This is a genomic window from Arenibacter antarcticus, assembly GCF_041320605.1.
GTDB classification, from domain to species: domain Bacteria; phylum Bacteroidota; class Bacteroidia; order Flavobacteriales; family Flavobacteriaceae; genus Arenibacter; species Arenibacter antarcticus.
Genome location: NZ_CP166679.1, coordinates 980,415 through 1,095,757, shown reverse-complemented (window position 1 = coordinate 1,095,757; position 115,343 = coordinate 980,415). Strand labels below are relative to the sequence as shown.

Here is a 115,343-nt window from a genome sequence, read left to right as displayed (position 1 = left end):
TCTTCCGATAGGGCAAGGTTTTTGTTTTCTGTTAAATAGCTCTCTCCAAACGCCTTTAGGGTCATGGCCTTGCCATAGGTGTCATTTAACTCTTGATTGAGTTTTAAGAGCTTATTTAGATAGGAGCGCGCCTTTTCATGCTGATGTAGATTGTCGTGATAACCGCTTATGGTTAGGTAGTTCATGGCCAGTCCCAAGCGATTGTCTGCTTGTTTAGCAACCTCTAGGGCACGTTGTAAATAGTTGAAGCCTTCTTCCGTCCTGTGGGGGATAGCCATAAAAGTATTTCCAAGACCATTACTAGCAATCTCTATATTTAATAGGCTATTTTCTGCTTCTGCAATTCGTAAGGCTTTCATATAATAGCTTACTGCCAATTCGTAGTCTGCATTATATCTGCCAGCCACTCCGGCATTGTTGGCAAATATCATCTTGTCCAAGGTGAATCCATTCTGGTCCTTTATAATTTCAAAAGCTTTTACATGGAGCGGTATGGATAGCGGGTATTGTTGATGATATCGATATAGCAAGCCTAAGTTATTAAGTGCCCTTGCATATAATATGGAATTTGGGGTATTTATAGCTTGATCAACGGCCTCTTTTGCAATTTCAATATCCTCTTCTGCATGCTCAGCTTGCCTATGCAATTCTCTGGAAATTTTCATTTTTAAGCTGATCTGTAAGGAATCATTGGTAGCCAATGAGAGGTTTTGTCTTAGGTCTTCCAGTTTGTTTTGGGCCATACACCCCGTCCAAACTAAAAATAGGAAGTAGGATAAATATAGGGCGCGTTGTGATGTAGCCTGGGGAATACAAAATAAAATGCATTTTTTATTACCCATAGTGTGTCTTTGGTTCAGATTCATTTATTGGATGCTGAATATTATTTGGTTAGAATTTTTTATCACAATTGTCCCAATAAGTTGCTAACATAGCAAATGGAGATGAATTACTAGGTCTAGGGTATTACAGGAATATGGGTTATATAGGTATTTATGTGTCTTGAGTATATAAAACCTGCCAATTTTCTCCGTATAAAAGGTAATAGCTCCGCCTACTTTTGGAATTTATTAGTGCTTTAAACACCATAGCAACGATTGCTTAATCAGAATCATACAAGTGTTATATATCAGTAATAATAGACCAAATAACGATGCTTTGTTAGGCCGACTTATTAAACAGCTGTTTTGGGTGAGAATTTCACAGGTTTCATTGAGAATTCCACTAAAATCCGATTTCTAATTAAAGTGGTGGGTTTACTAGCTGAACTGCTGCAAATTCTAATTCACTCTTGTGGATAGCATTTAATTACGCTTGATTTGACAGGAATAAATAATCCAATTTTAAAAATAATAACAATTAATCAAATCATTAGAATTATGAAAAAACAAATTTTATTTACCACCTTTTCTCTCTTTTTTGCCTTTGTGGCGTTTGCACAGGACGGCTTTCATAAAATAGGAGTAGGAGCAGAAGTTGGACTCCCTATGGGAGACTTTGGCGACGCCTACAATATGGGATTTGGAGCTACAGGTAAAATTTATTATGGGCTTAATGAGAATGCTAATATCACGGGTACTCTAGGATATCTCCGATTTGGAATTGATGGAGACTCAAATATAAGTGGACATATGGGGATGATTCCTATTATGTTTGGATACCATCATGATTTTGATGGTTTTTACGTTGAACCTCAAGTAGGGGTAGTTGCTTTAAATTCCAAAGTAGATATGTCCAATACGGGGTTTGGCAGTTTTGGAGGGAGTTATTCGTCTACGGAAGTGAGCTTGTCTTTAGGAGGTGGCTATACTATGGGAGATTGGGATTTTGGATTGAGATATCAGATTGTGAATAATGCCAATTTCTTAGGCGTACGAGTAGCTTATAATTTTTCAATTTAATTCCTAATTTCAATACTATGAGAAATTTAAATAAGCTTACTGGTGTTTTTCTTCTTGGAATCTTTTTGACCTTAAATGTTGCTTGTTCTAAAGACAATGACGGCCCCGCAGATCAGTTGGGAGGTGAAAGTACGATGACCATGAAGATCAACGGGAAGTTGTGGAAGGCACATGTTGCTACCGTAATGACCGTAGGGGATACCGAAGATGGCGAAGATGAGAAGACCTATTGGGTAAATATGACCGGAGTAAAAATTATTGATGACAGCGGTTCGGAGGAATTATCGGAATCCATAAGTCTTAGTTTATTGTTATCGGGAGCTGAATTCAATAGACCCAAAAAATCCTATCCCGTAGGAAGTATATCGAATAACCAATTTGGTTATGGTATAATTATATACAATGAAGTTGGGAGCGAATCAGAAGGTAAGGGAGTGTATGTTTCCATGCATCCAGAGGATTCAGAGCAACAAATAGGAAATTTTACGGTAAAAGATTTTGAAATTGGAGATCAGAATTTTTTAGGACAACAATTGGGTAAGGGTTACACCAGATTATCAGGAACTTTTGAGGCTGAACTCTATTCTTACGATGGAACCGATACCCCTCCTAAGAAGCTTACAATAACCGAAGGGAAATTTAATCTTAGGCCATTACTTGGCTTTGGAGTATGATTATCATAATTAATTTGAATTGAGTTGTTAAGAACGGCAAGGTGCTTTTAAGTGCCTTGCTGTTTTAGCTTGTAATCAAACAAAAAATTTCTAATAAAGTTCTGTGGAAACCTGTTGATTTTATTGCATAAATAGCCTGCATAATAACAGATGTGAGATATCCTGATAGGGTTTTGATGGCTCCCTTTAATCATAAGAAACTCATTCATTAAACAATAAAATACCCTAAAAATAAAGTATCATGAGAAAACACTTAAAAGTAACAAGCATGTTAGCCAGCGTATTGCTGTTGGGTTTTACGATTTTACTATCCTGTTCCAAAGATGATGGCTCGGTGTCAGTTATTGAACAAGAGGCTTTGGTGGTGACCCTTTCCAGTACGGAAATTAAAGAAGGGGAAACAGTGCAGTTTTCCGCCACTGCTAACGGGAAAGCCATTTCAGGTGCCACCTACTATGTTAACGGGATTTCCATTGACCATAGCGAACACACCTTTGCCGAGCCTGGCAACTATAAAGTGGTGGCTAAAAAAGAAGGCTATCAGGACAGCGACCAACATGGTATCCTTGTATTGAAGCGTAAAATGGCAATCGTGGTACATATAGTTGGAGAAGAAATTAATAGCAATGGTACATACGTAGCCAAGTATTGGAAAAACGGTACACCTACAATTCTTGGTAACAATGCAATAGGCACTTCTTTAGTGCTTGCCAATAACGATGTACATATATCTGGGGTTAATGGATCTTTTTCCCAGTTGATCTATTGGAAAAATGGATTGGAGATCAAACGCATCACTAATGCGGGCATATCTTTAGGGAAGTCTATCGCTGTTTCTGATGATAATGTTTATCTATCTGGATTTCAATTAGATAGTAAAGGTAGGCGATTGGCTACCTATTGGAAAAATGGACAGGCTATTGCACTTACCGACGCCAACAGCCCATTGTCTAGTCAGGCAAGTTCCATATTCGTTTCTGGGGAGGATGTGCACATAGCCGGAGTTGAACAAGGTAACCAGGGTCTTCAAAGGGCCATGTATTGGAAAAATGGGAATGCCATCCTATTGAATCCTGGAGGAGGAATGTCTAGTGTACTTAATATGTTTGTTTCTGGCGAGGATGTCTATATAGCAGGATCTGAAATCAATGCACAAGACGACCAAGTAGGTACTTATTGGAAAAAAAATCAACATACAATTTCTTCCAAAAGCTTGGGGGCTACCGAATTAACATCTGTCTTCATTTCCGGAACGGATATATATGTAGGTGGATATGAAATAGTTAATGGAAAAGCTGCAGCTAAATATTGGAAGAATGGACAAGCGGTTACCCTTACCGATGGTAGTACAAATGCAGTTGTTATGGCGCTCTTTGTTTTGGGGGCGGATGTGTATGTTGCTGGTTATGAGGCGAATGCAAATGATGTGCCTGTGGCTAAATATTGGAAAAACGGTGTGGCCGTGGATTTGACCGATGGCAATCATGAAGGCGCAGCCTATGACATAGTCGTACAAGAAGTTGAGATTGAGTAGATCAATTTTTTTATTAGTGGCTATGCCCTGCTTCTTTATAAACTAGTTTCTACTTCAATTCCCCAAGTTGATCCTCACAAAAATAAAGTATCATGAAAAAACATTTAAAACTATCAAGCAAGTTGGCCGGTGCATTTATGTTAGGCCTTACATTTTTAATGTCCTGTTCCAAAAGTGAACCAAGTGAGGAACTAGATGTGCCCATTGTAGAAAAAACACAGTTGGTACTTACCGCCTCATCCACGGAAGTGGAAAAGGATGATGAAGTGGCCTTTACTGCCACTGCTAAAGGCAAAGCGATAGAAGCCAGTATTTATATTAATGGCGTTAAAATCGAAAATAGTAAACACACTTTTAAAGAGGCTGGCGAATACCAAGCTGTAGCTAAAAAGGAGGGATATGTAGATAGTGAAAAAACTACTATAAAAGCATTTAAAACAGTTGTATATATCGCTGGATATGAACAAGAAAGCTCGATATCTACAGCTAAATACTGGGAAAATGATGAGGTTATATCCCTCAGCAATGGGAGTGTGAATGCAAGAGCAAATTCAATATTCGTTGCGGATGGTGATGTGTATGTGGCTGGACATGTTGGAGGTAAAGTTCAGTATTGGAAAAACGGCACTGCAAAAAACACAATTGATTTTAATATTGTAAGAGGAGAGGCATATTCCATATTCGTGAATAACGGGGATGTTTATGTAGCTGGATGGGAATACAATGACCAAATGAAACGTACAGCTCAATATTGGAAGAATGGTACATCGTTCCCTCTGACTAGAGAGGGTGATTTTGATACAGGGGCACTTTCCGTATTCGTGGATAATGGAGGAGATGTCTATGTGGCTGGATATGAAGATAACGGCTCTAGGAATGTAGCTAAATATTGGAAAAACGGTCTGCCGGTTACCTTGACAGATGGCATTAATGATGCATTTGCAACTTCTATATTCGTTGATAATGGTACTATTTATGTAGCTGGATATGAGTATAATGGGACGATGATAGCTGGTATAAGTGTAGCTAAATACTGGAAAAATGGCACTGCTGTATCCCTTACCGATGGAAGTAGTTCAGTTATCGCAAACTCTATATTCGTAGATGACGGGAGTGTTTATGTAGCTGCAAGAGGCTATAGCGGCTACTGGAAAAATAATGTTCCTGTGCCTTTTGCCGATAATGTAAAAGGAATACCATATTCCATATTCGTGGATAATAATGATGTGTATGTGTCTGGGGTTAATAATAGTGGCAGCCAAGATAAAGTGGCATACTGGAAGAATGGAGATCTTGTATCGGTGAGTCCAGGTACTAAATATGCAGTCGGTACTTCCATATTTGTTGCTCGTTCATTAGGGAAGTAAGTAAATTTCTGTTTGTTCGCTTAACTGTATCATAAGCTAAGTGGAATAATTATTATTTGTAAACAAAAGCAAAGTGATTCATTGGTCATGATCTGAAAAAGGGCAAATGGTTGGCGTTATAGGGAAGGGAAAACTGCAACACTTTAGTAATATGGTTGTTGCGGTTTTTTAAGTGTTGAAATTCCCAGAAATTGTACCTGATCCAGTTTTTTGCTATCCACAAAAAAAACGCCTATTAGGATGAAAAATACCATCACTGAAGCGCGGTATGTATCTGAGCTTTTTGGTAAACAAATAAGATAGAAATAAAGCAGAAAATCCTTCATGGAAATCCCGCTTTATAATTATGTTTATAGGGCACTAATAATTTTTAATCTAGTCCTTCAGGTCAAAATAATTATGGACTTCTTGGTAGCTATCAATATTTAATTCCTATACCTTTTCAATAGCAATAATTTTCCCATCAACAATTTTAAATTCCATTTCTTGTCCTTCTAAGAGTTTTTCCCATTTTTCCAGCATGGGTTGTTCGCGTTCAAAATTCCTGTATTCATCTGGGCTCATTATAGGGATTCCGGTGACTATTGGATAAACACGATTACAATCCGCACAAGAAAGAATGCCCTCTAAAATATTATCCTGTTCGTCTTTGGTAATAATTCGCAACGTTAAATCTGCCTTATCAAAAGGGCAACACAATTTTTCTATCGTTTCTATTCTCATTTTATTTATTTAATATGTTACGGTATTCATTTATGGCCTCATCGGGATGCGCTGCATTCATAATTCCAGATATAACGGCAACCCCATGATAGTTTAGTTCATCAAATTGGTTCATATTTGCTGGAACAATTCCCCCTGCTAAAAAGATGGGTTTATTAAAAATTAACGCTGCATTTTTTATGGTTTTCTGGGTAACTATTTCACAATCACTCACACTAGAAGATGAGAACATGGAACAAAAGGAGATATAATCTATAGGGTTATCAGCCGCCCATTTAACATGATCTAAATTATTCCCACAGGTAAGACCAATTATTATCTCTTTATCGATCTCCCTTTTAATCTCCTCTAAATTATTCGGAACTTCATCAAAATGAACGCCGTCTAAATCCATTGTTTTTAGATGTTCCCATCGGTTGTTGATTAAAACCGGGGTCTGATGATTTGAGCATAGAGCGCAAATTTTCTGAACAACTCCTTCTATGTTTGATATGTTATTAAAGTTGTCCCAAATCTGAACGGCAACAATTCCCAATGCCAAACTTATTTGTAGTTTTTCTAATAAAATAAACTCTTCCATGGATGGATCAACCACTAGATAAATACCCGCCTTAATAGATTTTTTATTCATATGTAGATATTTATTGTTTTTTAACGGTCATATGTAATTCACATATCTTCATTCGTGTTTGCGACCAGTTTTCGGTCATGCTCATTTCATATGTAGATATTTATTGTTTTTTAACGGTCATACTTCGGCTGCGCTCAGCACGGGTATGTGAACTTGCCTGACGGCAGTCAGGTTCGCATATCTTCATACGTATTTGCGACCAGATTTCGGTCATGCTCATTTCATATTTATTTCCAGTTTTGATGCAATGCATTGAAAAAAGCACCCCAATAAGGGTCCTTTTCATTGTAGATTAGATCGGATAGCGTTTCTTTTTCCATTAGTGTTACACCCTTAAGCTTTTCTGTAATTTCTCCAACTTCAGTGCAAGGGATAGCATTGGCTTCAAATTGTGCTATGATTTTAGCTTTAGCTTCTTTTTTACAAGTGATGACCATGGCACCAGCACCTATACAATAACGGGGGTCAATGGAGAACACCTCACAAATTCTAGATTGTGTCTCCCTTATAGGTAGTTGGTCATTATAGATTATAGCCCCGTTGCCAGAGGCTACGGCCATCTCATAAATAGCACCTAGCACCCCACCTTCCGTAACATCGTGCATGGCGGTAATCCCATTGTTCGCCCTATCTCCTACGGCGGTAAGCGCATCTTTCATTACAGAGATATCATAAAAGGACTCACACGCAATATTATAATGCTCAGCGCCAGCTTTGTTCTTTGCCGTTTCAGGAAAGCTCATAGCCAAAATAGCGGCAGAAGAAATAGCGCAGCCTTTACTTACTAAGATAACATCGCCAACAGTTGCTGATTTTGTGGTGAGTAGTAGATCTTGTTTTGCGATAGTTGTAAAAGTAACTCCACCAGCAATGGTAGAGTTGTTCCCTTCCACAAATCCAGTATGTCCGCCTGTGATAGCTATTCCTAGATCTGAACAAAATAGATGGATATAATCCCAATACGCCTCAAAATCTTTTTGGGAAAATGTAGCGGGGAGGTTCAAAACAAATTGACCGTACATAGGCGGAAAACCTGTTGTAGCAATGTCATTGGCTGCCAGTTGTACAGATAACCATGCAGATTCTTTTAATCCAAGGGAAGGGATAAGGGATAGAGGATCACTGGCCATTGCCATGGCCATCCCATTGGGTAATCCTACTATAGATACATCTACCCCAAATTGAGGTCCAGCGATCACCTCCTGTCTATGCTTCCCACACCTGTGCTCAATAAACTGCTTGAAATCAGTAGGCGAAATTTTTCCTGTTTGCACTTCCATAACTAGTCATTAAATTTTACGTACAGCGCAAAAAAGTCCCCAATGGGTAAATTCCATTTTTGTACGGGAAACCATTTAGGAAGTCCTGTTGTGGTCCACTCAATAGAATAATCTCTACCCTCTAAAGCGTTGTCTATGGTTTTTATTAAGGATTGGGGAGTATAAAAGGTAGCAGTCACATAAAATTCGTTCTTCCCAAAAAGTTGTTGTGTTCTACGCCTGATCAGTTTAGGGGTGTTCCGGTTCATCATCCCCATTATAATTCCATGTCTCCCCACGCGGGCAGCTTCACGGATGACTTTTACAGGGTCTTTATAATATTCAAATGTGGTAATAAAGGCCAGGGCATCAAAGGTACTATCTTTAAATGGCAGGTGGTGGGAGTCTGCCATCACCAAATCCCCTTCAAAGCGGTGCAAGGCCTGGGAGAGCATAAAGGGTGAAATATCGCCGCCGATGGCTTCAATCCCTATATCCTTCCACCAACGTGTAAACCGGGTAGTGCCGCAGCCAAATTCTAGTAACGTCTTTACACGGGTATCTTTGGAGATAAGTTGCTCCAAAATATGCTTCTGCCAAACTTCGGCACGCTTGTAGGGCCCCTCATAATACTCTTCGTAGGTATCCGTATATTTCCTATTGAAGAACCACTCTGACCTTCCTTGCCAGGACTGTGTTTTTTCGGGAACAAGTTGTTGATTGATTTTTTCTATTTCCATTGTTATAATTTTTTTAAAAAATTAAAACCATCCTTTTGGAGCCAACTAGATGGTACAATGGAAACATATGTATCCTAAGTATGCATCCCTACGTTGGCATTATCCAAATCAGGTTCTTGGGTATATTCTCAGTCCTGATTTTTTTCAGAACACCCCACGCATTTAAAGGCACAAGTTACCGAATATTTTGAACTATAACTTTTATTTTCTATCAAGACTTTTTTATAGAAATGGGTTTTCAATGTAACTCTAAGGCAAAATAAGAATATCTTAGATGTGATTATAATTTGGAACAAACACAAAAAAAGCACTCAAAATTAGGTGCTTTAATGATCAATGAATGAACCGATTGGCGATTTGTTGGAATTCTAATTAAACCTGGGTGGCTGTTGCAGAACTTGAATATACATCAATTTTTAGCCCGTGTTACCATACGAACCGAAGTACTCGGATTATGTACGAGCGGAGTAGATCTATTGGCGAAGCCGATAGATTCAATTGATTTGTAGAGATTAATCCGCATTTTGAAGTAGGTAAGGTACCAGCGGGTCCTTAACACTTACCGTAAACCAGAACATTATTGTAAAAAAAGTATATATTTTTTCATTGTCTAATGGTTTAAAGGGCCTCGATACTTTTAATATTGATCCCATTAAAGCAATCATCCATACATCCATCTTCTACATAACCGCAACTTGATATCAATCCATTGTTTTCAGCTTCAAAGTAAATTTTTACATTTTTCCGGTTAACCAACCACTCTTGTTGAGCTTTATCATATATTTCATCCAATGTCCAAGCATATGCCGCACTGGTATGCTCATGACTATTTATTTCATTCTCATTTTCGACCCATTCCAATTCTTCCTGAGGAACATTATCCGATAATCCCTCGGTTGATGTATATCTGAAGTGTCTTTGTGTTACTTTCCCATGGGTTACCGTTATGGTCGATTCCCAGCCGAAACTGACCAGAACAGAACCGCCAGGAACAACATACTTGTAAGAATTATTGGATGATTCCTTAAAATCCAACATAGCCTTGCGACTATTTTCGAATTCATTTTGGTATTCAAGATCATCCTTTTCACAAGAGGATAATACGCTCCCAAAGACCAATAATGCAATAAAATGGAATTTAATTTTCATAATTATTTTTTAGTGGGATATCTCTTTTAAAGAATAAGATGTGATCGGCTTGAAAAGGTTGCTTTGGAACTACTGATGAATATATGCTTTGAGCTGGATCTTGCAATCACCTATTTTGGTTTAACAGTGCCACTTTCAAATCAAAATATTATTTGAGTGCATTATTTTAAAGCGAAAATGAAAGCAATTTGGACGAGGCTGGCCCTGGAAATTGAAGATGAGATAATCGAGTATTTAAAAGTGAAGTGGACATACGAAGTATTGGCCAACTTCCTTGATACCGTGGAGAAAACAATAATATCATTAGAAGGAAACCCTTACATGGGTCATATATATGAGATTAATCCGAAGTATAGAAAAATACTGATTACCGAGCATACTTACTTTATCTGTCTTGTTGACAAAGAACTTGTGCTAATTTTATTTTGGCCAACGAGCCAGGATCCAGAAGAATTAAAGATGCTTTTCACGTAAGTATTTCATTGCCTCTTTATGTGTATGGGTTCTACCCTCGCTATAGTCTTTTTCAGATTTATTTATAAGTCCAATCATAGCTACATCTTGATATAATGCCATGGTAATCAATTCGACTTCTTCGGAAGTGAATGCGTTTTTACGAAGTTTACGGTAATACATAATAATACAAATAGTGAGGAAGAAAGAGCTGAATTAATCAAAAGTTTTGAAACCGTAAAAGACTCTGAATCTGACTTACAACAAAAGAAAAAATCAGGTTCTTTTTTAAAGAGATTTTTAAATACTTAGAAATAAAAAGTATCGCTGGAAAATTTCACCCTGTTTTTTTTGGAATTTAAAAGCGATTACAAAAGGTTTAAATAGACGATATGTTAGAAGATGGTTTCAGGTTGGGTAAACTTAGTGCAAAACTTGGTAAGTTACTAGGTAATGGATTTCTGACTAAAAAGGATGTAGAAAATCTACTAAAAGAACTTAATACGGTGCACAAAGTTAGTTTTGATTGTATTATCGCCGAAAAGCCAAAATGGTTAGGGAAGCATTGATAGATCCCTATATGGTCAATCTCAAAAGGTGTGTGTGAATCAAAATAGAATTGTGGATTTTTAATTGGCTAAGAGGAATATATTTAATTTTAAATTGTTGTACCTATGTTGTGCCTGGGAATAAAAAAAGGCTTTAACATTGCTGTTAAAGCCTTTCGTACTCGAGGTGGGAATCGAACCCACACGTCAAAGACACTGGATTTTGAATTCAGAGTATTTTGATGTTATATGTAGTTAAATAGCTCATATTAAGCTATTTACATTTTTACAAAAAACAATAAAGACCATATAAAACCATAAAAAACCACCATTTGTTGTACCTATGTTGTACCTAGAATTCGTATCTTTAGTATAAATAGTAAAGTATGGGGTCAAGTATAAAGGTAACTCTTCGCAAGAAAGCGAACAAACAAGGTCTTTTTCCTTTAGCGGTTCGCATAACTAAAAACAGAAAAACGACCTATCTTTATATAGGGCATTACATTGCTATTAAATATTGGGATGAAGGCAATCGCGAGGTGCGAAAATCGCATCCCAATTCCATACGCTTAAACAATCTTCTTATCAAGAAGTTGGCTGAAGCGAATCAAACCTTAATTGATTTACAGACTCATCAAAATGATATCTCGTCAAAACAGATAAAAGAGGAAATTGCAACTCCGCTTACCAAAACTAGCTTTAAAGAAATTGCCGATAATTATTTAGATAATTTAGAAAAAACAAATAAATTACAGCGTTTATCATCCGATAAAGCGCGAGTCGGTCATTTTATAAGATTTGTCGATAATGATGATTTAAGTTTTCGAGAAATTGACGAGGCTTTATTGCGTCGTTTTTCACTCTATTTGAAAACTACACGAAAAGTATCTCAACGCTCGGTCATTAACAACTTAATTGTAATTAGAACCCTGTACAATAAAGCTATACGATTAGGAATTGTTGACAGAAAATTGTATCCATTTGGAGCGGATAAAATACGCATCAAATTCCCCGAATCCGAAAAAGTTGGGCTTACCATAGAAGAAATTCAATCAATCGAGGCTTTGGAGGACTTAACGGAACAGCAATCTCATGCGCGAAATGTTTGGTTGTTTAGTTTTTATCTTGCAGGGATGCGTGTTGGTGATGTTCTTATGATTAAGTGGAGCGATATTTACGATGGCCGGTTACACTATCGTATGGGGAAGAACGAAAAATTGTTATCCTTTAAATTACCAGAGAAAATTACATCACTTTTAAGACGATATTATGAGGACAGGAGATCCAGTGAGGATTTTGTTTTTCCTGAAATGAACAATGCTGACCTCAAAAATCCGAAAGATGTTTTTAACAAAGTAAAATCCGCCAACAAAAAATTTAATAAATATCTCGTGCATATCGCAGATAAAGCGAAAATAAACAAAAAGCTCACCATGCACATTGCCCGTCACAGTTTTGGCAATATTTCAGGCGACAGAATTCCTATTCAGATGCTGCAAAAGCTATATCGTCATTCCACCGTTACAACTACAATAAATTATCAAGCCAATTTTATGCATAAAGAGACTGATGATGCTTTAGAAAAGGTTATTAATTTCTAAATTTTCAAAGTTTCAAAAAGTTAAGCAAAAAAGGAAAGTTAATACTTTGCGTATTTTTATTTTTTCTCCCTATCCACGAAAAAAAGCACTTTTTGCGGTGTCAATTTCTATAACTCAATCACTTCTTTAAAAGCTACATTGAAATCCCCTTACCCTTGTACTTCGACCAATCGGTGAGTTCATCCTTGAAGCCATTGTAAATCTCCTCTTGCCCTTTTTTGCCCCTATTGCCCAATAACGAACTTATGGCATAAACGCCTTTTCGCAACAAACGGTTTTGTTCGATGGAAGATTTCCTTTCCAGTGCCTTATTTATACTTTTCCGAAGTCCGTTGTCCATATGGTGCTGTGCTTGCCAGCTATGCAGGTTCGGGTAGACCTTTTCCGCTGTCAGCATAAAGGCGGCCCTATCGTACATCCCCCTTTCTATTAGATGGCCCGCCCAAAGGTTCTTGAGATCGTTCCTGCCATCTTTGATCAGGGCCTTGATAACGGTCTGCTGTTCCAATATTGTTGCGGTGACATCGGGAATGGAATTCAAATAGAGGCTCGTTCTTTTGGGCAAGGTACAACTTGTTCTATGGTCAGTATAAATGGATCTGACCTCGAATCCGTCCTTCCCTTTTACAAAATAGAATCCCTTGGCGTTGAAAAGGGCCATATAGTCCTTCGGGGATTTTTCATAAGGCGCGTGCATCCGTTCGGCATGTTTTACATAACGGCCCAATGCGGCCTTCTCGAATTCTTGCCTATAACCTATTTCCATGGTCCCGTAAAGTTTTGGAAAGACCATTGGCAGAAAAAAGGAGGATGCCGTAAGTTCAGGGCCAATATCGGAATTCCGTGCCGTCAACATTTCCAATACCATATGGTTTTGACGGACAAAACCGGTGGATACATACGTGTCCATGGCCTTGGGGAAGGGCAGGTCGCCCAAAAGAACAGGGACCGTATGTTTGTTGGAACCGGAAAAGGACAATCGGTTATCGTTGTACTTTACTCCAAGGGACCGGAACAGGCGATGGACACTCCCCTTTTCCTTCCCTACATCGAAAATGCAGTTTTCCAATATCCTGCCGATAAGCCGGAACTTGCTTTCCAAGGTTTCTTTTTCCTTTTTTTCCTCCAATTGGAATAGCCTGTCCCTCACTATGGGGAACTCTTTTTTAAGTGCTTCCATCAACAAAATTTTTTGATTTCTTGGAAGGTAGCGTTCAAGAAAAATGTAATCTTTGGATGTTGTTATATGCGGAAGGATATCCATTGGGTTCTTGGCCACCATGTTCTCCGAGAACAGTCCGTTGCGGTCCGGGGACTTCAGATAGGATGTCATGAATGCTTCTTTTATCAGTTTTCGGATTTCAAGTTTGAACTGTTTGCTGTCGGTATCGATATCCGTGGGTCCGTCGCTATTCCCGAAAATATTGGGACGTTTCTCCATCCTTATTTTTGGGCTCAGCTCGCTTTCCTTGAACGCATATCCCGATTTGTCATGGATGGTATATCCTTTGATGGCATCCCCTTTTATGTCCAGTTTTATATCGATGCCCTGATATTCCTTAAGTACTTCTGGGAGGTCGTGCGGCCTTATGGCCTTAAAAAGTCCATAGGTGGTCCCTATCTGTTTCAGCAGGCGTTTGCGGTGCATCGGCAAGAGCTTGGATTTTGAATTCGTACCAAATACCTTTTGCAGTTTCGGACCGCTTAAGCTTGGGTGTACAATGGAGCCGTTGATGAACCTTGTCCGGTATCCTTTTTGATTGTCTAGGCCAAAGGCGACCCCTATCCTTCCCGATTGGTTTTTAGTTTGCTTTATTTCGATGTGATAGGGCCTGACCAGTTTTGCCAGTTCTTGAAAGCTCCGCACCTTATGTTTTTGCAGGATGCTGTTCAGTACGTCCTGCAAATAGAACTTCGTCCCTTGTGCAGGGTCCATCCCGAACTGTTGCCCGGGCAATCTGTACAGCGGGAGTTCCCTTTGCTGTTTTGTCAGCGGTGATGGCGATAGGCCGAACTTTTTTTCAAGGTATTGCTGGGTGGCCATGTTCCGTCGGAAACTATTGAAGATTCCGAGCACTTTTCCCGAACCGGTTACATTGGTCGTTATGATGTGGACATGCTCGTGCTCGGTGTCGTTGTGCCTTACCACAACATAGGGCTGTTCCCCGTAGCCCATTTGCTCCATGTATTCCTTGGAGACTTCATGGAAGGTCCTATTATCAAGGTGTTCCCCGTGGGGAAGGTTCATGGTAATATGGGCATAGCGGTTCTTGGTTGCGTTGCGCTGTCCTTGGAAATGGAGTACGTTCCCGAAGAATTTCTGTGATATGTCCTGGGAGTACATGTTCCCGTACCCGAGTATGAGCATACCCTCTTTCCCGAACACATAGTTCAACATTCCCTGACAGCTTTCCCTATATAATATCCTTCCTATCATCCCGTTCGTTCCTCTATTGTAATTTCTATAAGTGCGTTAAGTAGTCCGTTAGCCTTTTGTATCTCGTTCTCCAAACTACTGTTCGGACTTCTCAGGTTCTTGTAGTGTGCCAGTTTGACCAATTGGTTGATGTTGTTGCCCAACCTGTTGATATGGTAGGCAAGGTCCGAGGTGCACGGAAGACTATCTTTTTCCTCCGACCCTACGTGCAGGACCAATCTTCTCAGAAGCGGACTTATTGTCCCACGCTCCGAAATGTCCAGGTCGTAGGACCCGGCAATCGCCTTCAGTCTCCCATATTCCACATCGTTGAACCGCAGCATTACATTGTGATGGCGCTTCTTGTTTCCCAATCTTTTCCGGCCTCTTTTATTTTGTTCCATTTTCGTTGCTTTTTAAAGCAAAACCTTCGTCAGAAGTAGACAATTCTAAGTTACTTAGAATACAACTTGCTATCCGTTTCACGGATAAATATAGGCAATCAAAATGGATTATAACAACCTAATAATCAATTATTTAACGTTCAAAATCATATAGAACCAAACCAGACCATATGGATACAGTAAAGCGATTTATCTGGTCATATTTGGTGGTCGATAAATTAAAGAAAAATAGAAATAACCAATTTTTTTGTGGGTAGGGGGAAGAAAGGGCAAGTGGTTTTTCACCGCTTGTGCTTTTCAGCGGTACCGAGGGGGTTGAAAAACCGTACTTGGAAAGATGACCGAAAGTGGACGGAGGATAGTCGTCCGCTTGGGAGGAATGGAGGCGGAGGTTTTTCAACTTCCGCAGGGGCTGGGAATAATCTATGAGAATAGCTTCCAAAAAAAAGTCTAAATAAACATGGGTTTAAATGCACCTATTGACGTTTATACTTGATCGTATTTAGTTGGATAATTGGTCGATTAAAAGTTTCGTTTAATGGAGTTATTTGTTTTACCAATACCATCAATTATATAAATACCTCCTAGAAGTTGTAATGGAGCATGAGACGCATCTTGGTAAAAGTTATCCTTAACACCTAATGTCGGTTGAAAATGGAGTGATTTTCGTTATTATCACCTAATTCTTTTAAAAATACGCTGATAATATGCTATATTGCGTATAATATATGTTTAAAAGAATAAAATTATGGCTACAGTCCGAAAATCATTGACCATTACCGAAGCCCAAGAGCAATGGATCAAACTGCAAATTGAAATTGGAGGTTTCGCCAACGATAGCGAATATATGCGGCATCTAATACGTTTGGACGAGGAACGCAATAGGGAATTTTTAATTACAAAAGCAGCTATACAGGCGGGCTATGATAGCGGTGTAAGCCCCAAGGTCAGAACCGTTGACGAGATTATGAAAGCCGCAATTAATCGTCGAACGGACAAAACGCAAGGAAAACAGAATGCATAGATATGCGCTATCCTATAGGGCTGACAATGACCTTGATGATATAACGGATTATACTTTGGAGATTTGGGGGGAAAACCAGACTCGGGATTATCTTGCCGGGTTCTTACAATGCTTTCAATCTTTAGCGGATAAACCAGATCTTGGCAGAAGTGCCGCCGAATATGCACCGCTCCTAAAAAGATACAATTACAAAGCCCATACAATTTTTTACGAACCAACGGAAAAGGGCATTTTTGTAGTCCGCATATTGGGTCAGAGACAGGATGGATCAATCCCAAAAGTTGGGTCTAAAGAGAAAAATAATTTTCTTTGTGCTTTAAATTACATTGATGAATAAAGGCACTGAGTTATCCTTGTTAAGTTTAATATTACCAGAAGGAATATTAGAGTATTTTGATATTGTTGGATTCGATAAGAAGCCTATAAAGCATGTTTTATATGAGAACCGTCTAACGATATATTTGGAGGAGAAAAAACAAATACCATCCAAGTACAAGGATTGCAAGTATAAAGCCAGTGGCTTCATGGAGCCTCGAATAATCGAGGATTATCCCGTTCGGGACAATCTACTGTCATTAAATCTTAAACGAAGGCGTTGGGACGTTCTACTTGATAAAAAGTGGATTAAAGTAAGTCGTGAATGGGATGAATTTATTGCACAGGGAACTCGAATATCAAAAGAGTTTGCTGCTTTTTTAAAAGAAATCGACTGATAATACTGCACTGAGCAGCCAACAACTTGGGCACCAGTATGGTATGTCCGGAAAAAGGCTTCAAAGACATTATAAGGATCACTTAAGTGATTTTAAGCAATGGGAGCATAAGGGTCATGCCAAACAGTGGCTTGTTTTTCCTGAAAACTTAGGTTCTTATTTATCCATTGATGAGACAGCGCTGTCCAAGGGAGAGCTCTATACCATCATTACCAATAAGAAGGCCAAAGGAAAGAAAGGGGCTTTAGTTGGGATATTCCACGGAACTAAAGTGGAGCCTATTATCGAACAACTCTTGAAGATCCCAGCAAAGAAGCGTGCCAAAGTGAAAGAGATCACCTTGGACATGGCAAACTCTATGAAAACGATCTCCACTAAATGTTTCCCGAAAGCCATCCAAGTAACAGACAGGTTCCATGTACAGAAGCTGGCAATAGAGGCGCTCCAAGATCTTCGTATCAAATACCGATGGGAAGCTTTGGATCAAGAAAATGAACAGATAAAGCTATCTAGAGTAGCCGACAAAGAATTTAAACCTGTAATTTTTTCTAATGGTGATAGCTCAAAACAACTCCTAGCTAGGAGTAGATATCTACTGTATAAATCCCCAGATAAATGGACTCCAAATCAGAAAGAGAGGGGACAGATATTGTTTAATGAATACCCAGAATTAAAGAAAGCTTATGGGCTTGTTCAAGGCTTGAGGAATATTTTTAACCAAGCCATAGATATTAAAGTAGCCTACACCAAACTAGCCCACTGGTACAAAGATGTAGAGGAGTCAGGATTTAAGAGCTTCCAAACGGTAGCCAATAGTATTACTTTAAATTACCGCTCTGTACTCAACTATTTTTTAAACAGAAGTACAAATGCCTCAGCAGAATCCTTTAATGCCAAAGTAAAGGCTTTTAGATCACAATTTAGGGGAGTCAGGAATACGGAATACTTCTTATATCGCTTGATTAAATTATATTCTTAAAATGGTAAAAACCCAGATTTTGGACTTGATCCGACAGGATTTTGAACGCCATCTATAAGCACTGGTTAAAAATCAAATATGTTCGAAATTAAAACTTGGCTCTTCGATTGTGGAACGGGTAATTACTTTTTAGTTCAACAAGCTTCTAAAATTATATTATGATCCCAAAAATTGTTCTTTTTACAGAACCAGGAAAAGGAATTAAGAACTACCCTAACTATTAAGCTATTAAAAATCATGACACTAGTGTCTTAACTTTAACCGGGGTTATCTATCGGCCTTCTCTTTCCTATTATCCTTCATAGCTACAACCGTCACTTTGTCTTTGTTGAAAATGTAATAAACAGTTGTGTTTTTGTGAATGACCGCTCGCCTTAAAAGTTTTTGACTTTTTGATTCAGGATATAATGTAGGGAAATTAGATACCGTTAATTCAAATTGCCGAAGCAATCTTTCAAATTTAACGACCTCCTTGACAGTGAACTTTTGAATCAGGTAATTTTTAATGGCAATGGCGTTTATCAGAGACCTTTTTGTCCATTCTACCCTGTAAGGTCTATCCATTGGTCAAACCGTTCCAGAATTCATTGGATTTCATAGTTTCACCTTGTTGATAATCTCTGATACCACTTAGAATATTAACCCTATCACTTTCTGTAAGTTCTTCCCACCAGTCGATGGATTTACCCTCACTGGATAATTTAACGGAACTAAGCAGACTTAAAATAGAATCATCGGTTAAAGATTGGATCCATCCAACAAGCTCCTTTTTAGTATTGTTCAATTCTGCTGTGCCCATATTATCATTTTAAAGTAAAGTTACAAAAACCGTACAATTATGAATTAATTCAAAGACGAACTTTTTTTTTCGCCGGGTATGTGTCCTTGCCTATCCTTGTATTTGAACTTTCAAATTTGCTTTATGAAGAGAGAGATAAAATTTTTGTGCTATAAATCGTTGGTTTTATGGCACTTTCAAAAACCATTGATTATAACGAAAATAGCACGGCCTTATGGTTTGAGTATTATGGAAGTTTCCTCAATTTCCGCTGTTTCATAATTATTGATTAATATATGCTCATCGGTCAACCTCCCTAATTCTTTCAACTTAAAAAATTGATTCCTTCATTGAAAGATTCAAGATTACCAATACTTTTTTTCCAGATGAACCGAGAAAACTCTGCGACGAATCCCTAAGCTTGATTTATTGTTTCGATACGCTGGTTATGTCCAGTTTTTCCAACCAGGACCTGACCTCTTCTTGAGCTTCATCGTGGCGCTTCCCCTTTATCGCTAAATAAATCCCATCTCTTTCACTACCGCCTTTAATGGAAAATCCGTCGAGAACATCACTTTCAGGACAATGTTCTTTGACCGTTATGAAACTGCTGCCAATACCATATCCCCCATTCGTATTAAAAGGAATGACAGTTTTGCCGTTCAGATCATGAGCTGACAAGAAGCTTTTCATTGGTGGGGGCAGTTGCATACCCCAAGTCGGGAAGCCCAGAAAAATGGTATCGTATTTATCAATGTCCACTTCGGTTTTCAAAGGTGGTAAAAATCCACTTTCGTTTTCCTGGGCAACTTGCTTTACGATGGCATCGTAATCTTCGGGATAGGGGGTTTTCAATTCAAGGGTTACCACATCTCCGCCTACTTCGTCATGAATAATTTCGGCGATAGCCTTGGTGTTGTTGGTACGGGAGAGATACACGATTAAGATTTTATCAGCATTCTGTTCAATAGGGTAATCGCCTGTTGCGAGAAACGAACAAGTTGAAAGGAAAAATAATGCTACTGCGACTTTTATCATAACCGTTAAAAGTTTTATTCTTCCCTAGTGAGTAGTTTGCTAAAGGTCAGATCAGCCAATTTCCGAATATCATCTCCTTGACATAAACTTCCGTGACCATGAACGGGTTGGGAACTTCATGAGGGCCCATAAGCTGAAATTTTCAGTTCCAAACATAAACTTAAGACAAATTCACTCCTTGAGTTTTTCCGCTACGCTATCATAATATTCCTGGGAAACCACCTCGGTCCAAGTCGTCGGCTGTTCTCCGCCATATATAGCCAAATAGGTTACATCGCTTTCCTTGGTGGATGAGTGCCAATGCTCTGTGTCCTTTTCACATTTCAGGATATCGCCTGCTTTCAGGATGATCGGGTCTTTCCCTTTTTCTTGGTAGTAGCCTTCCCCGTCTACATAGACCAATACTTGGGTCGATGCATGCTTATGCCAGTCCAGCGTGGAGTTTGCTTTAAAGGTCGCTTTGGTCATATGAAAGTTCAGGTCTCCCTCGACCTCCAAAACCCCGTTCAACCAGGCCTCGCCAATATAATGTGTGTTCGGTGCCTTCATACCCTCGTCTAAATAAGACGAGATGGCATACACATCTTGTTGGGCAAAAACACATACGGGTACAATCAAAAGTAATGTTACAATTAAATTTTTCATTTTTTATAGTTTTTAGTTTAATCCTTTTTCCTTGAGCCAGTTATACATTAAATCAGCTATTTCATTGTTGTTCAAATCCGACATCGGGAAATGCGTGTTGCCCTTTATGCCTTTTTCTGGAAGTACCACGAGGCTTACGTCACCACCGGCATCGTTAACGGCCTTTGTCCACTTGAGCGCCATAGAAAGGGCTGCGCGCCATTGCTCTTGGCCGGGATTTTCCACCTCGGTTTCCGGGATGTAATCGCCATAATATATTACGATGGGGATTTGGGTAAGCTTCTTAAACTCTTCCATCGCCACACCACGCGCCCGTAAGGTACCCCCTGCATAGGATATAGGCTCTGGCACACTACCTTCGGGAAAAACAAAATTACTGCCGGGCTCATAGGATACAATAGCTTTGATATTATCATTTTCCATGGCCGTAAGCCACCCTTGACCTCCGCTATGGGAGTGGGTAACCAAAATGCCATCGCCAATTCTATCAAAGAGGGCCGAAACCGCATCGATGTTAAGATCGATATCCAAAGGTCCTGTATCAGGTGTACTCCGGCGAAAGAACTGATCGAGGGCTTCGGGATTTTTAGAAAATTGTATGTCCGGATAGAATTCGGTTCCTTCGCCCATCCTGAAAATACCGAACCAAAGCTGGTCCTCCGTTCTGGCCTGCAATGTTCCAGGTTCCAAACTCTGACCTGCCAGGCCCCGTCTGGGTTGGTCCAACAGATAGACCGGAAACCGTTTTCTCAAGAAAATGCTCTGAAACCCTTCCCGACCGTCAGGGGTACTTTGCCAGGTACGCATCGACTGGCCATAGCCGTGCCAAAACACAAGAGGTAGGTCTCTGGCATTAACCGGAATTTGATAGAATACCGATGCGTGGTCACCGTGCAGGGTCTGTCCTTCCGTGCTTTGATCTGTAGGATTGAATGCCCCGTGGGCAATGGGGTCGAAAGTTCCGGGACTCTCCTTTACGGTTCCCCCGACGGCAAACGCACCCTGTTGTTCAATTGCAATGATATTGCTATCGGAAGTACTATCGATAATCTTGGTCTGCTCGGTATTTTTTTCCTTGCATCCAAGTACGTGTAACGACAGCGCTAGAACGAATATAATTTTTTTCATAAATTTTAGGTGTATTTGATTACGAGGTTATAAGGTAAGAATTCTGATAGTATTCATATACAGGAGTTTGAATTAGCGGATAGTTTATGGGTGCATTGTTTTCCGCCACTATTTTGCATACTCCTCTTCGGTAACGGCTTCCAGCCATTGCGTAGGGCCGTCTATCCTACTTGTTATGGCAACTTGGATAAACTCCTTATCGGCACTTGCCCCGTGCCAATGCGGAGTATTTGCAGGGCATTTGACCACATCACCTTTATAAAGGATTTTTTTCGCACTTCCCTTTTCCTGATAGTAGCCTTCGCCATCCAAAGCCATTATAATCTGTCCGTTGGGATGCGAATGCCAATTAGACCTTGCCGCGGGATCAAACGTTACCGTTCCCACGGAATTTTGGTTCACACTATCGGCCCTCACTTGCATATGCACCCAAACATCGCCAATGAAATTGTTGTTCGTGACTTTTTCCCCTTTCGGGAAAATCAATTCTTGCCGTATAGTTGAATCTACTTGTTCAGTTGAATCGGTGGCCTTATTTTTTTCTTCTATTTGTTTACAGGAAAAAATAAGCGTTCCGATCAATATAATCGCTAAAAGATTTTTGCCGTTCATAGGTTCGTAGTTATAAGATTGTTTTGGTAAAAGTCCACTAATTTGTTTACTGCTTGATTGACGTATTCCGGTTTCCAATAAGTTTCGATATGCGCGGCACCTTCAATGAGGAACAATTCCTTGTTTTTCGCATTGGTCGCCTTTGGAAAAGCATCCAAGGTCAAATATAATGTTTGGGCATTGCTACCGGCGATCATTAATAAAGGTTGGTCTATGAGGTCGATATCGTCGGTAGCATCCCAAGCCATTAAATCCATTAAACTGCTTGTGGAGTAAAGAAAAGTCGAATTGGGGTGGGCGTGGGTCCTAAAATAATATTCATAGCCTTGCCGATAAAAAAGCGTTGAAACTTTTGCTAATTCTTCATCGGTAATACCGTCAACACCGGAATACACGATCTCGCCGCCCGAAGCTTCCTGTGCTCTTGCATCGGAGGCTTGCTTTAGCCTTTCTTGAATGGTTGAAACCTGCGAATTCAAAAAGCCGTTTTTTCGTACGATTCCCGTATTGAACATACTCAAGGTTGCTACCGCTTTAAACCGCTTATCCGATTGGACCGCTTTCAGCGTATAGCCACCGCCGCCACAAATGCCCAAAGCACCTAAGTGTTCTGTGTCAACACCTGGATATTGTGAGATAAAATCGGCCATACCGTGAATGTCTTCCGTTCGATATTGAGGTTTGTCCGTATGGCGCGGCTCGCCCCCACTTGCTCCCTGATAGGCAGCATCTGCCGTGATGGTAATATAACCGGCCTCTGCCAAACGTTGTGCGTATAGACCGGCTGTCTGCTCTTTGATACCCCCATTGGGGTGTGCAATCGTTATGGCCGGATATTTCTTTGTTGGATCATAATCGGCAGGTGTGTAAACATTGGCGGCAATATCGATTCCGTTCAGTTTGTACGTAACGGGATGTATGTTGACTTTTCCATCCACATTTTCAGTAATTGCTCCCTTGTATACCAATTCAAAAGGGTTTTTCTCGCTTTGTGCCATGATTGTCTAATTTAATGATAGCATACTCATTAAAATAAATAATCCTATATATTTCATTTCCTTGTTATTTTTTAGATTCCAATAATTCGTTCAAAACTTCCTTGGCCGATTCGATTTTCGCTTGATCTACATTTTTTCCGACCACATCGACCAATTCCTCTAATTGTGCTGGCGTGATGCCCTGTATCAAACAGATGTTCATGTGCGAACGCAGCATGGGTTCCACATCGCCGATCGTTGCCAGAACGGAAACCGTGACCAGTTCCCGCTGTTGGTAGTCCAAAATGTCCCGATCGAAAATATCGGCAAACAGATGTTCTTTCAAAAAGACTTCAATAATGGGGACGAACTGGGCATAGTCGGCTGGAGGCCCATCCAACTCCGTTTTTACCAATGCTTCCAGATTCGCTTTGCCCCGATTGTATTTGGATTGCGAATCCTCAATAGGGGAAGCTTCTGCTCCCATATTATCTTCAATTCCTTTTGCCTTGCGCTCGTCCAATACTTTGATAAAAGTCCGTAAACCACGCAGGCTACGCGGAAATCCGCAGTAGGCATACAAGTGTACCATGACCTCCTTGATTTCGTTTATAGTCAAGCCTGCTTCCAGACCATCCACCAAAGCCGTTTCCAGTTTCTCCAAATCGCCATTGGCGGTCAGCGAAGCAATTGAAACTATGGCACTTTGTTTTGTATCCAAATTCATAGCCGTACCAGTATCGGATTGTGCCATCATGTTGTTGGTAACTCCAAGAAACACGGTAGTCATTATCGTAAGAACAATTGTTTTCAGCTGTTTCATCTTTTTAACTATTGATTTCTATTTTAAGCTATTTTTATTGTCCGTTTAAGTTCTACACAAAAGTAGTAGGTCAAAAACCAAAATGGCTTACCCAAATTACGGATATACCTACCACTATTGCGGTTTTTATAATAACCGTTTGAATTACTGGTAATCAATGGCTTATCTTTAACAAAAATTAGAGGTCAATGAAAAATGTACTGCAAATCGATACAGTAGGGGATTACCTCAATTTGAGAAAACAAGAGGTGTTGCACCCTTTGGTGGGTATTGTTGATTTTGAGGACGTAAATAAGGAAGGCTATGAGAACAAAGATTATGATGCTTTTCATTATAATTGTTATGCTGTTTTCTTGAAGGATGCTAAGGGATGCAAAATGCATTACGGAGGGAAGCCATACGATTATGATGAGGGAACCCTTGTCTTTATGGCTCCCGGCCAAACCATCGAATTGAGCGGTTTTGACCCTGATTACGTGCCCAAGGGATATGCGATGCTCTTTCATCCCGATTTGTTGTTGGGCACCGAACTGGGGAAGAAAATACATAGCTACAGTTTTTTCTCCTATTCAAGTAATGAAGCGCTACACCTTTCGGCCAAAGAACGGAAGGTAATTCTAAGTCTACTTGAAAAAATACAGTTCGAGTTGGAACAAAACTTGGACAAGCATAGTAAAAAGTTGATCGTAGCCAACATTGAACTCTTTTTGGATTATTGCACCCGTTTTTACGACCGCCAATTCTTGACACGAGAAAATGAAAATATAGGTTCCTTGGAGAAATTCAAGGATTTGCTGACCCAATACTTCGCATCCGACAAACCGCAAAAACATGGTACACCCTCGGTAAGTTATTTTGCGGATCACTTGCACCTTTCTCCTAATTATTTTGGGGATCTAGTGAAAAAGGAAACCGGAAAATCGGCTCAGGAGTATATTCAGAACAAATTGATCGAAGTTGCCAAGGAAAGGGTATTCGACCCCAACAAATCGGTCAGTGAGATAGCGTATGAACTGGGCTTTAAATATCCACAACATTTTACCAGGCTTTTTAAACAAAGGGTAGGGCATTCGCCGAGTGAGTTTCGGAATTTGAATTGATTTTTGGAATGTTACGATAGAATTTTTATTGAGTTAAAGGGCTTTATAAAATGTTGTGGCTATTAAAAAAAATCAGTGCCAAGAAACGGCCGTTTTAACGGAACAATTTAAACTCGTATTTCCAGTTATACGTTTTTTACAACTCTTTCCATACTAAAAAACCAGTATAAAGTAAATAAAAACTAAGTAATATTAACGCTTCCCATCGATCGATCTTTCTTTTTCTTCCAGTAAGCATTGCGATTATTAGAAATACTGTACCACTAATTAATATGAAAATGTCGGTATTAAAGTTGATATTGAATTGAATAGGATTAATAAATACACTGATGGGTAGAATGAAAAGGATATTGAAAATATTGGAACCAATTACGTTTCCAATTGCTATATCGCTTTTCCTTTTAATAGCTGCTATTACAGATGTTACCAACTCTGGCAATGAAGTTCCTGTAGCAATTATTGTTAAGCCTATAATCTTTTGGCCCACTCCTAACTCTGTCGCTATGACTACTCCATTATCCACAACAAGTTTTCCTCCTATTAAAAGGCATGTAAGCCCTAAAATTATCAACCCCCAGATCTTATAATTCGTTTTTTTTTGATAAGATCTATCCTCACTTTCTTCTAATTTCATTTTTCTTGATACATAATATAAAAAAGAGAGAAAACAGGTAAATAGAATAATGCCATCTAGTCTAGATATTATTGAAGTCGCGGTAGAAAAGAAATCGTTTGCCAATACTAGAAACAAAAGCGTTATTAATAATGAAATAGGAATTTCCCTCCAAGCGGTTGAGGATTGTATTGTAATTGGGTAGACCAATCCCGCTATTCCTAAAATAATAAACAGGTTAAAGTTGTTGCTCCCAATAATATTCCCTAAAACAATATCAGAATGCCCATTATATGAGGCTACAGAATTCACGATTAATTCCGGCGCGGATGTTCCGAAGGCTACAATTGTCAAGCCTATTGCCAAATCTGAAATTTTGTTTTGTCTCGCGAGGGAGGAAGCTCCGTCGACCAGCCAATTTGCTCCGAAAATCAAGGCAGAAAAGCCAATTAAAAGCAATAAGGAAGAAATTATTATCATAAATAATCTTTATCAGTTTCTTATAATTCGATAAACCAATTCAAATTCACCCAAAAACTTTGACGTGTATTATTTTTCAAAAAAGAGTTTACCCTATAGTCCAATCCCAACTCAATTTTGTTATTATTTTTAAGGTTATAACCCAATAGAGGAACAAAGCGTATTTCAAGGTCATAGTCCGAATCTTGCCAGCTATTGAGGTATTCATTATTGAACTTAAAATAAAATTCCTTTGGATCAATAGATTCACCATTTAGAGGTACTTCTGAAGCTATTCGGTATCTTAATCTAAATTCGGGCTTTTCATCCAGTGAAAACGTTTGGTCGCTTGCGAAACGATGTGCCAACCTATAGACAGCAAGTCTCTGCACCACGGTATATTGCTGAATGAATCTATGAAATAACTTTTCTTCTCGAACCCTGATAAGATAACCGCTAGCTACACGGGAATTCAGACCAACCTTTATGGCGGTAATCATTGAAAGGTCAGTTAGGACATATGTATAATCGCTTTCAGCAAGGCCACTGAACTCTCCTGTCCGCATTAGTTGGCGAGACTCTATCTTTGAATTGAGCGACCAATCATTTTCTAATTTATAATTTAGATTTATTGATGGCAACAATCCGATCTGATACGTACTTTGGGCCGATGCACTATTTATAAATAGCATGAACAAAATAAATAAGGCAAGATGGGAATCTTTAATATTCAAGATGATAGCTGGGTTTAAACACTATTTGGGATGCCAAAATGAATTGTCCTTTATTGGTAAAGAGGTATTCAAATAAATCTGTACTTTTTTCAGAACGGCACTTTGCAATTATTTCATATTTAACTGTCAAGTCTTCTGTAGGTTCTCTAGATAATAATTTTATAAACAGCGGCAGTTGATTTCCGGTATATTGTATTTGGGTTTTGACAATTTTATGTTTTTTGCAGTCTTTTTGAAGATGGTTAATTATAGAGTCTTTAATTGGTTTTTGCAAAACATCCCATTTCATTTCAATTTCAACATCTTCAATATTTCCGAGTGTATCAAATTCAACGCTGTGTTTTTTTCCACTTCTTTTAAATTTAGCTTCGATACTTTTTCTTTCTATCCCTTCTTCCAAATACCATTTTACTTTATTCTTCAAACTTAAAGAATCGATAAAATTTAAAGCATGGGATGGAACCTCATTTTGTTTTAAACGACTTTCCATTTCAAACTTTTCCTGGGCGAATAAATTATTGGAATTACTTTCAAAAATCAAAATAATGAGAGTGGCTATAAAATATTTAGTCATCTACTTTCTTTTTTATCATTTTTTGAATAAAGATATTGCTAGGTATGGTGATCTGTTCTCCTTCCTTTGTTTTAAGAATAACGAAAAAAACTCCAATATCGCTCACCCTTCCTTCGGTTTCGTAGTCCTTATCTAATATGGTGATCGTATCATCCAATTTAACAGGGTGATTGAAGAAGATAATGATACTGGAAGTAATATTGGACAATATTGACCATTGGGCGAACATTGCTATCCCCAGGACAGTAACAACAGATCCCACAAAAACAGCTAATTCTGACTGGTCAACTCCCCAAATTATTAAGATAATTATAAAGCAAACTGAGAGGTTGATCAAATTAATCGCTTTTTTGATTATTTTGCCTCTTGCCTTTTTCACCAAACTGTTATTAACCGTCTTATCTACTAATTTGGCCGTCACTATTAGCAATAAAACAAATCCAATAATCACTGCTGCCGTTTCAATTATTTTTAACTGCGTACTATCCATAATTTTGGTTTATTATACTTGCTGTAAGCGTTTTATCCTTACGAGCGGCGCTAAAGAAAATAGGCCGGTTTCTTCTAACGAACCATATGCACCTATGTGTTTTGTGGTCAATATTAAAAAACAAAAGTTTAAAAGTTGGATGAAATACCTAAACATATTTGAGAAACAAACCCGTAATTTGTTATCAATTTAGCACATTCCATATGGAATCAAACTTTGATGAAGTTTCATTTACAAGTGAGTCTAGTTTTTTAATTTTCAGATCTTCCAGATTTATTACTGAATCCAGCTTCATAACCTTATCCATTTCAGTATTTATCACCGAATCCAATTGATTGGCCTTGTTGTTAAGCCGATTGAGCTGGGTTTCTACTTTGCTTGTGACATTTTCACATGATGTGAAAATTGCCAAGCAAACCAAGCTTAACGATATATTCAATCTAATGTTCATTGTCTTTAAATTGTTTGTGTTAATAGTTACTTTCTTATATAATTATACATCAAATATAGTAATACTTTTTAATATGATAGTAATACTATTCTATTTAAAATATTCATACTCTTGAATTGAGCTTTGCTTTTATATTAAATTGTTTAGCTTTGTTTTTTATAACATTCCATAATGTCGGTAGAAATTAAAATTTCTTTAAATGAAGGCATCTATCTAAAAGATCCCCAAGACTCTCCATTAGGTCGAAATATTATTAAACACAGTATTTTGCTAATAGAGGACGTGGGCTTTGAGGGTTTTAATTTTAAAAAATTGGCCCAAGAAATTGGTTCCACTGAAGCTTCAATCTATCGTTACTTTGAAAACAAGCACTCGCTTCTCATCTATTTAGTTTCCTGGTACTGGGAGTGGGTAGCCTATCTTATTAAGATAAACACAATAAATATTGATAACCCGAAAAAGAAACTAGAAATAATCATCCATACCTTTGTTTCTGCGTCTGTAGACGACCCGAGCACCGAATATGTGGACGAAAATAAACTTCATAGTGTGATCATTGCAGAGGGAACTAAAGCCTATAGAACAAAAGAAGTGGACGAGGAAAACGGCAAGGGCATTTTCAAACATTACAAACAGCTCATAACAATGGTTGCCGCGGTGATTTTAGAAATCAAACCTACATTTGAGTATCCGTATGCCTTGGCCAGTAATTTATTTGAAATGTCCAACAACCATATCTATTTTGCCAAACATTTGCCTAAGCTCACAGATATAGAATTGGAAAAAAATATATACTCTGAAGTAGAAAAAATGCTCAATTATTTTGCAGCCAAATTATTGGATTAAAAGATATAATTTTAGCGTTTGAATTGAATAATTGCCAAATGAAAACTCCGTTAAAATTAATCAGATATTAATCCCCGGATTTGTTTCGAATAAGCACAGGCAGACGTTATGGAAAGATGCAAACCTATTCTTCTTAAAGATATTCTTGGATGACTTGGGTCTTTACCAACTGTAGAAATATAGTAAACCTTTGATTTCCCCTTAGTTTTATCCGGAATATTCAAGCCGGATTTGAAGATGCAACCAAACATCATTAGCCCCTTCAAACGTTAGTGGCTGTTGCAGAACTCCGATAAATGAAACGACTTTAGAAAGGTCTTTGTTCCATAAAAGGTTGGTTTTAAGGGACGATTTACATTCTTTTTTCGATATACTACTTACCCAGTTTCAGTATCCGTATTGCCCCCTGTACTACCAATACGAAGACAATAGCACCGATGACCAGATCCGGTAGCCCCGAATCTAGCCAAAGAACAAGTAGACCCGCAATGATAACCCCGAGATTTATAATAACATCATTTGATGTAAAAATCATGCTAGCTTGCATATGGGCATCTTCTTTGCTCTTTGATTTTTGAAGTAGATAAAGGCAGAATGCATTCGCTATGAGCGCAAAAACGGATATAACAATCATAGTAGAGAAATCGGGTAGTTTTTCATTTCCCAAAAACCTTCTCAATATTTCTAGAAATCCCAAAGCTGCAAGTATTATTTGAAAATATCCTGCGATTTTCGCAATCCGTTTCTTTTTGGTCAAAGTGCCCCCAACTGCGAAAAGACTGATTCCATATACAAATGAATCCGCCAACATATCGAGGCTATCCGCAACCAAGCCCATTGATTTTGAAATAAGGCCAGTTGTCATTTCGATTAAGAAAAAAGCGAAATTTATGGCCAGTACAATCCAAAGTAACTTTTTTTGGTTTGTATTTTCATTAAAGTTCTTTTGGTCGGTCTGTTCTGTTATAATTTTCTTTCCGCCCAATTTTAAATCGATAATCGACTTTTCAATTTGGTCAGTCTGTCCGTCGTGAAAAACGATTAATTTTCTATTAGTAATATCGAAGTCAAGATTTTTAATTCCTGAAATTCCGTCCAGTTTCATTCGGATTAGGTTTTCCTCGGAAGGACAATCCATTTTGGTAATTTCAAATATTGTTTTGTTCATTTTAGTCTTCATCTTCGTTACCAAATGGTTTTATGATTACTCCTACGCTAAAAATAAAACCGTCAGTAGGCGCATAAATTTCCGGGAATTCTGGGCTGTCGTGTGGCGGCAAGACCAAAGGTGAAAACCTGCTTTGTCTTCTGTCAGTAAAGTTTTCAAAATTCAAAAAGGTTGTTCCCCATTTGAAATTGCGCATTGCCACAAAACCCATTGTAACAAAATCCGTGGTTTCTGTGCCGGTTGACAAAAACTGCTTTCCTATGTAAAAAGTTTCGTAACCTATTCGCCATTTATCGGATTCGTACATCAAAACACTACCCACGTTGTGCTTTGCTGTGAGTGGTTTTTGGGGATTTCCTGCTAAATAATTCAGTTTTGTGTCGATGAGTGCGTAGTTTAGAAACCATCTAAAATCCTTGTATGTAAACTTGATATTGGTTTCCGCTCCTTTACTTATTATTTTATCGGTTGCATTTTCAAACGTAAAAAATCCATCGTCTGTAGAATTTAATAATAGTCCGTTGTTGATAGCTGAAACGTAGAAGAGTTGGTTAATGCTAAAACTTACAGCATCGAATAATCGTGCCTGATAGTTCACATCAAAATTAACACCATAGGAACGTTCGGCTTTAAGTGCAGCTTTATCTATTGCGAGAACATTTTCAAAATTTATATTTTCAGCCTCTTCGGTAAAAATATCTGGTATTTTGTAACCTAGGCCACCACCAATTCTGCTCGAAAATCCGCTATCGTTCTTGTAAAGCAAGGAGACTCTTGGAAGTGGAAAAAAACCGAAATCCGTATTGTAGTCTGCTCTTAATCCTGTTTCTAAAATCCAATTATCTGAAATGTCGTAAATGTTGTTTACAAATGTTCCATACGTAACGTCTCTTTGGTCACGTTGTAATGTTGCATTATCATTTTCATCAAAATTGGATGTGTATAAATTTGCTCCAATAATCCAATCTGCTTTTTTAGATGCCTTTTGATAGTTGATTTCTGTGAAAGTATTAGTTTGTTTTCCATCAAAACTAAAATCGGGAATAGACAGCTTTCTATCGAAAAATGAGATGCTATTTTTGATGTTCAATGAACTGACCGAATCCATCTGTTTTTCGTAAACAGTCTGACTGCTCAATCTTTTAGAAAGATTTTCTTCGGTATATTGATGAATCCCATTTTCGCCACTTTCAATTTTTGTGATATCGCCACCAATTCTGTCGTCATAAGTTCCATTGAGACCTATCCAAAACGTTGTTTTATCTGAAGGGTAATAAAAGAATTTTGGGTTAAAAGACAACGATGTTGTTTTTGGTAGATTACTGAAACCATCATCTTCTGGGTCATACGCTTTTTGGTAATGACCAGAACCGTACAACGAGACTCCAAATTTTTCATTCCGCACGCTGTAAAAGACATTTGCTGTACTACCTAGCGCTTGTGTTTGGGTGAGCATAAAATCCAAGGATGGTTCTTCATCAGGTGTTTTCGATACCATATTTATTAAACCTGCAATAGCCCCACCACCATAAAGTGTTGAAGAACTTCCTTTTATTATCTCAAATTGTTGTAGGTCTAAAGGCGGAATTTGTAGAATACTCAAACCACTTGAAAATCCACCATACAAAGGAAATCCGTCTCTTAAAAGCTGAGTATATCTACCGTCAAGCCCTTGAATTCTGATGTTTGTGTTTCCACTACTTAACGAGGTTTGTTGCATTTGTATTCCGGTACTTTCTCGAAGTACCATTGAAATATTGGTTGGATTCATTACTGCTTTTTCGCCTAATTCTTCCACTCCAATAAATTCAATTCTTGTTGGAATTTTTCTTACTGTCCGTGTACTTCTTGAAGATTGTATAACGACTTCGTCAAGTTCATTCCTTCCTGATTCGAGCTTGAAAAAGAACTCTTTTTTTGTACCAACCTCAATAGTGGTTTCGATAGTTCTGAAACCAACGTATGAAATTTTTACGGCTTGGTTTCCGTTCGGGATTTCTGTAAACGTTGCTATTCCGTCAAAATTGGTTATTGCTCCCTTTTCAAGTTCTTCAAAATAAACTGTCGCTCCTGGTAGTGGCTGATTGGTTTCCGTGTCGGCAACAAAAATTGAAACATCGCTTGTTTGTGCGAAAGATATAAGTGATAATGCTAAACATAATATAGTTACATATGCTTTTTTCATTTGCTAATTCTGGTTTTTAAGAATATTGCAAATGTATTTAGCTTTTAGTGCAACTCGATTGCAAAGATTATCTGTTGCAGTTGTCGCACAAGCCTTTCACGACCATATTTGCTTGTTGCAACTTGAAATTTTTTGGAAGTTGAATATTGGGAATAGGAATGTCGAAAAGACAAAACGTTTTGTCACAGTTAGTACAATAAAAATGATAGTGCAAATCTATTGGGTCGCAATTGCAACCTTCAGCGCAAACTGCATATTTGGTCATTCCAGAGCCATCTTCAATACTGTGAATTACTTTGTTTTCCTCAAAAGTCTTTAATGTTCTAAAAATAGAACTTCTGTCAGTATATGCCAATGCGTTTTCGATATCCTTTAGCGATTGGGCTTTTTCATGGCTTAAAAGATGGCGTAAAACCACAGTTCTAACTGCGGTATTTTTCACCTTTTTTATTTTTAGGATTTCTTCTTCCGTTTGCATTTTCCTAATATATCATTTTTTAGAGTGTTGTCTTTTCAGCAACAACTTTTGTTTTCTTGAATCGGCGGACAAGATACAGTTCCGTAAGAACAATAAACACAACAATCTCCTTCTTTTGGTTTCAGCACCGTTTTGCAACTCTCACATTCATAAAAGAATTGACATGCCGTTGTTGGCATTTCCTCTATTTTTTGGTGTCCGCAACTAGGACAGAAAATCGTAGATTCGAACTGTATCTCCATTACTTCACTATTTTATATCCAGTTTTTAAGATTGCCTCTTCAATCTTTCCTGCATCGACTTTTGCATGGTCGAATTTTATGACGGTATTCGCTTTTTCGAAATCGGCCTTGACGTTAAATATTCCGTCCAACTTGTTTATCTCACTTTCAACATGGGCTTCGCACCCTAGGCAGGTCATTCCTTTTACATCCACCGTGATTTCTCTTATATTGTTGGACATGGTAGGGGTGTCGTTTGTTTTGTTCTGTGGATAGAACACGGAGGAATAATAGGGAAACGCCAGCATTATGGCCGCAAATACGGTAACTATCCCTAGGAATTTCTTGGATTGCCAAAACGATGTTTTTTCATCTTCATCACAAGCGCATTCCAACTCTTCTTGCGTCCTTGGCCGCAACCGTTGATACCACTCAAAGACCAAAACTAGAACCGTTAGACCAATCAAGTACGGTCTAAAAGGATTAATCCACGAAAATGTGGATGCTATACCACTTGTTCCGGCCAACATTGCCAATACGGGAGAAATACAGCATAATGATGCCGTTGTCGCCGTAAGTAGAGATGTGCCTATCAATTTTTTATTGTGCTTCATTCTTTATACCAATACTTTATTGTCCTTTACCATTTCAAATATAGGTGTCATTATGAAGGATTTGTCCTTATTTAGCGAATAGAAAACGGTCTGTGCCTCTTTAGTAGTGTATACAATATCTCTATCCCTCAATTTTCTCAAGTGTTGGGAAATTGCGGAAACGTTCATTTCCAAAATATCGCTTAAATCACAAACACATAGTCTTCCTTCTTTTTGAAGCAAATAAAGAATCTGAAGGCGAACTTTGTTTCCCGCTAAATTTAAAACCTCGGAAATCAATGCCAGGGAACCATCCAATTCCCCAATAGATGTCCTACAGTCCATTATCTGTTTTGCATTCGCTTCTAGTCTTATACATGGTTGATTTTCCATAGTATAAAGATATCTTTTTTTGTATTTAAGCAAATACTAAAATACGTTAAAATTACTGTCCCTTAAAAAGGCCCATAAAAGAGCGAATGGATAAAGTTGGTGTAGTACCAAAAATGGTTCTTTTTACGGAACAAAGATCATTGGGCGACAAACTTAATCCTTCTTATACATCCAGACTGGTGTCGTATTCGATTCATGTTCTGCTCCGATTATCGTCTTATAAAGTTCGGGCTTTCTGGCATTTTTGTACCTTCTTCCGCCTGATAGCTTTATTTTTTCTTTAGTGATTTTTGAAATGGTTATGTTATCCTCAAAAGACCTTATTTCAGACAAAATTTCTCCATAAGGATCGATAATCATTGAATTACCATTTTTAAGATGTTCTCCATCATAGCCTATGGGGTTGGTAAAAGCATAGTAGACCCCATTGTCATAGGCTCTGGCAGGAAGCCAGCGCATAAGCCAACGCCTACCTTTTGGGCCATCGAATTCCAACCTCAAGGAAACGGGGTCCGTTTGTCGGTTTTGCCAGAATCTATCCTCTACATAACCCCTGCCCGGCATTGCCGAAGGAGTGCATCCGGTTACATGAGGTGCAAAAATAAGTTCCGCACCTAGAAGACTGGTGGCCCTAACGTTTTCGATTACATTGTTATCGTAACAAATAAGGATTCCGCATTTCCAACCAAAAAGTTCAAAAACGCAATATTCTTGTCCTGCTGACATATATTTGCTTATGAAAGGATGAAGTTTTCTATATTTTGTTACTATCCCGTCCTTAGTAACGCAGATATAGGTGTTGAAAAGTTTACCGTTCTCCTTTTCCACAAGACCGGCTAAAATCGGAACATCGAATTCTTGAGAAATACTGATTAATTCCTGAGTGCTCTTTCCATTGGGCACCTCCTCTGCTAAACCCATCATATCTTCAAGGCCTAAATCCTTTGTAAAGGTATAAGCAGTAATCGACATCTCATGAAAACTAATTACGTCCGCACCTTTTGCCTTAGCCCTTTCGGTAAGTTTACGGATTACGGAAAGATTATATGTTTTGTCCCCATCTTTTGGCTGAAACTGTGCAACAGCAATATTTATTTCCTCCATCTAAAATATAATTTGTACACAAAAATATCGTGTAGGCAAAAACGAAAATTGTATAAACCCGACAAAATATGTACTAAAGTGAAATGAGATTTACGGCAAGAGGTACAGCGTTCCTGTAAGCTGATGGTGTTAGACCCGTAAGTTCTTTGAATTCCCTGATTAGATGGGCTTGATCGTAGAATCCTGCCTGAAGACTGATTCTTGTTAAAAGGTCGGGACTTGATTTTCTGCCCATAAGCCCCAAGAAGGAATGGAGTTTAATAATTTGAATGAATTTTTTTGGAGAAATCCCTATTTGACCAGCAAAAGTTCTTTGTAAGTTTCTTTCGCTTGTGCAAGCGTATAGGCTAAGTTGCTTTACTGACACCATACCTTTTTTAATTAGCACATGTTGGACGGTATTTTGAAGGAATGGCGCTAAAGAGTCCTCGTTCTTATTTAACCTATTCAAAAAAAATGAATTCAAATTTTCTACAATAGTATTTATGGTGCATTCACTTCGTAACCTTTCGTTCAATTCAAATACTTCATTGTCGAAAATTAGACTTGCATCCACTATTTTTCCCTTAAGTTCATTTGAGGGTATCCCAGTAAATCTGTAGAGACCAAAAGGTTGGAATAACACAATAATGATGGATAGTGCACCTTCCATTATAAAATCTTGATTATTTAAAATTTGCCCAAAAACATAATTATTAGGTAATGTGGAATTAGTACTTGAAACCTTGAAATTTGTTTTTTTAATTGCGAAAACAATTCCGTTATGACCATTTGAGAAGTGCCTAAAGTTTTTCTGTATATCAGATTCTATATCCAAAACAAGATAGTGCTTGATGTGATTGGATAAAAATGGAGACGGAGTAATTTGCATTTAATGACCTGATAAAAATATATCAATAAAATTAAATCAATTTTTAGAATTACAACTGTCCTATAAAAAGGGCCAATTTACGTGACACTTTTCACAGAGCGGAAAATCTTGGACGGTATTGTCCCATTTCTGGTCTTTTTTATTAGTTTCGTTAATTAACCTTTTACGGCACTAAATATGGTAATAGGATATGCAAGGGTTTCCACCTCGGAACAAAAATTGGAATCTCAAATAGATCTGTTGAAAAATAACGGATGCGAAATAATCTATTCGGATATAGCAAGTGGAACTCGGGACGATAGAAAGGGCTTGAATGAAATGCTGAAGTATATGAGAAAAGGGGATACTATCTTGACCTATAAAAATGATAGGGTATTCCGTTCCCTAAAAAACATGGTACAACTTATCGACAGGTTCAATGAATCTGGAGTGCATTTTAAAAGTCTTAGCGAACCCGAATTCAATACTAATTCAGCAAACGGTAAATTTTTACTTCAAATTTTTGCTGCTGTTGCCGAATTCGAGCGTAATCTTATAAGTGAGAGAACAAAAGTTGGCTTGAACAATGCCCGTAAACGTAATAAGCTTTTGGGTAGGCCTACTGGATCAAATCAGGAAACTATCGAAAAATACCATTATGCCAAGCATCTTTACGACCATATGGATGTAGCGATTGGTATCGCATGTATCAAGGCTAAAATAAGTAAAAGTTCATTTTATAGGGTGGAAAGGCAACTTTCAAAATGAAAGATCAATAAGCCATGTTCCCTGGATTTTTAAATCGGTCCACAGCTAAAAAAAAGTTTAATGGTCAAAATGGTTGTCAAATTTTTGGATTTCGAAATGTAGGCGGCATACCCATCTTATTTCCGAATTGCCTAAATTTCCAATAATTTCACTGTAGCTGATAGGTGATTAAATGGTCGCTTGGGCTCAAACTAGGACAACTTGGTTATAATTCACTTTTTTCAAAAAAATTATTCCTATTAAATCATCCTGAAATAATTCCAGTTCAATTGTTGTACCTATGTTGTACCTGGGAAAAAAAAAGGCCTCAACATTTCTGTCAAAGCCTTTAAGTACTCGAGGTGGGAATCGAACCCACACATCCGAAAATACTGGATTTTGAATCCAGCGCGTCTACCAATTCCGCCACTCGAGCATTTTGATTGCGACTGCAAAAGTAAAAAATATTTTCTTTAGTTCAGCAAAAAATAACAACATTTATACTTTAGCAACTCAAATAAATTTCTAAATTTGCACTTCCTTATGATTGGGAGTCCCAATAATCTAAAAAACAAGACGTTAACAATGTCATACCAAGTGCCAGAACCTAAGATTTTTACCTGTACGCAAAGCGCGGAACTGTCCGAAAAAATAGCTAAGTCCTTTGGAACAGGATTGGGGAAAGTAATTTTTTCCAGATATAGCGATGGGGAGTTTCAACCTTCCTTCGAGGAATCAGTAAGGGGGACGCGCGTGTTTATCATAGGGTCCACCAATCCTACCTCGGAAAATCTAATGGAACTGTTGCTTATGCTGGATGCTGCTAAACGCGCTTCAGCTAGGCATATTACAGCTGTAATGCCTTATTTTGGATGGGCAAGACAGGATAGGAAAGATAAGCCAAGAGTGCCTATAGCGGCAAAATTGGTCGCAAAAATGCTGGAAGCTGCTGGAGCCACACGTATCATTACTATGGATCTACATGCCGACCAGATTCAAGGGTTCTTTGAAAAGCCTGTGGATCATTTATTTGCGTCAACCTTATTTTTACCCTATTTGGAAAGTTTAAACCTTCCCAATCTTACTATTGCTTCCCCGGATATGGGTGGGTCTAAAAGGGCCTATGCTTATTCTAAAGCTTTAAATTGTGACGTAGTGATCTGTTATAAGCAAAGGGCAGGTTCTAACATAATTTCACATATGGAACTCATTGGTGACGTAAAAGGTAAGAATGTGGTGTTAGCAGATGATATGGTTGATACTGCGGGAACTTTAACCAAAGCGGCAGACCTTATGATGGAAAGAGGAGCTGCAAGTGTAAGGGCCATTACAACCCATGCACTACTATCGGGAGATGCCTATGAGAAAATAGAAAATTCTCATTTGTCCGAACTTATTGTGACAGACTCCATTCCCCTGAAAAAAGAAAGTAAAAAAATAAAGGTTATCAGTTGTGCAGAACTGTTTGCCGATGTAATGCACAGAGTGCATCATAACACTTCCATTAGTTCAAAATTTTTAATGTAGGTGTCCAGAGATAGAAAATTAATTAATATTTAATAAATACAATGAAGTCAATTACAATTAAAGGATCAGAAAGAGAAAGCGTGGGCAAAAAAGCAACAAAGGCCTTGCGTAATGCTGGAAAGGTACCTTGCGTTATTTACGGAGGGGATAAGCCATTACACTTTACAGCAGATGAACTGTCGTTCAGAGATTTAGTGTACACTCCAAACGCACATACCGTTGTTGTTGATTTGGAAGATGGGAACAAGTTTGATGCTGTTATGCAGGATATCCAATTTCACCCAGTAACCGATAAAATCCTTCACGTGGATTTCTATCAGTTGTTCGCTGACAAAGAACTTACAATGGATATTCCGGTAAGATTATTGGGAAGCTCTCCTGGTGTTCGTAACGGTGGTAGATTGTTGTTTAGAAAAAGGAAACTTAGCATTAAGGCTTTACCGGCCAAATTGCCTGATTTCTTTGATATCGATATCTCTAAATTGAAAATCGGTGGGAATATTGCAGTAGAGTCTCTTTTAAATGACGACTTTACTATCCTTCATCCAGAAACTACTGTTGTAGTACAGGTTAAGGCGGCACGTAACGCAGTTCTTACTGATGAAGAGGAAGAAGAAGCAGCAGCGGAAGAAGCAGCTGAAGCTGGTAACGAATAGTACTGATTAAATTTTTTATTAAAGCATCTGCGAAAGCAGATGCTTTTGTATTTTTATAAACTCCAAACTAAGGTCCATGTTCCACTATTTAAAGTCGCTTTTTAAGGTGAACGGGATGCTACTGGATGAAACGGATATCATGAAAAAATTTTTAATAGTAGGCCTGGGAAATATTGGCGACGAATATGCGGAAACCAGACATAATATAGGTTTTAAAATTTTAGATGCCCTGGCAGCAAAGGAAGATTTCACCTTTGAAACCGGGAAATTGGGAGATATTGGGGTTTTTAAGGTAAAGGGGAGGAGTATTCTCTGTCTAAAGCCTTCTACCTATATGAACCGCAGTGGAAAGGCGGTGAGGTATTGGATGGAAAAAGAAAATATCCCATTAGACAATGTGTTGATCCTTACAGACGATATTCATTTGGCGTTTGGGACTATTCGGTTAAAGACAAAAGGTAGTGATGGGGGGCATAATGGGTTAAAGGATATCCAAACTCATTTAAATACCACCGAATATAATAGATTGCGATTTGGTGTTGGTGCCGACTTTGGCCAAGGAAGACAGATAGATTATGTGCTGGGAGAATGGAGTGAAGAAGAAAAGGAACAATTGAAAACTCGGTATTTAAAGACAACAGAGTTGGTGCGATCTTTTGTCTTGTCCGGGGTTAATAGAACCATGAATCAGTTTAACGGTACCTAAGAACAGGTATTTTTAACGCACCTTAAATTCTGAAACGGCGTTGGTTGCGCTATTCCCTTCTAAATCAAAAGAAACAATACGCCAATAATAGACCGTATCGGAACTTACGCTTACTTGTAGGTTCGATTTGCCGGAAGTTAGCGTGGTAATCAGGGTAGTGGGTGGATTTGTCGTAGAAAAATACACCTTGTAGCCGGCCAGATCATTATCCACATCTGCGCCATCCCAATCCAATAAAACTTGGTTATTAAGGTCTTTTGAAATAGTGCTGCCCGATTTTGGGGCAACAACTGCAGCTGGAAAGGGGGCGTAGGTAGTGGTTGATCCTGAATTGTAAAATAGCCAGGTCTCGCTTCTTGCAGTTTCCCGTACGTTGCTGTTCTTGGATACTACAAGCCAAGAATAAGGGCTTCCCTTTTCTATTGGCAATTTGGCAGAAGTACTACTGGAGTTTACCGTTTGGGTGGTATTCGTATTTAAATTGGTGGCCCTTAAATCATAGGATTCCGTATGGTCCGATGCTATCCAGCTAAATTCGACAATAGAGGTGTTGGAGCCGTTCACATCTTGGCCGGTGGTACATTCAGAATTTTTTTGTGGAAATGCCAATTGTGCAGCAATGGGTGCTTTAGTAGAATCCTTTCCACCGCAGGCTATTAAGGCTAGAAAACACATTGTTATTGCTAAAGATCTCATCGGTTTACTTTTTTATTACTCTTATGGTGCTGTTTACAGTGGCTCCCTTAACTTTTAATATATAGATTCCGGATGGTAGTCCTGAGAAATCTATCGTAAACCCGTCTTTATTGGGCTGGTATGTTTTTCTTCCAATATATTGTCCGGTGAAAGTATACGTCTCCACATCTACGGATTCAGTAATCTGCTCCAGACTTATGTTTACCTCTTCCTTAAAAGGGTTGGGAGATGCCTGTGGTTTATACAGTAGTAAAAATTGATCCTCAAAAACACCCTGACATGGTATATTGGTATAAACTTTTAGGTGATTTACGCCTTTTTTCAGGTCTAGCATTACATTTGGAGAGGTGGATGTAGTAAGAATACCATTTAGTTCAATCTGATATTCATTGCTGCCCTCTAGGGTCAATATGGCCTGTTTTCCATCTGGTGTCAGCTTGGAGGTCACGGTTAGTGGAGGGGGTTCGTTAACGATGGCTTCAAAGCAATATTCCTCATAGGTTTTGTCCTCGTCCGTACCCACAATGCAAATCGTATAAATGCCTGCGGATAAGTTTTGTTCAAAATGGAAATTTGTAAAATCTGTACTGATAGTTACTCCCATTCCTACAACACTAATTTGGTAGGTGAGATTCATTGCGGCATTGATACGAAGAGAGCCATCATTCTTTCCGCGACAAGATTCGCTGTTGATTTCCACCTCAAAATTATCTGTCGGGAATATATATACTGGGCAACCATTTAGGTTGACCAAAGTACCTGGTGGAGTGCCCAGGCAGAGGTCGTCCCCATCGTCAAAAACTCCGTCCTTATCATTGTCTATCCGTAAAACTCCCTCTACACAGATGTCCATGGAAAACGCTTTTAATGCACCGCCATCAGAGGTTGCAATATCTTTTATCTCTAAAATCCAGTCTCCAAAAGTAGATTCCCCGTTGAATACCGATAAAGATCCTAAAGGTTTTACCGAGCCTTGTATGGCTGGCACTGTTCCACAGATAAAACTGTCGGCATCGTCGTCAAAGTTTGCCAGGATATTCTGGTTCCCGCCACATGAATTTGAAACTAGGGTTACTCTAGTCCCGGATGGGGAGATTAGGCTGATTTCCAAATCGGCAAGAAACGAATGTGTGAGGTCCAAATTCACATTGATATCCGCAATAGGCAGGTCGTTTAATACAGTTATTGTGGAGGTTGTGGTAGAGGTTCCCGATGAGGAAATTGTCATAGGAAGCCCTGAAGCGATTTTCGTATAGCAGTCCAGATCAATGGTAGAAAAGCTAAATGGAGGGCTAAATGTGCCTTCCCCACAGCTATTTATGGGTTTAACACGCCAATAGTAGGTTTCCCCTTCGGTTAAGCTGTTGGTTAGGTAGGTGTTAAAAATAGTGTTGTTGGTTTCAATAATAGTGGTAAATCCAGGATCTTCAGCAATCTCCACTTCAAAGGCGCTATAATTGGGGTTAGATTCCCATTCCAATTTGGTTCCTATACCAGTATCCGTAGCGCCATTGGCAGGCAATTGAAGCACAACATCTGTAAAATTAGTGTCCAGAATATTTAAATCGATAACAATAGATTTGGTATGGCTTATGGTCGTAGCTGTTATAGTGATGGGATAAAGGCCTGGGTTTGCGGCATTGGTGTTAGAAAAAGTAATGTCTACGAGGGTGTCATTTACTGCGGTGGATAAAGGGGAGAAATCCACCCCCAATCCGGGAGGTATTCCTGTGACTGAAAAGGTGGCCTCTTCAGAAAACCCATCAAAGGTTGTATAGGTAAAGGGAGTTGATAGGTCGTTGCCCTGGCACACCTCATACTGTAACTTGGGGAAATCTAAAACTATTTCCGACTCTGCAATGATGAAATTAGTGGTGTTTACCGCTAAAAATATATTGTTGTGTGCACGAACCATTATTCTGGCAGTTGGTGTGGCAAAACTAGGGATAAGTATTTCATGCCTGCCGTCATTTGGCACCCCCTCCGCTAACTGGATAGGAAAGGAGGCTCCACCGTTGGCAGAAAAATAAATGTCCACCTTTTGTTCGTTTACGGGTTGTTGGTCAGTATTGGCAACATCCCAAATCACCTCTTGTCTGGTGCCTGCAATATAGGTTTCAGTAGAAGCCTGGGAAGTAATAAGGAATGGTCCAGCCTGGTTGGTGACCCTCACCTTTATCAGATCTGAGTCTACTTGTCCGCCACCAGAACTATTATCCCTTACGGTAAGGGCAAAATCCAAATCTCTTTCTACATCGGAAACCGTTTCCCAAGTGCTATTGGTGGTCGGATTTGTTTGGGTAAGGTTGCCGCTTACAATACTGCTGAGCTTTGGGAAGTATCTGGACGATTTTACACTGGGTTGTAAAGACCTAAAGTTGGCCCCGCTTAGATTGGTGGGCCCAAAGCTGGTCTGGGTAACTACACCGTCATTTACTTGCTCCCAGTTATAAGTCAGAATGTCATCTACATCCACATCTGTTGCATTGCCTGTCAAAACAAATGCCGTTGTTTTTGGAATGGTATGGCCGTTGGTGGGTATTATCTGGGGCGGATTGTTTATAATGGCTATCTCCTGACTGCAACTGGTGGTTTTTGCATATTCCGAAATTTGAAGGATACTGAAATAGTGGAAATAATCGTCTCCGCTCAAGGTTACATTGTTGTTTCCCGAAATGCCAGCATATCCCATAATGGTGCTACCACTTCCCGGCTCTGCCTGTATCAAGGTGCCTTCAGATTCAAAGGACCAAGTGTGGTTGGCGCCAAATTGATGCCCCAATTCATGGGCCACAAAATCCATGTCAAATACATCTCCCTGTGGGGTTATGGCCGATGAATATGCGCTTCCTTTTCTAGAATCGATGCAGACCGAGCCTATAAAACCGGCATTCCCTCCATTTTGATCCTTATGGAAAAGGTGTCCTAGGTCGTAATTCGTTGGTCCAATAATAGTGTTTAGGGTGCTCTGTACTTCAGTATTTAAGTTGATGCCATAGGGGTCAGAGTTCTTATTGGTGTAAATGACCTTGTCTGTATCGGTTACTATTTCCAGACTGATTGCCAAATCGCGTTCAAATACTTCGTTTATACGGGTAATGGTGGCGTTTATTGCTGCAAGGGCATCGAGTACCGTTCCTCCATGAAAGGCTGTATATTCTCCTGTGGCAGAAATAGCAATCCTGTATTTTCGCAATACCTGACCGTCTACTAATTTATTGGTGGAAATACCTTTGCCGGTTTCTAAAGCCGATTTGGTTTCGCAGATGAAATTAGTATCCATCATATAGGTGTCTCCTCTGTTGTAAACAATATACTCATTGTTGGACTGGGAAGATTTTTGCATAAAAGTGGCACTCTTGCCATTGGCATGGACAATCATACTTTGGATCCCTTTGTGGGAAACACTAAAGCGTATTCGATCACCTTTCTTGTCAAGGCTAAGTCCGACATAGGATTTTATTTCGGGATATTTTTGCGAAAGTGCAGGCGATAGAACGGCCGATTCCTCTATTTGAAAAGGGATTAGATTGCCATCCTCATCGGGAAAAACAAGAACTTTTTTGACTTTTTTTGAAGTGCTTGCCTTTATTTCATTGCGGAAAACACTGGTGTCCAAAGTGAAAATCTTAGCCTTCTTAATTTCCAATTGTGATAAGTGTTTCTGGCTGGTACGGCTGTAGGAATCCCTCTTTTCCCAATAAGAGGATTGTGCTGCCCCGTAATAGCTGAGAAAAAATATGGATATTGATAAAACAAGACGTAATTTTACAACCATCAACAGGGTATTAGTACAATTTCAAAGATAAGTTTTTTTATTATTTCAATTTGTGATAACAGTTCAAAGCATCTCCAATTACGACAAAGTTCATTCCACGGCCATTACTATTGGCACATTTGATGGGGTTCATGTAGGTCACCGAAAAATTTTGGAACGACTTATAAACAATGCCAAAGTCTTAGGATTAAAATCAACGGTCCTAACTTTCTTTCCACATCCAAGAATGGTATTGCAACAAGATACTTCCATACAACTCCTTAATACCATGGAGGAAAAGATGGTGATAATGAAGTCGTTGGAGTTAGATTATCTTATCATTCATCCTTTTACCAAAGAATTTTCTCGACTTTCTGCAACGGAATTCGTCAGAGATATTTTAGTGAACGAATTAAAGGTAAAAAAAATAATCATCGGTTATGACCATCGTTTTGGTAGGAATAGGAATGCCAATATCAATGATCTATTTGTTTTTGGAAGGGAAATGGATTTTCAGGTCGAGGAAATATCGGCACAGGAAATAGATGATGTTTCCGTTAGTTCAACCAAAATCAGAAAAGCATTGGAAGAGGGGGATGTCCGCACTGCTAATAATTATTTGGGATACCGCTATATGCTTACGGGAACTGTGGTAAAGGGAAGAGGCCTAGGGAGAAAGCTCGATTTCCCGACCGCAAATTTATCCATCGCTGAGGAATATAAGTTAATTCCCAAAAATGGGGTATATGTGGTCAGTAGTGTGATAGACGATAAAACCGTATACGGGATGATGAATATCGGTGTAAATCCCACCGTTTCGGGAACAAAACGTACCATCGAAATAAATTTTTTCGATTTTGACCAGGACCTGTACGGTAAGAAGATTCAGATAGATATCATGGATCGCCTACGGGATGAATATAAATTTAATTCCTTGGAAGCGCTAAAGGTGCAGTTGCGAAAAGATAGGATAACCTCTCTCTCGTTAATTCCCAAATAATGCTAGATCGATTTCTATTTAAGAAAATCGACAATAGTCCATTACTGGTTTTTCGGATATTTTTTGGAGTGTTGATTAGCTTGGAATGCTATGGCGCAATCCTTACTGGATGGGTGAAACGCAACCTTATAAATCCAGAATTCACCTTTACTTTTATTGGTTTTGAATGGTTACAGCCCTTGCCTGGAACCGGAATGTATTTCTACTTTATGGTAATGGGCACCCTTGGGGTTTTTATTGCACTAGGGTATAAATACCGATTTAGTGTCCTAGCCTTTACTTTGCTCTGGGCCGGGGTTTACCTAATGCAGAAAACGGCCTACAACAACCATTATTATCTGTTATTGCTGATATCCGGCATCATGTTTTTTTTACCGGCACACAAAAATTACTCCATAGATGCCAAGCGAAATCCCTGTATTAAGGAGAATACGGTGTTCTCCTATGTAAAATGGATCATAGTGCTACAATTGTTTATTGTGTACACCTATGCGGCAATTGCTAAAATGTACGGGGATTGGTTAGATTTTAGTTTCATAGAAATTCTATTTCGAAGCAAAATTCATTACCCAGTAGTGGGAGATTTGCTGCAGCATCCGGTGATTCATAAGTTTATAGGATTTTCGGGTATTTTATTCGATCTGCTTATTGTTCCGGCGTTGCTTTGGAAGCCTACGAGGAAATGGGCATTTTTAATATCGATCTTTTTTCATCTGTTCAATTCCTTTATTTTTCAAATAGGGATATTCCCCTATTTGGCCTTGGCATTTACCTTATTTTTCTTTCCACCAGAATTAATCCGGAGTATCTTTCTAAAAAAGAAAGTGCCTATTTTGGAGAGTGAGTATCAAAATCCATCGCACAAAAAATGGATGATATGGTTTATGGCACTCTATTTTTTGGTGCAATTGCTTCTTCCTATACGGCATTATTTTATTGAAGACGATGTGCTGTGGACCGAAGAAGGGCATAGGATGAGCTGGAGAATGATGTTGCGCAATAGAGAGGGTGTAACTTCCTTTAAAGTGGTGAACAAAGCAACCGGAGATGTCTATCTGGTAGATCAAGAAGCCTATTTAACTAAGGCTCAACAACGGAAAACCGCCAGTTATCCCGATTTTATATGGCAATTTGCCCAGCATTTAAAACAGGAATATAAGTCCAGGGGAGAGGTAGTTTCCGTGTATGTCGATTCAAAAGTAGGAATCAATGGGAAGCCATTTCGGGCATTTATAGATTCCGAAACCGATCTAGCCAATACACCTTGGAACTATTTTTGGCATAACCAATGGATTTTGCCTTCAAAAATTCACGATTCCACCTTGGAAAACGGAGAAGGGGAAACCCATTTTTAGGACAATCATTCTTTCGTGGATCGGGCAGGGCAAATTGTTCCTGTAATAAATTGATTCCTTCTTCAATTAATCTTAAATTTGACCTCCAAAAAAATAGAATTCATGCTACAGCTACAGGCGATACGGGAAGATAAGGAAAAGATTATAGCGGCGCTGGCAAAGCGCAATATAGAGGCACTTCCACTCTTGGACAAAGTACTTCAATTAGATGAAAATAGAAGGGCGGTCCAGGCCCGTTTGGATAATACCTTGGCAGAGTCCAATAAATTGTCCAAAGAAATTGGAATCCTATATAAAAGTGGAAAAGCCCCAGAGGCCAATGCTTTAAAGGAGCGCACCGGAAACTTAAAGGAAGATTCCAAGGTGTTGCAGGATGAACTTACGGCTACCGCCCAAGAATTGCAGAACCTATTATACCAAATTCCAAATGTACCCCACTCTTCTGTGCCAGCAGGTAGCACCGAAGAAGATAATGAAGAGGTGTTTAAGGAAGGTGAAATTCCCGTATTAGTAGAAAATGCACTTCCCCATTGGGAACTGGCAAAAAAATACGATATCATAGATTTTGAACTGGGCGTTAAAATTGCAGGAGCAGGCTTTCCAGTGTATAAAGGTAAGGGGGCTAAACTCCAAAGAGCACTGATCAACTATTTTTTGGATAAGAATACCGCAGCTGGTTATACGGAAATGCAGGTTCCCCACCTAGTAAACGAAACCTCCGGATACGGAACTGGACAATTACCGGACAAGGAAGGGCAAATGTACCATGTAGGGGCAGATGATCTTTATCTGATACCTACCGCAGAAGTTCCTGTAACCAATATTTTCCGAGATGAAATTGTAGCCGAATCGGATCTTCCTTTTCGCTTTACCGCCTATACCCCTTGTTTTAGAAGGGAGGCAGGAAGTTATGGTGCGCATGTACGCGGATTAAACAGATTACATCAATTTGATAAAGTAGAATTAGTACGGGTAGAGCATCCGGATAAATCCTATGAGGCTTTGGATGGGATGGTAGAACACGTAAAAGGTATTCTTAGAGAATTGAAACTTCCGTATAGAATATTGCGACTTTGTGGAGGCGACCTAGGGTTTACCGCCGCCTTGACCTTCGATTTTGAAGTGTTTTCCACCGCCCAGGACCGTTGGTTGGAAATTAGCTCGGTATCCAATTTTGAGGCTTTCCAATCCAATCGCTTAAAACTGCGTTTTAGGGATGGAAATGGGAAGAACCAGTTGGCGCATACCCTTAACGGTAGCTCTTTGGCCTTGCCGAGAGTGTTGGCGGGGATATTGGAAAATTACCAAACCGAAAATGGAATCGAGATCCCGGAGGTGTTAAGACCTTATACCGGTTTCGATAGAATTGATTAGTTTTTTCAATCCTTACTGATCAATAGTTCAGAGGAGATCAATTAACTGATAGTTACGCACTAAAGACATTTTAATGCGCCTACGCTTGCCTGTGCGTTCCGTTCAGGCGGGCGTCTAAATGTAATCGGTAGTTGCTGTCCGATGCCTCATGGTCTTGCTCCAAGGTAATTGACCAGAAGTCACGGGCTATAGCCCCATATCATGTTGGTTAATAGCCACGGCTTTAAAGTCGTGGTCAAGAGGTTTAAAGTGATTAGCTTTAGCTCAAACCTCATTTGATTCCTGTAAACTCTAGCCAATAGACATGGAATTAGTAATGCCCAAAATAGGACCCTACAATTTGTACCTTCAGGACTTATTTAATTTTTTTGTTTGCAACCGAAATAGCGGCTTTTACGACAAAATGAAGCTGTTTTTTAACAGCATAGCAGATGCTATGGTGATAGAAAATGACGAAATATAGGCTCGGAAAGTGATTTTCCTAGGTAAAAGAAGAAGTTTAACTGAGTTCTCTCCGTATCTTTGAATAAAAAGTAATTTTGCGACCCATTCTCATCATTTTTCTCTGTTTTATCTCCCAAATGGTGCTTTCCCAAGAAGATTTCTTGGCGAAGCAGTATTTTGAGGATGGTGAGTTTGAAAAGGCAAAGGTGTTTTATGAGAAATTGGTTGCCAAAAACCCCAAACGAACGGATTACGGTGAGCAATTAATAGCTTGCTACCAGCAGTTGGAGCAATATGATAAGGCAGAGGAATACTTGCTAACGACCCTTGCAGATAAAACAGCATACCCCACCGCATACATAGAATTAGGACGTAATTATGGCCTAAAGGGAATGCAGGATAAGGCGGTTGAAAATTACGATCGTGCAATTTCCGAAATAGAGAAAAACCCCAATTTCGGCTATGGTATTGGATATAAGTTTCAACAATATGTTCTGTTAGACTATGCGCTAAAGGCGTATTCTAGAGCTATGGAATTAAATCCAGTTTTGGATTACGAATTTCAAAAAGCAAGAATTTATGGGGAGCAGGGCAATATAGAGAAGATGTACGAATCTTATCTAAAAATGATCAGTCAAGGTACAGTGTCCACTGCCAATGTACTACGGAATATCAACGATTTTATATCCTCCAATGCTGAAAGTCCCAATAACTTAAAATTTAAGCGGATCCTTCTGAAAAATGCTCAGAATAATCCCGACTTGCTTTGGAACGAATTACTCAGTTGGCTTTTTGTACAACAAAAACAATACAGCAGTGCATTTGGCCAAGAAAAGGCAATTTATAGAAGAAGTGAGGAAAAATCACTTCAACGCCTGCAAGGTTTGGGGAGATTGGCCTTGGAAGATCAGGAAATAGAGGTGGCAACAGATGTGTTTTCTTATATTGCTCAGCATAGCGGGGATACAAGGGAAGTCTTAGACGCACAACTAAACCTCATTGAGATTCAGTTGATGGACGCAGATGAAAAGAAACTACAATCCATAGAAAATACTTTTACAGAATTGTTAGAGGAGCATGGGAACAAAATAGAAACCCTGCACCTGCAGATTGCCTATGCCAATTTCCTGACTTTTAACAAGAATACCCCGGGTCCCGCCATAGAAATTATGGAAAGAAGTTTGGAGTTTCCATTGAATAATTACGGAAAAGCCTATATTAAAAGTGCCTTGGGAGATATTTTGGTCTACGATCAGAAGTTCAATCGCGCATTGATCTATTATTCTCAAATACAAAAAGAACTCAAAAATGATGTGCTGGGGCAGGAAGCGCGATTTAAAGTGGCGCAGACCAGTTTTTATAAAGGGGATTTCGATTGGGCATTAACGCAGTTAAAAGTGCTGCGGGCATCTACCTCCCAGCTGATTGCTAATGATGCCATGCAATTGAGCTTGCTAATTTCGGATAACTCCTTAGAAGATTCCACGCAGACCGCTCTAAAAAAATATGCCAGGGCAAGTTTTTTGAACTACCAAAACAAAAAGACAGATGCGGTAGCCCTCTTGGAAGATATTTTGGAAAATCATAAGGGCGAAAAAATTGAAGATGAGGCATTATTAAAACAAGGGCAGATTTTAATCGAGCTAAAACAGTATGGAAAGGCGGAATTTAACTACCTTAAAATAGTGGAATTTTATGCCAGTGATATTTTGGCGGACGATGCACATTTTGCGCTGGCAGAGTTGTATCGTACCGTATTGGAAGATCCGGAAAAGGCCAAGCGCCACTATGAACAAATTATCTATAATCATCAGGATAGTTATTATTTTCCCCAGGCACGGAAAAATTTCAGGAAGCTGCGAGGAGATGATATCAACTGAATATTCAAGGGCTAATAAAAATTGGAATACGCTTCCCTAGAAGCATAAAGCAGAGTTATGTACATATACAACGTTACCATAAATATTGAAGAATCTATTAAGCAAGACTGGTTGCATTGGATGCAAGGCACACATATCCCCGAAATGTTGGCAACGGGAAAATTCTCTAAAGCCCTAATGACTAGGGTCTTGGTGGAAGAGGAGATGGGCGGACTCACCTTTTCAGTGCAGTATACCACGGACTCTAAAGAAACCCTTGAAAAGTATTATGCCGAAGATGCGGATAGCCTCCGCAGTAAAGGAGCGGCACTTTTTGGCGGCAAGTTTGTAGCCTTTAGAACCGAATTGGCTGTTGTAAGTGAGCATTAATTAATACTACCCCATTACTAGATGAGCAAAAATAAAAAAAAGTCATATCAGGCCTACGATGCAAAGTCGTTTAAACCCCAGAAGGAAAAAAGTCCGGTAAAGGCCAAGAAACATCTGGGACAGCATTTCCTAAAGGATGAGACCGTAGCGCAAAAAATTGGGGAGACGCTTACCTTAGAAGGGTATCGGAATGTAATTGAAATTGGTCCCGGTACCGGGGTGTTAACGAAATACCTCCTTGGAAGGGATATAGACCTTGTCGCTATGGATCTGGATTCGGAATCTATTGATTACCTCAATAATAGTTTCCCCTTAGAACACAATGATGTAATGCATCGTAAAGGTAGTTTTAAGGTGTTGGAGGGCGATTTCCTAAAATACGATATAAAACAGCTCTTTGGAGAGGAGCAATTTGCCATTACGGGGAACTTTCCCTATAATATCTCTACCCAGATCGTTTTTAAGATGCTGGATTACAAAGAATATATTCCGGAATTTTCGGGTATGTTCCAAAAGGAAGTGGCCGAAAGGATCTGCGAAAGTAATGGGAGCAAGGCTTATGGAATACTTTCCGTATTGGTGCAGGCATTTTATGAAGCGGAATACTTGTTTACCGTATCACCGCAAGTCTTTGATCCCCCGCCTAAAGTTCAGTCGGGCGTCCTGCGGTTGGTCAGAAAGTCTAATCAGGAGTTGGGCGTATCTGAAAAGCTATTTAAACAGGTGGTTAAAGCCGCTTTTAACCAACGTAGAAAAACATTGCGGAACAGCTTAAAAACCTTTGATCTTTCCGATGTTCTTAAAGAAGATGTTATATTTGGGCTCCGACCAGAACAATTGACCGTTTCAGATTTCATTTCGTTGACACAGAAAATACAAAATGACACCGTTTAAACTTACCGAAGAATTTATAGCTGAAATACAACAGCTTATAGATAATAATCAGGATGCAACGTTAACTTCCCTTTTGGAAGAGGTGCATTATGCGGATGTGGCAGAATTGATGAATGATCTGGATGAAGATCATGCCACTTACCTCATTAAATTACTAGATACCGAACAAACCTCGGAAACCCTTACAGAGCTAGATGAGGATGTTAGGGAAGCAATTCTAGGGAATCTGTCCGCTAAGGAGATTGCAGGAGAATTAAACGAGCTAGATACGGATGATGCCGCTGATATCATCGGAGAGCTCCCTAAAGGAATGGTGCAGGAAGTAATTTCTGAATTGGTAGATAGGGAGCACGCAAAGCATATCGTGGACCTACTGCGCTACGATGAGTATTCGGCAGGTGGACTAATGGCTAAGGAGCTGGTAAAGGTAAATGAGAATTGGAATGTGCTTACCTGTGTAAAAGAAATGAGAGCCCAGGCAGAGAACGTTACCCGGGTGCACTCCATATATGTGATAGATGACGAGGGGAAACTGAAAGGGCGACTTTCTCTAAAAGATCTGTTGACTACCTCTACCAAGACCAATATCAAGGATGTGTACATCCCTAAGGTAGATTATGTAAATGTTAACGAAAAACCCGATGAGGTGGCGCGAATCATGACCAAATATGATTTGGAAGCCATTCCGGTAATAGATGAGATTGGTAGATTGGTGGGGCGTATTACCATTGATGATATTGTAGATGTAATTAAGGAAGAAGCAGAGAAAGATTATCAATTGGCAGCAGGTATTTCCCAAGATGTTGAAGCAGATGATAGCATTTGGGAACTTACACGTGCCCGTTTGCCTTGGCTGTTTATCGGTATGATGGGCGGGATCGGGGCCGCTAGTATTATTAACGTATTTCAAGGCGCATTCGTAACATTCCCCATCCTATTAGCTTTTATTCCCCTAATGCAGGCTACTGCGGGGAATGTTGGTGTGCAATCCTCTGCAATAGTAGTGCAAGGACTGGCGAATGATACCATTAAAAAAGGAGAGCTTATAGGGCGTCTGGGGAAGGAGCTCCTCTTGGGCCTCGTAAACGGTATAGCGCTGGCAGCAATTTTTATTCTGATCAGCCATTTTGGGTTCAAAACCTCATATTTGGTCTCTGCTACTGTAGGGATCGCTCTAGTCACTGTAATCGTAAATGCAGCCGTAATCGGTACGTTTATCCCTATATTTTTGAATAAAAGAGGGATTGATCCCGCAATTGCCACAGGGCCGTTTATTACCACCAGCAATGATGTATTGGGAATACTGATCTATTTTTCGATAGCCAAGTACATTTTAAATTTTTAGGGCACTCCACCGCCAATGGCGGTGTTGGGCTTTCCGCGCTACACGGTAGCTTGCTGCAATCCCTAGTGCAAAAACTTTGTATATTTATCGCAATTCTTAAACGCTTTTAGCAAGCTGGAAACAAAGATAATTTAACCGTATTGGGGCTATAGCTTACAATAATTGTCAAAACAACCAATAAATTGATACTACCAATGAAAGTGCTTCACCTAGATGTTAACCACCCGCTTATCATAGAGCAATTTGCCGCCCTTGGCTTTCAAAACGATGAGGATTATACCTCTTCTAAGGAAGAAATAGAAAATAAAATTGCCGATTATGACGGTATTATTATCAGAAGTAGATTTACGTTAGACCAAAAGTTTTTAGATCGTGCCACCAACCTAAAATTTATTGGCCGATTAGGAGCTGGATTGGAAAATATAGATACCCAATACGCCAAAAGTAGGAAGGTGTTCTTGGCCGCCGCCCCGGAAGGGAACCGCAATGCAGTAGCAGAACATACCCTTGGAATGGTCCTTTCGCTCTTTAACAACCTAAACAAAGCCGATCGTGAGGTGCGCAACGGAAAATGGGACCGGGAAGGAAATAGAGGATTGGAATTGGACGGAAAGACTGTAGGTATTATTGGTTATGGCAATATGGGAAAGGCATTTGCTAAAAAGCTTAGGGGTTTTGATGTAGATGTTATTTGTTACGATATCGCTGGGGGAGTAGGGGATGAAAATGCAAGACAGGTGGGCATTATGGAGTTTAAACAACGCTCTCAAATTGTCAGTTTGCACGTGCCCCAAACACCTACTACCCTAAAAATGATCGATTCGGAGTTTTTCGGTAATTTTAAACATCCAATATGGTTTTTTAATACGGCAAGAGGTAAATGTGTAGTTACCGAAGATCTGGTTTCTGCGCTGGAAGAAGGTAAGGTTTTGGGCGCAGGATTGGATGTGCTGGAATACGAAAAAAAATCATTCGAGAATTTGTTCGATGAAGGTGGACTCCCACCAGCCTTTTCTTATTTAATACAGGCAGAGAACGTAATTCTTTCTCCCCATGTGGCCGGCTGGACAGTAGAGAGTAAAATAAAATTGGCGCAGACCGTTGTAGATAAGATTGTAAAAAAATTCACTTAACTTTATAGAGTAACCCTAATAACTTAAAGGTGCAGTATAAGGCAGATTCCCCATCGGAATATTTGGAGCAGCTCCCCGAAGAACGCAGAATAGCGGTGGGTAGGTTAAGACAGGTAATCCTAGAGCATCTGCCACAGGGATTCGAAGAACAGATAAGTTATGGGATGTTGGGTTACGTAGTTCCACATTCACGCTACCCCAATGGGTATCATTGCGATCCCAAACTTCCACTTCCCTTTATCAACCTAGCTTCCCAGAAGAATTTTGTAGCCCTCTATCATTCAGGGATCTATGCCAATAAGGAGCTGTTAGATTGGTTTGTAGCTGAATATCCAAAACATATGTCTACAAAACTAGATATGGGGAAGAGCTGTATCAGATTTAAAAAAATGGAAACTATTCCCTACAAGCTTATTGGAGCGCTTTGTTCAAAAATGACTGTGGAGGAATGGATTTCAATGTATGAGACTACGATTGGGAATAAAAAATAATTGAAGCAAGGTGTGGGCTTAAACGGTTGGTCCCACAATAGCCCAGTACAAATACAGTTAACCTGTTCTCTCTTCCTTAGTTATTAAAGGGAGTGCTAACCATTTAAAATCGATTTAAAACAATACGTTATGCAAAAAAGAGTGACTGGTTTAGGTGGATTTTTTTTTAAAACAAAGGACCCAGACAAGGTGAAATCTTGGTACCATAAACATCTTGGTTTAAATACCGATCAATACGGGTGTACCTTTTGGTGGAAAGACAAGGAAGGTAATGATTGTAGTACCCAATGGAGTCCAATGAAGGACGATACTACTTATTTTAACCCTAGTAAGTCCACCTTTATGATGAATTTTAGGGTAGATAATTTGGAGGAACTTTTAGAGGTTCTAAAAGAGGAAGGCGTTACGGTAGTTGGTGAAATGGAAACCCATGATTATGGTAAATTTGGATGGATTTTGGATCCCGATGGGAATAAGCTGGAGCTTTGGGAGCCTGTAGACAAAGCATTTTTGTGATACGGAAATAATTGCTATATTTAAGGATATTATTAATCAACTAAAATACAACCACTTAGATGACAGAAGATAATAACGATCTTGGGGACAAAGGCGACGGTGCTTTTGACAAGGCTAAGGAATCTGCAAAGGGATTTGCCAAAGAAAGTAAGGAATCAGCAAAGGGGTTTGCTGAGGATAGTAAGGAATCTGCAAAGAAATTTGGGGACGAAGCCAAAAAAACCGCCAGCGAATTTAAGGAAGGCTTGGCTGGAGCTGGAGGTGAAAATAAAAAAATATTAGTGGGAATCCTCGCTATAGTTTTTGGGCAATTGGGAGTCCATAAATTTATCTTGGGGTATCAGAAGGAAGGGATTATTATGTTAGTAACCACTGTAATCGGTTATGCTACCATGTGTTTTATTATTGGGAGCTTTATTGTTATGGCTACAATGATTGTTGGACTTATAGAAGGAATAATATATCTTACCAAATCAGATGAGGAATTTTATAATACCTACCAAGTGGGTAAAAAACCTTGGTTCTAAATAAATAGATAAATATAAAAAAGGCCAGTGTTCAACACTGGCCTTTTTTATATCGTTAAGTCTGTCTTTTCTTTAATTACCTTTCCCGTTACGTATTAGGGTTAAAAGCTTCCGCTTCTTCTTCAGGTTGCCCTTCGGCCAACTTGCGTTCCAGTTCAGCCTGAAATTCTTCCATCACAGGCCTTACGGTACCTTCTGGTAAGTCTGCTATCTTGATGTACATTAATCCGTCTACGGAATTATTGAATAGGGGATCTACGTTAAAAGCCACTACCTTGGCATTTTGTTTTATATACTTCTTAATCAATACCGGTAATCGTAAGCTGCCAGGTTCTACCTCCTCGATCAGTTTGTCAAATTTGTTTAAATCGGCTTCGGTTTCATCAAAAATAAAATCCTTGTCCGCATCTTTTAATTTAACCTTAAATTCCTTTTTGGGACGTATGTATTGGGCAACATAGGGATCCCAATAATTGCTTTTCATAAACTCGATCATCAAAGATTTGGAAAAATTGGAGAATTGGTTGCTGATGCTTACCCCTCCAATCAAATATTTGTGTTCTGGGAACCTTAGCGTAGTGTGTACAATACCTTTCCATAGTAAGAACAGGGGCATCGGTTTCTGCTGGTACTCCTTTACAATATACGCCCTTCCCATTTCTATGGATTGTTGCATCATCCCATACAGCTCGGGCTCAAAACGAAAAAGATCCTGTAGATAAAAGCCATCTATGCCGTGTTCGGCAAAAATTTCTGAACCCATTCCCATTCTATAAGCCCCTACTATTTTTCGGGAATCATCATCCCAAAGGAAAAGATGGCGGTAATAATTGTCAAATTCGTCTAGATCTATAGCCTTATTGGTCCCTTCTCCAATAGCTCTAAAGGTAACTTCGCGCTGTCTACCAATTTCATTTAGTATAAACGGCATGTCCGAGGCTTTTGCTAGGAACACTTCGTAATTTTTACTTTGTAACAGCCTACAGTCCTTTTCCCTTAGTTGTGCTATTTCATCCTGTATCACCTCCGTTCTAACTGCTGTGGCAATTTTTCTGGGCGTTTTGGGCAATTTTAAGCTGTTGGGGATGTTGTTTAATATACTTTCCTTTTCATAGGCATTGGAAAGCATATAGGTCTTACGACGGAGAAGGTCGGTGAAATCGGCCAGGGTTTCCTGCTCATTTTGCGTCTGTACAGAAATAGGTTGCCCTATCCTTACCTTTATCACCCTATTCTTTTGTGTGGTTACCTCAGAGGGCAACTTTGCCGTCCTAAATGCGTCACTGATTTTGGACAAGCTGTAAAATAGCCTACTGTTCTTAGCGTGAAAATAGATGGGAACCACAGGAACTTCTGCCCGTCTAATCAACTTTAAGGCCGCTTCCTCCCAAGGTCTGTCCACAATTAATTTCCCGTCCTTATAGGTAGAAACCTCACCCGCTGGGAATATCCCCAAGGGATGGCCGTCTTGCAAATGCTTCATGGCATTCTTAAATCCGGCTATACTGCTTTTGGCGTCCTTATGGGTCTCAAACGGATTTACAGGGAGAATATAGGGGGCCATAGGTTCTATTCTGTTCAATAGAAAATTGGCGATGATCTTAAAATCTGAACGTTGATGCAAAAGTAATTTTAATAGCAATACCCCATCTATCCCTCCTAAGGGATGATTGGAAATAGTGATATAACTCCCCTGTTTGGGTAGTCGCTTAAAATCCTCTTCCGGTATTTCGAACTTTATTTTGTAGTGGTCCAAAATGGCGTCCAAAAAGGCAACCCCTTCCAAGTGCTTATTTCGATCATAAAAACGATTGATGCTTGAGATTTTGGTTACCCGCATCAGCAGCCAACCTATAAAAGTCCCAAGAAAACCATAATTGTGAAGATGAATAGCCTTTGCTACTTCTTTTGCGGTAACTAAACCCATGAATTAATGTAATTTGGTCACCGCTAAGATAGGTAAAACCCTTTAGGGAACATTGTTTTAAATCGGATCACCCGATTTTTATACTTTATTTAGTAACCAACTGAACGGTTTCTTTGCCCCTTTGTTCCAATAGAATTTCCTTCCCATTTTGCAGGGAATCTAATGCCGCTGCGTTAAAATGTCTAATCGTATAAAGGGAAACTCCTTCATGGCAGACTACCTTAAATCTTCCCTTTAAATGGGCTAATAAGCTTTCCAGTTTTCCAAACTTATTATCCACACAAACAGAAAAACTAATGGCAGAACTCTGTATAAGGTCCACCTTCATTTTGTGATCGTGCAGCATTTTAAACAATTCGCTTATGCTGTCCTCTACAATGAAAGAAAAATCCAAGGAGGATAATTTCATTAAGACCTGATTCTTTTTTACGATAAAACAGGGTATTTTGGGTTCTATCCCAACACCTTTTCCTACTGTGGTTCCTTTGTCCAAAGGATGTATAAAGGATTTTACATGTAGGGGAATTTCTTTCCCCTGAAGGGGCTGTAATGTTTTTGGGTGTATTACGGAGGCACCATAGAAAGCCAATTCTATTGCTTCCCGGTAAGAAATGCTGTTCAATAGTTCCGCATTTTCAAAATACCGTGGATCCGCATTTAAAACCCCAGGAACATCCTTCCATATAGTAACCTCAGTTGCGTTTAGGCAATACGCTAAAATTGCGGCGGTATAATCCGAGCCTTCCCTCCCTAAGGTAGTTGTGAAATTATTGTCATCGCTTCCCAAAAAGCCTTGTGTAATATTTAACTGCCGACGATCTATATGCTTGTTTACCTGTAGTTGGGTCAGTTCCCAGTTCACCACGGCATCCCTATATTGATCATTTGTCTTAATTAGAGTGCGAACATCTAGCCAAGTATTGGAAATTCCTATCTCGTTTAAATAGGCGCTCAATATAGTGCTCGATATCAGTTCGCCATAACCTACAACTTGATCGTATACAAACCCGTGTTTTGGAGATTTGTTCCAAGCTAAAAAGCCTTGAACCTCATCAAAAAGGGTTTTTACCTGATCGTAAACCAGATGATTGTCATTCTGGAACAAGCCCGCCATAATATCAGTATGATAATCGTATACTTCCTGGATGGTACCCTGTAATGCAGTCCTATCTGTAAAATACGCATTTACAACGGCTTCCATGGAGTTAGTTGTCTTACCCATGGCCGATACTACTAAAAGTGTATTTTCATGCCCTACCTGCTGCAAGACATTTACTACGTTCTTTACTCCTGCTGCATCCTTTATTGATGCACCCCCAAACTTAAAAACCCTCATATCCTATCTAAAAATGTTTGAATTCCTTTTTCGTCCAAATGAACTACGTTCCAATCCCTCTTAACCTGGGCGCCCTTGCTCTCATACAGGGCAATGGCAGATTCGTTCCAATCTAATACCTCCCAATTTATCCGTTTGACGCCAAGTTTATGACCGTATTCTACCACCTTTGCCAATAATGCGGTGCCTAAGCCACTTCCCCGCATTTTCTCAGTTACTATTAAATCTTCCAAATGTATTATTGGTCCTTTCCAAGTGGAATATCTTTGAAACAACAACGCCATTCCTACAATGCTTCCCTCATATTCTGCTACATAACAATGAAATAATTTCTTTGAACCAAACCCATCGCGTATTAGATCTTCAACAGTGACCTCTACCACATCATGTTCCTTTTCAAATACCGCCAATTCCATTATAAGCTGATGCACCTGCTCCATATCATTGGCTTGTGCATCTCGTATACTGTACTTCATAATTGTTATAAATAAAACACAAAGTTATAAATTTAAAAAATCAATAATTAACGAAAACGTTGTAGTGTCACAAAATAACCGATATTTGTGCTTATATAAACAACTTTTTCCATGATTAAAAAAAACACTACCCTTGGAGAGTTTATTATTGAAAATCAGTCGTCCTTTCAATATTCGTCTGGAGAGCTTTCTAAATTAATAAATGCCATTCGTTTGGCTGCAAAAGTAGTGAACCATGAAGTAAATAAAGCGGGACTTATAGATATAATTGGTAATGCTGGTGATATTAATATTCAAGGAGAAGACCAGCAGAAGTTGGATGTTTTGGCAAATGATAAATTTATTCAGACTTTAAAAAACCGGGAAATTGTTTGTGGTATAGCTTCGGAAGAGGAAGACGATTTTATTAGCATCAATAGCAGTGATAATAAAAACCAGAATAAATATATTGTGTTGATCGACCCCTTGGACGGCTCCTCAAATATTGATGTTAATGTTTCTGTGGGCACCATATTCTCCATTTACAGGAGGGTAACTCCCCTAGGTACAACAGTAACCTTAGAAGATTTTTTGCAGCCGGGAAGAGAACAAATCGCTGCCGGTTATATAGTTTATGGTACCTCTACCATGTTGGTTTATACCACCGGGGACGGAGTAAATGGGTTTACCTTAAATCCCGCCTTAGGTACATTTTATCTTTCACATCCCAATATGGAATTTCCAGAGTCTGGAATGATTTATTCCATAAACGAGGGCAATTATGTGCATTTTCCCCAAGGAGTAAAGGATTATATTAAGTATTGTCAGAAAGAGGAGGGAGATAGGCCCTATACTTCTAGATATATTGGTTCTCTGGTTTCTGATTTCCATAGAAATATGATTAAGGGGGGAATTTACCTATATCCTAAAAGTAGTGTTGCTGCCGAGGGTAAATTGCGACTGTTGTACGAGTGTAATCCCATGGCATTTATTGCAGAACAGGCCAAAGGGAAAGCCAGTGACGGGTTTAGGGCCATTTTGGATATTAAGCCCACCGAGTTGCACCAACGGATTCCATTCTTCTGTGGAAGTCGGAAAATGGTAGAAAAGGCAGAAGAATTTATGCAAGGAAAATAATAAAAAAGGAGCTTGTTAGGGATCAAGCTCAAAAGTTGTGTGTGCATAAAATTGTTAGGTAGTTACAATTGAAAGATCTTTCTTGTTTTTACGAGTTTCAATACTTTTTTCCATTGATGAAAAAAGTATTCAAAAAAATCTAGGCTGCTTTCTCCTTTATTGAAATCTACGGACTTTCCACTGCCACAGCGCCCAGGCCGCTTTCACTAAGGTGAAATGCTTTTTGGACGCCTTCCTTCGGCCAACGTTGAAACTCCTTGATTTACTACTAAAAGAAAAAGTAGGCCGAAAACCTGTATTGAAAGCTACTCGCCTGTCTTTCCTGATCCGTAGAGGACCGAGATGTGAATGTAACGATTTGCATTTACATCAAGGGGCCAGTCGGTGCGTTGGCCTTCGCTACGGCCGGCTCTTTAAAACAAAGGTACACCGTACCTTCGCTTTAAAGGCCCTGTTCGTTTTATTCATTGCTTGTTATTTTATAATAAGGTATTCATGAACCTCCTACGTCGGTTTCATCGGACAAGCAAAGAAATCGGAGATTCACGAAAACCGATAAAAAACAATAAAAATCACCTTGAGTAAAATGAAAGAACAATCAAATAAAAACACTGTTAAAGGTATTTGAAATGTAAAATTTGTATTTACACATAACTTGCATTTTATTTTGCATAAACACAACAATTAGTCATGATCCTAATTTAGGTCTATAGCCTAATGCTTTAAAAGATATAAGTAGTCGTCAAATGCTATCCTTCCACTAAAGATATCGATAGATTTTTGTATGATAATATCAGCAGCTTCAGATTTATAGCCCAACCCTATTGCGTATTTGGTGATTAAAGATCGTTCTTGTTCCTCTATATAGTGATCTGCAAAGATGATCCTGAAAAGATCGTATAATCTTTCTAAACGTTCTTCTGAATTGGTGGGAGGGTTAATAGGATATTTGTTTTCCTCGCTCATCACCTCCTTGTACTCTTCCTCCGTGATATCCAATTTATTGGCGAAACGGTCCAACAATTCTCTTTCCTCCTCATTTACCTCCCCATCAATGGCTGCCAAAGTAGCAATGGCCGCAAAATGGGCTAAATTTCTTCTATGGGTACCACTACTATATAGATCTACGAAAGACATATGTTATGAAATTTATTGTTAGAAGCAAAGATATACGTTTTGCAAAATGATTACCATAAAACACTATAAATTTTTTAAATAAAAATACCCTAAAAACAATCGATTTTTAAAGTTATACTTAAGTTCATAGATAGCTACTTTTCCTCGATAAGTTAAATAATGCAAGTGATTTTTATAATAACTAGGTAGGGGTTTGATGCAGAAAACAATCTTTTTTAATGGGAGATTATTGTTCCTATTGGGCAATTCGTTTTGGAATACAGGTCCGAGGTTTAGGGTATCTATCTGGTTTGCAGCTAAGTATTGCTGGCGTTAATTTTACTTCTACACGGAATAATTACTAATTTTTATTGTAATTATAAGGAGGAATAAATCCAACAGCTGTATCTTTAGGCGAGGATCATTGATGATATTGGAGTTAGTATTGTTATTCCCGGTTCTCAATAAGTCATATGACTATTAAATTCTCTAGCAATCTATTAATATTTCCTATAGTTGTTTTTTTTAGCCTTTCGACTGTGGTGGTTTTGCTATGGAATAGTTCCTTGAAAGGGCATAAGGAATTATTGTTGAACGAGGTGGAGACCAACGGAATTTTTAGGTTCAATGAATTCTTGTCTTCCGGTAAGGAAAATATCACTTCCCTAGAAAACTTAGGCAAACGTATTGAGATGACCAATGGGGCATATTTTAAATATTGGGAGGAAGATGCTGAGCTTATTTTAAAACAAAACCCATCTTTTAAATTTGTGGAATGGATAGATAGTTCCATGACCATTAAAAAGGTGACGCCTTTGAAGGGAAATGAATCGGTGATCGATTTAAATATTTCCGGATTGCCCAGAGTAAAGGAGTGGACTAGGCATGTACAGGATTCCTCAACCAATATATCCTCATGGACCAATTTAGCTCAGGGGGGGAGTTCCTTTTTAGTGGATGTGCCTGTGTTTTTTGATGATAAGTTTCAGGGAACCATTACCGCAGGAATGGATTTCACCGTTCCGTTTAACAAGCTTGTTAGCGATCTAACCAATGGTATAGGCGAGTTTTCCATAGAACTTAAAGATAATGAAGGGACCGTGTTTTATCAATATAACGACCCTAAACCAGATTATTTTAAGAAGGAATATGTATTTGTTAGGTCGTATGAAATTGATGAAGTGGATGGAGAGAATTGGACCTTCTCCCTTATGCCCAGTGATTTAAATATATTAAAGGAACGGAAAAGAGAGGCTTATAGCGATTTGGTGTTTGGTATACTACTCTCCCTACTCACTAGTTTCTTGATATATTTTTATTTGGCTTCCCGTAAAGAGAATATACGGTTTAGGGAATTGAATGCAAAGCTTAGCGATGTCAATGCAAATTTAAAGAAGGAGCAAATTAAGGTAGAAAAAGCGTCCAAGGCAAAAACAGAGTTTGTATCCAATATGAGTCATGAAATACGAACGCCATTAAATGCAATACTCGGTTTTATAGAGATCTTAAAAGTATCAAATTTGGACCACTCCTTGATAGAAATTTTGTCCCTAATGGATATTTCCTCTAAGAAATTACTGTTGCTGGTGAATGATATTTTGGAAATCGATAAAATTGAATCTGGGAAAATAGGATTCAAGAATGAGGTGTTCTCACCCTCGGCAGAGTTGCAAAATATTCTTAGTATTTACAGCCCCAGTATGGAGGCTAAAGGCCTTACTGTTCAGTTGAATTTTGGGATGTGTGAGAATCTCGCTGTGTTGGGGGATATGGGAAAATATGGACAAATATTGACCAACCTATTGAGGAATGCACTTAAATTCACCATAGAGGGAGGCATAAAAGTGACCTATGGTGAAAAGGTAGTTGATCATAACCTACAGGTGAAAATTAGTGTAAAAGACAGCGGAATCGGAATTCCAAAAGATAAATTGAAATCTATATTTGATCGATTTATTCAGATAGATTCCGGTATTTCCAAAAAACATGAGGGTAGTGGTCTAGGATTGTATATCACCTACCTTTTAATAGAGCTTATGGAAGGTCATATAGAGGTGAACAGTGTGGAGAATGAGGGAACCGAATTTATTATAGATCTAAAATTTCCACTCTCCGAAGTAACTCCTATAACTCCATTACTTCCTTCGGAAGCCATTGATCTGAGTGGCTCTAAAATCCTGATCGTAGATGATAACAAGATCAATGTACTGATGTTGAAAAAAACTATTGAGAATTTTGGGATAGAATCTAGCTGGGTTTCCAATGGGAAGGAGGCTGTGGAAGCTGTAGCTAACAATGATTATGATTTGGTCTTAATGGATATTCATATGCCCGAGATGGACGGCTTTGAGGCAACCAAGGAAATCAGAAAAACTGATCTGGATATTATAATTATTGGTTTCTCCGCCGATGTCACCAAGGAAACCATTCAGGAGGCGAAGCTTGTTGGAATGAATGATTATTTTACCAAGCCTATCTCTTTCGATAAACTGAGGCAGGATCTTTCCCTATATCTTATCAAGGCTTCAAATATTTAGGGCCTTTTGCACGACTTCCCCTTTTGGAAAAATAATTTTGAACTTAAACCATAGTTGTGTGGGGGCTGATTAGACTGTCAATTTCCAAATCGAAACGAAAATACACAATGGATGAAGTCCAAGCATCGATGAACTGTGTATAGGATTATTATCCTGCATATAGCCCAGTGCGTAAGCCTAAATCGAACCCAAAGGTCGGTTCAGGAATTACGATTTTTTCACTGACAAAAAGTAGGGGAAATTCCTTAGGTTAATGTCTATTCAAATGCAGGAAGCCCAGTTATATCGGCACCAGTGATCAAAAGATGGATGTCGTGCGTACCCTCATAGGTAATAACGCTTTCCAAATTCATCATATGTCGCATTATGCTGTATTCCCCTGTTATTCCCATGGCACCCAACACCTGTCTGGCTTCACGGGCTATTTTGATGGCCATATCCACATTATTTCTCTTGGCCATTGAAATCTGAGCAGTAGTAGCTCTTCCCTCATTTTTTAATTGCCCCAACCTAAAGGCTAATAATTGTGCCTTAGTGATTTCTGTAATCATTTCAGCCAATTTCTTTTGCTGTAATTGGGTTGCCCCAATTGGTTTCCCAAACTGAATACGCTCTTTGGAATACCGCAATGCGGTGTCATAGCAATCCATTGCGGCGCCAATGGCTCCCCAGGCAATTCCATAACGTGCAGAATCTAAACAGCCTAAAGGCGCTCCTAACCCATTCTTTCCGGGCAAGAGATTTTCCTTAGGCACTTTTACATTGTCAAAAATCAGTTCCCCAGTTGCCGAGGCACGTAAAGACCATTTATTATGGGTCTCTGGAGTAGAAAATCCTTCCATTCCCCGCTCTACTATAAGACCATGGATTCTCCCTTCTTCATTTTTTGCCCAAACAACCGCAATATCTGCAAAAGGGGCATTGGAGATCCAAAGTTTGGCGCCGTTTAAGAGGTAATGGTCACCCATATCCTTAAACTTGGTTTCCATGCCACTGGGGTTGGAACCATGGTTGGGTTCGGTAAGTCCAAAACAGCCCATAAATTCCCCTGTTGCTAATTTTGGCAGGTATTTTTTTCGCTGTTCTTCACTTCCATAAGCGAAAATGGGATACATCACCAAAGACGATTGCACGGAGGCGGTAGATCTTACCCCGCTATCCCCACGTTCTATTTCTTGCATTATTAACCCATAACTGATCTGATCTAGACCTGCGCCGCCATATTCTACAGGGATATACGGGCCAAAGGCACCAATTTCCGCCAATCCACCTATAATTTGTTTTGGAAATTCCGCTTTTTGGGCGTACTCCTCAATGATAGGGGAAATGTCACGTTTTACCCAGGCCCTAGCAGCATCGCGCACCAAAATATGTTCATCGGACAATAGGTCGTCCATATGGTAGTAATCGGGGGCTTCAAATAAATCTGGTCGCATAGGATGGGTTTTAAAATCAAAAATAATGAAATATTCACTCTAGTAAAAATATAACAAAATCACGTCTCCTGGTTACATTTTTAGATAAAAATCCTTAGTAAGTGCTATATAATCTTCGGTGTAACGATGGCGCTCTACCTCTATGGTGAGTTTCTCCATAAGAGGTTGGGATTTCTTAAACTGCAATTCCAATAGGCTGCGTTTAACCTCCGATTCAGGAGTGCCTTGTACATGGGTGATTCTAGTTGGGAAAAGCTTGCAATTAGCCGCTATGTCTAGAAATTCCTTTTCATTCTTGTGGGGGATGATGGTAGAGAAGCTGCCGGTATCGGATAGTAGTTTGGATACGCCGTCTAAAAGTTCCCCAAAAGGAAGTGATGCACTTTGCCTGGCCATGTCCCGTGATTCGCTACCGCTGGAAACCCTTTCGGAATAGAAGGGAGGATTGGAGACAATGATATCGTATTTGTCTTCTATTTCATCTACAAACTCGTCCAAACCTGCATGGTAACAGAATAATCGATCGCCCCATAAAGAAGCTTCAAAATTGTTGACGCACTGTTCATAAGCCGCCTCGTTGATCTCAATAGCGTCTATAGTTTCGGCCTCACTTCTTTGGGCCAGCATCAGTGCAATAATCCCTGTACCAGCGCCGATATCCATAATAGTGGCCGGGTGGTGGTCTATGGAGGTCCAGGCTCCTAATAATACCCCATCGGTGCCAATTTTCATCGCGCAGCGATCTTGGAGAATTTTAAATTGTTTAAATACAAACGGTTTACTCATGTCGATACAGTTTTGAGTCTGCTAGCGCGATTTTGGAATTCAAATATAGGAATTTGCTTTAGTGTAAATTCATTAAATTTCTCTTCCTACCTCCCTATTTTCTGAGTTTTCTAATTCTAGCAATGAATCCCTAGTTTTGGCGCATATTATTTACAATCGTTTATTTTATTGTTTCTCCACAGGATTGAGAAATAAGTTTTAAGGGGAGGGAAATAAACGTTTGGTACCTGTTGTTGGGTTTTGGTATTGATGGGCGACATATTTCAATGGTTGGCTAAAACACGGAATCACCGACAAATTGAATATTTTTGTGTTGAGAAGGAATAAGCGCTTTATAAGTCGGGATTACAGTTGGATTTCTAGCAGGGTGGCAGGGTCAATGCCCATCGTAATAATTGTTTTTAATGGAGTCCATTTTCTTCCTACCCTGAGCAACCTGGGTAACCTTTGTCCATAGGTCATGGGATAACAAAGGTTTAAGGGGTTGGTCTAGTAGGGGAATTTTATGGAAGACGCTCTGTAGTTTTTTGTCCCATAGCTTGTGGTATTTTAGGAGATCGTCTGGATATACTACTTTTCTCTTGGTACCTTCATCCACTCCCCTGAACGGTGTTGGTATATTTAGGTATCCATAGTCATCGGTCAACTGTTCCCCTATGCGAATGTCTCTTATTGCGATTTCGAAATCATATGCCGTAGTAAGGCAATTGGAATTAAAGCTGTGGTTTACGTAACGTGCATTATCCCAACACAGGATATATCTGCCCTGGTTGTCCCTAAAGGTATAGGTATCTAGAATGTTTTGGTAGATGGGATCCAAGGTGTCTAGCTCTTTTCGCGAAAATTCCCTATCTAACTTGTCCAATACCCATGTGATAGTCCCTTCGGGAATAAGCGCAGTTGCTACAACCCCGTATCCGATTTCCTTGTTTATAAATTGTAGTTCGGTATTTGGATGTATCATGATGCAATCAAAATAGTTTTAATTTACGCAACAATATAATAGGGGTAGACAGGGTAAATGCCTCCAATGGGTAATTAATAATGACTATTGGAATATAGTATTCCTATAGTTTATTATAGGGAACTGTTCAATGAAAGATAGTGAAAATTACCTCCCCTTTATTGTTTGAATAAAAATGGGAACAGGTTTAGGAAAGGTAAAGGTCTATAAGGCCTTCGGGAGTTTCTATAAAAATGGTCTTGTTTTCACGGTCTACTTTTACGATAATTTCATCGCGAACCGGAATGAGTAGTTGTTTTTCTTCCTTTTTCACCTCAAATAAGGCTTGAGGGGTAGTATCATTTATACTTTCTATGGTTCCTATATTGCCATGGATTTTGTCTTCCATAGTAAATCCGACCACCTCGTGGTAATAGAATTTATTTCCCTTTAGTTTGGGGAGGAAAGATAGGGGAAGGTAAATTTCGGAGCCCATAACCTTGTCGGCATCCGATTCATTGGCCACCTCTTCAAATCTTACGCGGAGTAAGCTAGATTTGTGGAGCTGACTTTTTTCAATAAAAAATGGAACCAGATTGTTTCCAAGAGAAACGAATACTGATTCCAATTTTTCGTACAATTCGGGTTCATCGGTATCCAATTTAATGAGTACCTCTCCCTTAAAACTATGTTTAGAAACGATTTTTCCGAGGTAAAAACACTCTTCTTTTGTCATCGTTTCTGAGTAACTATTCTTTTTCTGTAGATTCTTCTGGAGCGGCAGTTTCTTCCGTCACTATTATCGGAGCAGCCTCTTCGGTTGCTTCTTCAACAGCAGGAGCATTTGCTTCGGCAGCAGCTGCAGCTCTTTTCTCGTTTACTTCTTTTTCCGCTTGTAAAGCTTTTGCTTTTGCATCTGCTTCCGCTTGAGCTAAACCGTCGACTTTAGAACCTACTATTTTTCCTTTTTCTTCTAACCAAGCATTGAATTTTTCTTCAACTTGCTCTTCTGTCAAGGCACCTTTACGCAAACCACCTAACAAATGGTGCTTTAAAAGTACTCCTTTATAAGATAAGATTCTTTTTGCAGTATCTGAAGGCTGAGCTCCATTCTGTAACCATTTTACAGCACTGTCAAGATCTAAATCGATAGTTGCAGGATTGGTGTTTGGGTTATAAGTTCCCAATTTTTCCAAGTATTTACCATCTCTTTTGGCGCGAGAATCCGCTGCTACTATCCAATAGAATGGTTTTCCTTTTTTTCCGTGTCTTTGTAATCTAATTTTAACTGGCATATCACATTAATTTGTAGGGTGCCCGACCCCTGATTATTAATTCTTTTTTTGCTAAGGACTACCTAAGCGGGTGCAAATATACGTTATTTAAATAATTAGGCAATAATTTTTTCGAAATTATAGCAATTAATAGTTGCGTTAATAACTCCTCGTAATTCCATTTTTATAATGCCTCGTATATCCTTAATTTTACGGACTGTTTTTAGTTTCAGAACTAGGGCTTTTTTGTCTGACTAAAATAGACTAAATTCTTCGGGAGAATATCGCTATACGGCAACCTAAAAGTTGGCTTGCAATAAGCTGTTTGAACTTTTTTATGTGTCATAGGCATTGCCCTTTACTAGTAGACTTTAAACAATAAAACTTGAACCTTAAATCTGTCAGCATAATATGTTCCTAATTTTTGATACCGAGACCACAGGATTGCCAAAGCGCTGGAATGCTCCGTATACCGACACCGATAACTGGCCTCGATGTATACAGATTGCTTGGCAGTTGCACGATGATATGGGGCGACTAGTGGAGAGTCAGGATTATTTGGTGCGTCCAGACGGATTTAATATTCCCTATGATGCAGAGCAGATACACGGAATTTCCACGGAATTGGCGCAGGAAAAAGGGGTGTCCATAGAAGAGGTGCTTCAAAAGTTTAATGAAGCTCTGGGGAAGGCCAAATTTGTGGTTGGGCAGAATGTAGGGTTCGACCTTAATATTATGGGGGCCGAATTCCATCGGTACCACGTAGCGAACAGCTTGCAGGAATTACCAGTCTTGGATACCTGTACCGAGCATACCGCCAAACTGTGCCAGATTCCCGGAGGAAGGGGAGGAAAGTTTAAATTACCCACCCTTACCGAACTGCATCAATACCTATTTGGAGAGCCCTTTGGGGAAGCTCATAACGCAACGGCGGATGTGGAGGCTACTACCCGTTGTTTCTTAGAGCTATTGCGCCGCAAGGAATATACCGAGGAGCAACTGGATGTAACCCCAGATTATTTCAAGAATTTCTCAGAAGCCAATCCGCAGGAGATCCAATTGATTGGCTTAAAGCACATCAACCTAAAAAAAGCTTCCAAAAAAATTGCCGATAAGTTATGGGCAAAGGATACAGGGGTTATTTCTCAGGAAGAAATCAAGGAAAATATAAGGACCCTAGAGGACGCACAATTTGTTCATCTTCATAACCACTCTCAATTTTCCGTATTGCAGTCTACCATGTCTGTAGCAGAACTGGTTCAGAATGCAGCCAAGGAAAAAATGCCGGCTGTAGCCCTTACAGATCATGCCAATATGATGGGGGCATTCCATTTTGTTACTGCGGTAAACGGTCATAATTCCAAAGTAAAGGCCAAGAATGCTGAAGCTTTGGAGAATGGCGAAGCACCTACCGAACAAGAGATAAAGGCAATTTTAGGATGTGAATTCTTTGTTTGTGAGGACCATACTAATAAAAGTGTAAAGGACCACGGGTACCAGATCGTTATTTTGGCCAAAAACAAAAAGGGGTATCACAATATGGCCAAAATGTCGTCCATTGCTTATACGGACGGATTTTATTATGTGCCACGAATCGATCGCAAGGTCATAGAAAAATACAAAGAAGATCTAATTGTACTTACGGGGAACCTCTATGGGGAAGTGCCCGGTAAAATATTGAACGTTGGGGAAAATCAGGCTGAAGAGGCCCTGTTGTGGTGGAAAGAGCAGTTTGGCGATGACCTTTATATAGAGATCATGCGTCATGGCCAGGAAGATGAGGATCGGGTAAATCAGGTTTTGGTGGCTTTTGCTCAGAAGCATCAGGTAAAAATGGTGGCTACCAATAATACCTATTATGGAGCCAAGGAAGATGCGGAGGCGCACGATATTCTATTGTGTGTAAAGGACGGAGAGAAACAGGCTACCCCTATTGGTCGTGGGCGTGGGTATAGGTACGGTCTGCCTAACCAAGAATACTATTTTAAATCGGACTCCCAGATGAAGGAGGCCTTTAAGGACCTACCAGATTCTATTTTAAATATTCAAGAAGTTGTAGATAAGGTAGAGTCTTATGAGCTCGCTAGAGATGTCCTATTGCCCATATTTGATATTCCGGAGCAATTTAAGGTAGTCGAAGATGTAGTGGACGGTGGGAAAAGAGGTGAAAATGCTTATTTAAGACATATTACCTATGAAGGGGCCAAAAAACGCTATGCGGAGATTACGGAGGAGATAAGGGAGCGACTGGATTTTGAGCTGACAACCATTGAGAATTCTGGCTATCCAGGATATTTTTTGATCGTGGAAGATTTTATTCGCGAGGCTAGGAATATGGATGTTTCCGTAGGACCGGGAAGGGGGTCTGCCGCGGGGTCGGTGGTGGCCTATTGCCTTAAAATCACCAATATAGACCCCTTAAAATACGACCTGCTTTTTGAGCGGTTCCTAAATCCAGACAGGGTGTCCATGCCCGATATCGATATCGATTTTGATGATGAGGGGAGAGGCCGTGTAATGGATTATGTGATTAAAAAGTATGGGTCCAACCAAGTAGCTCAAATTATTACCTACGGGACCATGGCGGCAAAATCCTCAATACGGGATACGGCAAGGGTGTTGGACTTGCCTTTGGGAGATGCCGATAGGATTTCCAAGCTGATTCCGACCATGTCCAAATTGAGCAAGATTTTTGGGGTCAGTGTGGCTGATCTTAAAAAGAAGTTCCGTTCCGAAGAGTTGGAGAAGGTCAATGAGTTGCTGAATATCGCTGAAGGTCATGATCTGGAAGCACGGACCCTGAAAATGGCTAGGATATTGGAAGGCTCGGTCAGAAATACTGGTATACATGCCTGTGGGGTAATCATAACGCCCAGCGATATCACCAATTTTGTTCCTGTAGCCACGGCTAAGGATTCTGACCTTTATGTTACCCAGTTTGACAACTCGGTAGTGGAAAATGCTGGTCTGTTAAAAATGGATTTCTTGGGGCTGAAAACGTTGACCCTTATCAAGGATACCGTGAAAATTGTAAAGTTAAAGCACGATATAGATCTTGTTCCCGACGATTTTCCCTTGGATGATGAAAAGACCTATGAGCTTTTCCAGAAAGGGGATACCGTAGGGGTGTTCCAATACGAATCTCCCGGGATGCAGAAACACATGAAGGATCTAAAGCCTACGGTGTTTGATGACCTTATAGCTATGAACGCCCTGTACAGACCAGGGCCAATGGAATATATCCCGAGCTTTATTGCTCGTAAGCACGGGGCGGAAGAGATTACCTATGACCTAGCGGATATGGAGGAATACCTAAAGGAAACTTATGGTATTACAGTGTATCAGGAGCAGGTGATGCTACTCTCACAAAAATTGGCAGGCTTTTCCAAGGGTGATGCCGATGTTTTGCGTAAGGCAATGGGGAAAAAGATCTTTGCCCTTCTAGAAAAATTAAAACCACAATTCCTGGATGGCGGTGAGAAAAAAGGCCATCCCAGAGAGGTTTTAGAAAAAATTTGGAAAGATTGGGAAGCTTTTGCCTCCTATGCCTTTAATAAGAGTCACTCTACCTGTTACGCCTATATTGCGTACCAGACGGCCTACCTAAAAGCGCATTACCCTGCCGAATATATGGCGGCGGTACTTTCCAATAACATGAACGATATAAAGCAGGTCACCTTCTTTATGGAGGAGTGTAAACGGATGGGCCTAGCGGTATTGGGGCCAGATGTAAACGAATCCTACTACAAATTTGCCGTAAACGCGGAAGGGGCCGTGCGTTTTGGTATGGGGGCCATCAAAGGGGTTGGCCGAGGTGCTGTGGAGACCATAGTGGAGCATAGAAAGGAGGGCGGACCCTTTAAATCTGTTTTCGATCTTTCAAAGCGTATCGATCTGCGAGCCGCCAATAAAAAAGCGTTTGAGAATTTGGCCTTGGCAGGCGGATTCGACTCCTTTGGGAATACGCATCGAGCACAATATTTTCACGATGAAGGGGATGGGATAACCTTTTTGGAAAAGGTGATAAAATATGGGAATAAGTATCAGGAAAATAAAAATTCGTCCCAAGTAAGTCTTTTCGGTGATGCCAGTGATGTGCAGATTCCAGAGCCTGAAGTGCCGCCTTGTGAGGAGTGGGGCACCATGGGGAAACTCCGAAGGGAAAAGGAGGTTGTCGGGATTTATATATCCGGACATCCGTTGGACGATTTTAATATTGAAATAAAGGCCTTTACCAACGCCAATATAACTGCAGTAGCCAATATGGGCGAATTCGTCAATAAGGAGCTTACCTTTGCTGGAGTAATATCGGATGTGCAACATAGGACCGCCAAAAATGGAAAGGGATGGGCCACGTTTATAGTGGAGGACTATACAGATTCTATGGAGTTCCGCATCTTTGGGGAAGAATACTTAAAGTATAGGCACTTCTTAATGATCAATTCATTTGCCTATTTTAAGATATTTATAAAAGAAGGTTGGGTGAATCGTGATACCGGAAAAAAGAGCGATCCCAGAATGCAGTTTAATATGATTATGATGCTGCAGGAGGTAATGGAGACCTTTGCAAAGAAGCTGACCATTAAATTGGATATTACCCAATTAAAAGAAGATACTATCCTAGATCTAAAAGATACTTTGATCTCGCATGATGGGAGTCATCCGCTGAGCTTTGTGGTGTACGAAATGGAAGAGAAGATAAAAGTAAACATGACTTGTAGAAAACGGAAAATCAATATTTCAAGTGAACTACTGTTGCAATTGAACGAAAAAGAAGTACATTACAAGTTGAATTAGTTTGGAACCTTGCTTTGTATAGGTTTATGGCAATAGAGAGTAACTATTAGTAACAGAATAGTCTTTATTGATAATGTCATAATCAAAACCAATAAAGACTATGTAAGGAAAAGGGGAAATAATTGTCTAAATTTGTATAATATTTAAAAACAACGAAACATGGCATTAGAAATAACAGATGCTACTTTTGATGAGGTAGTTTTAAAAAGTGATAAACCGGTAGTGGTGGATTTTTGGGCAGCATGGTGTGGGCCTTGTAGAATGGTAGGTCCTATCATTGATGAGGTAAGCACGGAATACGACGGTAAAGCTGTTGTAGGTAAGGTAGATGTGGATGCCAATCAAGAATTTGCAGCAAAATACGGCGTAAGAAATATTCCTACGGTATTGGTCTTTAAAAATGGTGAGATTGTCAGCAGACAAGTTGGCGTTTCCCCTAAAAAAGTATATACCGATGCAATTGACGCAGTGTTGTAGTCTTGCTGACCATTAAACAAAAATAACACATCAAAAAAAATCCTGCCTATCGGCGGGATTTTTTTTTGGATACACCTCTAGTTGTAAGGAATCCAATGGAGATTTAGGGGGCAGATTTTTAGGCGCAGTGGTTTTTACCAACCAGGTTTCCAATACGTCCATTTCTTCATTATATTAGCATTATGAACCTACAGGACGAGATACATAAGGTGCAGCTCTTCCAAAATCTGGAGCTATTGGCCAATCAGGTAATGGAAGGATTTATCAGTGGTATCCACAAGAGTCCCTTTCACGGATTCTCAGCTGAATTTGCCGAGCACAAAATCTACAACAAGGGAGAAAGTACCAAACATATAGATTGGAAGCTATTTGCAAAGACAGATAAGCTGTACACCAAACGTTATGAGGAGGAGACCAATTTACGTTGTCATATCATATTGGACAATTCGGCCTCTATGTACTATCCGGAGGTAAAGCAGCTTGGGTTGGATAATTTGAATAAAATAGGTTTTGGAGTGCTAGCTACTGCTGTATTAATGCAGCTATTGAAAAAGCAACGAGACGCTGTTGGTTTAAGTGTGTATTCGGACAGTTATAATTTTTACGCCGCAGAAAAGAGCAGTGAAAGACATCATCAGATGGTATTGGCTAAATTAAATGAAATAGTAAAGGAGACCACGCCTGCGAAGGAAACGGGAACCTATGCCTACTTACACCTTATAGCTGAGAAAATAAAGCGCAGAAGCCTTGTAATCCTCTTTACGGATATGTTGCAGACCGCTGTGGACGACGAACAGTTGTTTGAGGCCCTTCGGCATCTGAAATACAATAAGCACGAGGTGGTATTGTTTCATGTGATGGACAAGGAAACGGAACTTTCCTTTAATTTTGAGAATACACCCAAGCGTTTTTTGGATACAGAAACAGGCGCTCATGTAGATTTGTATGCAGATTTGATCAAAGAAGGGTATGAAAAAGAGATGCGGGACTATTTTAGTGCCCTAAAATTAAAATGTGCGCAATACCGGATAAAGTATGTGGAGGTAGATATACAGGGCGATTTCTCGAAGGTGATGAACACATTTATGGTGGAACGACAAAAATTTATGTAAAAGTTGAAATATTTTGCGAAAAATGTTTGCGCAATAAAATAAGGGGTGTATATTTGCACTCGCTAAACGCCACGGTTCGGTAGTTCAGTTGGTTAGAATACCTGCCTGTCACGCAGGGGGTCGCGGGTTCGAGTCCCGTCCGGACCGCTAAAAGCCTTCAACGCAAGTTGAGGGCTTTTTTCGTTTTAAGGGACGAATCAGGGGCGGAATAAAGGGATCATGACCAATTGTTGTGTTTATGCAAAAATTGTCGTTACTCTATAAAGGAAGAACTCTACATTTTTCTTCTTTATACCAGGTTTCTATCCATTGGAAGACAGATAGTTCGGCTTCTGACTTTAGGTTATAGCTATGTGCATAGACCCATTCTACCTTTAGGCTCTTAAAGAATGATTCAGCTACTGCATTGTCCCAACAATTACCTTTTCTGCTCATACTTTGTTTTATCGACCCATTATATCTTTTCAGGATATCGGTAAAGGTGGAACTGGCGTTTTGAGACCCCCTATCCGAATGGAATATAACTCCACTCAAAGGAAAAATTACAAACGGACAGCTAGAAACGAGAAAAACTTGGCCATTTTCAAAGGCCACCCCTCCACGTCATTATTTTTTACGCAATAGATATTCGCCAGTATGAGAATTGTATAACTAATAAAGGGAATTGTGTAACATACTAATATATAATGGCCCTAACTTACTTAAAGTCATTTAACCAGTTTTGACTTTAGCTATTCTGAGTCATGAAAGTGAAGCGTGTTTTTGGAATTGCTTTCAAAACAATAGAGGAATATTTCCCATACCACGTAATTAAAAACTTAATCAATATGTCCATACAAACAGTTAATCCAAACACAAATAAGACAGTAAAGTCGTTCCAAGAAATGACGGAGAAGACCGTTGATGCCAAGGTAGCTAAAGCACAAACAGCTTTTATCGATTGGAAAGAAACAAGTTACCAACAACGCGCCGATCTGCTGCATAAAGTAGCGACCCTCATGCGCGTCAAAAAATCATCACTTGCTAAAACCATTACCTTAGAAATGGGCAAACTCCTTGCTCAGGCCGAGGCAGAAATTGACTTGAGCGCCAATATCCTTGATTATTATGCCGATCACGGAGAAGCGTTTCTTGCCGATAAAGTGCTGGATCCGGAATATGGAAGCGCCCTTATTCGAAATAGTCCCATTGGCGTATTGTTGGGTGTGATGCCATGGAATTTTCCTTACTATCAGGTAGCGCGATTTGCAGCTCCCAACATTATGGTGGGCAATACTATTTTGCTTAAGCATGCCTCTATCGTTCCGCAATGTGCTGCTGCTATTGAAGAACTGTTCGAAGAAGCAGGCGCTCCTGAAGGATTGTATACCAATTTATTCATCACTGGCAAACATGCATCAGCATTGGTTTCAGATAAAAGAATAAAAGGTGTTTCCCTAACGGGAAGTGAAGAAGCAGGAGCAAGTGTTGCCATGGAAGCCGGAAAACATTTGAAAAAGGTTGTTCTGGAGTTAGGTGGAAATGATGTGTTCATTATACTAGAAGATGCCGATATAGAAAAAACGGTAGAGTGGGCAGTAGTTGGTAGAATGAATAATAATGGTCAATGCTGTGTAGCCTCCAAGCGGTTTATCGCAGTGGAAGCCATAGCCGATGAATTTATTAAAAAGTTCAAAGACAAGTTATCAAAAATGAAAGTAGGTGATCCTATGGATCCCGAAACAGAGTTAGGTCCTTTAAGCAGCGAAACAGCAGCGGTTCACTTAGCTGATCAGGTGAGACGTTCTGTTGATGAAGGAGCAAAAATTCTATTGGGAGGCAAACGTTCAGATCGTGAAGGTGCCTTTATGGAACCGACCATACTTACCGATTTGAAGCCTGGTATTGCTGCGTATCATGAAGAATTATTTGGCCCAGTCGCATCATTCTATGTGGTGAAAGACGAACAGGCCGCCATAGATCTGGCCAATGATTCTGATTTTGGTTTGGGTGCATCAATATTCACCCAAGACATTGAACGCGGCAAAAAAGTAGCGGATCAAATTGACACGGGTATGGTATTTATTAATCACCCTACCTGGACACAAGCCGATCTTCCTTTTGGTGGAACAAAGCGTTCGGGCTTTGGCCGTGAACTCTCAGAGTTGGGAATTCAGGAGTTTGTCAATAAAAAACTCATTCGGGTTAGTGATCTGAATGATCCGTTTTAACCCGGATCCATTAATAGAACTTTTTATGGAGACTTTATAAAGTGCAATAACAGCAAACAAATGTATGAAGGAGTCTCGTTTTAACAAATACCTCACAATAAATACCAATAAGATGACAATACAATCGGTTACACAAGAAGTACTTAATAAACTGCTGTCTGCAACAGAAGCACCATGTATCTCTCTTTACATGCCTACACATCGAACGCATCCTGAAAATAAGCAGGATATGATTCGATACAAAAACTTAGTGAAACAAGTCAGGGAGTCGGTAACGGAAAAATATCCGACTGCCGACATTGATAAGTTATTAGCACCTTTTGAAGCACTTGCCTTGGATCAGGAATGCTGGAATCATGCAAGTGAGGGCCTTGCGGTGTTGGGGTCGTACGGACATTTCGAAATCATTCGCTTGCAGCTGCCTACTGAAGCCCTGGTGATAGTATCCGATAGCTTCCACACTAAACCATTGCGGCGTATTTTGCAATCGATAGATCGCTATCATGTGCTGACCTTAACCCTGGAGAACATTCATCTTTATGAAGGCAATAGATATTCACTTGTTGAAATCGAACTGCCTGAAGATTTTCCAAAATCAATGGATGCAGCTCTGGGTGAGGACCTGACTGAGAAACATGCTACCGTGGCCTCTTATGGTGGCGTGGATGGCAGCAGCACAAACATGCATCATGGGCATGGTGGCAAAAAAGAGGAAGTGGACGGTGATGCTGAACGATTTTTTCGTGTTGTGTCTGATTCAGTTTATAAGCGTTATTCCAAGCCTAGTGGTTTACACTTGATACTGGCTTCCTTGCCCGAGCATCATTCTCTCTTTAATCGAGTAGATAAAAATCCACTCTTGCTTTCAAAAGGAATTGAGATCGATCCCCAAGCTATTTCTGCAGAAAAACTGGCGGAACTGTCGTGGGAAGTGATGCAACCAATTTATATAAAGAAAATGGAGACACTGGCAGAAAAATTCAATCAGGTAAAATCCAAAGAATTAGGAAGTGATAGCATGGATGAGGTGACTGATGCAGCGGAAGCTGGCAGAGTGGATACCATTCTCTTGGAAGCACATCGTGTCATTACTGGCAGGTTAAGAAATAAAGACACAGGCCAATTTGAAATGGCTGATCAAACGCAACCTTTATTAGGCGATCAACTGGATGAATTAGGTGAATTGGTCCATAAAATGGGCGGTTCGGTCGTGGTTGTGCCCAAAGACCAAATGCCCTCGCAAACAGGTCTTGCAGCCATATTCCGTTTCTAAACAAATCTCATCATTATTAAAATAAAAAACATGATAATTCAATTAAATACAGATAAAAATATAGCTGGAGATGAAAGACTTGAAAGTTATTTGAACTCAATAATAAAAGAAGAACTATCTAACTTCAGTGAGCATATAACAAGAATTGAAGTTCATCTGGCGGATGAAAATAGTCAGAAAAATGGACAGAACGACAAACGTTGTATGCTCGAAGCGAGGATTGAAAATAAACAACCCATTGCTGTTACTAGCCATGCTAATACTGTAGAAATAGCGGTGAATGATGCGCTTGAAAAATTAAAGGCTTCATTAGAAACCATAGAGGGTCGCTTAAAGAATTATTAAACTTAAGAGCATTAATAATATAAAAGTAGCGGTTAGCTTTTTATTTAAGTTTAAAGGCTTGTCTATAAAAATTTTAAATCATGAATAAAGTAATCATCTTGAATAAACTTCCAAATGGAAAACCAACACCAAGTGATATAGCATAAACAGGAATAAAAATAAGATGAATCAACATATTGTAAAAATAGAATCAATTGACAAGGTTACTCATGATGTCTTGAGAATTTTTACTAAAAAACCTGAAAAGTACGCCTTCACCCCTGGTCAGGCCACGGAAATTTCCATAAACAAAAATGGTTGGAGAGTTAAAAAAAATCCGTTCACTTTCACCAGTTTGCCCAAGGAGAACCATCTTGAGTTTATTATAAAAACATACCCCTCGCACAAAGGAGTGACAAACGAATTACTCAATTTAAAAACAAACGATGAGCTGATTTTACATGAGGTGTTTGGCGCGATCAGCTATAAAGGCGAAGGAGTATTTATAGCCGGAGGTGCGGGAGTTACTCCCTTCATCTCTATTTTCAGGCAACTCGAATCGGAAAATAAAATAGGAAATAACAAACTCGTCTTTGCCAACAAAACAAAGGATGACATCATACTCGAAGATGAATTCAAAAAATTATTAGGCACTAATTTCATCAACATTTTATCGGATGAAAAAGTGGATGGTTATGCGAATGGTCAAATTACCAAAGATTTCATTCAGGCAAACTGTGGCGGTACAAATAAACTTTTTTATCTCTGCGGCCCTCCACCAATGATGGAAGCAATCGAAAAGCAATTAGCTGATTTGAATGTGGATAAAAAATCAATTGTCAAAGAAGTATTTTAATTATCAACATAATTAATTGTAAACTCATATGAACACGAACAGACTTTCAAAAAGTATTGAAACAGCGTTAAATACACAAATGACCAAGGAAGCACATGCTTCGCAAATATATTTATCTTATGGAGCATGGGCAGACAAACAGGGATTCGGTGGTATAGCCAATTTTCTTTTTAGACATGCACAAGAAGAACGGAACCACATGATGAAAATATTGGAATATATTTTAAAAAGAGGTGCTGAAGTAGAGGTGTCAGCTATTCCCGCTCCTCCGGAGAATCCGGTAAGTATAAACAACTGCTTTGAAAAAGTATTCGAGCACGAAGTGGACAATACAAAAGCAGTGTACAAACTAGTAAAGAAAAGTCTTGATGAGGAGGACTGGGCTACATGGGATTTTATGCAATGGTTTGTTAAGGAACAAGTGGAAGAAGAAACCCTCGCGATGAACTTATTGGATAAAATGAAAATAGCCGGAGGTGAAAAAATGAGTAGTAATGCTATGTACACATTTGACAGAGATATGGAAAATATATCTGATGAAGTAACTGCAGCTGAAGATGTGACTAGCGAGAACCCCTGAAAATTTAAGGAGTTGCCAGAAAAATCATTACGTAAATTTTAACGGTAAAAAAGGCAAAATGATTGTAAGATCTTAAAAATGAACCTATCTAAAACCAACTAACATCATGCAGGATCACATTTGGGATTAGGGAATGGGCTGGGAAATGGGTAAATGATGTAACTTATTACTGAGATTATGTAACACAAAATAGAGTGTTAAGGCATAACTTCCTATCTCAAATTCAAACGGTCACAATACTATCAAAACACTAATAATAAAAATAATAACTTAAAAAAAACAATTATGAGAAATTTACTTTACATCGTAGCGGTAATTTTTATTATTGGCTGGGCAATCGGATTTTTTGCTTTTCAAGTCGGTTGGGTTATACATATATTGCTTGTTATTGCAATTATCGCAATAGTTGTTAAACTCATTCAAGGCAAATGAATACTATAATTAATATATCTTCTTTGTAGTCTTTCTGACCATAGCTGAAAAAGAAAATGTTATCGAATAAATATTTTAACACTTAAAAATAAAATTATTATGGCAGAAATTAAGATTGAAAAGAAAAAACAGATTTGGCCGTGGTTGTTAGTTGGCCTTGTCATCGTTGCATTGCTTTTATATTTTCTGGTATTTCGTGATAACGGCAAAAATACAGAGGCAGTAACTGAAGCAGATGACATCACTAATACGAACGAATCTGACCTTTTAGGGGTAAAAGAAAATAACGGTACCGTTGCGGCTTATGTAAATTTTGTAGAAAACAATAAAGAAAAGATGAGTCTGGATCATGAATATACAAATGAAGCGCTATTGAAACTAATTGAAGCCACTAATGCTATGGCCAATGAGGTTGGATATGAAGCTCAGGCAGACATAGAAAAGGTAAAGGAATATGCGAAAATGATTTCAAGTGATCCTTTTGAAACTACACATGCGGATAACATTAGAAAGGCGGATGATATTTTAACCAATGTATTGCAAAACATCCAAAAGTCAAAATATCCTAGTTTGGTAGATGAAGTTGAAGAATTAAAAAGCGCATCAGAATCAATAAAATTTGGAGTACTTACGCTTGATCAAAAAGATGCAGTTAAGAATTATTTCGCAAAAGCTGCTGACCTTCTTCAAAAAATGAATTGATTAATCATGCCTGCGGCATGCAGGCTATAATAATTAGAATGATGACAGATACAAACAAAAATCTTTTTAGCCTGGACGAATTATCTGGTTATAAAGTGGCCGAGAATTATAACGATGTAAGGGGCTGGAATGTAAAAGATGCAAATAACCGTGCTATTGGGAAAGTGGATCATTTGCTGGTAAATAAAACTGCCGAACGAGTAGTTTATCTAGATGTTGAAGTAGATGAAACGTTGATAGAAGAGGGGCATGACACGTATCAAAACCGAATTAGCGAAGGCGTGCATGAGTTTTTAAACAAGGAAGGGGAAAATCACCTGATTATTCCTATCGGAATGGCAACTATTGATGAGAAGAACAAACTTGTAAATACCAATCAAATTGATAGTTCGACTTTTGCTAAAGCTAAACGGTTCAGAAAAGGAGATCTTATAGATTTTGCATATGAATTAAATTTACTTCGTCATTACAGGGGAGATGGCACGATTCACAGTTCGAATACTGTTGATGGATTTTATGATCGTGAAGAGTTTAACAATACTTTTCTTCAAAGAGATATGGAGTAAAATTTTATGGAATTAATCACCTTATAATGTATTGGCAGATGCCAGAGAAGTAATTGTGACAGGAAGCACTGGAATGAAAATGAAAGGGCTCATCTTTAATTCATGAAGTTCTACCCATTAAATAATAATAAATTTAGAATAGTAAATTTAGAATAGGAAAATGATACAGGACATAGAATCGCAAGTAGCGGAACCCATACAAACGGTAGTGCAAAAGTTAGAAGGTTGGCTTGATACCTTCATAGGTTTGATACCCAATATGGCAGTGACCTTGTTGTTATTAGTAATTTTTCTTGTGCTTGCCAGACTTGGAAGCAAACTGTTTACAAAACTTTTTATCAAAGCATCAAATAACGAAGCATTGGAACATTTATTCTCCACCATAATTTATGGAGCAATCCTGAGTATTGGACTTTTTATTATGCTTGGCGTACTCGGGTTAAATAAGGCTGTAACTTCACTACTCGCAGGAATTGGGGTGATAGGCTTGGCATTGGGTTTTGCTTTTCAGGATATCGCTGCAAATTTTGTTTCGGGTATTATCCTGGCTTTTAGGAGACCTTTTAAAATTGGGGAAATCATAGAAGTAAATGATATAATGGGTAAAGTAACCCGAACTGGCTTGCGCGATACAGCTATTGAGACTTTTCAGGGCCAAGAAGTTTACATTCCAAATAAAGACTTTTTACAGCATGCCTTTTACAATTTTTCTGTCTTAGAAAAGAGGCGGATTGATATAGCTATTGGAGTTTCTTACGCAGATGATCTTGATAAAGTTGAAGATGTTGTATTGAGCACAATAAAAAACTTGGAGGGAGTGATAGATAAAGATTTGATGGTTTTTGACTATTCTGAATTCGACTCCAGTTCGATTAATTTTAATATTCGATTTTGGATCGAATACCCCGGAGAACCCAGCTACTTCACTATGAAAAGCAAAGCCATAAAAGCGATTAAGAAAGCATTTGATGAACAAGATATTACCATTCCTTTTCCAATACGCACATTGGACTTTGGCATCAAAGGCGGGCAAAAACTCTCCCAAATGGAATTGAATACGAAAGGAGTAACCAATGAAGTAAATTAAGATCACAAGTTTATGAAACTCGCAATGTGCTAAAACGGTCTATCAGATTCCTTTTAATTGTTAATCTATAAAATACAGTTTAGAAAAAAGAAGTCGATATTTCTCTATCGCAAAATATTTTTAGAATACTATTGGCCCTTTTTATGGTCTATGCCGGATTTAGTCATCTTACTTTTTATAGAATCGATTTCCAAGCTCAAGTTCCAGATTGGGTTCCATTGAGCATAAATTTAGTAGTCATATTATCTGGTATTGTTGAAATAGGATTAGGTCTGACCTTACTTTTATGGAAAAAGCAACGAGGGAATGTTGGATGGGCCTTGGCCATATTCTTTATCCTGGTTTTCCCGGGTAATGTAGCCCAATACCTTGATGGAAAAGATGTTTTTGGAACTTTAAATCCTGATAGAGCCCGGTTAACCCCGGCTCTTCTTTCAACCGGTTCTCATCGCTTGGGCGCTTTGGTCGTCTGGTGCATGGCGGTCATGGAAAAATTCTAAAAAATAAATTAAAACGTAACAGATATGAAAGCTTTACAAATAGTAAAATACGGTGAGTTAAGAGAAGGTCTTTCCTTCGGAAATCAAGACAAACCAACATTTCAAAATAAAGATATTTTAATAGCTGTGAAAGCAGCTTCCTTAAACCCTATTGATTACAAAATAGTAGAAGGAAAATTAAAAGGCATGCTAACATTAAACCTACCCGCTACTATTGGTTATGACGTAAGTGGGGTTGTGGTTCAAAAAGGTTCTGATGTTTCCAATTTCGAAATTGGTGATGAAGTATACGCCAGAGTACCACAGGAACAAATGGGTACCGTGGCAGAATTTGTAGCCGTACTAAGTGATCTGGTTGCAAAAAAACCCGAAAACATATCTTTTGAGCAAGCTTCCGGATTACCGTTAGCAGGCTTAACAGCAATTCAAGCTTTAGAAAAAGTTGGAATTAAGGAAGGCGACAGAATTCTTATTCATGCCGGTTCTGGAGGTGTAGGGAGTTTTGCCATTCAGTATGCGAAGGAGAAAGGGGCTATAGTTTATACCACCACCAGCACCAAAAATGTAGACTGGGTTAAATCATTGGGAGCAGATCGTGTGATTGATTATAAAACGGAAGATTATAAGGAAGTCGCTAATAATTTAGACATCGTTTTCGACACGTTGGGAGGGGATTATACCTTCGATGCGTTCGGAATTATTAAAGAAGGTGGAAAAGTTACTACGCTAGTTGGTCCACCCGACGAGGAAACCGCGAAGCATATGGGTATGACCGATTATAAGCTACCAGAAAAACTATCAAAATTGATTGAAGAGAAATCAGCTGTTTATAAATATACCTGGATGCAACCTAATGCAAAGCAACTCAATGATATCAAAAGGCTGGTTGAAGATGGAGCTATAAAACCAGTAGTAGATCTCATATATTCTTTCGAAGATGGAATAAACGCTTTTGAATATTTGTCAACTGGACGAGCAAAAGGAAAGGTTATTATAACGCTTTCTTAACTCTCCAAAAATGGAGACTATCAAAATTAAAAAAAACAGTAAATAATGTAAGTGCGTCTACGCCTCCTAAAAATTTGGTATTGATAATATTTAAATAAATGGAAACTACAAAAAATACAACCACTAGTTTACAATCCATTCTTCACCAACATTATGGGGAAGTAACCTTGCATCAGTAAGAATGCAAACCTACGGCCCGATGTGTCGCCAGACATACCAAAGGCTGGTTTATAACTTGTGAACATAACAATTAATACGGGAACGCTGACACTGTTTCCCATTAGGGAACGATAATTATCATGAAAAAAAATTACTGCCTTCTTGCGACTTTTCTATTGGTGTGGACCTTCACATTTGCCCAAAAGAATAAAATTCTTTTTGACGTGATGTTCAAGGACAAAAAAATAGGTGTGTTGCATGCGCTGGAAACAAAGTCCAAATCGAAATCTCTCAAGGTATTGACCATCGAGACAAACACTTCCTTCCTTTTTATTCCTATTCATATGGAATCAGAGGTCAGTACGACTCAGAAAAACGGTATTCTAATTGAAGGGACAGCTTATCGAAATGCCAGTCGTAAATCCAGTGACGTCATTGCTACAGTTACAAAGACTGGATTCAGGCGTTATAAACGCGAGTTAAATGGTGTAAAGGATAAAATCAAAAATCAACGCATCACATTTTGTGTAGTCGACCTTTATTTTAAAGAACCTATAGGAGTAACACAGGTCTTCTCCAACATGTATGCGGAAATGCTACAATTGAAACGAGTTAGTGTTGGAAAATATCAATTGATTACACCAGACAATAATGATACCCACTATTCTTACGAAGCAGGGAAATTGGTTAGTGTAGTAGCAAATACTCCTGTGGGCAAAGTGTTTTCCAAGCGCATCTGAAAATTTTAGAAATAGTCACTTAAGAAAAATGCCATCTGTAGTAAATAAAAAAATTCAGGATATGACTCTCACCGAGAACGAGCCTTACTTTCCATCTTTGAAGAACTTCTGAACTCCGTTAACGGACATAGCAAATTCCTATACCGTCCTTAAAAAAACCGGTTCTTTTATGATGGGAACGTCTACATTTTCCACTTTTCCGACTTATTTTATACCTTTTTCATCCCAAATGATCAAATTATTGGTTTTGGTGAAGATAGACTAACCAACTTTATTGCATTACCTAGACACCTAACTATTTGATTTAAAAAAGAAAGTTAAATGTTCCAAACAAGGATATAAATCGGAAAAAGAACATTTCAGATTAAATAGAGTGGCAATTATTTCTTTCCGACTTGGATTTTAATGCAAATATGCTTAAATTAATATGTTTGTAAACTATATGGTAAAATGTTGAATAATCCGCTTTTTACGCATTCTTCTCAAAATACCCAGCAGTGTGACACGACTGGGATTTCTCGAAAATTTTCACAGGTGATTTTTTGGGTGGTTTTGAGCTTGATATGGTTACCTTCAGATGGGTTTGCTCAGTCAGAATGCCCCTCCGTTAATATAAAAATCCAAAATATAAGTAACAGTACCGGGGTTATCGCCTGTGCAGTTTTTGAATCCGGGGAAGGCTTCCCCGATAAATTCCTGAAATTCGCATCCAAGGTCATGATATCACAAATAAGTGGAAAAGATGCGAGTTTTGAGTTTTCGGATATTAAACCAGGAAAATATGCCATTGCCGTAATCCATGATGAAAACTACAATGGTAAACTTGACACTAATTTTTTTGGGATACCGAAAGAAGGTTATGGTTTTTCCAGTGGTGCAGAGGTCACAATGAGCGCCCCTTCTTTTTCGGATGCTGTATTTTCATATGATGGAGGAGATTTGCAAATGTCTATATCTCTCAACTACTAAAATTTAAAATTAATTAATCCTATTATTGGGAATAATTCAACAGGACGAAAAGAAAAATTTCATTAGTGGTATTTTCTTGCTCTTGCTCTTGCTCTTGCTCTTTCTGAAACCGATAGGCTCATGAAAGAAATTGATAAAATTGAAATAGAATAATTAAATTAAATAGAGCCTGTAATTATTTACAGGCTCTATTCTTTTATGTTAGCTACAGAAAGTTAGCGCCAAATCTTGGATCAAGTCAGAAAGTTGTGGGTTTAAGGATTAAGCAAAAATAGTTGTCAGCCTATATAAGAAGAATTCTACGTTCCTGACGCCCCTGAACTGTGCCCTAAAGGCTTTTATCTTGGCATTGAATGATTCTGCCGAGGCGTTGGTGCTTCTGTTGTCAAAGTAATTCAGTATATTTTTATAATGGATCGACATTGTCAATCTGCTTTATTGCTAAAACTAAATGGAAAGTGATTTTCTTAACATTTTATAACTCTTTGGAACTGCGGTATCTGCATTTTCTTTACCCTCCATCTCCAATGAAACATATCCTGTAAAATTCTCTTCACGCATTATTTTAGCTAGGCGATCATAATCCAGTTCCTTATCATAATAATGCCCCCCTCCATAATAGGTCTTGGCTTGTACAATATTGGCATGTTTCACTAATCTTCTGAAATCAGTATAAGGCTCTCCGACATAATTCCCAGTATCAACATTTAGACCCATTGAAGGAGATGACTTTAATGCATTGTATATTTCCAATAGTAAATCAATGTTAGAAGAAAGTCCCCAATGGTTTTCAATACATAAAATAATGCCCTCCCTTTCTGCATGTTTCAAACATTCACCCATTGCATCTACGACCCAATTAAAAGCGTCACGATCTGTATAGCCAGGAAGAGGGTTCATTTTTCCTGTTTGATAATAGTTATCAGGTCTCTTACCAGGCCAACTCCCAGTGTTCAAACGAATGGCCGGTATACCCATTTGTACGGCTTGTCTAATACAAGCTAAGGTATGGTCAATTTGGAAAACTCTTTTCCGCTCATCCGGTTCTATAAAGTTTTGGTGAATGGATAAGAACGGTAAGGCCAAACCATTATCGAACGCCAGCCTTTTAAGTTTGTTCATATAAGGTATATCTACACTTTCCATTTGTCTTTGAAGTATCTCTACTCCATCAAATCCAATTTCAGCAGCCTTCTCAATTACCTTTTCAATAGGGTATTTTTTTGAACCAAAATGCCAATAAGAATAAGTCGATACAATAAGTCTAATTGCATTTTTATTTGCTAACATTGAATGATTTATCAATGGGTTTCCGACTGGATCGGTCCCAGCCATTAGGGATGGAGAGGTCACTGCGGCGGCACCAAAAAGTGCTGCATTTTTTAACCAATCTCTTCTTGCGAAAGTTGACTGATTCCGTTTTACTTTGTCAGACATAATTGTGATTATTAAATATTAGTAATTATAATTTCTTTGGTTTGAGCTATGTATAGTTCTCCCCATAGACAAGTAAATAATCCCCGAGGCAAGCTCACGGGGCATTATTATATTTTAAAAAACAATCTCATTTGACCCATCCTTATGTAAGACTTCATACTCCTTTTCCTTTCTTTGGTTCTTCACATACTCCACAATAGTCTTTTCATTACCATGGCGACTGACTGAGTTGATTTAAAATCCACCGCTTCAAAAAGAACCTCTCCATAATGCCCTTTTTACTCCTGGGGCATGAAAGAATATCTCACGGGCAGTAAGGCTCTTTACCGTCCTCGCTATTTTTGTCGGACTGTACGTAGGAACACTCTGTATCAAAAAATGAACATGATCCTTGTCCGTACCTATCTCCAAAAAATGGATTTCATACCTGTACTGAATATCTAGACACGTCTGACACAGAATCCTTTCAACTTTAAGACCTAGTACCATTCGGCGGTATTTGGTCGAACAAATCAAATAATAGAGTAACAACGAAACGTTGTGGCTCTTATGTATATGGGTGCTTGAGCTCACGCTCAAGATTACTGCTTTTTTTCGTGCGAGGGAAGCCTCGGGGTATTTACTCCTCTAGAATAAAGGCGGAATAAGGTCTCAAATACAACCTTATCTCCTTTCTTTAATAAAAGTGAGAAGATTTCTGTATCCATATATGACCAATTTTCATTCAATTTTGAGATTATGGTTCGTCCTAAAGTACGAATTATTTCTAAAAACAAATTTTTTAAAAGTGATACAAACCAATTTTCATAATTCTTGCGATTTAAAAATAAATTATAGACACAAATGAAAAGTACCTTTCTTACTGATGGTGCTGCTGATGACCGCGATTTCTTTATAGATGCGCTCAAGGAAGTATCTTTCCCTTCTGACCTAACGCTTTCAAACAATGGTTTGGAGTTGATGAGAAATCTCAACATTCTAATCCAACATCCCCCACCCCACGTTATTTTCCTTGACCTGAACAGGATCAAGTTAATAAGTTGTGGGATTATAGATTTAGGCAAATATATTTGAGAGCTTAAATAGGAAGAATTCTATATTCCTGACCCCTCTGAACTAGGCCCTAGAGGCTTTTATTTCAGCATTCTCGGCACTAAGTCGGCACTAAGTCGGGAGACTTAGCGCAGCGAGGACTTAGCGCAGCGAGTATTTTAATATTTATACAAATGGCTGTCAATCTATAAAGGAAAAAGTAGTAATTATTGCTGCACTTCAAGAATAGTGAGTTTGGCCGTAATTTGATTATAAATCTTTTTCAATTCTTCTACTTCCAAGGCAGAAAATGGGTATAGGGGAGGAGCAAACTGTGCTTGGGCAAGTCCCATAAAAGAAAGTGCAGTTTTTAACCCTTTCATATAACTAGATTTATAGCCACCCAGTTGATAGATGCCTTTGCTGATTTCCATTACTATTGCTTGGAGCTCTTTTATAGTATCAAAATCCCTATTTACTGCCGCTTCATAAAGGGCTACATATAGTTGAGGAAATAAATTTGCACCTCCACAAACTCCGCCATAACCTCTCATCAAAACAGTTTCAGCCATCATTTCCTCTGGACCGACCATAAGTGCAAACTCTTCCTGATCGTTGAAAGCATGGCATAGCGACTGAAAGTATACTGCATGTGCAGAGCTGTCTTTAAGCCCTATGATGCGTTGGTGTGAAGAAAGTCTAACAACAGTATCCAATTCAATAGTAAGTTTGGTATGAGAGGGCATGTTGTACAGAAACATGGGCAGTGATATGGAGTCTGCTAATTGGTTGAAATAGGAATACATCTCCTGCTGGTCAATATTCATATAAAATGGAGGGGCCACCACTACTGCATAGGCACCCGCTTTATAGGAATAGTCGGCCAACTCAACGCTTTCTTCTAAAGAAACATCCGTAATCCCAACTAAAACTGGAATTCTCCCAGCTACTATATCACAAGTATTAATGATCATCTCCTTACGGGTTCGATAACTTAATCCTGAAAATTCTCCTGTAGTACCGAGAATAAAAATACCATGAACACCACCAGAAATTAGATGCTCAATTAGTTTCTTCGTACTATTTACATCTAGTGATCCGTCACTATTTAGTGGAGTCACCATAGGAGGTACTATACCTCTTAAGGGCGTATTGTTTCTAATTGTTATAGACATTTTTTTATTGATTTAAAGTTTTTGTAAGATTTAAGGTAAAAATTTGGTAAAAGGTTTCTCCATTGTAATCTACCTTCCTGTTATATGCGATGGTATAGCCAGAATTAGACCAGTTAATATTACTAAGGTGAGTGCCTTTATTAACTGAAGCAGGCAATACAAGTGTTGTTTCTCCATTTTCAACTGCAGTCACATAAAGTGCTTCTTGGGAACCGTAGGCAAGGTATTTTCCATCTGCACTTAAGGCGAAAGAAGTATCTGGAGAAAAGTTATTATTGGTAATTGCTTTAATTTTCCCTCCGTTTGGAGACACTGAATAGAGCTGCACTATTTCATTATTATCTGTTTGATAAAAATATAGGGAGCTCCCATCTGGGGAGCTTCTTAGCCATTGCCTTGGACCTGAAACACCTGGGTGCTTATTTTCAGTAGTGAAAGTTAGTCTTCGTTGTTTTACACCTGTAGGAATAGAAGGCAATGTTGTTTTGCTTCCTGTATTCACCGAGTTTTTAAGGTTTGAAATATCCTCAGGAATATCGGCGATGAACACCTCTGTCACTTTTTGCCCAGATTCTGAAACTACATCCCCTAAAAATGCTAGGGCTCGTTTTTGATTACCTCCATTGGTCTTCACATAACCACTATCTCCAACCCAACATTCTTCGTAAGCTTTACTGATTTCATCTGATCCAAATTGAGGGTTTGCTTTTACTTCCGCTAGTAAAATGGCAAAACTATTCCCATCGAAGTTTTCCTTGTTTTTTTCTCCAGTGATAGTCAATTTTTCGCCTAGAAGAAGAGCTCCTACGGTTCGCAAGTCACTTACATTAGGATTGTTGTTTGATTCATTTTCTAAAATTTCATCATTGTAGGTAAAGCTAACAAACTGACCATCTGAGCTGTATGAATACGCGTGAGTGCCTCCGCGCAATGCTCCTTTCGTAAAAGGTGCTTTCACGTCCCGTGCCTCCAGGGGGTCAGCCGTATTTGAATTATCCATATCAACCTGCATGGCAAACCTTCTTGTAATTCCATAAGGATGCTCTTTGGAAGCATTCATCAATCCATGTATAAAGAGTACCTCGTTCTTGAAAGGATGAAAACTAACTGCTCCAGAACCTGGTCCAACTACAGTTTGATTTTGTAGTTCATAGATGGTTGTAATCACCTTAGAGTCAACGTCAACCAACTGAATATAAGCATTCTCGCCAATTTTAGAATCATCATTTCTATTGTCAAAAACAAGGAATTTATCATGAGGTGAAAAAGCCTGCCTCTGATTTAAAAAGTGCCCCGCGGGATTGTTGGTAAGCTGAACTTCTTGTAAATTTTCTAAATCAATATATGTGCTATTACTATTCATTTTTGAGTTTGTTTGTTTACAAGTCACTGTAGCGCAAAATAAGAGGAACAATAGACTGATTTTGCAAAAGACTATTGAGTACAAAGGGTAGTTTCTACGATTCGATATTTGGCTGGATATAGACATCTATTAAATATTGATTATCTTTTAAAATGATAAAAATGTCCGTCCTCAGCACCTACTAAAATTTCCCAGACGCCGTCTTTATCCCAATCAACATAGGTTGGACTAGTGGTATGCCCGGCTAATATTTTTTCAGATAGGGGGCCTTTATAGCGGAAGATAATTTTATCAGCTTCTTGACTTATATTCTCAAATAGAGTAACATTCACACTATTTACAAGCAGATCTAAATCACCATCGTTATCCCAATCCACAAAACTGATTTTTCTTCTTCCACTCCCTCCAGCATCAGCATTATTCAATCGTAATGGACCTCCTACCTCGTTTACTGCTTTGTCCTTATTGGTATATTCCGAAGCTTTATCCCCGTAGAAAATTCTTTTGCCAGGGAGAATTGCCTGCTCGCCATTTGTATTTACCCCTTTAAAAAATGACAGATAGCCTTCATGATCTAACATAACCAAATCCGTGACACCATCTTTATCCCAATCTATAGCATAAGGGCTAGTTCTCCACTGGGTAACCAATTCATCTGGCTCTGATTCCCACCAATTCCAGCTAGGAGAAGTTGTAAGTACGTTTACTCGCTCCACTTTAATAGGTTTAGGGGGTTCTAAGCCAGAGCCTGTATTTCTAATCCATTCAATTTTCCCCCAAATAGAATTGAAAATTATATCCTTAATACCATCCCCGTCCCAGTCTGCTACAGAAAGTGTCGTATAACCCCACTTTGCTTCGGCAGGACCTTGAATAGAACCATTTTCACCTGCCTGAATGCGAATAGGTTCCCCATCAATTTCAAGAAGTTTTGGTTCCTCCCATACTGGGTTTTCACCTCCGCCAAGGTTTTCAATAAAAGCAAAATATCCTGCTGAATTACCAGTAATAATATCTTCATCTCCGTCATTGTCCCAATCAACACTCACTGGGGTAGCTAAGGCACCGAACTTAAGATTGTCAGATTGTTGTCGGAAATATCTTGGAGATTCAAACTGTGGCACATTGTCTATTAAAGTTCCTGTATTTCTAATTAGTGCAACCCTTCCATCTTCATCACCCACTACTAAGTCAACATGGCCATCTTTATCCCAATCTACAGCAATTGGGATAATCATTTCAAGGTCCATTTTAATTAATCCTTTAGTATTATAAAGAAAAACTCCTTCCTTATACTCTGGGTTTTCTCGGGTACCTACATTTTCAAAATAGGTGAGACGATCTAAAAATTCACCACAGATTAAATCCAAATCGCCATCGCCATCAAAATCAGCGAAGTTTGGGGAAGGTGCCCCATAAACATCGAGAGTTTTTCCTCCAGCTTTAATTTTACCTCGATTTTCAAATTTCCCATTTACATTTTCAAGCAAAAAAACATAGCCATGTAACGGACCATTAACCCATTTTCCCGCATCATTAAATGCATTGTCCCATCCATAATCCGACCAATCATCAATACCTACAGCTATATCAAGATCGCCATCACCATCATAATCAACCCTCTTCCATTGATTGAATCTAACTTTGGTAAGGCCTTCTTTCAGTTCATCGGCATCATATAATTCTTCCACGATAGTCCCCAAATTATTTTTAAAATCTGATAATTCAGCACCGGGAACATTAACTCGAACGCCCTGTGCTGTATGAGAAACCTGAACATTTTTAATTGCATCCCCTAAGCGAACCGGCGGTGCAAAATCGGGAAAATCATCTCCTGATGTATTCTCAAAATAATACAGCCCATTGAATGGCTTGTCTGGACACGAAACTAACAGATCCATATCTCCATCACCGTCAAAATCCATAGGTAATGGCCAAGCCCAAAGACCAACACCTAAATAAGAAGTAGTATTTGGATTGTTATACTTCACAATTTCAAAATCTTTTGACTCTGAGTCGCTCTTTACTTTCGACGTTTTAGCATTGGAACATGAGAATAAAGTGGATAAGCTTAGAAATGCGCTAACTATAACAAGATGTTTCATGCTGTTTGGGTTTAAGTATTTGTAAAGGAACTCCTTAAGTGAGCTCTAATTATTTTTGGTTTTCAATCAGTTCTATGAATTAACTTGTGCATTCTTAATTAATCTATTAAGAATAATCCATCAATCGCCTTAGGCACGCTTTGAAAAATTAAAATTCATACCATAGCCCTTATAAAGACCATTAAATTCTTACTTAAGCAATTTTCTGAATTTCTTTATACGGTGAAACGTTAGAAAATTTGCATCATGATTATTCCTAGCTCCACCAATACCATCGTCGTATGCTGTCCTTGACAGGAATATGATATCTTTCCCATCTACCATCCAATCAACATATTGAAAACCATGTTTTAATACATCTTGATGTTGTAGAAGTACTTTTCTTTGATCCCATTGTACTAGGTCTGGTGAAGAAAATAGAGCCTGTGTATTTCTGATAAAGGCAGGATTTTTACCTTTATGATCTTTTTTAATCCCTTCTGGAATTACATTTGCTATGGTCCAATACAGTCCAGACGCTTCATCATATCTGATAGTAAACTTTTTGCTTCCTCCAGGGAAACTCATAAAACCAGAATTGGGATTAAAAGAAGCGTTTTTCCCATCAGCGCTAATTTTAACAAATGCTGCTTTTTCGTCTAATGTAGAACGATCATCCACTCTTAGGATATTCAACATTTGACCGTCCTTATTTACTACTGCGTTACCTTCAATCCAACCTCCAAAGTTTCCATCGAGGTAAGAGGCGTCATGATATAAAGTATTACTGCTTGTCCAGCTGTTAGCATCCAATAAATCGGCGTCTACAGGCGCAGATAGCATAAAGGCACCATATCTTTTCCCCCACTTTTTTATGGGTCCCATAGCACTTTCCATGGCGCGCCAAATTCGACCGTTATATTCAAGTATCGGCATAGGCGCGCAGTGATACTCTCCTTCTAATAGTAGGCCATTTGAACCATCAGTAGGACTTGTCCAAGACCTACCACCATCTTCAGATAATCTCATCAGGGTATTCCCATGATGTCTATCTGTGCCTAAAAACCAAAGTTTGTCTTGCTTCACAAACAATTTGGACCAAAATGCCCCATCTATCGTAGCTATTTCGCGCCAGGATTTACCGCTATTTTTAGAGGTGTAAATTTTTGAAGTTGCTCTCACATGTTCATTTGATTCGGGTCCAAAATAATCATGTGAAGCCACATAATCCCCATTTGGAAGAATTGCTAAACTTGGTGAGCCAATATATTTTCCTGACGAAGCTGGACTATAGGCTACTTTAACCCCAGGAACTTTTGAATCGTCTAATTTTTGTGAATTCAAACAATAATAGGACAAAAGGCTAAATAATATAATTGTAATTCTTTTCATTTTAGTTAGTTTTTAAAAGGATCAATTTTAGGGAATCTCGCTTTTACATACTACAACTGATTCTGTAATATTATTTTCTCTATGGTTCCCGGTTAATAATTTCAGTTAATTTTTTATCTATAGAGGTTTAATTTACAGGGAATTAAGCGCGAACGCTTTAATCATAGCTGAATTAATGGCGTTCTCATTTGAGTCTGCGTAAACAACTTGAATACGATTGGCATCTAAACGTAAATTTCCACTTGTAACTAATAGTATTTTATTTTGTTTGTACATCTATTTAAATTTACTGAGATAAAGAACAAACATATGAGGAAATGTCGTTCTTTTATTGTCAGATTTTGCCAATAACTTATACTATCTTACCGATTTTTTATACCTAATATTCCTGAAAGTGGATGGTTAAATAGCGTTGGCTGCGATATTGTATAGTATTTTAAAAATTTTGTTCATGTGTTTTCAACCTAGCATCAATTTATTGAAAAAGTAATGAAACCGCATTTTTATAAAATACCGAGTACTTCTTAGAGTTCATTTAGTATTGAACACCGCATCAAAAACGCCTTCACGGATAAGTGATTCCCTTGTGGAACCTCCGACTCTTTTTCCATTCTTTTAGAATTTAGCGACTTTGACTTAGAATTTAGTTTAGAGCAGAAAACCGAATTCTAAGTCAAAGCTGCCATTTACTCATTGTCTCTGTTATGTAATATCCTAACATGATACCTTTGGTTTATATACTAAAAATTAAAGGTCAATTTAAGCCCAAAACATACCCCAAAATCATGATAACAACAATTATCAAGAAACATGCAACTGTCTAAAGATCGTGCTGCGGCTGTTAAAACCTACCTCGTTGGAAAATTCAATATTGAGGAAGGCCGTTACTAGACCATGGGGCTGGGACAATCGTATTCAACGGCAACAAATAAGACAGAAGAAGGCGAGGCTGAGAAGCGTAGGGTCCAAATTGTAAAGATGTAAATTATACGAAAGATGAGAAGATTAAATAAACTAATTATGTTGGCAATCGCTGGACTAATGTTTCTTGGTGCCTGTAACAAGAAGAATAAAACTGACACAAAAGATAAAGGAAACATTGGCTCGGCTATCATTACGCTGGACGACGGGCAGAAGATTGAGTTTAAAGCAACTTTTAATACAGGGATGTCCTTGTTTGAACGTAAATTGTCCGTCGGCCTTTCTAATCTGGGAAACGGCATGTTACTAACGCTCCTGATGTATTCAGCGGATCCTATTGAGGTGCCGGGAACGTACGATGGAACGATTACCTTAAGACAACAATCTCATGATGATATCCTCAAAGAGAAGTACAGGTCTACTTATTATAAAGATGCGGAAACAGGAGAAGAGGGGGACTGCAGCTTTACGATTACTGCCCTCAGTGAAAAACGTGTTCAAGGCACCTTTTCAGGTACACTTTATTCGGAAGGAGGGAATAAGGCAACCATAAGCAAGGGGAAATTTGATATTTCCATTAATAAAGAACTTTAATACCTATAGTCATGAAAATGAACAATTTTATACGAAATAAATACCCTGGCATAGTTCTATGTAGCTTGATGCTACTATTTTCCTGCTCTAAAGAGGACGGTCAGGACAAAGAACCCGATACGAAGGAAAAATCACAATTGGTAATCATAGCTTCATCCACGGAAACTACCATAGGCAAAGAAATTACCTTTGAAGTTACTGCCGATGCCGAAGCCATAGATGCCGATATCTATATCAATGACAATAAGATAAGCGGCACTACGCACACTTTTGAAGAAGCCGCCACTTATACCGCTGTAGCTAAAAAAGAAGGCTACACAGATAGTGAAAATAGCACTATTGTTGTCAAAGAACTACAATACCAGACGGATGTTTATGTAGCTGGATATGACCAAGTCGGCAGTAAGACTGTTGCCAAATACTGGAAAAATGGTACGCCCGTAACATTGAGCGATGGAAGTCAAAATGCAATAGCCCATTCTATAGTCGTGGATAATGGAGATGTTTACGTAGCGGGAACTGACAATGACGGTACAGGCAGCCTTGCCGTATACTGGAAAAACGGTACTCGGGTCACGATGACTACTTCCAGTGAATACCCAATGGCATATGGACGGTCTATAGCAGTAGATAATGGGGATGTATATGTATCTGGAGAACAAAAGAATCTTTCAAACAATGTTGCTACATACTGGAAAAATGGTACGCCCGTAAAGCTTGCAGAGGGTGGTAGAGCAAACGGTATAGTCGTGGATGGTGGTGATGCTCATGTAATCGGGAGTGGATATACACATCCGAACTATATTGCCAAACACTGGAAAAATAGTACCCGTATCACGCTTACTAATGGAGATCAAAATAGCATAGCAACTGCTGTAACAGTGGATAATGGCGATGTTTATGTGGCCGGACATGCATTTGCTGATTACGGATATTCGATTCCGTATAGCAGTGCCAAATACTGGAAAAATGGTACGCCCGTAACGCTTGGTGAAAATGCACTGCCCACTGGTATAGCAGTAGATAACGGTGATGTATATGTATCGGCAAAAGACTATAGCAATAATAAAAACTACGCTAAATATTGGAAAAATGATACGCCAGTAGTCCTTACTGATGGACGTTATACCGCAGAAGCAAACGCTATAACAGTGGATAATGGTGATGTGTATGTAGCCGGAGTTGATAATTCGAAGGCCGTTTATTGGAAAAATGGTACGCCCGTTACGCTTGAGTCGAACTGGTGGGCAAAGGCCACTTCTATAGTTGTGATCAAAACACCAGTGGAGTAAGCAAGGCACCTCTCACTGACAGTTGATGGTATACACCTATTTGCCCGACCGAATGCGCTTTTTCGCTACGGCCGGGTTTTGGTTTAATGAGCTTTTGGGAATGATTTTATTTTTAAAGAATGCAAAAAAGCCATCTGCTATTTCAATAATTCTTTCAACGTCCAGGAATTGCTTTTGTCGGGGTTTTTGGCGCGGATATCCCTAACTTCATCTTCATGGACCATGGTAGTATCGTTCATGGAACGAATATAAGTGGCCACATTGCCAATCCAATCATCATCATTAGAGCCCATAGGGAGCATAATCCCATAATCCTTTCCGTCTACAGGTCCTGTGAGTCCATTTAAAAGAATTTTCACTAGCACTTCCTTATCGCCCATAACTCGTGGCGAACCAATTAAGGAAGGTGCAATCAGGGAATTTTCTCCATTGGGGACCCCTTTTAGATCTGAGCCATGGCAGGTTACACAGCTCTGTTTATAAATGTCATAGCCGTCCAAAGCCCTCCATTTATGACCATTGTTTTTATTGGCCAGCCTATGCTTCAATTTTGATAAATCTGAATCTTTTGCTTTTAAGCCTAATGCCACAGAAGCAGCTACCAGCTCATTATCCCCGTATTGTTCTGAGATAGAACCTAAGAGATCGGAGCCTTCAGTACTGTTGGAATAACGGATACTCAATGCTAATTGATTTACGACATCTATGTTAGTATCTGATTGCAATTTGGTTAAGGCCTGCATTATGTCAATATCGTCCTTCTTCAAAAATTCCTCACTTAGCCTTATAGCTGTAATACGGACTCTAGGGTCGGCATCGTTTAACTTTTCAAGAATAAGGGACTTATCTACCACACCTAGTCCTTCCAAAGTCCATAGTGCATGCACCCTTTCACGCGGATAGTCCTTATCTCCAAAGTTTTTAGTCCAAAAAGATTCATTATTCCTTGCTATTTCCTTCAATTTGGGCACAACCCCCATATCTCCTTTTAATATGATCAGTTTTTGGGCTGTATTCCTATACCATCCGTTGGGATGTCCCAAATAATCTACTAACTCCTTTGCGGATTTATCCAAGAGATGGGGTTTCCCATCTGGTTTAATCTCTTCATGGATAATACGATATATCCGACCTCTTCCAATGTTCTTGTCCAGACCTTTGCGAAGAATAACGGGTCTTAAGTGACTCCCTTCCCGTGTCCAGTTGCCCTCTTGGATTATCCCTCGGTACATATCCACAATATAAAGACTCCCATCTGGTCCTGTTTGGGCCTGTACTGGTCTAAAGTTTAAATCTGTGGAAGCTAAAAACTCGGCCTCGTCGTAGGCATTGTACAACACTTTTTTTCCGTTCTCATTTTTAATCTTTGCCCTACGGATCAACCTACCTACTGGTTCCGGAATAAATAGATCGCCATAAGTAGATGGGGGTAATTTATCGCCTCTAAAAATTTCTTGTCCGGCAACCCCTGTAAATTTATTTAGGGTGCCATCCTCTTTCAATCTTAATTCTGCACCACCCTGTACATCGGGGGTGCCAACAATGGGCCATGGTTCCATGAAACCTTCTGAAATTTGTCCTTCTAGGTCCACTTGTCCGTAAATTGCCGGAACTTGAAAACCGTATGCCGCAGTTTCTCCGCCTGCAGAGGAATAATACATATTGCCTAAATCGTCTTGGGTTAACCCCCACTGTCCACTGGATCCATCTATTAAGGAATCTACTTGTATCCCATCCTTATTAAATCTGAAACGCAATGGGTTATAGGTTGTATAAACCCAATTGTCTAAATTCCAGATTAAGCCACTTTGTTGGTGCTCAAGGTTACCACCCCTTCGTTTTGGATTTTCATAAACCCTAATTTTTTCATCGGCTACACCGTCGTTATTCGTATCCCTATAGCTCCATAGATCATAGGAATAAGTTTCATTCACTATAAGTCGGTCATCCAAGGGTAAAATCATCCTAGGCAGTAATAGGCTATCGATAAACACGGTGCTCCTGTCCATTTTTCCATCCCCATCCAAATCTACCAGAAGTTTTATCTGACTAATAGGTTCGTCTTCGCCAATGGCATCTACATTTTGCATATAGGTGCTCATTTCCGCCACATACATCTTGCCATCGCCATCCCAGGCTATAGCTACAGGTTCATTAATCATGGGTTCACTAGCCACCAATTCTATCTTGTATCCTTCGGGCAGATAGAATGTTTTTAGACTTTCTTCAGGAGAAAGAAAATCAGATGGAGCTTCCCTTATAATTTCTGGTTTTACATAAATTTTATCCTTGTATTCCTTTTGGCCACAACTTGCAATGACCAAAAGAAGCAAGATTGCTTTTAATCCGCTTGTATTCAACATATTACTATTTAGGTATTTTGGTTGAATCAAATTTAACTTTTAATTCCGATTCAGTTTCCAATGCTTGCGAATTAATTGCCTTGTTTTTTGATACTCTTTGAGAATTAGGTGCTTATCGAATTATGTGGAATTGTTGTAGTTGAATAAAAGGGTTGTCGATCTAAAGAGGAGGAGTTCTACTTTTCCCGCAACTACAATGAATTAAGGAATCAAGCTCTAAATGCTTTTATTTTAGCAGTGAAGTATTCTGCGGATGCATTTGTGCTATTATTGCTAAAGCTGTTGCGAATAGATCCGTTTAGGAAAGGCAACTTTAATATCGGTGATATTGCTAAATATCAAATTTGGGGTAATTTCTAATAGGGGGAAAGGAGCGTTTTAAGCAAGAGATAGGGTATTATTCTTTTTTTTTAACTATAAACCCTCATGACGGCAATAAGTTCTGGAACTGACTGAATATTTAGCTTTTCAAATATTCTATTTTTATAGGTGCTTACCGTTGAAACGTGGAGATTTAACTGGTTGGAGAGCTCTTTTAATGTAAGCCCTTCAATTAATTTATTTGCCACCTCTAATTCCCGATTAGACAACGCTTCTATAGAGGACGAGTCGTCCTGTTTGTTTAGCGTGTTGGAAAACATAAGTTCTTTCATGTCCTCACTTAAATAGCGGCCTTTTTGTAGCATGGCAGAAAGAGCCTCATCTATTTTTTCTTTAGAAGAAAACTTTTGCAAGAAACCATCAGCCCCCATTTTCAGGTAGCGCAGGGCATAGATACTTTCGTCTTGAGCAGAAAAAATAAGAATTTTTATTTTGGGTTGTCTTATTTTAATAAGGTCCATTGCCTGTTGTAAAGTGCCATTTGGCATGTTTACGTCTAGGATAACAAGGTCAAAATTTTCCTCAGTGATGCGGGAGGATAGGGATTTGTAATCCTCAACCTCAGATATAATAGCGAGCGGGTTTAGCTGTTTTAAAATCAGCACCAATCCCATGCGCACAATTTCATGATCATCCGCAACTAATATGCGAGCGTCAGTATGCATCATATTTTATTTTTCAATTCGGGGCAGGAAAACAGCGATTTTAGTTCCTACATTTTCCGTAAGAACAACCTCAATTTTTCCATGGAGCAAGGATACGAAATTTTTTGCAATTTTCAAGCTCAATCCCGCGCCAATTTCGCCTTTAGTCCCTTGAAAAACTGGACTTTGAAATGTAAAGAGCGACTCACGGGTCTCTTCGGTCATTCCTAAACCATGATCAGTTATAGATAAAATAATTGTATTATTCACTTCAACTGCTTCAAATTGGACCGCTTCATTGGGCTGTGAATACTTAATAGCATTGTCAATAAGCTTTTTTAAAATGAATAAAAGCAGTAATTCATCATTGTGAAGAACCAGACTTTCATCTCCTTTAAATTGCAAATCTATATTCTTATCCCCTAGTTTTTCCTCAAATTCTTTCCGAAGTTGGATAAACAGATCTAAAACAAAAATTTTTGACTTTTTAGGTTCAAAGCCATTCATTTGAGTTTTTATCCATTCACTAGTGTCGGTAATGGTTTGAAGATTTTTTTGGGCATCTTGCTTTATTCGCGGCAGCAGTTTAAAAAAATCATCCTTACTCATTACGCCACTTTCAAGGGCTTCGATGATCCATAACAGACTACCAAAAGCTTCCTTATGGTCGTGGGTAATCAATGAAATCCAATCTTTCTTAAGGTTGTTCTCTTCTTGTAATCGTTCAATTTCTGTAGTGAGATTTTTCATATCCGTCATCATTATTTATTATACCTAATTTTTTCAATTGCTTTCAGCCTTGTTCCAATACATTTGGAGGAAAAATGATGTCGGGCTTAATTACTGATATCAGTCTTGGTGACTCCTAACCATTTAATAAGCATATTACTCAAAGTTTGCATTAAAAGCGGTTTGGAAAGAAAATCGGTCATTCCGGCTTGAATGCACCTTTCTTTTTCTCCAGGCATGCTACCAGAGGTAAGCGCAATAATGGGTACTTCTATCTGCGCTTCAGAAGCTCTTATTTGTCGTGTAGCCTCTAAACCGTTCATTTTAGGCATTTGTACATCCATAAAAACGATGTCTGGTTTATCTTGAATATATTTTTCTACTGCTTCTTCTCCATCTACTGCTTCAATAACAATGGCATTAGGGATAAGTTTTCGTAAAAATAACTTTGTTAATTGCATATTTATCTCATTATCGTCCGCTACTAAAATTTTTAGATCAAGAGAAGGGGGCGCCGATATTACTTCTTTTTCTGGAATTTTTATTTTCCCTGCCACAAGATTTTTAAGCCCAGATAACATCTGGTACATCTGTTTCATCCGGATTGGTTTTACGAGCCTGCTTTCAATTTCCAATTCATCGCAGGCGATTTGAAGCTGGTTGTCATCAGAAGAGCTGTAAAGTATTATAAAAGGTTGTTCATTGGTTTGTGAAGATTCTGACAGTCCCTTAATTTTTCGTATGGTTTCAATGCCATCCATTACTGGCATATGATAATCCATAATAATCACATCAAATTCAGGATGATCCATCATTATCAACAAAGCTTTTAGGCCGCTATCGGCTTCCTCCACTTCAATGTTTTTGATTTCCAGCATCCGTCTTAGGATTTTTCGGTTGTTCTCATTGTCATCAACAATCAGTACTTTTTTAATGTCCTCAAGGTTGTTTCCAATTTCTTCATTCTCTACTTTACACTCATAATCAAAGTAGAAATTACTCCCTTTTCCTTGTTCGCTTTCTAGCAGTAACTTACTGCTTCCTAAGGCTAAAAGTTTATTGGTAATTGACAATCCCAGTCCGGTTCCCCCAAATTTTTTGGTGATACTGCTGTCCTCTTGCCAAAATGCATTGAATATCTCATCCTGTTTGTCCTTGTGAATCCCAATACCCGTATCACTAACGCCAAAACGCAAACACATTCTGCCGTTGCCGTAATCCTCTAAAATTGATGCATACAATTTAATTTCTCCCTTATCGGTAAATTTTAAGGCGTTGCCCAAAAGATTTACAAAGATCTGTTTTAGTCGCATAGCATCTGCCCAGATATATTGTGGAATGTTATGGTCTATGTCTATCAACATTTCCAAACCTTTTTTATTCATACCGAAGGAAACAATATTGAAGGCTTCTGAGATTACCTCTTCCACTTCTACCTTGTCTATTTCCAATTTCATTTTATTGCTTTCAATTTTGGAAAAATCGAGGATATTGTTAATGATACTGTACAATGTAGCTCCTGATTGGTTAATGATCTCTAAATATTGCTTCTGCGTCTCATCTAGTTCGGTGGCCAGGGCAAGCTCTGTAAAACCAATAATCCCATTTAGGGGAGTGCGGAGTTCGTGACTCATATGCGCTATAAATTGCGACTTTATTTTTAAAGCTTCTTCGGCTTCCTCCTTGGCCTGCGTAAGTTCTTCGTTCAATTTATTTCGCTCCGTGATATCTATGACATTTGTTAAAACTCGATTATTTCCTTCAGAATCTTCATCAAGAGTACTCATAAAATACCAAATGGCCTTTTCTCCCGATTTTTTAATAATATTCATTTCCCCTGAAGCATGGCCGTATTTCTCTACGGCAGCTATATACTCTTTAATTTCGTTATAGGTTTCAGGAGCCACTATATCAAAAAGAGAGGTCTGCTTCATTTCTTCCCTTGTATATCCCGCAGCTGCCAAGCCAGCTGGATTTACGTCTATAAAATTGCCTTTCAAATCAGAAATACTTAAAATACCTTCTACATTGTCGAACAAATTGCGGAATTTTGCTTCACTTTTCATGAGCAATTGCTCTTTTTTCACAAACTCCGTAACATCACGACCAATGGTGAAAATAAGTTTTGTGACCATGTCAGGGGTACTAGTCCATTCTATCCATTTAATCCCTCCATCTTTGGTTTTGTAGCGATTGGTGAAATTAATAACCGATTGGCCTTTCATAAGGTTCTGCATTACCCTAACAGTTTTTTTTACGTCATCTTTAAGAATAAACTGTGTAAATGGAGATGCTAATAATTCTTTATTGGACCATCCCAAAGTTTTGGAAAATGAAGGATTTAGTTTTATAAAGCAGCCTTCAAAGGTGACAATTCCGATTAAGTCATTAGAGAGCTCAAATAAATTATCATGCTTCGCTAAAAGGTATTCCTTTTCCTTACTAATAACCCATCTGCATATCTGCTTTATGGATTTTTCCAGGAAGTTATTCTCAAATTCCGTTAAATCTCTTTCTTTATCATCAATAATATTTAAACTGCCCAAGATTAATCCGTTGACATCTAAAATAGGGAGACACTTATAAAACTTCACCTCAAATTTATCTGCGGGATGAGGTGATAAATTTAATAGGTTGTCTTTCCTTTCTATATTGAGTTTAAGAGCAGCAGTCAACGGCCATATTTTTTCGATGGAAGCGTCATTAGTGGCAACCACAAAAACTTCATTTCCCTCAAAGAAGGTGATGGTACATAAGGGTGCGCCAATCATTTCTGAAACCGCAAAAATCAGGTAATCAAAAACATCGGAGTAACGTTCGTTAAGGGCGTTTAGCCTACTGATGGGTCGATTTTTCGTGGGACTATTATTAGGAGTATCTGTTGACATTTTCTAAATTTAATAAAGGGTACATACATCGCCTTAAAGGGCCGTAAAACTGTAAATTACATTTATAGAATAGGTGCCTTTTTCCTTTCCTATCAAAGACTGGGCAGCATTGGGAGATATGGAATATTTTATATCCAAATTTCTATCGAGAACAGCAGGGCTGGTATTTATAATCTCTTGAGAGTTGGTGGACAGAGCCACAACTGGTAAACCGCCAACTACGCCCACCTGTAAAATACTTGATGGTATATCGGATTGAACGCCAGACTTGTTAAAGAAGGGTGCATCGGATTTCACGTATAACTCATAATTTTCGTTATTCGATAGCTTGAGTTGATTTGAGATTACTTTTGATTGCCCTTGTTGGTAATGCACAGAAGTATTGAAATCAAAGGTTACCGTTAGTTTTGAAAGATCAATGCTTATTTCAGAAAGAGGTGAAACTTTAAAGGTAACATCAGTATTATGAAGATCAGAAAAATGATTGTCCGTACTTTTTGCGTCTAAATTTAATTGAAATATATAGTTCCCTGCTTCAAAAAAATGAGTTTTAAAATCGGTGTCTGAAATAGAAAATTGAAGGTCGAAATTGTGTTTGTTCCCTGTTACTACGCCAAAAGGATTGTTAAGCGTACGGTTATTCCAACTGTCAGATAGAGCTGCCGTTGCGATTTTTGGCTGCGAGCTACTTAATTTTATTAGAGAAATTGCTAGTGGTGTACTTACGCCTTTCGAAGATGTAAATTGAATGGTTGAAGCATTAGACTTGGCCCAAAGGTTAAAGTTTACTGTATTCGAAATTTCCGCTGGGCCTATAGCATCAAAAGTTTTGACCAATCCGTTACGATAGACAGCTAAAGAGGAAATTTCGTGATATTTAGTTGGGGTGTTTGACATCCAATTAATGGGAGAAGATGTTTGGGGAATAACAATAATCACTTCGAAAGAGTTGGGAGAGAAATAATTCGCATAATTGTGGGTGATAGTTAGTGAATATTCCCCTGGTTGAAAGGTGTTGTTCGCAAAAGCTGTAGCAGGGATTATAAACTTGAAAACAATATTTCCACCCGTATACTTGGATCCTTTGTTTTTGGGTTCAAACCATGTTTTATCGCTTGTAGAAAAAGATTGGAAGCCGGGTATTCTGTCGTCATTATGGTCTAAAGGGGATGCCCCTCCAATAGTTTGAAGTTGCCATTGCAATACTGAAGTGGGAAGCATAGCGCTAGTAACAGTTTTGTGTTTAAACACACTTTCTAGCGACTTGACTGTCGGGGACCAATTCTCCCACTTGTTATTGTTTCCAGTATGCATTACGACGCGATCAATGGAAAATTCAGTTTTATTGACAATATTGCTGGCTGGAACCACTATTCTAACATCCTGTGCTATGGCCGTCGCTAATGTTACAAGTAGCATAATTACTCCTAAAATATATCTTGTATAAGGTCCCATATTTCCCAAATTTAAAACTTTTTCACCTTTATTTCAGTGTCTTTCTTCTTGTACTCAAACAGCAAGCTTTCAGTGTAATCCGTATTTTTCACCACTATGGTTTGTTTAGGGTTGATGTAGCTGTACTTGTCATTTTCAATATAGATGTCGTATTTCCCATCCTTCAGGAAAAACTCGAACTCACTATTTTGGTTTACAACAGCAGTATGCACAAGTCCCTCTTCGCTTTTGGCATACACTACAATGCCAGTAACCGTAGTTTCCTTAAAATCATAAACCTGCCTTATTTCGGTTAATTTTCCAGTTACCCTTATGTTTTTTACCAATCCCACTTTTAGATTTACATTTCTGCTCACCATAATCATGGGGTCCATCATTAATCTAGCGCCAGCACTTTGGTTTACCTCTAATTTATAAGTGCCTTGGGGTACATTCTGAAAGGTAAGCTTTCCATTTTTATCGGTCAAGGCCACATATTTGTCCAGTTTCACCACTTCGTTGGCCAAGACACGCTCTCCAGAATCCAGTAGTCCATTAAAATTTGCATCTTCAAATAGCTGTAAACTCACTTTATGATTGCCCATAGAAGTGGCTACGGTAAAGTATTTTTTTACGCCTACCCTAAATTGATAATTGTATCCGCTGTACCCATAAGATTGAATGGACTCATAATCGGAATAATTAAAATATCCTGTAGTAGACCAATTTGTGGAGATCTTGTATTCTAAATTCCCGGATATATTTTTACTCAAATTTTGATACAACTCGGAATAATTGGCGCCTGCAGATACCGACCCTGAAAGAGAACCGCTTAAGACCTGGAAATTATAGGAGGAATAGAGGTTGTAATTAACAAATTCCTGATCCGTATTGTAGTAAGAGTTGAAATCATTTACAGTAGTTGGGTTCCACTGTGCAGTTCCATTTAACGAAAACCCATTAAACCTATAAGACAAGGTGGCTCTAAGGCTGTTAAACCAATCTACACTGCTGTCTTCTTTGGAATTAGAGTATTCTGCGGAAATATTAATTCCATGATCCCCAAAAGTGGTTCCAATATTGGTATGGAGCCTATAGGACAATAGTCCACGAGCCATAAGATTGTTTTCGCTTTTTTGCTGTTCAATTTGTGGTGAAAACAAAAAGTTCCAATTCTGGACAGAGAATTGATATCCCAGTTTCACGGCCTCTGTGCTATGAAAGTATTTGGGGTAGCTTGCGAAACCTCCCGGTTGATTTTGCGACTGTTGATTGCTTAAGTATTCGGGTTCCACTTGGGAGCTCTGATACAGTAAAAACGCCCGCTTGCTACCAGAAAATTCACGGCCAATCCTTTGGTTAAAAAAGTAGGACCCCCTGCTTAACCCCGCATAGCTTTTAGTGGCATAGGAATTTAAAGATTGAAAATTCCAGTTTCCAATGCTAGTGTCATAATTCAACTCCGCAGTAGCGCCTGTATTTTCGTCCTTGTTTAGTATCCCTTTTTCTTGGCTCAATCCCGCTTCAACCCTAAAATTGTGCTGCTCACTAAGCGAAAAAGAAGAGGCTAGGTTAGCTACCTGGGTGTCTATGGAAAGTCTAGGATCATGTTCAAAAATATAGGATAGCTTCCCATTAAAGGCTTTTGGATTGCCAAAGCTGTATTTTGCTCCAGCCATTTTAGCCCCTTCGGTTTGCGGAAAATAGGTGCCGTAAAGGCTGTAATTGTTTTCTAATGCTAGGACTTCTACCTCACTGTGGGCCCCTAGCGCGGTCGCTATTTTTCCGCCTCTACCGGAAACGGAAAAGTCATAATCGCTGCCTTGCACATTTCCAATCCTCACTACAGCTGTTTTGTGTTCCAATTCTAGCCAAGTATCATAGAGATTGTAGAGTCCATCTTGTGGATAATAATCTGTATTTAGGTTAAACCGACCATAAAGGTTTTCCGTTGCTGCGAATTCCGTATTTCCTCTTAGTTGCAGATAGTTAAACCCAGAACTATTTTGGTTGTAATTTATTTCTGCGAAGTTATTTCCTCTAACAGCGTCCATTCCTCTTGCAATTTGCCGGTTAGAGGATAACACCACTAGTTGGATATGGCTGCTACCCACGTTTTTATTGTCCATTAAATCGGTGGCATTTACTTGAATATTGTAGTCTGGGAAAAGGACATTTTGTTTACGGGGTGCGACTTTAATCTCCACCATACGTTTTTCCAAACCTTCTAAAGATATCGTTTGTTGTTTTGGTGTAATCTCCAAACCCTCAGGAAGGGATTGAAAATCTAACCTTATGCTTCGTTTGGAATAGCCTCTGTTCTGTACGAATAGTAGTATGGACGATTCCGGGAGTGCAGGATTTAGGTGGTTTTCTCTCGAAAACGGATAAATAGCAATAGATCGGTCGTCCTCTTTTTTGATGTTGAAAGAAGTTGCTACGTTTTTGGAAGTAGTAGAGGAGGTGTAGGAAAAAGAAAACGCTACCTTATTAGAGGACATTTTCATAAAATCTAAATTGGCAATAAATTTTAGAGGCAAGCGTTTTTCTTCTCCAGGAGTCAAGCTGAAAGTTGCCTTTGGATAAAAGAGTAAGCCAGGATATTTTTCTTGTGGGGCTAAATCCTGAACTGTTATTTCCGAGGAGCCTGTGTTTTTTACTACAAAGAAATTTATAAAGGTAGCGCCCTTAACAATGGCTACGCTATCGACTTCAAAATAAGCCTCAATTTCCCTAGAGTCTTGACCGTATATAAACGAGAGATTTAGAAGAACAATGACCAAGAAGGGGGTTGTTTTCCTATAAATAGTTGTCGCTATAGGGGTTTGGGGGTTCAATGTATGCTTTAGAAGCTAAAGGATTTTTCACCCACGCGCAAATCACTAGTCCCTGCCATTTTAATGATGGTTACGCCAAGATAATTCCCAGAAATAGCCTCTGGTAAGGTAAATTGGACCATTTGATGGCTTTGAGGCATCATGGAAATAGATATGGGCTTTAATTTTATTTCTTCGCCCGTTTCGGTATTAATAAGCTCAAATTCTACGGTAGCATCGTTTATAACGTTACCATCATTGGTGATGCTTATGGCTGCTTTTTTACTGGCTGCAGCTGTAATCTCCTCAATATTGGTGATTTCTAGGCTTTTTAAGTTGTTACTTGGAGGCGTATAGTACACATGTAAGCCAAACTCAAACAAAGTAACTATTCCTAGTCCAGTACTACTAGAGGTTGCTTTATCTTCTTGCGTAGGTAGCTGAGTGAAAAACAACATACTATTGGTTACTTCAGTTGTGGATGCATCTTCTGGAACCTGCATAGTAACTAGCACTTCCATAGTCGCGCCAGCAGGAACACTAACGTTGTTCTCCAAAGTAGATATCCATGAAGAATTTGAATGGTCTAAAGTATTTGGCTTAAAATAGACTTTATTCCCATCTGCTTCTCTTTTCCAATCCATGTAATTTACAGAAAGCACATAATCCTTGTTAGAACTGTTGTGTAAGGTGACTAGCTCTGTAACGGTTTCTCCTGGATTTCCAGTAAAAAACAAACGGGTGGGAGACATAGACACGCCCTGTGCAGAAACCGAACCAACTATCAAAACGAAAAGAAGAAAGAAATTGCGCATAATCTTAAAGGATTTTAATGAAAAAGATTCCCACAATTACAGTAAATATGTAACTCTGGGAATTTTTAAATATTAAGTCTATATTATATTGCTGTCGCAGTATATGTTACCGTTTGGGTATAAGTGCCAGGTTTTTTTCCTAAGATTGTTGTTGCAGCGTCGGTTCCAAGAATTTCATAATCTAAATTCAAGACCACTTCACTTCCCAAAGAAGCACCTGTAACCAAAGCTTGATCACTGTTAGATAAATTCACATTTACCTGATTTCCATCCATTTCTCCCCCAGTAGCTGGTTTAATCCATAGGACACCTACTGGAATTTCCTCTGTTCCGTTTTTAAAGTTTAGGCCATCAGCTTTTACATTAATATTAAAACTTTCGGTTGAGGTAACGATTAAACTATTAGGCTTTTCTATTGTTTGAGTAGTATTATAAGATGCTGCAGTAAGGTATTTGAAGTCAACTGATTCTGTACCACTTCCAAGATCGATAGAAATCACATCAGCTAACTGAATATTTACTGTAGCAGTAGCCTCGTCTGTGGCATTTTGTGCCATTACATTGTTAGTTCCAAATACAATTGCTCCAAGAGCTAGGGTTGCGGTGATAATTTGTTTTTTCATGATATTTTGATTTAGGGGTTTTTAACTTTTAATTGTCGGTTGTTATTATTCGACACTGCAAAGATAAGGTTGGTATTCAGTTTTCCTTGTAGTAGATGTTGTAATGTCGTGTAGCAAAATAACTACAGGCAAAGGATGCAGATATAATTTAATGGTGTCCTTATCTGCTGTTTAAACGTGCCGTTTTCAAATGTGACCTCAATGTTGCTGTAGCTGACTAGGGCGCATATTTAATTTGTGTTGCCCTTTCTTATAATGTATCCCAAGCTCTGTACTACCTAGTGATATACTAATGGGTAATCTAATAGAAAAGTGGAAGGATTAGTTCGGTATAGAAAGCTGCCATTCGCTAAAGCCGATGAAAACGATCTTGATAAAAATGAAAAAAACTGTCGATCGGCAAAATGGTCACTTTGGATGTTTTTTCTGATGTTATGATTTGTGTCAAATAAAAAGGATTCCCAAAGTTACAGTAACCGCAACCAAGGGAATCCCTAAATTTATCGTTTGTGCTGTAGTGCTTAATTAGCCGTTGCAGTATATGTTACAGTTGTTGTATACTTACCAGAAGGTTTTCCTAAAATGTCCGAAGAAGAGGATTTAGCTAATGGAATAAAGTAATCTAAATTCAAAGTAACAGCACTTCCAACAGGCGCCGCTGAAACCAAAGTTTGATCTGTAGTTGATAAATTCACGTCTGCTGGAGTTCCACCCATGCTACCACCAGTAACTGGCTTAATAGTAAGAACATTTACAGGGATAAAGGCAGTAGTTATCGTTGCATGTTCAAAGGTGGCCTTATCCGCCTTAACCTCAATGTCAAAAGCCTTTGTAGAAGTAACAATTAAACTATTTGCCTTACTTACTGTTTGGTCTTGGTTGTAAGAGGCTGCTGTTGGGTAGTTGAAGTCAACAACTTCGGTACCTGATGCAACATCAATAGAAATTACATCCTCAAGGGTGATGTTGACTGTTGTTGTAGCATTGTCTGTGGCATTTTGTGCCTGTACATTGTTAGTTCCTAATAAAATTGCTCCAAGAGCTAAAGTTGCGGTGATAATTTGTTTTTTCATGATTTTGGGTTTATTAGTATTTATTAATTTTTTGTTGTCTTTTTCTTTGTTTGGACACTACAAAGGTAGGCAGGAGGTAGCGTCTTCCTTGTAGTAGATGTTGGATTCGCGTGTAGCAAATTAACTACAAGGAAATAAGAGGGGTTTAAAATAGTTGGGCATCACTGTGTTGCCTCATAACAAAGAGGTGCTGTATTTCTAAGGAGTTATTACTAAGTACAGGCCCTTCAGTGTAGCTTGTATTAAGGTGATTGATGGGATTAGGATAATTTCCGAGACTAGTACTCGTCCCACAATACCTTAAAATAAATAGATGTTAGAAATTGATGTAGTGTAGTATCTAAAATGAAGACGTTGTTAAGAATCCTGCTGCCGGATTAGTTTAGGGGGATTGAGAAAATAGTTCTGTGGTATTGTATAATATTAAAAGTACAGGGCAGATACCGTATACGTGATCATTTGGGTGAATTTTCCAGCTGCTTTCCCAAGGATATCCGTAGAAGCGGATCTGGCTTCGGGAATGCTATAATCTAAATCTATATTTAATTTACTACCACGCCCTGCACTACTAATCAAGGTTTGACCTTGAGTGGATATTACAATAGGATTGGAGGTTCCTTTTATTTTGGAGCTTTCATTCACTTTAACGGTTAACACGTTTACCGGAATTAAATGAGCGCCATTTTCAAAGTGCTCCCCATTGGCCTTCACTTTTAAGTCGAACGGCTTTGTAAAAGTAATAATGAGACTGTTGGGGACGGTGGCTGTTTTTTCCGAATTGTAATCGTTTACATTTTCGTTTTGAAAATCTACCGTAGTATCAATTGTAGCACTTTCCGGATCAATAGAAATAACATCTTACAGCGCAAGGTTAATGGTGGTGGTTACTTGCTGAGCCACGACTTTTCAACTCCAACGATTAGCATGGCAAAAGCAATTACCGTGATGGTAATTCACTCCTTCTTATTTAATCGGTAGATGGTCATTTCAATTGTGATTAAAAATGGGAGCTATATATAAATCTTAAAACCGACTGTAAGAAATTACTTCACATATAAAACAACGGTTACTAGGTGATTAATTTTTATTAGGTTCACACTTCATTTTCCCTTTTTTTAAAGGAAACATTATTTAAGTAAAGTACCTATAACAATGGCTAATTACAATTACGAAAATTATTATAAAAAACAGATTCCCTTGACAGGAATTACAGCCACCAAGGGAGTCCCTAAACTCAAAAATTATATTGTTGGCTTTAGCTAGCCGAAGCAGTATAAGTTACTGTTTGGGTATATGTGCCTAATGGTTTCCCTAAAATTTCCTTGGATGCGTCTTTTCCAGCAATTTCATAATCTAGGTCGAGCGTCAGCTTACTTCCGTAGGGAGCCTTTTTAACAAGACTTTTATCAGTGTGTCCTATTTTAATACTTTCTTTTTTCCCCTCCATAGTGCCCCCTTTCGCGGTTATAGTCAATACTTTTACTGGGATTGTATTCTCCCCATTTTCAAAGTCCTTACCTCCCGACCTTACTTTAATATCAAACTCTTTCGCTGAAGTTACTATCAAGCTATTGGCAATCGTAATAGTTTGTGTAGTCTGATAGTCCTCTGCCGTATTGTAGTAAAAGTTGACTTCTCCATCTTTAGCCAAACTTCCAGCGTCAATTGAGATTACATCTTCCATATTAATATTTACCGCAGAAGTGGCTGTTTCTTGCGCCTGCGCATAATTAGTTCCTAATACTATTGCACCAAGAGCTAAGCCTGCTCCAGCCAGTTGATTTTTCATATTATTTAATCTAAAAGGTTAATTTTATTTGAAGTTTACTTTAGTAAAAGCTCAAAGATATATCGATTTATCACTTCGTTTTGTAGTAGACACTTGCGTATCGTTGTAGCAAAATAACTACAAGAAAATAAGAGGGGTTTAAAATAGTTGGGTATCCCTGTTTTGCCTCTTAATAAAGAGGCGCTGTATTTTTGGGGAGTTATTGATAAGTACAGGCCCTTCAATGCAGCTTGTATTATGGGCGATTGATGGGATTAGGGGAATATCCGAGACTAGTACTCGTCCCACAATATCTTAAAATAAATAGTTATTGAAGGTTTCGGTATTGTTGTCACTAGAATGAAGTAGCTGTTATGAACATTGCTGCCGGTTTAGTTTAGGGGGATTGCGAAAATAGTTCTGAAGTATTAGAATGATTTTAAAACTACAGGGCAGATACCGTATACGTTATCATTTGTGTGTATTTTCCAGCTGCTTTCCCAAGGATATCCGTAGAAGCGGATCGGGCTTCGGGAATGCTATAATCTAAATCTAAGTTTAATTTACTGCCGCGCCCTGCACTACTAATCAAGGTCTGATCTTGAGTAGAGATAACAATAGGATTGGAGGTTCCTTTTATTTTAGAACTTTCATTCACTTTAACGGTCAACACATTTACCGGAATCAAATGAGCACCATTTTCAAAGTGCTCCCCATTGGCCTTCACCTTTAAGTCGAACGGCTTTGTAAAAGTAATAATGAGACTGTTGGGGACGGTGGCTGTTTTTTCCGAATTGTAATCGTTCACATTTTCGTAATGGAAATCTACCGTACCATCAATAGCAGCACTTCCTGGATCAATAGAAAGTACATCTGACAGCACAAGGTTAATGGTGGTGGTTACTTCCTGAGCCCACGACTTTTCAATTCCAAGGATTAGCATGGCAAAGGCAATTACCGTAATGGTAATTTTACTTTTGCGCCATATTGAATAGTGGACCTTCATTTTAAGGTGAGGTTACAATGAACCTTAAATATAAGGAGATAATCTATATTTAGAAAATTATTTTTGCATTTTAACCGAATTTAATAGCTTTTTATCGATTATATTTTTAAAGTTGATTAATTTAACCTAATCGATAAAAATTGTAGCGTTAATGCTAAGCAATGAATTTAGCTTAGGGCAGCGGAAGTGGAAAACATTATTACCGCCCTGTGCTTCTTTAAAATCTGTGGGACTCTTTGCTAGACGATTTGAAGAACCTTGCCAGTGACCTAATGCTATAGGGCTTTTTTTACTTTTTAGACAGTGAGGTACGCCTTTGATGAGGTGCTCATAGATCGCAGTACCCGTTAGGGGTTTAAATCAACAGTATACCCCGAATTAAAGGCCTCTTGCTTTGTTTAGGGCTATCACAAATAACCCTTGCTCTAACTTTAATAATCAGGACATCCAAAACAGTGCCTGTCCAAATTAAATTGATAGGTTAACGAAAGTTCATAAACGCCTCCAGTAGATTTAATTCTTGTAGTGTTGATGTCATAAGACAAACCAAATTTTAGCTGGTCAATTTGTAATCCCCCAAAGAGATTTAAAGAAGTAACCAATTCATTGTGATCCCCATTCAAGGCCGGGTTAGTCACTAGGCTAGTTCCTAGAAAAAAGCGATCGAAAATTAAGGAAGCCGCTAAGTCTAGACGATTAAAGGCCCCTTGGGCCATATAATTGGTGCTGAGCATCATATAAGTTTCATACGGAAATAGGCGAACATCTATATAATCATCAATATAAAATTTATACCCTGCCGCTGCTGAGAAAAAGGTTTCCAAAGCTACTTGCCCCCCAGGGGTTAACGAAATATTAGGCTTGTTTAAATGCTTTAGCGAAACTCCCATCCAGGCATTGTCATTGTGAACGACCATCCCAACGGAAATATCTAGAAATTTTATGTTATCGCTATATAAACTAGGGTCTATAGAGGAATTA

At 38.9% G+C, this 115,343-nt stretch carries 106 protein-coding genes, 2 tRNA genes, 3 pseudogenes and 1 riboswitch (2 of these 112 cut by a window edge); of the genes and pseudogenes, 49 read left to right on the top strand and 62 right to left on the bottom strand.

Annotated elements, in window-relative coordinates; genetic code table 11:
- On the bottom strand, positions 1 to 743 hold the 5' portion of the coding sequence (locus KCTC52924_RS04610; protein WP_370671509.1) for a tetratricopeptide repeat protein. Its footprint begins 1,201 nt before the window's first position; only the first 743 of its 1,944 coding nucleotides appear in the window; its start codon is at positions 741 to 743; the stop codon falls past the left edge of the window.
- A 636-nt stretch (positions 744 to 1,379) separates the two neighbouring features.
- On the opposite strand from KCTC52924_RS04610, the gene KCTC52924_RS04605 reads away from it, so the two are divergent.
- The 4 genes from KCTC52924_RS04605 to KCTC52924_RS04590 all read left to right on the top strand — a co-directional run bounded on the left by KCTC52924_RS04605 (position 1,380) and on the right by KCTC52924_RS04590 (position 5,476).
- Positions 1,380 to 1,901: a porin family protein gene (locus tag KCTC52924_RS04605; protein WP_251806949.1), complete on the top strand. Its 522-nt coding sequence runs from the start codon at positions 1,380 to 1,382 to the stop codon at positions 1,899 to 1,901.
- Between the two features lie 17 nt (positions 1,902 to 1,918).
- Entirely contained in the window at positions 1,919 to 2,575 is a 657-nt protein-coding gene (locus KCTC52924_RS04600; protein WP_251806950.1) for a hypothetical protein, read from the top strand.
- 241 nt (positions 2,576 to 2,816) lie between these two features.
- A complete protein-coding gene (locus tag KCTC52924_RS04595; protein WP_251806951.1) occupies positions 2,817 to 4,109 on the top strand; it encodes a hypothetical protein in 1,293 nt (430 codons plus the stop codon).
- A 92-nt stretch (positions 4,110 to 4,201) separates the two neighbouring features.
- On the top strand, positions 4,202 to 5,476 hold the full coding sequence (locus KCTC52924_RS04590; RefSeq protein ID WP_251806952.1) for a hypothetical protein: 1,275 nt from the start codon (positions 4,202 to 4,204) through the stop codon (positions 5,474 to 5,476).
- A 432-nt stretch (positions 5,477 to 5,908) separates the two neighbouring features.
- Here the strand turns inward: KCTC52924_RS04590 and KCTC52924_RS04585 are convergent, their stop codons facing one another.
- The 5 genes from KCTC52924_RS04585 to KCTC52924_RS04565 form a co-directional block, all read right to left on the bottom strand.
- Complete coding sequence (locus tag KCTC52924_RS04585) at positions 5,909 to 6,199, bottom strand: Trm112 family protein (RefSeq protein WP_251806953.1); 291 nt, start codon at positions 6,197 to 6,199, stop codon at positions 5,909 to 5,911.
- Position 6,200: 1 nt separating this feature from the next.
- Complete coding sequence (locus KCTC52924_RS04580) at positions 6,201 to 6,830, bottom strand: thiamine phosphate synthase (protein ID WP_251806955.1); 630 nt, start codon at positions 6,828 to 6,830, stop codon at positions 6,201 to 6,203.
- Positions 6,831 to 7,057: 227 nt separating this feature from the next.
- Entirely contained in the window at positions 7,058 to 8,110 is a 1,053-nt protein-coding gene (locus KCTC52924_RS04575) for an AIR synthase family protein (RefSeq protein ID WP_251806956.1), read from the bottom strand.
- A gap of 2 nt (positions 8,111 to 8,112) precedes the next feature.
- A complete protein-coding gene (locus KCTC52924_RS04570; RefSeq protein WP_251806958.1) occupies positions 8,113 to 8,829 on the bottom strand; it encodes a class I SAM-dependent methyltransferase in 717 nt (238 codons plus the stop codon).
- A 68-nt stretch (positions 8,830 to 8,897) separates the two neighbouring features.
- Positions 8,898 to 8,996: riboswitch (TPP riboswitch) on the bottom strand.
- 451 nt (positions 8,997 to 9,447) lie between these two features.
- A complete protein-coding gene (locus KCTC52924_RS04565) occupies positions 9,448 to 9,978 on the bottom strand; it encodes a hypothetical protein (RefSeq protein ID WP_251806959.1) in 531 nt (176 codons plus the stop codon).
- Positions 9,979 to 10,155: 177 nt separating this feature from the next.
- Between KCTC52924_RS04565 and KCTC52924_RS04560 the strand changes: the two genes are divergently transcribed.
- A complete protein-coding gene (locus KCTC52924_RS04560) occupies positions 10,156 to 10,452 on the top strand; it encodes a type II toxin-antitoxin system RelE/ParE family toxin (protein ID WP_251806960.1) in 297 nt (98 codons plus the stop codon).
- A gap of 913 nt (positions 10,453 to 11,365) precedes the next feature.
- Positions 11,366 to 12,580 carry a site-specific integrase gene (locus KCTC52924_RS04555; RefSeq protein WP_251806961.1) on the top strand — a complete coding sequence of 405 codons (1,215 nt, stop codon included), beginning with the start codon at positions 11,366 to 11,368 and terminating at the stop codon, positions 12,578 to 12,580.
- A gap of 133 nt (positions 12,581 to 12,713) precedes the next feature.
- On the opposite strand, the gene KCTC52924_RS04550 is transcribed toward KCTC52924_RS04555, so the two are convergent.
- Positions 12,714 to 15,017, bottom strand: coding sequence for a relaxase/mobilization nuclease domain-containing protein (locus tag KCTC52924_RS04550; RefSeq protein ID WP_251806962.1), 2,304 nt, complete (start codon positions 15,015 to 15,017; stop codon positions 12,714 to 12,716).
- Positions 15,014 to 15,400, bottom strand: coding sequence for a hypothetical protein (locus KCTC52924_RS04545; protein WP_251806963.1), 387 nt, complete (start codon positions 15,398 to 15,400; stop codon positions 15,014 to 15,016). Before KCTC52924_RS04545 ends, KCTC52924_RS04550 begins: the two co-directional genes overlap by 4 nt.
- A gap of 748 nt (positions 15,401 to 16,148) precedes the next feature.
- Here KCTC52924_RS04545 and KCTC52924_RS04540 point away from each other — a divergent pair.
- The 4 genes from KCTC52924_RS04540 to KCTC52924_RS04525 are packed head-to-tail and all read left to right on the top strand — an operon-like array spanning position 16,149 to position 18,116.
- On the top strand, positions 16,149 to 16,424 hold the full coding sequence (locus tag KCTC52924_RS04540; RefSeq protein ID WP_251806964.1) for a type II toxin-antitoxin system ParD family antitoxin: 276 nt from the start codon (positions 16,149 to 16,151) through the stop codon (positions 16,422 to 16,424).
- Positions 16,417 to 16,761, top strand: a complete 345-nt coding sequence (locus KCTC52924_RS04535; protein WP_251806965.1) for a type II toxin-antitoxin system RelE/ParE family toxin — start codon at positions 16,417 to 16,419, stop codon at positions 16,759 to 16,761. Before KCTC52924_RS04540 ends, KCTC52924_RS04535 begins: the two co-directional genes overlap by 8 nt.
- Positions 16,754 to 17,137: a hypothetical protein gene (locus KCTC52924_RS04530; protein WP_247098256.1), complete on the top strand. Its 384-nt coding sequence runs from the start codon at positions 16,754 to 16,756 to the stop codon at positions 17,135 to 17,137. Before KCTC52924_RS04535 ends, KCTC52924_RS04530 begins: the two co-directional genes overlap by 8 nt.
- A 43-nt stretch (positions 17,138 to 17,180) precedes the next feature.
- Positions 17,181 to 18,116, top strand: a complete 936-nt coding sequence (locus KCTC52924_RS04525) for a transposase (protein WP_251806966.1) — start codon at positions 17,181 to 17,183, stop codon at positions 18,114 to 18,116.
- A 267-nt stretch (positions 18,117 to 18,383) separates the two neighbouring features.
- Here KCTC52924_RS04525 and KCTC52924_RS04520 read toward each other — a convergent pair whose 3' ends face one another.
- From KCTC52924_RS04520 to KCTC52924_RS04485, 8 genes are all read right to left on the bottom strand, one after another.
- Positions 18,384 to 18,680: a type II toxin-antitoxin system RelE/ParE family toxin gene (locus KCTC52924_RS04520; RefSeq protein WP_110355079.1), complete on the bottom strand. Its 297-nt coding sequence runs from the start codon at positions 18,678 to 18,680 to the stop codon at positions 18,384 to 18,386.
- A complete protein-coding gene (locus KCTC52924_RS04515) occupies positions 18,673 to 18,915 on the bottom strand; it encodes a hypothetical protein (protein ID WP_085496332.1) in 243 nt (80 codons plus the stop codon). Before KCTC52924_RS04515 ends, KCTC52924_RS04520 begins: the two co-directional genes overlap by 8 nt.
- A gap of 405 nt (positions 18,916 to 19,320) precedes the next feature.
- Positions 19,321 to 19,932 (bottom strand): flavodoxin, encoded by a 612-nt coding sequence (locus KCTC52924_RS04510; RefSeq protein WP_251806967.1) that lies wholly within the window; start codon positions 19,930 to 19,932, stop codon positions 19,321 to 19,323.
- Positions 19,933 to 20,103: 171 nt separating this feature from the next.
- Positions 20,104 to 20,577, bottom strand: a complete 474-nt coding sequence (locus KCTC52924_RS04505; RefSeq protein WP_251806968.1) for a cupin domain-containing protein — start codon at positions 20,575 to 20,577, stop codon at positions 20,104 to 20,106.
- Positions 20,578 to 20,589: 12 nt separating this feature from the next.
- Positions 20,590 to 21,705 (bottom strand): alpha/beta fold hydrolase, encoded by a 1,116-nt coding sequence (locus KCTC52924_RS04500; protein ID WP_285903371.1) that lies wholly within the window; start codon positions 21,703 to 21,705, stop codon positions 20,590 to 20,592.
- 108 nt (positions 21,706 to 21,813) lie between these two features.
- Positions 21,814 to 22,317: a cupin domain-containing protein gene (locus KCTC52924_RS04495; protein WP_251806970.1), complete on the bottom strand. Its 504-nt coding sequence runs from the start codon at positions 22,315 to 22,317 to the stop codon at positions 21,814 to 21,816.
- The gene (locus KCTC52924_RS04490) at positions 22,314 to 23,315 is read right to left on the bottom strand and encodes an alpha/beta hydrolase (protein ID WP_251806971.1); all 1,002 of its coding nucleotides are present in this window, start codon (positions 23,313 to 23,315) and stop codon (positions 22,314 to 22,316) included. Before KCTC52924_RS04490 ends, KCTC52924_RS04495 begins: the two co-directional genes overlap by 4 nt.
- Positions 23,316 to 23,379: 64 nt before the next feature.
- On the bottom strand, positions 23,380 to 24,117 hold the full coding sequence (locus tag KCTC52924_RS04485; RefSeq protein WP_251806972.1) for a carboxymuconolactone decarboxylase family protein: 738 nt from the start codon (positions 24,115 to 24,117) through the stop codon (positions 23,380 to 23,382).
- 188 nt (positions 24,118 to 24,305) lie between these two features.
- Here KCTC52924_RS04485 and KCTC52924_RS04480 point away from each other — a divergent pair, with 188 nt between their 5' ends.
- Positions 24,306 to 25,217 (top strand): AraC family transcriptional regulator, encoded by a 912-nt coding sequence (locus KCTC52924_RS04480; RefSeq protein WP_251806973.1) that lies wholly within the window; start codon positions 24,306 to 24,308, stop codon positions 25,215 to 25,217.
- A gap of 136 nt (positions 25,218 to 25,353) precedes the next feature.
- Here the strand turns inward: KCTC52924_RS04480 and KCTC52924_RS04475 are convergent, their stop codons facing one another.
- Genes KCTC52924_RS04475 through KCTC52924_RS04460 form a run of 4 tightly spaced genes read right to left on the bottom strand, consistent with a single transcriptional unit; the run spans position 25,354 to position 28,087 of the window.
- Complete coding sequence (locus tag KCTC52924_RS04475) at positions 25,354 to 26,310, bottom strand: calcium/sodium antiporter (protein ID WP_285903372.1); 957 nt, start codon at positions 26,308 to 26,310, stop codon at positions 25,354 to 25,356.
- 20 nt (positions 26,311 to 26,330) lie between these two features.
- On the bottom strand, positions 26,331 to 27,023 hold the full coding sequence (locus KCTC52924_RS04470) for a DUF2490 domain-containing protein (protein WP_370671508.1): 693 nt from the start codon (positions 27,021 to 27,023) through the stop codon (positions 26,331 to 26,333).
- Positions 27,013 to 27,597, bottom strand: a complete 585-nt coding sequence (locus KCTC52924_RS04465; RefSeq protein ID WP_251806975.1) for a hypothetical protein — start codon at positions 27,595 to 27,597, stop codon at positions 27,013 to 27,015. The genes KCTC52924_RS04470 and KCTC52924_RS04465 overlap by 11 nt, the downstream gene beginning before the upstream one ends.
- Positions 27,590 to 28,087 carry a mechanosensitive ion channel domain-containing protein gene (locus KCTC52924_RS04460; RefSeq protein ID WP_251806976.1) on the bottom strand — a complete coding sequence of 166 codons (498 nt, stop codon included), beginning with the start codon at positions 28,085 to 28,087 and terminating at the stop codon, positions 27,590 to 27,592. The genes KCTC52924_RS04465 and KCTC52924_RS04460 overlap by 8 nt, the downstream gene beginning before the upstream one ends.
- 622 nt (positions 28,088 to 28,709) lie before the next feature.
- Between KCTC52924_RS04460 and KCTC52924_RS04455 the strand changes: the two genes are divergently transcribed.
- A complete protein-coding gene (locus tag KCTC52924_RS04455; protein ID WP_251806977.1) occupies positions 28,710 to 29,384 on the top strand; it encodes a TetR/AcrR family transcriptional regulator in 675 nt (224 codons plus the stop codon).
- A 373-nt stretch (positions 29,385 to 29,757) separates the two neighbouring features.
- Here KCTC52924_RS04455 and KCTC52924_RS04450 read toward each other — a convergent pair whose 3' ends face one another.
- From KCTC52924_RS04450 to KCTC52924_RS04415, 8 genes are all read right to left on the bottom strand, one after another.
- The gene (locus KCTC52924_RS04450; protein WP_251806979.1) at positions 29,758 to 30,552 is read right to left on the bottom strand and encodes a cation transporter; all 795 of its coding nucleotides are present in this window, start codon (positions 30,550 to 30,552) and stop codon (positions 29,758 to 29,760) included.
- A gap of 1 nt (position 30,553) precedes the next feature.
- On the bottom strand, positions 30,554 to 32,737 hold the full coding sequence (locus tag KCTC52924_RS04445; protein WP_251806980.1) for a TonB-dependent receptor: 2,184 nt from the start codon (positions 32,735 to 32,737) through the stop codon (positions 30,554 to 30,556).
- A 67-nt stretch (positions 32,738 to 32,804) separates the two neighbouring features.
- Complete coding sequence (locus tag KCTC52924_RS04440; RefSeq protein WP_117019781.1) at positions 32,805 to 33,215, bottom strand: Fur family transcriptional regulator; 411 nt, start codon at positions 33,213 to 33,215, stop codon at positions 32,805 to 32,807.
- A 35-nt stretch (positions 33,216 to 33,250) separates the two neighbouring features.
- Complete coding sequence (locus KCTC52924_RS04435) at positions 33,251 to 33,457, bottom strand: GDCCVxC domain-containing (seleno)protein (RefSeq protein ID WP_117019782.1); 207 nt, start codon at positions 33,455 to 33,457, stop codon at positions 33,251 to 33,253.
- The gene (gene merTP / locus KCTC52924_RS04430) at positions 33,457 to 34,050 is read right to left on the bottom strand and encodes a mercuric transport protein MerTP (protein ID WP_251806982.1); all 594 of its coding nucleotides are present in this window, start codon (positions 34,048 to 34,050) and stop codon (positions 33,457 to 33,459) included. Before merTP ends, KCTC52924_RS04435 begins: the two co-directional genes overlap by 1 nt.
- Positions 34,051 to 34,053: 3 nt before the next feature.
- Positions 34,054 to 34,422, bottom strand: a complete 369-nt coding sequence (locus tag KCTC52924_RS04425; RefSeq protein ID WP_117019784.1) for a metalloregulator ArsR/SmtB family transcription factor — start codon at positions 34,420 to 34,422, stop codon at positions 34,054 to 34,056.
- Between the two features lie 153 nt (positions 34,423 to 34,575).
- Complete coding sequence (locus tag KCTC52924_RS04420) at positions 34,576 to 35,526, bottom strand: nitrilase family protein (protein ID WP_251806983.1); 951 nt, start codon at positions 35,524 to 35,526, stop codon at positions 34,576 to 34,578.
- A gap of 73 nt (positions 35,527 to 35,599) precedes the next feature.
- A complete protein-coding gene (locus tag KCTC52924_RS04415; protein ID WP_251806984.1) occupies positions 35,600 to 36,397 on the bottom strand; it encodes a helix-turn-helix domain-containing protein in 798 nt (265 codons plus the stop codon).
- A 177-nt stretch (positions 36,398 to 36,574) separates the two neighbouring features.
- Here KCTC52924_RS04415 and KCTC52924_RS04410 point away from each other — a divergent pair, with 177 nt between their 5' ends.
- Complete coding sequence (locus KCTC52924_RS04410) at positions 36,575 to 37,144, top strand: recombinase family protein (RefSeq protein WP_251806985.1); 570 nt, start codon at positions 36,575 to 36,577, stop codon at positions 37,142 to 37,144.
- 333 nt (positions 37,145 to 37,477) lie between these two features.
- Here KCTC52924_RS04410 and KCTC52924_RS04405 read toward each other — a convergent pair.
- A tRNA-Leu gene (locus KCTC52924_RS04405) sits at positions 37,478 to 37,559 on the bottom strand.
- Positions 37,560 to 37,708: 149 nt separating this feature from the next.
- Here KCTC52924_RS04405 and KCTC52924_RS04400 point away from each other — a divergent pair.
- The 3 genes from KCTC52924_RS04400 (at position 37,709) to pth (ending at position 40,012) form a co-directional block, all read left to right on the top strand.
- Positions 37,709 to 38,650: a ribose-phosphate pyrophosphokinase gene (locus KCTC52924_RS04400; RefSeq protein ID WP_251806986.1), complete on the top strand. Its 942-nt coding sequence runs from the start codon at positions 37,709 to 37,711 to the stop codon at positions 38,648 to 38,650.
- A gap of 41 nt (positions 38,651 to 38,691) precedes the next feature.
- Positions 38,692 to 39,306 (top strand): 50S ribosomal protein L25/general stress protein Ctc, encoded by a 615-nt coding sequence (locus KCTC52924_RS04395; protein WP_251806987.1) that lies wholly within the window; start codon positions 38,692 to 38,694, stop codon positions 39,304 to 39,306.
- A 76-nt stretch (positions 39,307 to 39,382) separates the two neighbouring features.
- Entirely contained in the window at positions 39,383 to 40,012 is a 630-nt protein-coding gene (pth, locus tag KCTC52924_RS04390) for an aminoacyl-tRNA hydrolase (RefSeq protein ID WP_251806988.1), read from the top strand.
- Positions 40,013 to 40,024: 12 nt separating this feature from the next.
- Here pth and KCTC52924_RS04385 read toward each other — a convergent pair whose 3' ends face one another.
- Both KCTC52924_RS04385 and KCTC52924_RS04380 read right to left on the bottom strand, forming a co-directional pair.
- Entirely contained in the window at positions 40,025 to 40,708 is a 684-nt protein-coding gene (locus KCTC52924_RS04385) for a hypothetical protein (protein ID WP_251806989.1), read from the bottom strand.
- 4 nt (positions 40,709 to 40,712) lie between these two features.
- On the bottom strand, positions 40,713 to 44,486 hold the full coding sequence (locus KCTC52924_RS04380) for a reprolysin-like metallopeptidase (protein ID WP_251806990.1): 3,774 nt from the start codon (positions 44,484 to 44,486) through the stop codon (positions 40,713 to 40,715).
- Positions 44,487 to 44,538: 52 nt separating this feature from the next.
- On the opposite strand from KCTC52924_RS04380, the gene KCTC52924_RS04375 reads away from it, so the two are divergent.
- The 11 genes from KCTC52924_RS04375 (at position 44,539) to KCTC52924_RS04325 (ending at position 55,793) form a co-directional block, all read left to right on the top strand.
- Positions 44,539 to 45,465 (top strand): bifunctional riboflavin kinase/FAD synthetase, encoded by a 927-nt coding sequence (locus tag KCTC52924_RS04375; protein WP_251806992.1) that lies wholly within the window; start codon positions 44,539 to 44,541, stop codon positions 45,463 to 45,465.
- Complete coding sequence (locus KCTC52924_RS04370; RefSeq protein WP_251806993.1) at positions 45,465 to 46,820, top strand: HTTM domain-containing protein; 1,356 nt, start codon at positions 45,465 to 45,467, stop codon at positions 46,818 to 46,820. Before KCTC52924_RS04375 ends, KCTC52924_RS04370 begins: the two co-directional genes overlap by 1 nt.
- 102 nt (positions 46,821 to 46,922) lie before the next feature.
- Entirely contained in the window at positions 46,923 to 48,194 is a 1,272-nt protein-coding gene (gene serS, locus KCTC52924_RS04365) for a serine--tRNA ligase (protein WP_251806994.1), read from the top strand.
- A gap of 539 nt (positions 48,195 to 48,733) precedes the next feature.
- Positions 48,734 to 50,518: a tetratricopeptide repeat protein gene (locus KCTC52924_RS04360; RefSeq protein ID WP_353057482.1), complete on the top strand. Its 1,785-nt coding sequence runs from the start codon at positions 48,734 to 48,736 to the stop codon at positions 50,516 to 50,518.
- A 57-nt stretch (positions 50,519 to 50,575) separates the two neighbouring features.
- Complete coding sequence (locus tag KCTC52924_RS04355) at positions 50,576 to 50,887, top strand: DUF4286 family protein (protein ID WP_251806995.1); 312 nt, start codon at positions 50,576 to 50,578, stop codon at positions 50,885 to 50,887.
- A 21-nt stretch (positions 50,888 to 50,908) separates the two neighbouring features.
- Complete coding sequence (rsmA, locus tag KCTC52924_RS04350; RefSeq protein ID WP_251806996.1) at positions 50,909 to 51,781, top strand: 16S rRNA (adenine(1518)-N(6)/adenine(1519)-N(6))-dimethyltransferase RsmA; 873 nt, start codon at positions 50,909 to 50,911, stop codon at positions 51,779 to 51,781.
- Entirely contained in the window at positions 51,768 to 53,126 is a 1,359-nt protein-coding gene (gene mgtE / locus KCTC52924_RS04345) for a magnesium transporter (RefSeq protein WP_251806997.1), read from the top strand. Before rsmA ends, mgtE begins: the two co-directional genes overlap by 14 nt.
- 194 nt (positions 53,127 to 53,320) lie before the next feature.
- Positions 53,321 to 54,259 carry a 2-hydroxyacid dehydrogenase gene (locus KCTC52924_RS04340; protein WP_251806999.1) on the top strand — a complete coding sequence of 313 codons (939 nt, stop codon included), beginning with the start codon at positions 53,321 to 53,323 and terminating at the stop codon, positions 54,257 to 54,259.
- A 29-nt stretch (positions 54,260 to 54,288) separates the two neighbouring features.
- Positions 54,289 to 54,750 carry a DUF1801 domain-containing protein gene (locus tag KCTC52924_RS04335; protein WP_251807000.1) on the top strand — a complete coding sequence of 154 codons (462 nt, stop codon included), beginning with the start codon at positions 54,289 to 54,291 and terminating at the stop codon, positions 54,748 to 54,750.
- A gap of 129 nt (positions 54,751 to 54,879) precedes the next feature.
- On the top strand, positions 54,880 to 55,266 hold the full coding sequence (locus KCTC52924_RS04330; protein WP_251807001.1) for a VOC family protein: 387 nt from the start codon (positions 54,880 to 54,882) through the stop codon (positions 55,264 to 55,266).
- 59 nt (positions 55,267 to 55,325) lie between these two features.
- Positions 55,326 to 55,793 carry an NINE protein gene (locus KCTC52924_RS04325; protein ID WP_251807002.1) on the top strand — a complete coding sequence of 156 codons (468 nt, stop codon included), beginning with the start codon at positions 55,326 to 55,328 and terminating at the stop codon, positions 55,791 to 55,793.
- 88 nt (positions 55,794 to 55,881) lie between these two features.
- On the opposite strand, the gene KCTC52924_RS04320 is transcribed toward KCTC52924_RS04325, so the two are convergent.
- The 3 genes from KCTC52924_RS04320 to KCTC52924_RS04310 form a co-directional block, all read right to left on the bottom strand.
- Positions 55,882 to 57,720: a lysophospholipid acyltransferase family protein gene (locus KCTC52924_RS04320; RefSeq protein ID WP_251807003.1), complete on the bottom strand. Its 1,839-nt coding sequence runs from the start codon at positions 57,718 to 57,720 to the stop codon at positions 55,882 to 55,884.
- An 85-nt stretch (positions 57,721 to 57,805) separates the two neighbouring features.
- Positions 57,806 to 59,056 carry an aspartate kinase gene (locus tag KCTC52924_RS04315; protein WP_251807005.1) on the bottom strand — a complete coding sequence of 417 codons (1,251 nt, stop codon included), beginning with the start codon at positions 59,054 to 59,056 and terminating at the stop codon, positions 57,806 to 57,808.
- A complete protein-coding gene (locus tag KCTC52924_RS04310; RefSeq protein WP_251807006.1) occupies positions 59,053 to 59,532 on the bottom strand; it encodes a GNAT family N-acetyltransferase in 480 nt (159 codons plus the stop codon). Before KCTC52924_RS04310 ends, KCTC52924_RS04315 begins: the two co-directional genes overlap by 4 nt.
- Positions 59,533 to 59,643: 111 nt before the next feature.
- Between KCTC52924_RS04310 and fbp the strand changes: the two genes are divergently transcribed.
- Entirely contained in the window at positions 59,644 to 60,648 is a 1,005-nt protein-coding gene (gene fbp, locus KCTC52924_RS04305) for a class 1 fructose-bisphosphatase (protein WP_251807007.1), read from the top strand.
- A 714-nt stretch (positions 60,649 to 61,362) separates the two neighbouring features.
- On the opposite strand, the gene KCTC52924_RS04300 is transcribed toward fbp, so the two are convergent.
- Positions 61,363 to 61,785, bottom strand: coding sequence for a TerB family tellurite resistance protein (locus KCTC52924_RS04300; protein ID WP_251807008.1), 423 nt, complete (start codon positions 61,783 to 61,785; stop codon positions 61,363 to 61,365).
- Positions 61,786 to 62,237: 452 nt separating this feature from the next.
- On the opposite strand from KCTC52924_RS04300, the gene KCTC52924_RS04295 reads away from it, so the two are divergent.
- Positions 62,238 to 64,301 carry a response regulator gene (locus KCTC52924_RS04295; protein WP_251807010.1) on the top strand — a complete coding sequence of 688 codons (2,064 nt, stop codon included), beginning with the start codon at positions 62,238 to 62,240 and terminating at the stop codon, positions 64,299 to 64,301.
- Positions 64,302 to 64,558: 257 nt separating this feature from the next.
- On the opposite strand, the gene KCTC52924_RS04290 is transcribed toward KCTC52924_RS04295, so the two are convergent.
- The 5 genes from KCTC52924_RS04290 to KCTC52924_RS04270 all read right to left on the bottom strand — a co-directional run bounded on the left by KCTC52924_RS04290 (position 64,559) and on the right by KCTC52924_RS04270 (position 68,761).
- Entirely contained in the window at positions 64,559 to 65,737 is a 1,179-nt protein-coding gene (locus tag KCTC52924_RS04290; RefSeq protein WP_251807011.1) for an acyl-CoA dehydrogenase family protein, read from the bottom strand.
- 72 nt (positions 65,738 to 65,809) lie between these two features.
- The gene (locus KCTC52924_RS04285) at positions 65,810 to 66,523 is read right to left on the bottom strand and encodes a tRNA1(Val) (adenine(37)-N6)-methyltransferase (protein WP_251807012.1); all 714 of its coding nucleotides are present in this window, start codon (positions 66,521 to 66,523) and stop codon (positions 65,810 to 65,812) included.
- Between the two features lie 376 nt (positions 66,524 to 66,899).
- Positions 66,900 to 67,487 (bottom strand): SET domain-containing protein, encoded by a 588-nt coding sequence (locus tag KCTC52924_RS04280; RefSeq protein WP_251807013.1) that lies wholly within the window; start codon positions 67,485 to 67,487, stop codon positions 66,900 to 66,902.
- 187 nt (positions 67,488 to 67,674) lie between these two features.
- Entirely contained in the window at positions 67,675 to 68,202 is a 528-nt protein-coding gene (gene rimM / locus KCTC52924_RS04275; RefSeq protein WP_251807014.1) for a ribosome maturation factor RimM, read from the bottom strand.
- A 13-nt stretch (positions 68,203 to 68,215) separates the two neighbouring features.
- On the bottom strand, positions 68,216 to 68,761 hold the full coding sequence (locus KCTC52924_RS04270) for a 30S ribosomal protein S16 (RefSeq protein WP_251807015.1): 546 nt from the start codon (positions 68,759 to 68,761) through the stop codon (positions 68,216 to 68,218).
- A 390-nt stretch (positions 68,762 to 69,151) separates the two neighbouring features.
- On the opposite strand from KCTC52924_RS04270, the gene dnaE reads away from it, so the two are divergent.
- Complete coding sequence (gene dnaE / locus KCTC52924_RS04265) at positions 69,152 to 73,537, top strand: DNA polymerase III subunit alpha (protein WP_251807017.1); 4,386 nt, start codon at positions 69,152 to 69,154, stop codon at positions 73,535 to 73,537.
- A 159-nt stretch (positions 73,538 to 73,696) separates the two neighbouring features.
- On the top strand, positions 73,697 to 74,014 hold the full coding sequence (trxA, locus tag KCTC52924_RS04260) for a thioredoxin (protein WP_251807019.1): 318 nt from the start codon (positions 73,697 to 73,699) through the stop codon (positions 74,012 to 74,014).
- A 30-nt stretch (positions 74,015 to 74,044) separates the two neighbouring features.
- On the opposite strand, the gene KCTC52924_RS04255 is transcribed toward trxA, so the two are convergent.
- Entirely contained in the window at positions 74,045 to 74,176 is a 132-nt protein-coding gene (locus KCTC52924_RS04255; protein ID WP_285903373.1) for a hypothetical protein, read from the bottom strand.
- A 20-nt stretch (positions 74,177 to 74,196) separates the two neighbouring features.
- Between KCTC52924_RS04255 and KCTC52924_RS04250 the strand changes: the two genes are divergently transcribed.
- Complete coding sequence (locus tag KCTC52924_RS04250; protein ID WP_251807020.1) at positions 74,197 to 75,126, top strand: DUF58 domain-containing protein; 930 nt, start codon at positions 74,197 to 74,199, stop codon at positions 75,124 to 75,126.
- A 73-nt stretch (positions 75,127 to 75,199) separates the two neighbouring features.
- Positions 75,200 to 75,273, top strand: a tRNA-Asp gene (locus KCTC52924_RS04245).
- A gap of 132 nt (positions 75,274 to 75,405) precedes the next feature.
- Here the strand turns inward: KCTC52924_RS04245 and KCTC52924_RS04240 are convergent.
- Positions 75,406 to 75,651, bottom strand: a pseudogene (locus KCTC52924_RS04240) (integrase core domain-containing protein); the annotation flags it as partial.
- Positions 75,652 to 75,953: 302 nt separating this feature from the next.
- Here KCTC52924_RS04240 and KCTC52924_RS04235 point away from each other — a divergent pair.
- The 13 genes and pseudogenes from KCTC52924_RS04235 (at position 75,954) to KCTC52924_RS04175 (ending at position 86,532) form a co-directional block, all read left to right on the top strand.
- Entirely contained in the window at positions 75,954 to 77,336 is a 1,383-nt protein-coding gene (locus tag KCTC52924_RS04235; RefSeq protein ID WP_251807187.1) for an NAD-dependent succinate-semialdehyde dehydrogenase, read from the top strand.
- A gap of 112 nt (positions 77,337 to 77,448) precedes the next feature.
- The gene (locus tag KCTC52924_RS04230; RefSeq protein ID WP_251807021.1) at positions 77,449 to 78,609 is read left to right on the top strand and encodes a hypothetical protein; all 1,161 of its coding nucleotides are present in this window, start codon (positions 77,449 to 77,451) and stop codon (positions 78,607 to 78,609) included.
- A gap of 30 nt (positions 78,610 to 78,639) precedes the next feature.
- On the top strand, positions 78,640 to 78,954 hold the full coding sequence (locus KCTC52924_RS04225) for an HPF/RaiA family ribosome-associated protein (RefSeq protein ID WP_251807022.1): 315 nt from the start codon (positions 78,640 to 78,642) through the stop codon (positions 78,952 to 78,954).
- A 163-nt stretch (positions 78,955 to 79,117) separates the two neighbouring features.
- On the top strand, positions 79,118 to 79,789 hold the full coding sequence (locus KCTC52924_RS04220) for a flavodoxin reductase (protein WP_251807023.1): 672 nt from the start codon (positions 79,118 to 79,120) through the stop codon (positions 79,787 to 79,789).
- A 28-nt stretch (positions 79,790 to 79,817) separates the two neighbouring features.
- Positions 79,818 to 80,369: a ferritin gene (locus tag KCTC52924_RS04215; protein WP_251807024.1), complete on the top strand. Its 552-nt coding sequence runs from the start codon at positions 79,818 to 79,820 to the stop codon at positions 80,367 to 80,369.
- 285 nt (positions 80,370 to 80,654) lie between these two features.
- On the top strand, positions 80,655 to 80,801 hold the full coding sequence (locus KCTC52924_RS04210) for a lmo0937 family membrane protein (RefSeq protein ID WP_251807025.1): 147 nt from the start codon (positions 80,655 to 80,657) through the stop codon (positions 80,799 to 80,801).
- Positions 80,802 to 80,900: 99 nt separating this feature from the next.
- Entirely contained in the window at positions 80,901 to 81,503 is a 603-nt protein-coding gene (locus tag KCTC52924_RS04205; RefSeq protein WP_251807026.1) for a hypothetical protein, read from the top strand.
- A 38-nt stretch (positions 81,504 to 81,541) separates the two neighbouring features.
- Complete coding sequence (locus KCTC52924_RS04200) at positions 81,542 to 82,069, top strand: PRC-barrel domain-containing protein (RefSeq protein WP_251807027.1); 528 nt, start codon at positions 81,542 to 81,544, stop codon at positions 82,067 to 82,069.
- 208 nt (positions 82,070 to 82,277) lie between these two features.
- The gene (locus tag KCTC52924_RS04195; protein ID WP_251807028.1) at positions 82,278 to 83,156 is read left to right on the top strand and encodes a mechanosensitive ion channel family protein; all 879 of its coding nucleotides are present in this window, start codon (positions 82,278 to 82,280) and stop codon (positions 83,154 to 83,156) included.
- 143 nt (positions 83,157 to 83,299) lie between these two features.
- A pseudogene (locus KCTC52924_RS04190) lies at positions 83,300 to 83,663 on the top strand (hypothetical protein).
- A 17-nt stretch (positions 83,664 to 83,680) separates the two neighbouring features.
- A complete protein-coding gene (locus KCTC52924_RS04185) occupies positions 83,681 to 84,664 on the top strand; it encodes an NADP-dependent oxidoreductase (RefSeq protein ID WP_251807029.1) in 984 nt (327 codons plus the stop codon).
- Between the two features lie 299 nt (positions 84,665 to 84,963).
- Entirely contained in the window at positions 84,964 to 85,563 is a 600-nt protein-coding gene (locus KCTC52924_RS04180; protein ID WP_251807030.1) for a DUF6134 family protein, read from the top strand.
- 450 nt (positions 85,564 to 86,013) lie between these two features.
- A complete protein-coding gene (locus KCTC52924_RS04175; RefSeq protein WP_251807031.1) occupies positions 86,014 to 86,532 on the top strand; it encodes a DUF2141 domain-containing protein in 519 nt (172 codons plus the stop codon).
- Positions 86,533 to 86,793: 261 nt separating this feature from the next.
- Here the strand turns inward: KCTC52924_RS04175 and KCTC52924_RS04170 are convergent, their stop codons facing one another.
- The 3 genes and pseudogenes from KCTC52924_RS04170 to tnpA all read right to left on the bottom strand — a co-directional run bounded on the left by KCTC52924_RS04170 (position 86,794) and on the right by tnpA (position 88,542).
- On the bottom strand, positions 86,794 to 86,955 hold the full coding sequence (locus KCTC52924_RS04170; RefSeq protein WP_251807032.1) for a transposase: 162 nt from the start codon (positions 86,953 to 86,955) through the stop codon (positions 86,794 to 86,796).
- A 24-nt stretch (positions 86,956 to 86,979) separates the two neighbouring features.
- A complete protein-coding gene (locus KCTC52924_RS04165; protein ID WP_251807033.1) occupies positions 86,980 to 87,969 on the bottom strand; it encodes a sugar phosphate isomerase/epimerase in 990 nt (329 codons plus the stop codon).
- Between the two features lie 107 nt (positions 87,970 to 88,076).
- A pseudogene (gene tnpA, locus KCTC52924_RS04160) lies at positions 88,077 to 88,542 on the bottom strand (IS200/IS605 family transposase).
- Positions 88,543 to 88,812: 270 nt separating this feature from the next.
- Here tnpA and KCTC52924_RS04155 point away from each other — a divergent pair.
- A complete protein-coding gene (locus KCTC52924_RS04155; protein WP_251807035.1) occupies positions 88,813 to 89,043 on the top strand; it encodes a hypothetical protein in 231 nt (76 codons plus the stop codon).
- Between the two features lie 185 nt (positions 89,044 to 89,228).
- Here KCTC52924_RS04155 and KCTC52924_RS04150 read toward each other — a convergent pair whose 3' ends face one another.
- The 4 genes from KCTC52924_RS04150 to KCTC52924_RS04135 all read right to left on the bottom strand — a co-directional run bounded on the left by KCTC52924_RS04150 (position 89,229) and on the right by KCTC52924_RS04135 (position 95,015).
- Positions 89,229 to 90,176: a dihydrodipicolinate synthase family protein gene (locus KCTC52924_RS04150; protein WP_251807037.1), complete on the bottom strand. Its 948-nt coding sequence runs from the start codon at positions 90,174 to 90,176 to the stop codon at positions 89,229 to 89,231.
- A gap of 4 nt (positions 90,177 to 90,180) precedes the next feature.
- Positions 90,181 to 91,539 carry a DUF3748 domain-containing protein gene (locus tag KCTC52924_RS04145; RefSeq protein WP_251807038.1) on the bottom strand — a complete coding sequence of 453 codons (1,359 nt, stop codon included), beginning with the start codon at positions 91,537 to 91,539 and terminating at the stop codon, positions 90,181 to 90,183.
- A gap of 140 nt (positions 91,540 to 91,679) precedes the next feature.
- Positions 91,680 to 93,644: a VCBS repeat-containing protein gene (locus KCTC52924_RS04140; protein WP_251807039.1), complete on the bottom strand. Its 1,965-nt coding sequence runs from the start codon at positions 93,642 to 93,644 to the stop codon at positions 91,680 to 91,682.
- A 189-nt stretch (positions 93,645 to 93,833) separates the two neighbouring features.
- Complete coding sequence (locus KCTC52924_RS04135) at positions 93,834 to 95,015, bottom strand: sialidase family protein (RefSeq protein ID WP_251807041.1); 1,182 nt, start codon at positions 95,013 to 95,015, stop codon at positions 93,834 to 93,836.
- Between the two features lie 996 nt (positions 95,016 to 96,011).
- Here KCTC52924_RS04135 and KCTC52924_RS04130 point away from each other — a divergent pair.
- Both KCTC52924_RS04130 and KCTC52924_RS04125 read left to right on the top strand, forming a co-directional pair.
- Positions 96,012 to 96,530 carry a hypothetical protein gene (locus KCTC52924_RS04130; RefSeq protein WP_251807042.1) on the top strand — a complete coding sequence of 173 codons (519 nt, stop codon included), beginning with the start codon at positions 96,012 to 96,014 and terminating at the stop codon, positions 96,528 to 96,530.
- An 11-nt stretch (positions 96,531 to 96,541) separates the two neighbouring features.
- Positions 96,542 to 97,822: a hypothetical protein gene (locus KCTC52924_RS04125; protein ID WP_251807043.1), complete on the top strand. Its 1,281-nt coding sequence runs from the start codon at positions 96,542 to 96,544 to the stop codon at positions 97,820 to 97,822.
- Between the two features lie 137 nt (positions 97,823 to 97,959).
- Here KCTC52924_RS04125 and KCTC52924_RS04120 read toward each other — a convergent pair whose 3' ends face one another.
- The 13 genes from KCTC52924_RS04120 to KCTC52924_RS04060 form a co-directional block, all read right to left on the bottom strand.
- Positions 97,960 to 100,185, bottom strand: a complete 2,226-nt coding sequence (locus KCTC52924_RS04120; protein ID WP_251807045.1) for a c-type cytochrome — start codon at positions 100,183 to 100,185, stop codon at positions 97,960 to 97,962.
- 410 nt (positions 100,186 to 100,595) lie between these two features.
- Complete coding sequence (locus KCTC52924_RS04115; protein WP_251807047.1) at positions 100,596 to 101,234, bottom strand: response regulator transcription factor; 639 nt, start codon at positions 101,232 to 101,234, stop codon at positions 100,596 to 100,598.
- Between the two features lie 3 nt (positions 101,235 to 101,237).
- Complete coding sequence (locus tag KCTC52924_RS04110) at positions 101,238 to 101,960, bottom strand: sensor histidine kinase KdpD (protein WP_251807049.1); 723 nt, start codon at positions 101,958 to 101,960, stop codon at positions 101,238 to 101,240.
- An 86-nt stretch (positions 101,961 to 102,046) separates the two neighbouring features.
- Positions 102,047 to 104,827, bottom strand: coding sequence for a PAS domain-containing hybrid sensor histidine kinase/response regulator (locus KCTC52924_RS04105; RefSeq protein ID WP_251807050.1), 2,781 nt, complete (start codon positions 104,825 to 104,827; stop codon positions 102,047 to 102,049).
- Between the two features lie 33 nt (positions 104,828 to 104,860).
- Complete coding sequence (locus tag KCTC52924_RS04100) at positions 104,861 to 106,282, bottom strand: hypothetical protein (protein ID WP_251807051.1); 1,422 nt, start codon at positions 106,280 to 106,282, stop codon at positions 104,861 to 104,863.
- An 11-nt stretch (positions 106,283 to 106,293) separates the two neighbouring features.
- Positions 106,294 to 109,098, bottom strand: a complete 2,805-nt coding sequence (locus tag KCTC52924_RS04095) for a hypothetical protein (RefSeq protein WP_251807052.1) — start codon at positions 109,096 to 109,098, stop codon at positions 106,294 to 106,296.
- Positions 109,099 to 109,106: 8 nt separating this feature from the next.
- Entirely contained in the window at positions 109,107 to 109,892 is a 786-nt protein-coding gene (locus KCTC52924_RS04090; RefSeq protein ID WP_251807053.1) for a hypothetical protein, read from the bottom strand.
- 83 nt (positions 109,893 to 109,975) lie between these two features.
- Positions 109,976 to 110,515: a peptidoglycan-binding protein LysM gene (locus tag KCTC52924_RS04085; protein ID WP_251807054.1), complete on the bottom strand. Its 540-nt coding sequence runs from the start codon at positions 110,513 to 110,515 to the stop codon at positions 109,976 to 109,978.
- Between the two features lie 521 nt (positions 110,516 to 111,036).
- On the bottom strand, positions 111,037 to 111,588 hold the full coding sequence (locus KCTC52924_RS04080) for a peptidoglycan-binding protein LysM (protein WP_251807055.1): 552 nt from the start codon (positions 111,586 to 111,588) through the stop codon (positions 111,037 to 111,039).
- A 423-nt stretch (positions 111,589 to 112,011) separates the two neighbouring features.
- Complete coding sequence (locus KCTC52924_RS04075) at positions 112,012 to 112,299, bottom strand: hypothetical protein (protein WP_251807056.1); 288 nt, start codon at positions 112,297 to 112,299, stop codon at positions 112,012 to 112,014.
- A 544-nt stretch (positions 112,300 to 112,843) separates the two neighbouring features.
- A complete protein-coding gene (locus KCTC52924_RS04070) occupies positions 112,844 to 113,377 on the bottom strand; it encodes a peptidoglycan-binding protein LysM (protein WP_251807057.1) in 534 nt (177 codons plus the stop codon).
- 424 nt (positions 113,378 to 113,801) lie between these two features.
- Positions 113,802 to 114,362: a peptidoglycan-binding protein LysM gene (locus KCTC52924_RS04065; RefSeq protein ID WP_251807058.1), complete on the bottom strand. Its 561-nt coding sequence runs from the start codon at positions 114,360 to 114,362 to the stop codon at positions 113,802 to 113,804.
- 431 nt (positions 114,363 to 114,793) lie between these two features.
- A protein-coding gene (locus KCTC52924_RS04060; protein WP_251807059.1) for a PorP/SprF family type IX secretion system membrane protein crosses the window boundary here: on the bottom strand, positions 114,794 to 115,343 show its 3' portion. Its footprint extends 443 nt past the window's final position; 550 of the gene's 993 nt are visible here — the last part of the coding sequence; the start codon falls outside the window, past its right edge; its stop codon occupies positions 114,794 to 114,796.

Bases quoted from the DNA above. Each gene is read 5' to 3' on its own strand.
- KCTC52924_RS04205 (WP_251807026.1), top strand. From the start codon at position 80,901: ATGGCAGAAATTAAGATTGAAAAGAAAAAACAGATTTGGCCGTGGTTG.
- KCTC52924_RS04425 (WP_117019784.1), bottom strand. From the start codon at position 34,422: ATGGAAAATCAACCATGTATAAGACTAGAAGCGAATGCAAAACAGATA.
- KCTC52924_RS04445 (WP_251806980.1), bottom strand. From the start codon at position 32,737: ATGAAAAAAGCATATGTAACTATATTATGTTTAGCATTATCACTTATA.
- KCTC52924_RS04180 (WP_251807030.1), top strand. From the start codon at position 84,964: ATGAAAAAAAATTACTGCCTTCTTGCGACTTTTCTATTGGTGTGGACC.
- KCTC52924_RS04155 (WP_251807035.1), top strand. From the start codon at position 88,813: ATGAAAAGTACCTTTCTTACTGATGGTGCTGCTGATGACCGCGATTTC.
- KCTC52924_RS04220 (WP_251807023.1), top strand. From the start codon at position 79,118: ATGAATCAACATATTGTAAAAATAGAATCAATTGACAAGGTTACTCAT.
- rimM (WP_251807014.1), bottom strand. From the start codon at position 68,202: ATGACAAAAGAAGAGTGTTTTTACCTCGGAAAAATCGTTTCTAAACAT.
- KCTC52924_RS04100 (WP_251807051.1), bottom strand. From the start codon at position 106,282: ATGGGACCTTATACAAGATATATTTTAGGAGTAATTATGCTACTTGTA.
- pth (WP_251806988.1), top strand. From the start codon at position 39,383: ATGTTCCACTATTTAAAGTCGCTTTTTAAGGTGAACGGGATGCTACTG.
- KCTC52924_RS04315 (WP_251807005.1), bottom strand. From the start codon at position 59,056: ATGAGGGTTTTTAAGTTTGGGGGTGCATCAATAAAGGATGCAGCAGGA.
- KCTC52924_RS04290 (WP_251807011.1), bottom strand. From the start codon at position 65,737: ATGCGACCAGATTTATTTGAAGCCCCCGATTACTACCATATGGACGAC.
- KCTC52924_RS04090 (WP_251807053.1), bottom strand. From the start codon at position 109,892: ATGCGCAATTTCTTTCTTCTTTTCGTTTTGATAGTTGGTTCGGTTTCT.
- KCTC52924_RS04570 (WP_251806958.1), bottom strand. From the start codon at position 8,829: ATGGAAATAGAAAAAATCAATCAACAACTTGTTCCCGAAAAAACACAG.
- KCTC52924_RS04135 (WP_251807041.1), bottom strand. From the start codon at position 95,015: ATGAAAAGAATTACAATTATATTATTTAGCCTTTTGTCCTATTATTGT.
- KCTC52924_RS04410 (WP_251806985.1), top strand. From the start codon at position 36,575: ATGGTAATAGGATATGCAAGGGTTTCCACCTCGGAACAAAAATTGGAA.
- KCTC52924_RS04530 (WP_247098256.1), top strand. From the start codon at position 16,754: ATGAATAAAGGCACTGAGTTATCCTTGTTAAGTTTAATATTACCAGAA.
- KCTC52924_RS04085 (WP_251807054.1), bottom strand. From the start codon at position 110,515: ATGAAAAAACAAATTATCACCGCAACCCTAGCTCTTGGAGCAATTGTA.
- KCTC52924_RS04210 (WP_251807025.1), top strand. From the start codon at position 80,655: ATGAGAAATTTACTTTACATCGTAGCGGTAATTTTTATTATTGGCTGG.
- KCTC52924_RS04585 (WP_251806953.1), bottom strand. From the start codon at position 6,199: ATGAGAATAGAAACGATAGAAAAATTGTGTTGCCCTTTTGATAAGGCA.
- KCTC52924_RS04455 (WP_251806977.1), top strand. From the start codon at position 28,710: ATGTCGGTAGAAATTAAAATTTCTTTAAATGAAGGCATCTATCTAAAA.
- KCTC52924_RS04200 (WP_251807027.1), top strand. From the start codon at position 81,542: ATGATGACAGATACAAACAAAAATCTTTTTAGCCTGGACGAATTATCT.
- KCTC52924_RS04080 (WP_251807055.1), bottom strand. From the start codon at position 111,588: ATGAAAAAACAAATTATCACCGCAACTTTAGCTCTTGGAGCAATTTTA.
- KCTC52924_RS04280 (WP_251807013.1), bottom strand. From the start codon at position 67,487: ATGATACATCCAAATACCGAACTACAATTTATAAACAAGGAAATCGGA.
- KCTC52924_RS04340 (WP_251806999.1), top strand. From the start codon at position 53,321: ATGAAAGTGCTTCACCTAGATGTTAACCACCCGCTTATCATAGAGCAA.
- KCTC52924_RS04545 (WP_251806963.1), bottom strand. From the start codon at position 15,400: ATGGAACAAAATAAAAGAGGCCGGAAAAGATTGGGAAACAAGAAGCGC.
- KCTC52924_RS04270 (WP_251807015.1), bottom strand. From the start codon at position 68,761: ATGCCAGTTAAAATTAGATTACAAAGACACGGAAAAAAAGGAAAACCA.
- KCTC52924_RS04550 (WP_251806962.1), bottom strand. From the start codon at position 15,017: ATGATAGGAAGGATATTATATAGGGAAAGCTGTCAGGGAATGTTGAAC.
- rsmA (WP_251806996.1), top strand. From the start codon at position 50,909: ATGAGCAAAAATAAAAAAAAGTCATATCAGGCCTACGATGCAAAGTCG.
- KCTC52924_RS04115 (WP_251807047.1), bottom strand. From the start codon at position 101,234: ATGATGCATACTGACGCTCGCATATTAGTTGCGGATGATCATGAAATT.
- KCTC52924_RS04385 (WP_251806989.1), bottom strand. From the start codon at position 40,708: ATGAGATCTTTAGCAATAACAATGTGTTTTCTAGCCTTAATAGCCTGC.
- KCTC52924_RS04490 (WP_251806971.1), bottom strand. From the start codon at position 23,315: ATGGCACAAAGCGAGAAAAACCCTTTTGAATTGGTATACAAGGGAGCA.
- KCTC52924_RS04435 (WP_117019782.1), bottom strand. From the start codon at position 33,457: ATGGAGATACAGTTCGAATCTACGATTTTCTGTCCTAGTTGCGGACAC.
- KCTC52924_RS04485 (WP_251806972.1), bottom strand. From the start codon at position 24,117: ATGAAACAGCTGAAAACAATTGTTCTTACGATAATGACTACCGTGTTT.
- KCTC52924_RS04520 (WP_110355079.1), bottom strand. From the start codon at position 18,680: ATGGATAGACCTTACAGGGTAGAATGGACAAAAAGGTCTCTGATAAAC.
- KCTC52924_RS04355 (WP_251806995.1), top strand. From the start codon at position 50,576: ATGTACATATACAACGTTACCATAAATATTGAAGAATCTATTAAGCAA.
- merTP (WP_251806982.1), bottom strand. From the start codon at position 34,050: ATGAAGCACAATAAAAAATTGATAGGCACATCTCTACTTACGGCGACA.
- KCTC52924_RS04150 (WP_251807037.1), bottom strand. From the start codon at position 90,176: ATGTCTATAACAATTAGAAACAATACGCCCTTAAGAGGTATAGTACCT.
- KCTC52924_RS04535 (WP_251806965.1), top strand. From the start codon at position 16,417: ATGCATAGATATGCGCTATCCTATAGGGCTGACAATGACCTTGATGAT.
- KCTC52924_RS04255 (WP_285903373.1), bottom strand. From the start codon at position 74,176: ATGGACGTATTGGAAACCTGGTTGGTAAAAACCACTGCGCCTAAAAAT.
- KCTC52924_RS04600 (WP_251806950.1), top strand. From the start codon at position 1,919: ATGAGAAATTTAAATAAGCTTACTGGTGTTTTTCTTCTTGGAATCTTT.
- KCTC52924_RS04325 (WP_251807002.1), top strand. From the start codon at position 55,326: ATGACAGAAGATAATAACGATCTTGGGGACAAAGGCGACGGTGCTTTT.
- KCTC52924_RS04285 (WP_251807012.1), bottom strand. From the start codon at position 66,523: ATGAGTAAACCGTTTGTATTTAAACAATTTAAAATTCTCCAAGATCGC.
- mgtE (WP_251806997.1), top strand. From the start codon at position 51,768: ATGACACCGTTTAAACTTACCGAAGAATTTATAGCTGAAATACAACAG.
- KCTC52924_RS04295 (WP_251807010.1), top strand. From the start codon at position 62,238: ATGACTATTAAATTCTCTAGCAATCTATTAATATTTCCTATAGTTGTT.
- KCTC52924_RS04540 (WP_251806964.1), top strand. From the start codon at position 16,149: ATGGCTACAGTCCGAAAATCATTGACCATTACCGAAGCCCAAGAGCAA.
- serS (WP_251806994.1), top strand. From the start codon at position 46,923: ATGCTACAGCTACAGGCGATACGGGAAGATAAGGAAAAGATTATAGCG.
- KCTC52924_RS04580 (WP_251806955.1), bottom strand. From the start codon at position 6,830: ATGAATAAAAAATCTATTAAGGCGGGTATTTATCTAGTGGTTGATCCA.
- KCTC52924_RS04120 (WP_251807045.1), bottom strand. From the start codon at position 100,185: ATGTTGAATACAAGCGGATTAAAAGCAATCTTGCTTCTTTTGGTCATT.
- KCTC52924_RS04300 (WP_251807008.1), bottom strand. From the start codon at position 61,785: ATGTCTTTCGTAGATCTATATAGTAGTGGTACCCATAGAAGAAATTTA.
- KCTC52924_RS04105 (WP_251807050.1), bottom strand. From the start codon at position 104,827: ATGTCAACAGATACTCCTAATAATAGTCCCACGAAAAATCGACCCATC.
- KCTC52924_RS04560 (WP_251806960.1), top strand. From the start codon at position 10,156: ATGAAAGCAATTTGGACGAGGCTGGCCCTGGAAATTGAAGATGAGATA.
- KCTC52924_RS04480 (WP_251806973.1), top strand. From the start codon at position 24,306: ATGAAAAATGTACTGCAAATCGATACAGTAGGGGATTACCTCAATTTG.
- KCTC52924_RS04170 (WP_251807032.1), bottom strand. From the start codon at position 86,955: ATGTCGATCCATTATAAAAATATACTGAATTACTTTGACAACAGAAGC.
- KCTC52924_RS04565 (WP_251806959.1), bottom strand. From the start codon at position 9,978: ATGAAAATTAAATTCCATTTTATTGCATTATTGGTCTTTGGGAGCGTA.
- KCTC52924_RS04500 (WP_285903371.1), bottom strand. From the start codon at position 21,705: ATGAAAAAAATTATATTCGTTCTAGCGCTGTCGTTACACGTACTTGGA.
- KCTC52924_RS04130 (WP_251807042.1), top strand. From the start codon at position 96,012: ATGAGAAGATTAAATAAACTAATTATGTTGGCAATCGCTGGACTAATG.
- KCTC52924_RS04415 (WP_251806984.1), bottom strand. From the start codon at position 36,397: ATGCAAATTACTCCGTCTCCATTTTTATCCAATCACATCAAGCACTAT.
- KCTC52924_RS04450 (WP_251806979.1), bottom strand. From the start codon at position 30,552: ATGAACAAAACAATATTTGAAATTACCAAAATGGATTGTCCTTCCGAG.
- KCTC52924_RS04440 (WP_117019781.1), bottom strand. From the start codon at position 33,215: ATGCAAACGGAAGAAGAAATCCTAAAAATAAAAAAGGTGAAAAATACC.
- KCTC52924_RS04140 (WP_251807039.1), bottom strand. From the start codon at position 93,644: ATGAAACATCTTGTTATAGTTAGCGCATTTCTAAGCTTATCCACTTTA.
- KCTC52924_RS04370 (WP_251806993.1), top strand. From the start codon at position 45,465: ATGCTAGATCGATTTCTATTTAAGAAAATCGACAATAGTCCATTACTG.
- KCTC52924_RS04555 (WP_251806961.1), top strand. From the start codon at position 11,366: ATGGGGTCAAGTATAAAGGTAACTCTTCGCAAGAAAGCGAACAAACAA.
- KCTC52924_RS04065 (WP_251807058.1), bottom strand. From the start codon at position 114,362: ATGAAGGTCCACTATTCAATATGGCGCAAAAGTAAAATTACCATTACG.
- KCTC52924_RS04575 (WP_251806956.1), bottom strand. From the start codon at position 8,110: ATGGAAGTGCAAACAGGAAAAATTTCGCCTACTGATTTCAAGCAGTTT.
- KCTC52924_RS04380 (WP_251806990.1), bottom strand. From the start codon at position 44,486: ATGGTTGTAAAATTACGTCTTGTTTTATCAATATCCATATTTTTTCTC.
- KCTC52924_RS04320 (WP_251807003.1), bottom strand. From the start codon at position 57,720: ATGGGTTTAGTTACCGCAAAAGAAGTAGCAAAGGCTATTCATCTTCAC.
- KCTC52924_RS04510 (WP_251806967.1), bottom strand. From the start codon at position 19,932: ATGATAAAAGTCGCAGTAGCATTATTTTTCCTTTCAACTTGTTCGTTT.
- KCTC52924_RS04400 (WP_251806986.1), top strand. From the start codon at position 37,709: ATGTCATACCAAGTGCCAGAACCTAAGATTTTTACCTGTACGCAAAGC.
- KCTC52924_RS04145 (WP_251807038.1), bottom strand. From the start codon at position 91,539: ATGAATAGTAATAGCACATATATTGATTTAGAAAATTTACAAGAAGTT.
- KCTC52924_RS04225 (WP_251807022.1), top strand. From the start codon at position 78,640: ATGATAATTCAATTAAATACAGATAAAAATATAGCTGGAGATGAAAGA.
- KCTC52924_RS04165 (WP_251807033.1), bottom strand. From the start codon at position 87,969: ATGTCTGACAAAGTAAAACGGAATCAGTCAACTTTCGCAAGAAGAGAT.
- KCTC52924_RS04595 (WP_251806951.1), top strand. From the start codon at position 2,817: ATGAGAAAACACTTAAAAGTAACAAGCATGTTAGCCAGCGTATTGCTG.
- trxA (WP_251807019.1), top strand. From the start codon at position 73,697: ATGGCATTAGAAATAACAGATGCTACTTTTGATGAGGTAGTTTTAAAA.
- KCTC52924_RS04525 (WP_251806966.1), top strand. From the start codon at position 17,181: ATGTCCGGAAAAAGGCTTCAAAGACATTATAAGGATCACTTAAGTGAT.
- KCTC52924_RS04125 (WP_251807043.1), top strand. From the start codon at position 96,542: ATGAAAATGAACAATTTTATACGAAATAAATACCCTGGCATAGTTCTA.
- KCTC52924_RS04475 (WP_285903372.1), bottom strand. From the start codon at position 26,310: ATGATAATAATTTCTTCCTTATTGCTTTTAATTGGCTTTTCTGCCTTG.
- KCTC52924_RS04310 (WP_251807006.1), bottom strand. From the start codon at position 59,532: ATGAAGTACAGTATACGAGATGCACAAGCCAATGATATGGAGCAGGTG.
- KCTC52924_RS04175 (WP_251807031.1), top strand. From the start codon at position 86,014: ATGTTGAATAATCCGCTTTTTACGCATTCTTCTCAAAATACCCAGCAG.
- KCTC52924_RS04250 (WP_251807020.1), top strand. From the start codon at position 74,197: ATGAACCTACAGGACGAGATACATAAGGTGCAGCTCTTCCAAAATCTG.
- KCTC52924_RS04185 (WP_251807029.1), top strand. From the start codon at position 83,681: ATGAAAGCTTTACAAATAGTAAAATACGGTGAGTTAAGAGAAGGTCTT.
- dnaE (WP_251807017.1), top strand. From the start codon at position 69,152: ATGTTCCTAATTTTTGATACCGAGACCACAGGATTGCCAAAGCGCTGG.
- KCTC52924_RS04235 (WP_251807187.1), top strand. From the start codon at position 75,954: ATGTCCATACAAACAGTTAATCCAAACACAAATAAGACAGTAAAGTCG.
- KCTC52924_RS04395 (WP_251806987.1), top strand. From the start codon at position 38,692: ATGAAGTCAATTACAATTAAAGGATCAGAAAGAGAAAGCGTGGGCAAA.
- KCTC52924_RS04420 (WP_251806983.1), bottom strand. From the start codon at position 35,526: ATGGAGGAAATAAATATTGCTGTTGCACAGTTTCAGCCAAAAGATGGG.
- KCTC52924_RS04070 (WP_251807057.1), bottom strand. From the start codon at position 113,377: ATGAAAAATCAACTGGCTGGAGCAGGCTTAGCTCTTGGTGCAATAGTA.
- KCTC52924_RS04505 (WP_251806968.1), bottom strand. From the start codon at position 20,577: ATGAAAAATTTAATTGTAACATTACTTTTGATTGTACCCGTATGTGTT.
- KCTC52924_RS04230 (WP_251807021.1), top strand. From the start codon at position 77,449: ATGACAATACAATCGGTTACACAAGAAGTACTTAATAAACTGCTGTCT.
- fbp (WP_251807007.1), top strand. From the start codon at position 59,644: ATGATTAAAAAAAACACTACCCTTGGAGAGTTTATTATTGAAAATCAG.
- KCTC52924_RS04495 (WP_251806970.1), bottom strand. From the start codon at position 22,317: ATGAACGGCAAAAATCTTTTAGCGATTATATTGATCGGAACGCTTATT.
- KCTC52924_RS04110 (WP_251807049.1), bottom strand. From the start codon at position 101,960: ATGAAAAATCTCACTACAGAAATTGAACGATTACAAGAAGAGAACAAC.
- KCTC52924_RS04605 (WP_251806949.1), top strand. From the start codon at position 1,380: ATGAAAAAACAAATTTTATTTACCACCTTTTCTCTCTTTTTTGCCTTT.
- KCTC52924_RS04590 (WP_251806952.1), top strand. From the start codon at position 4,202: ATGAAAAAACATTTAAAACTATCAAGCAAGTTGGCCGGTGCATTTATG.
- KCTC52924_RS04465 (WP_251806975.1), bottom strand. From the start codon at position 27,597: ATGACTAAATATTTTATAGCCACTCTCATTATTTTGATTTTTGAAAGT.
- KCTC52924_RS04515 (WP_085496332.1), bottom strand. From the start codon at position 18,915: ATGGGCACAGCAGAATTGAACAATACTAAAAAGGAGCTTGTTGGATGG.
- KCTC52924_RS04460 (WP_251806976.1), bottom strand. From the start codon at position 28,087: ATGGATAGTACGCAGTTAAAAATAATTGAAACGGCAGCAGTGATTATT.
- KCTC52924_RS04330 (WP_251807001.1), top strand. From the start codon at position 54,880: ATGCAAAAAAGAGTGACTGGTTTAGGTGGATTTTTTTTTAAAACAAAG.
- KCTC52924_RS04215 (WP_251807024.1), top strand. From the start codon at position 79,818: ATGAACACGAACAGACTTTCAAAAAGTATTGAAACAGCGTTAAATACA.